The sequence below is a fragment of the Streptomyces cyslabdanicus genome, assembly GCF_052663305.1.
On record NZ_JBQRUW010000028.1, the window covers coordinates 56,270 to 169,207 of the forward strand.

A 112,938-nucleotide genomic window follows, 5' to 3' on the forward strand; every position below is an offset into this window, starting at 1 on the left:
CGGCCGCGATCGTCCCGTTGTGGTCGGCGTTGACCGCCGTCACGGTCCCCCCGCTCTGGGTGTACGACGCGTTCCACATGTTGGCGACCTTCTGGGAACCGCTCCAGGTCCAGGTCACCTTCCAGGACTTGATCGGAGTGGAACCGGTGTTGGTCACCGTCACATCGGCGTTGAATCCCCCGCCCCAGTCGCTGCTGACGACATAAGCGGCCTTGCAGGCGGCCTGGCCGCCACCGTTGTCACCGCCGCCGTTGTCACCACCACCGTTGTCGCCACCGCCCCCAGTGCTCGGGAAGCCCGAGGCCTTGACGGTCGCCAGGTACCCGTCCTTCACCGTGTCCACGGTCTGCCAGTCGTCCTTCAGGATCCCGCCGGTGTCACCGGAGTTGGGGTTCCAGGACCAGAAGGTCCAGGAGAAGGAGTCACCGCCGTACGTCGAGGTCGGGCGCAGATAACTCACCAGTGCGGCCAGCCACTTCTGGTCCACCGTGGACTGGAGCGTGGTGCCGAACTCGCCCACCCACACGGGGGCGATGTTCTGCTTGAAGATGTAGCCCCAGTACTTGTCCCAGATGTCGGGCATGTTGTTGGGGAAGGACGGGTCGCTGAACCAGGTCTGCTGGGCGACGCTGGTGGCGTAGTCGTGCGCGGAGTACACGACCCGGTTGGCCACGTCGAGGCGCACCGGGTACTGGCCGACGCCCATCAGGTTGCCGCCCCACCAGCCGGAGACGCCGTCGAAGGTCTGGACGCCCTCGACGAAGATCAGCAGGTCGGGGTTGACGGAGAGGACCGCGTTGCCGGCCCGCTCGGCGGCCAGCCGCCAGTCGGTCGCCTGGTCCCCGCAGCCCCAGCACGCCGGGTCGTGGGGCTCGTTGTGCAGGTCGATGCCGATGACCGTGGCATTGCCCTTGTAACGGGACGCCATGGACTTGAGGTTGGCGATCCACGTCGACTCGGGGACGGAGGCGGTGTACCAGAGGGCCGACTGGCCACCCGAGTCCGGCCGGTGGCGGTCGAGGATGACCTTCAGGCCGTCCTGACCGGCGTACGCGACGAGCTTGTCGATGACCTGGAGGGAGTTCAGCCCTTGCAGGTCGGCGTTCTTGCCGGCGGAGAAGTCGATGCTCGTGGGCATCGCGCCGGTCTTGAAGATGTCGTCGCTGTAGGGCAGCCGGATGGTGTTGTAGCCCAGCGACTTCATCTGGTCGATCATGCTCTTGTAGTCGCGGGACCACAGCCCGTGCACGACACGGTTGTCGGTCTCGAAACCGAACCAGTTGATGCCCGCGATCCGGACGGACTGTCCGGACGCGTCCAGGATCTGACGTCCACTGGTGTGCCAGTAGCCGGCGCCGCCTGCGGCCGGGGCCGCGTGCGCGGTGGCCGGCAGGCCGAGTCCCAGGCCCAGTGGTAACAGGAGCGCCGCGGCAGCGCACAGCGCTCTTCGCAAAGTGCGGAACATGGTGCTGCTTCCTCCCGAGGGGACCGCGGGACCGGAACGAGTGGGAGCGCTCCCACACACCCGCGCCTCCCAGTGGAAGTCAGATGACTACCGTCCGTCAAGAGCGCCGACGCAACAAACGCCCCAGCCCCCACACCGCGGCCGCCACCACGGCCACCGCGGCGACGGTGCCCGCGCCGATGCGGACGCCGTCGTCCGCGCCGGCACCCGCGGAGCTCGAACCGCCCTGCCGGGACGGCGACGTGGCGGACCCGTCGGCATCCGGCGCGTCGCGCACCTGCACCGGGCTCTCGACGCCCTCGCTGCCGTACAGCAGCTTGGTGCCGTCGACGCTGTAGGTGACGGACTCCCCCTGCCTCTGGAGCGGCACGTCGAGCCGGCCCGCGCGCTTGATCCTGCCGCCGTTCCAGTCGTAGTGGATGCCGCCGAAGTAGCCGCGCACGACGAGGTGCGTGCCGTCCGGGGAGAGGGCGGCGTCGGTGGCCCACAGGTCGACGGGGGCGATCGGCTCGAAGACGTTCGTGCCCAAGGGGGACAGTTCGGCCGGGCCCTCGTAGAGGTGGCCGCCGTCCTCGTTCTTGTCGATGAGGTAGACGCGCCCCGTCTTCGGGTGCACGACCATCGACTCGACGTCGCGGGGGCCGTCCGCGTACTTCACCACGTACTGCGTGGCCCGGATCGTCCGGTCCTTCAGCTCCTTCGGCTCGGGCAGCCGGTAGATCCACACGTACGGCCAGGTGCCGCCGAGGTTGTCGCCCGTGTCGGCGACGTAGATCTGGTTGCCGGGCCCGAGGGAGATGGCCTCCACGTCGCGGGGTTTGCCGATGCCGCTGAGGGTGATGGTGGCGACGGTCTCGCCGGTCCTGCCGTCCACGGCGTAGATCTGCGGCCCGTAGCCGCTGTCGTTGTGCGTCCAGTACACGCCGGGATGCAGGCGCGAGGCAGCGAGACCGCTGGACTCCCTGATCCGCGGGTCCTTGATCGTGAACCCGTCGTCGCCGTCGGCGGCCAGGGCGGCGGGCGCGGCGAGCGCACCCGTGAGAAGAGCCCCGGCGAGCAGGGCGAACGGTCGGCGCATCGCCCAAGAGTGCCATTCCGCACGGATGTTCACACAGCGTGGCGGGCGGGCCTCACATCGCACTCAGATCGCACCGCTCCCGTCCGTCGTCCATGATGAGCGGATGCTCAGGTTCATGCCCGTCGGTGACTCGATGACGATCGGCAGCACGGGCGAACACACCTGGCGTTACCGGCTGTGGCAGCACCTGTGCGGGACGTACGGCGGCCCGTTCACCCTCGTCGGCCCGCGCGAGACGCTGTACGACGAGTCGGCGGACGCGCCGGTCTCCCTCGCCTACGCCGATCCGGACTTCCCGCGCGCCCACCTGGCCGGCTGGGGCGAGGGCTGGGGGCACATGGTCCCGCTCGTCGGCGACGCCGTACGGGAGTGCCGTGCGGACGTGCTGCTGGTCGCGCTCGGCCTGATCGACCTCGGCTTCTACACGAACGCCGAGCAGACGGCGGTGCACGTGGAGGCCTTCGTGGCACGGGCGCGGGCCGCCAACGCGCGCGTCCACGCGGTCGTGCTCCCGGTGATCCCGAACATCCGGGCCGAGGCCGACCCGCTCTTCGCCGCGCAGGTGGACCGCTTCAACGAGCTGCTGGCCAAGACCGTGGCCGACCTGGACGAACCCCGCTCCCCGCTGCTCCTGGCGCCCCCGCCGCCGACGTACGACATCCACACGGACACCTACGACGGCACCCACCCGAACGAGAGCGGCGAGCACAAGATCGCGGGCGCGTTCGCGGGGGCGCTGCACCGGCGGTGGGGATGGGGCGGGAAGTACGGGGGCTGAACCGCGGCGACTCCTCCTCTTGGCATATGCGCTGCCGCCCGTGCCCTTGCCGCCGACCGTATCGTTGTACTGCGCGACTGTACTCGTCCGTGGGGCAGCCGGGGAGGAGCGCCATGATGACCGTCCTGGAGGACAGGATCGAGATGGCCGACGCCAACACCGAGCGTCTTGACGAGTGGTTCGAGCGTCTCGAGCGCATGCCCGTCCCCGAAGGATTCAGGGTCGAGATCGTCGGGGGCACCGTACACATGACGCCGCAACGCGACACTCATTGGGAGATCATCCGACGGGTCGTACGAGCGATCGAGGACCGGTTCGGGATGGACGTCAAGGTGTTCTCCGATGTTCGGATCGACTTTCCCGGCCGCGAGAACGGCTTCTGCCCGGACGTCGCCAAGCTCAGCGACTCGGCGCAGAAGGACAGCGAAGGTCGATGGCGTCACGAGGACGTCGAGTTCGTCGCCGAGGTCATCTCCGAAGGCACCGCGGCCAACGACTACGGCCCCAAGAAAGCCGCGTACGCGATCGCCGAGGTGCCTGTCTACGTCATTGTGGACCCCTACCAGGGTCGGTGCCGCGTATACACGCACCCCAAGGGCGACGACTACGCGATCGACACGAAGGTCGACTTCGGATCCGACGTGGACCTCACCGACACCCTGCTCGGCCTCACCCTCCAGACCGGCGACTTCCCCCGCGACTGACCACCCCGCCCCCGCCCCCCTTGCATCGAGCGCACTCCAAGACGTTGGCTTGGTGACCATGAGGTACACACAGCTCGGGCGCACGGGACTCAAGGTCAGCAGGCTGGTCCTCGGGACGATGAACTTCGGACCGCAGACCGACGAAGCCGACAGCCACGCGATCATGGACGCGGCACTGGACGCGGAGATCAACTTCTTCGACACGGCCAACGTCTACGGCTGGGGCGAGAACAAGGGCCGTACGGAATCGATCATCGGGAACTGGTTCGCGCAGGGCGGCGGCCGGCGCGACAAGGTCGTCCTCGCCACCAAGGTGTACGGGAACATGGCCGCCGACGGCGACGCCTGGCCGAACCACGACAAGCTCTCCGCCCTGAACATCCGGCGGGCGGTCGACGCCAGTCTGAAGCGACTGCAGACCGACTACATCGACCTCTACCAGTTCCACCACGTCGACCGGAACACTCCCTTCGAGGAGATCTGGCAGGCCATCGACGTGCTGGTGCAGCAGGGGAAGATCCTCTACGTCGGGTCCAGCAACTTCCCCGGCTACAAGATCGCCCAGGCCAACGAGATCGCGGCCCGGCGCGGCGGCACGATCGGGGTCGTCAGCGAGCAGTGCCTCTACAACCTGGCCGAGCGGCGCGCCGAGATGGAGGTGATCCCGGCCGCGCAGGAGTACGGCCTCGGGGTCATCCCCTGGTCGCCGCTGAACGGCGGGCTGCTGGGCGGTGTGATCAAGAAGGAGGTCGAGGGCGGCCGCAGGGCGTCCGGGCGGGCCGCCGACGCCCTCGCCGACCCCACCGCTCGCGCGCGGATCCAGGCCTACGAGGACCTGCTCGACAAGCACGGCCTGGAGCCCGGCGAGGTCGCGCTGGCCTGGCTGCTCACCCGGCCCGGCGTGACCGGCCCGATCGTCGGCCCGCGCACCGACGAGCAGCTCGCGTCGGCGCTGCGGGCGGTCGAGCTGGAGCTGAGCGACGAGCTGCTGGCCGGGCTCGACGAGATCTTCCCGGGCCCGGGTCCGTCGCCGGAGGCCTTTGCCTGGTAGGCCGCCCCGGTAGGCACGCTCCGCGCCGTTCGAGCGGCCGTACCGGCCCTGGCGGCCGCGCTTCGCGTCACCTGCCGAGCGCGGCCGCCAGGGCGACGACGACGAACATCAGCACGAGCGCACCGGCCATGATCCGGTTCCGGGTTTTCGGGTCCACGCAGTCGAGACTAACCGGCCGACCGCAGTGGCCAGCGCCCGACCGGCTCGTAGCGGGGCTGTTCCCCCGGCACCCCGGACCCGGGCAGCAGGCTGCGCACGAGGACCAGCTCCTCCACGGTCCACGGTCTGCTCCCGAAGTCCCGCAGCGCCTGGACGTACGGCCGTGCGTCCAGGCGCTCCCGGCCGCGCGCCACCGTCAGGTGAGCCTTGTAGGGGCGGTGCTCCTCCATCGGCACGCCCGCCCTCCGCGCCGCCGCGTCCGCGCGCCCGGCCAGCAGCCGCAGGGTCGCGAGGTCGCCCTCCGCCCCCGTCCACAGCGCCTTGCCGCGCCCGAACTGTCCTCCCCCGCGCAGCGCGAGCGAGAAGGTCCCGGTACGGCGCGCGGCCTTCTCCAGGCGGGCCGACAGCTCGGGTACGGCCTCCTCGCCGACCTCCCCGTAGAAGGCGAGCGTGAAGTGCCAGCCGGGGCGCCGCGTCCAGCGCAGCCGGTCCGCACCGGGCAGCTTCCGCAGCCCCGCGATCTCGTCCGCGAGCGCGTCGAGCACGTCCGGCGGGGGCAGTACGGCGGCGAACAGTCTCATGGGCCCAGTGTCCTGCCGCACACCCGGGCGTGACCTGGTCACCGTGCGTATCGTTGTACCGCGCGGCTGCATGCGACCAGGCAGCAGCGGGGAGGAGCGGCACAGTGACTGTTCTGGCAGACAGGATCGAGATGGCCGACCAAAGCAACGAGCCCACCCTCGACGAGATGTTCGAGTGGTTGGAGCAGATGCACATCCCCGAAGGTTTCAAGACCGAGATCGTCGAGGGGGGCATCTTCGTGACGCCACAGCGGGACACCCACTGGGAGATCATCGCGGCCATTTACGACCAGCTACGCACCACGTACCCGCGCCGGCGCGTGAAGTCCGACGTCCGCATCGACTACCCGGGAGGCCTCAACGGCTTCGCGTCCGACGTCGTGGCGCTCGCGGAGGGCGCCCGGAAGGACGCCAAGGGCCACTGGCGCCCGGAGGACGTGGAGCTGGTCGCCGAGGTGATCTCCAGGAGCACGGCCAGGAACGACTACGGCCCGAAGAAGGACGCCTTCGCGGCCTCCGGAGTGCCGGTGTACCTGATCGTGGACCCGTACACCGGCACGTGGCACCTGCACACCCTGCCGAAGGACGGCGAGTACCGGGGTGTCCTCAGCCTCGACTTCGGTGACGAGATCGATCTGAACGACACCCCGGTCGGCCTCGTCCTCAAGACCGACGAGTTCCCCCGCGACTGAACCGACCGTCCCGGCGGACCGGACGCGCCCGGCCTACGCCGCGGCGGCCAGTTCCTTGCGGTGCTCGCGGGGGACCAGGCCCACGCGGGGGTGACCGTGGTACCAGCCGAACGACAGGCGCAGATCGCCGGCGCGGGCCAGGACCAGGCCGATGGTGGCGGCCGCGGCGAGCGAGACGGCACCGCCCGCGGCGAAGCCGACCCGGGCACCGTAGGCGTCGGTGATCCAGCCGACGAGGGGCGCGCCCAGCGGCGTGCCTCCCATGAACACCATCATGAACAGGGCCATCACCCGGCCGCGCATGGCCGGGTCGGTGCCCATCTGCACCGCGGTGTTCGCCGTGACGTTGACCGTCAGGCCGAAGATCCCTATGGGCGCCATCAGCAGCGCGAACAGCCAGTACGACGGGGCCAGCGCGGCGACGACCTCCAGCGCGCCGAAGGCCGCGGCGGCCGCGATGAGCAGGCGCAGCCGTGCGGTGCCGCGGCGGGCGGCCAGCAGGGCGCCGACCAGGGAGCCCACCGCCATCACGGTGTTGAAGAGGCTGTAGGCGCCGGCTCCGGCGTGGAAGACGTCATCGGCGTAGGCCGACAGCCACACCGGGAAGTTGAAGCCGAAGGTGCCGATGAAGCCGACCAGGACGATCGGCCAGATCAGCTCGGGGCGGCCGGCGACGTAGCGCAGGCCCTCGCGGAGCTGGCCCTTGCCGCGCGGGGCGCGCTCGACGACGTGCAGCTCACGGGCGCGCATCAGCAGCAGGCCGACGATGGGGGCGACGAAGGACAGGCCGTTGGCGAGGAACGCCCAGCCGGTGCCCACGCCGGTGATCATCAGGCCCGCGACGGCGGGGCCGACCAGGCGGGCGGACTGGAAGTTCGCGGAGTTCAGGCTGACCGCGTTCTGGAGTTGCTCCGGGCCGACCATCTCCGAGACGAAGGACTGGCGGGCCGGGTTGTCCACGACCGTGGCGAGACCGACCGCGAACGCGGCGAGGTAGACGTGCCACACCTGGACCTGGCCGGTGAGGGTGAGCACGGCGAGCGCGAGGCCGGTGACGGCCATGGCCGACTGGGTGACGAGCAGGGTGGGCCGCTTGGGCAGGCGGTCGACGAGGACGCCGCCGTAGAGGCCGAAGAGCAGCATCGGCAGGAACTGCAGGGCCGTGGTGATACCGACGGCTGCCGAGGAGCCGGTGAGGCTCAGGACCAGCCAGTCCTGCGCGATGCGCTGCATCCAGGTGCCGGTGTTGGAGACGACCTGGCCGAGGAAGAACAGGCGGTAGTTCCTGACCCTCAGCGAGCTGAACATCGAGGACTTGCGGGGGGTGTCGAGGGCGGAGTGGGAATCGTGGGTGGTCGGTGCGGGGGCGGAGTCTGCTCCGGATCCCGTACTCAAAAGGGTTCGCCTCCTCGTCGGCAGCTCACTCGCCGAGTGGTACGTGTGTTACAGGTGCGCGAGCTTCTCCAGCACGGGGGCGGCGGCGCTCAGTTTGGCCCACTCGTCCTCGTCCAGACCCTCGACCAGACCGGCCAGGAAGGCGTTCCGCCTGCGGCGGCTCTCCTCCAGCATGGTTTCGGCCTGGGCGGTCCTCGTGACCACCTTCTGACGCCGGTCCTCGGGGTGCGGCTCCAGGCTGACCAGCCCCTTGGACTCGAGCAGCGCCACGATGCGGGTCATCGACGGCGGCTGCACGTGCTCCTTGCGGGCCAGCTCGCCCGGTGTGGCGCTCCCGCAGCGGGACAGGGTGCCCAGCACCGACATCTCGGTGGGGCTCAGCGACTCGTCGACACGCTGGTGCTTGAGTCGACGGGACAACCGCATCACGGCGGAGCGCAGGGAGTTCACGGCGGCAGCATCGTCGCCATGGGTGAGGTCCGGCATGTTCTTTAGCCTAACTCATTACCCTGGCTAAATACCACCGTGGACACGCCTTGCCCCCGTGACGCGCGCCACTGAAGATCCCTCACTCTTTCGAGTGATCCCGGCCCGAAACACGGCGCATCGCACGGAACGGGCCCGTAACCCTCGTCTCCATGGGGACCAGTGTGCTCAGCCTGCGCATGGACCACGAGCTGCTCGAACGGCTCAGGTGCCACGCCGCGAAAAGAGGAATGAGCGTCCAGGACTATGTCGTCCGGACGCTCATTCGGGATGACTTCGACGAGCGGTTCCAGGCCGCCGTCGAGGAGACGGAGAGGTTCTACGGGGTCGGGTGACCCGCGCCGAACCGGGCGGATCAGGTCAGGCCGAGGGCCGGCATCAGGTAGTAGAAGGCGAAGACCGCCGCCACCGCGTACATCGGCACCGGGACGTCCTTGCCGCGGCCGGCCGCCAGGCGCAGCACCACGAAGCTGATGAAGCCCATGCCGATGCCGTTGGTGATCGAGTAGGTGAACGGCATCATCAGCATCGTCACGAAGGCCGGGATGGCGATCGTGTGGTCCGCCCAGTCGATCTCCTTGACCGAACCGGACAGGATCAGGAAGCCCACCGCGAGCAGGGCCGGCGTGGCCGCCTGCGACGGCACCATGGTGGCGATCGGGGTCAGGAACAGCGCCACGGCGAACAGCGCGCCGGTGACGACGTTGGCGAAGCCGGTCCTGGCGCCCTCGCCGACGCCCGCCGTCGACTCCACGAAGCAGGTGGTGGCGGAGGAGGAGCTGGCGCCACCGGCGGCGACCGCGATGCCGTCGACGAAGAGGACCTTGTTGATGCCGGGCATGTTGCCCTCGGCGTCGGTCAGCTTGGCCTCGTCGCTGATGCCCATGATCGTGCCCATGGCGTCGAAGAAGGTCGACAGCAGCACGGTGAAGACGAAGAGGATGCCGGTGAGCACCCCGACCTTCCCGAAACCGCCGAACAGGCTGACCTTGCCCAGCAGACCGAAGTCGGGAGTGGCCACCGGGCTGCCCGGCCACTTCGGGGTGGTCAGACCCCAGGACGGCACCTTGGCGACGGAGTTGATCACGACTGCCAGGACGGTCATCGTGACGATCGAGATCAGGATCGCGCCGGGCACCTTGCGCAGGATCAGCGCCAGCGTGAGCAGTGCGCCCAGAATGAAGACGAGAACGGGCCAGCCGTTGAGGTGACCGTCGGCGCCGAGCTGGAGCGGGACGGTGGTGTGGGCGGCGTCCGGGATACGGGAGACGAAGCCGGAGTCGACGAGCCCGATCAGCATGATGAACAGGCCGATACCGATGGCGATGCCCTTGCGCAGGCCCAGCGGCACGGCGTTCATCACACGCTCGCGCAGGCCGGTGGCGACCAGGAGCATCACCACGAAACCGGCGAGGACGACCATGCCCATCGCGTCCGGCCAGGTCATGCGCGGCGCCAGCTGGAGCGCGACGACGGTGTTGACGCCGAGGCCGGCGGCGAGCGCGATCGGCACGTTGCCGATGACACCCATGAGCAGGGTGGTGAACGCGGCGGTCACGACGGTGGCGGTGACCAGCTGACCGTTGTCGAGCTGGTGCCCGTACATGTCCTTCGCGCTGCCCAGGATGATCGGGTTCAGCACGATGATGTAGGCCATCGCGAAGAAGGTGGCGAACCCGCCGCGGATCTCGCGGGACAGGGTGCTGCCCCGCTCGGAGATCTTGAAGTAGCGGTCGAGGGCGCCGTACGGGGGTGGCGTCCCCGGCTGCTCGGGGGCGGAAGCCTTGGCGGTGGCCGAGGTGGACATGCGGGTGACCTCAAGGGTGCGGGTGGGTGACAGGACTCCGGGCCGGACCGAGGAACAAACCGACAACCAACAGGTTCCCCCAGGTCCCTGTCGCGACTCTGTTGGTGGTTCCTACGAAGAGAAGTAGCCAGACTCGGACCGTTTCAGTATGAACATATGAAGCCGAAAAGACCATCTCCGCGCGTAGACGTGCCCTCTGCCAGGGGCGGGACGCCGAGCCCCGGGGCCCCGTAAGCTGATCCCCATGGCGAAGTGGACCCCCAAGCACGAGGCGCCGGAGCCCCTGGAGGGCCCCGTGGTCGCCACCATCACCGGCGGCACGATCGTGTGGTTCGTCCTCTTCCTGGTCCAGCTCCCCTTCTACGGCTGGTTCCACGACCACGGCCACGCCTGGTGGGTGTGGACCTGCCTGGCCGGCGGCGCCCTGGGCCTGCTGGGCATCTGGTACGTCCGCAAGCGGGACGCCGCCATCAAGCGGGCGGCGGCGGAGCGGGCAGGGCTGCCCCAGCAGCCGACCTCCGCGGAATAGCGAGCCCCCGGCGACCCTGACGGGGACGGACCGAGGCAGGACGCGCCCGCCCCGGCCCGGGGCCCCGCCCACCGGGGCCGCCCTCGTCAGCGGACGACGTCGGTGCCGCAGCCGGTGTCGTCGAGTTCGGCCGCGAACGGAGCACCCTCCCAGTCGCCGGTGACGGTCACGGCACGGGCTCCGCACACACCGGCGATCCGCAGGCACTCGGCCGCGTCCGCCCCGTCCAGCACCCCGCTGAGGTAGCCGGCGGCGAACGCGTCTCCGGCGCCCACCGGGTCGACGACGGCGACCGGCCGGGGCCGCTGCCGGTGGACGACCCCGTCGACGCAGGCGACGCTGCCGGCGGAGCCGAGTTTGATCACGACCTGGCCGGGGCCGCGTGCGGCGATGGCCCTCGCCTGCCGCTCGGGGTCCTTCTCTTCGGTGAACAGCAGGGCTTCCTCGGTGGTGGCGAAGAAGATGCCGGCCTTGCCGAGCAGATGGCTCAGCACAGGACGGGCCCGGTCCTCGTCCCACAGCCGGGAGCGGAAGTTGGCGTCGAAGGAGACGGTGACGCCGTGCTCCTCGGCGATGGTGACCGCCCTGCGCACCGCGTCGGACGCGGACGCGCTCAGGGCCGGGGTGATGCCGGTGACATGCAGGATCCTCGCTCCCGCGATCAGGGCCTCGTCGAGGTCGGCGGGCGCGAGGCGGGAACCGGCGCTGTTGGTGCGGTAGTAGCCGACCTGGACCCGGCCCGAGGCCTGGCGGGTCTTGAGCATCAGGCCGGTCGGCGCGGGATCGCGCACGATCGAGGTCGAGACGGCCTCGGCGCGCAGCTCCCGGGCGATGAGCCCGCCGACCTCGTCCGTGCCGAGGCGGCCGATCCAGTGCGCGGCGCGGCCGAGCCGGGCCAGCCCGATGGCCACGTTGCTCTCGGCGCCGCCGAAGCCGAGCCGCAGGGTGGGCTGCCGGATCAGCGGCATGTCCGCCGCCTGGGTGAGCAGCCCGATGGACTCGCCGAGGGTGACGACGTCGGGACCCATCGCACTCACACCGCTTCCTCGATCGACGTGAACAGGGCGGCCGCGCGCCGGGCGATCACCGACACGTCACCGTCGCGCAGCGCGCTGCCGGTGAGCGCGCCGCCCAGGCTGACCGCGACCGCCCCGGCGGCCACGTACGAGCCGGCGGTCTCCACGGTGATCCCTCCCGACGGGACGAAGGGGATGCCGGGGAACGGTTCGCGCAGACTGCGCAGGTGGGCGGGGCCGCCGGTGGCGGCGGGGAAGATCTTCACGGCGTCCGCGCCGAGGTCACGGGCCCGCATCACCTCCGACGGCGACCAGGCGCCGACGATGCTCGGCACCCCGTGCGCGGACGCGATCCGGGGCAGTGCGTCCACCAGGCCGGGCGACACGGCGAAGCCGGCTCCGGCGTCGATCGCGGCGCGGGTGAGGGTCTCGTCGGTGAGGGTGCCGGCGCCGATCACCGCGTCGGCCGCGAACTGCCGGACGGTCCGGTCCAGGACCGCCGTGAAGTCCGGGGTGGTGGCGGTCAGTTCGATCGCCCGGACGCCGGCGCGTATGAGTGCGGCCACGGTGGTGGCGAGGTGTTCGGTCGTCGCGGGCCGCAGCACGGCCACGACACGGGTCTCGGTCAGGGCCGGGGGCAGGGGGGCCGCCGATGGGGCCACGGAGCAGCTCCTTCTCACAACAGGGTGGTGGGGGCGGGCCGCCTGGTCGCCTTCGACGAGGCAGGTCACGCCGCGGGTCGGGGGTTGGTCAGCGGAACCTGGTGGTGCTCCGGCCGCGCCGCGCGAGCGGGCTCCGGCCGGGTCCGTCACCGGGGGCGGCCGTGGTCATCCGCGGCCTCCCCACCGCTGCGAGATGGCGCGGGCCGCCGCTGTCACCAGGGGCACCACCTGCGAGACCCGCTCCGTCGGCAGGCGTTCCTCGGGCGCCGACACGCTGATCGCGTGGGTCGCGGCCCCGGTGGCGTCGAAGACCGGGGCGGCGACGCAGCGCACTCCCGCCTCGTTCTCGACGTCGTCGATCGCCCAGCCGCGGGCCCGGGTCCTCGCCAGCTCGGCGCGCAGCGCGTCGCCGTCGGTGATGGTGTTCCCGGTGCGTGGGGCCATGCCCGCCGCGATCACCGCGTCGACCACGGTGGCGTCGGCATGGGCCAGCATGGCCTTGCCGACGCTGGTGCAGTACGCCGACTGGGTACTGCCGACCCGCGACGCCATCCGCACGGGAAGCGGGCTGTCGACCTTGTCGACGTAGACCACGTGCGGGAAGTCCGCCGTGACCAGGTGAACGGTCTCGTTCGTCGACTCCGACAGGCCCTTCAGCACGTCGCGTGCGTCGCGGTGCGGGTCGTTTCCGGCCAGGTACACCTGGCCGAGCTGGGCGTTGCGCCAGCCGAGCCGGTACGCGCCGCTCGGCAGGATCTGGACGAACCGGGCGTCGATGAGCGGTTGCAGCAGGCGCAGCACGGTGGACTTGCTCAGGCCCTGCTGCGCGGCCAGCTCGGTGAGTGTGCGGCCGCGGCCCTCGACATCGTCGCCGAGCCCGATGAGGATCCCGAGCGCCCGGCGCAGCGAGGCCGAGTTGTTGCGTGCGCCGGGAGTGGGGGCGAGCTGGTCGGTCAAGACGAGCCTCCTCGTCGAATCGCGCGGCCGGCCGTGGCGTCGCGCAGGCGGCCGTCGCGGAGTGCGAACGCGCCGCCGATCACCACGTGGTCCACACCGTCCGCGAACTGCCGTGAATCGTCGTAGGTTGCCAGATCGGCGACACGGCCGGCATCGAGGACGACCAGATCGGCGATCTTCCCCGTCGCGATCAGGCCACGGTCCCCGAGCCCGAACCGGGCCACCGCCCGTGTCGACAGGTGCTGGACCGCGTCCGCCCAGCTCCAGTTGGCGCGCACGAGCACCTGGTCGCGCAGGAACCGGGCGAACGCGCCGTAGGCCCGGGGATGCGGGGCGCCGCCCATGAAGATGCCGTCCGAGCCGGCCATGTGCACGCGGTGCTGGGCGAGTTCGCTGACGTCGTCGTCGGTGTTCGCGGCGGGTTGCTGCACCAGGCAGCCGACGCCGAGTTCGCAGTCGGCCAGCAGGTCGCAGATCAGCTCGCCGACCGGCCGGTCCACCGTGGCGGCCACCTCGGTCAGCCGGCGTCCCTCGGCCCAACTCCAGGACGGGGAGGCGGTGTAGGCGAGGATCACCCGGTCCGGGAGGTCTCCGAGGGTGGGGAACCAGGTCCGCTCCAGCTCCCTGCGGGTGGCGAGGTCCTTCAGCAGCGCGAGCGTGCCGCCTGAACGGCCGGTCTGGAGTTCCGGAGGCAGGGTCAGCATCGCCAGGATGGTGCTGCCGCGTGTGTAGGGGTAGCTGTCGAAGCTGAAGTCCTGCCCGGCGTCGAGAGCGGAGTCGAGCAGCGGTCGCAGGGCGGCGGCCGGGCCGTGGAAGTGCGAGACATGGGTGGCGACGCCGCTGTGTGCCGCGATCCGCCTCAGCTCCGTGACACCGGTATCGGCGCGTTGCTCGTATCCGCGCATGTGGGAGACGTGCACCGCGCCGGCTTCGGCCACCGGACGGCACAACTCGGCGAGTTCCCCGGCGTCGGCGAAACCGCCGGGGACGTACTCGAGGCCGGTGGAGAGCCCGACCGCTCCGTCGGCCAGTGCGCGGGTCACCAGCGCGCGCATGCGCCGGAGTTGGTCCGCCGTCGGTGTGCCCTGCGCGAAGCCGAGGACCTGGGCGCGGATGTTGCCGGCGGGCACCAGGGCCGCCGCGTTGACGCCGATGCCGGTGTCGAAGTGGGCCAGGAGGTCGGCCGTCGACGCGTCTTCGCCGAGAGCGGCAGGCCGCGGTCCGTTGACCGCCGAGAAGTAGCGGTCGAGTTCCGCGGCGGTGGCGGCGCACGACGGGGCGAAGGAGACGCCGTCCTGTCCGACGACGACGGTGGTCACGCCCTGCCGCAGGTAGGCCTCGGCCACGGCCGGGTCGCCGAGGCGTCCGTCCGCGTGGCTGTGGGCGTCGACGAAGCCGGGCAGCACCAGGCGCCCGGAGACGTCGACGGCCTCGGTTCCGGCGGCCGTGTGCCGCCCGGCGTCCGGGCCGATGTGGACGATGCGGGCGCCGCGGACCGCGATGTCCGCCACGCGGGGTCGTCCGGAGCCGCCGTCGACGACCGTCCCGCCGCGAAGGACCAGGTCGGGGGGTGGGTCTGAGGTCGCGTCAGTCATCGTCACCTCGGAAGGCCGGCCGTGGGCTCATGGGTGTCTTCCCCTTTCGCTCGGCCTGCAGGGTCTTGCGCCGATTACGCCAGGCATTATATTCATGCCCCGTGCACTGCAATATCAAGTTCTGCAATGCACAACGAAATTGGGGTCGCGCTCCCCCGGGGCGCAGGTGAAACGAGGATCGAATGCCCCCAGCGCGCAAACGCGCCATCGCGGCGAGTGCTCCCTGCCTCGCAGCCGCCCTCCTGCTCTCGGCCTGCTCCGCGCCGATGGCCGACAGCGCGCGGCCGGACGGCCTGGTGGTGGCCGAGACGACGGCACCCAGCACCCTGGACCCGCAGGGCTCCAGCATGTACGCCGACCGGTTCGCCTGGCAGCTCTCCTACGAGTGCCTCTACACCACGACCGCCGACGGCCGGGTCGAGCCCGCCCTCGCCACCGGTTACGACGAGTCGGCGGACGGCCTGACTTACACCTTCACGCTGCGCCACGGTGTGCGCTTCCACAACGGCTACCCGCTCACCGCCGACGACGTCGTCTACTCCTTCGACCGGCTGCACAAGGGCTCGGACGGCATCGACGAGGAGCTGTTCCCGACGCTGAAGGGCGTCCGGAAGGTCGACGCCGAGAAGGTCAGCTTCACGCTGAAGACCCCGGACGCCGGATTCCTCAACAACATGGCCAACCCCCTGGTATGGGGGTGCGCGATCATGAGCCGGCACGCCGACGGGGCCAACCCGGCCACCACCATGGTGGGAACCGGGCCCTGGAAGCAGACGTCGTACCGCGCCAACAGCGAGCTACGGCTGGAGCGCAACGACGACTACTGGGGCAAGAAGGCCGCCGCACCCGCCCTCTCGGTGCTGTACATCCCCAATGTCGCCACCCAGGTGGCCAATCTCCAGGTCGGGAAGATCGACCTGATGTTCCCCGACGCGGCGAGCGCCGCGGCACTCAAGGGCCGCCGCGACGTGACCCTCGACAAGCTCGAGACCGACTCGACGATCTTCCTCCAGGTCAACAACCTTCGTAAGCCGCTGAACAACCAGCTCGTACGGCAGGCGCTGGCGCTCGCCGTCGATCGCGGGGAACTGGCCGAGGGCGCCTACCACGACGGCGCCCGACCGAGCGTCTACATCCCGCCGTCGTCGGCCTGGGCACCCTCCGTCGACAAGCTGCCGTACTCCCAGCCGGACCTCGACCGGGCCAAGAAGCTGCTGAGCCAGGCCGGTTACCCGAACGGGTTCTCGACCACGCTCATGTACATCAGCGGGTACGACCCGGGCACCGACAACCTGATGACCCTGATGCAGGCCCAGCTCGCCCGGGTGGGCATCAAGGTCAAGCTGCTGCCCCTGGAGCGGGCGGCCTGGAGCTCCAGGCTGACCGGGCCGGACTACGACCTCTCGTGGAACGCGCAGTCGTACTACTCCAACCCGATCCAGTACGTGCTGCCCGCCGAGGGCCGGCAGGGTCCGACGCCCGCGGAGCTGCGGAAACTGCTCGACGACGCCCGCGCCGCCGGCGACCAGGCGGCCTACCAGCAGGCACTGACGAAGATCTCCGAGTACGAGGCGACGCACGTCTACCCGACCGTCACCCTGCTCGCCACCAACACGTTCGCCGCCTACCGAAACGTCCTCGACCACGTGGCGGTACCGCCGAGCCAGAGCCGTACCTTCCTGACCGACGTGACGAAGGAGTAGCGCGATGACGACCGCGCAGACAGCGCCCGGCGCACCCGCAGACACGGCAGCCCTCTCGGTGCGCGATCTGACCATCGGCTACCGGCGCGGCGACCGCGAGGTCACCGCGGTCGCCGGGGCGGGCTTCGACATCTCCGCCGGCGAACGGGTCGCCCTCGTCGGTGAGTCCGGGTCGGGCAAGTCGACCCTGGCCTCGGCGATCCTGCGGACCCTGCCCGACAACGCGAACGTCGCGTCCGGGTCGATCTCGCTCGGCGGACGCGACCTGCTCCGCCTCGACCCGGCCGGACTGCGTGAGATCCGCTCCACCCGGATCGCGCGCATCCCGCAGGACCCGCTGGCCGGCCTCAACCCCGTCTTCCCCGTCGGCAAGCAACTGACCGACGTCGTCCGGGCCCATCACGCGGTGTCCAGGAGCGAGGCGATCGGCATCGCCGAGGAGGTCCTCCGCCAGGTAGGACTGCCCGATGTCGCGGTGAAGCGCCGCAGTTTCCCGCACGAACTCTCCGGCGGTATGCGCCAGCGGGTGCTGATCGCCATGGCGCTGATCAACCGGCCCCGGCTGCTGATCGCCGACGAGCCGACCACCGCGCTCGACGCCACGGTCCAGGCGCAGATCGTCGACCTGCTGCGCACCCGCGTCACCGCCGCGGGGATGTCGCTGCTGCTCATCACCCACGACATCGGCATCGTCAGCGAACTGTGCACCCGGGTCATGGTGATGTACCGCGGCCGGATCATCGAGCAGGGCCCGGTGGCGGACGTTCTCACCAACCCCCGGCACGACTACACCGCCTCACTGCTCGCGGCCGCACGCGGAGAACCGAAGGCGTACCGCGGAGAACCAGGAGTGACCGCATGACCAGCAACACGACGGCCGAGGCGCCCAGCCGCGTGCTCCAGGTCGACAGCGCGCGCAAGTACTTCCCGGTCCGCCGGGCCAGGCTCCGCGACCCGCGCCGCCACGTCCACGCCGTGGACTCCGTGACCCTGGCCCTCGGCGCCGGCCAGACCCTCGGCATCGTCGGCGAGTCCGGCTGCGGCAAGTCGACCCTGGGCCGGGTGATCGTCGGGCTCGAACGGCCCGACGACGGTACCGTGCGGGTCGGTGTGGAGGCCGCCGCCGCGGGCTCGCCCGGCGCCCTCGGCGTCGTCCAGGCGGTGTTCCAGGACCCGGCGAGCGCTCTGGACCCGCGCATGACCGTCCGGCAGAGCATCGCGGAGGCCCTTCCCGACGCCGACCGGGCCACCCGCGACCAGCGGGTCGCGAAAGCACTGGAGGAGGTCGGACTCGGCGAGGAGCACGCCGACCGCTACCCCCACGAACTGTCCGGCGGTCAGCAGCAGCGGGTCTGCATCGCCCGCGCGGTGGTGGGCCGCCCCGAACTGATCCTGCTCGACGAGGCCGTCACCTCACTCGACGCCTCCTTGCAGGCACAGGTGCTGGACCTGCTGAGCGGGCTCCAGCAACGCACCGGTGTGGCCTACGTGTTCATCTCGCACGACCTGCGGGCCGTGCGCCGCTTCAGCGACCAGGTGGCCGTGATGTACCTCGGGCAACTGGTCGAGGTCGCCCCGGCCGCCGACTTCGACACCGGGCTGCTGCACCCGTACTCGGTGGCCCTGCGTTCCACTGAACCGCGCCTGCCCGGCGACAGCGGGCCGCAGTTGCCGAGGGTCGTCCTGGACGGCGAGCCCCCCAGCGCGATCGATCCGCCCCCCGGCTGCCGGTTCGCCGCGCGCTGCCCGGTGGCGGAGGCCCGCTGCCGGGAGACGCTGCCGGAACTGGTCGAGGAACGCCCCGGCCACCTCGTGCGCTGCGTCAAGCCCGGAGCGCTCACCGCCGCCTCGGACTCGGGAGAGGCCGCCTGATGCTGCTCTACTCGCTGCGCAAACTGGCGGGCGCCGCCGCCGTCCTGCTCGCGCTCTCCGCGCTCGTCTTCATCGCCGGCCGCGCCCTCACCCCCGGTGACGCGGCACAACTCATCGCCGGCTCCAAGGCCAGTCCGGAGACGATCGAGAAGATCCGGCACTCCCTGGGGCTGGACCAGCCGATCCTGGAGCAGTACCTGCGCTGGCTGGGCGACGCCCTGCGCGGGGACTTCGGCATCTCGCCGTTCTCCGGTCAGGCCAACCGCGACGTGATCCTCCAGCAGGCCCCGGTCTCCCTGGAACTGGCGCTGTTCGGCCTGGTCGTCGCCGTGGTCATCGGCATCCCCGCCGGGGTGTACGCCGCCACCCGCGCACGGTCGGCCCGCGTCTGGGCCGTCCGGCTGCCGCTGCTGTTCGCGTTCGCCTTCCCCGCGTTCGTCTCCGGCTCGTTCGCGCTGTACGCGGGCACGCACTACCTGCCGAACCTGTACTCGCCGAGCTACATCCCCCTCGACGACGGCCTGCTCGCCAACGTGCAGACCATGCTGCTGCCGGCGCTGGCCGTCGGCATCCCCACCGCACCGCTGATCATGCAGATGACCCGGTCCTCCATGCTGGAGGTGCTGTCCGCCCCGCACATCTCGACCGCGCGCACCAACGGCATCGCCGAATGGCGCATCACCTACGTCTACGCGCTGCGGACGGCGCTGCCTCCCGTGCTCACCCTGATCGGCATGATCTTCGGTCTGCTGGTCGGTGGCCTCTTCATCGTCGAGCAGATCTTCAGCCTGCCGGGGCTCGGCCGCGGCATCCTCGGCTCCATCGAGATGCGCGACTTCACCCAAGCGACCGGGCAGGCACTCGTGCTCGCCGCGGCCTTCATCCTGGGCAACCTGGTAGTGGACCTGGTGCTCCCGCTCGTCGACCGCCGTATCGCGCGCTCCTAGGAATCGCCATGACTTCAACCCCGGAACGCACTCCGACCCAGGCCACCACGTCCGCCGACCGGTCCGGCCCCTCCGCCTCGTCGACGGGTGGCGCAGGCCGCCGCGCCGTGCGCCGGCGCTGGCCGATACGCGGTGTCCTCGCCAACGCGGCCCTCGCCGTGCTCGTGCTCTACCTGCTGGCCGCGCTCCTCGGGCCGGTGATCGCCCCCTACGCGCCGAACGAGCTCAACGCCGGTCCGCGGCTCGTCGGCCCTTCGGCCGGCCACCTGTTCGGGACGGACGCCCTCGGCCGCGACCAGTTCTCCCGGGTGATCGCCGCCGTCCGCCCCGCGGTCGAGGCCGCCCTGATCTCGGTCACCTTCGCCATCGTGGTGGGCACCGCGATCGGAACCGCCGCGGGCTTCCTGCGCGGTGTGACGGACGGGATCCTGTCCCGCGTCACCGACCTGCTGTTCGCCGTCCCGGAGTACCTCCTGGCGATCCTGGTGCTCGCCATCATGGGCAGCGGACTGGTCAACGCGGCACTCGCCATCGGCCTGGTGATCATCCCGCGCTTCGCCCGGATCGCCCGGGGAGCGACGATCGAGGTCGCCGGGCGCAGCTACATCGACGCGGCGCGGCTGTGCGGCCGCGGGAGATGGTGGATCCTGCGCCGCCACATCCTGCCCAACATCAGCTCGCCGCTGGTCATCATGACCGCCATCAACCTGTCCACCGCCGAGGGCGCCTACGCGGCGCTCAGCTTCCTCGGCTTCGGCGTCGCGCCGCCGGACGCCGACTTCGGCAGCATGATCTCGGCCGCGCAGCAGTACATGCTCACCGAGCCGTGGCTGGCGGCGTACCCGGCGCTCGCGTTCGTCGCGCTCGTGCTCGCGTTCAACCTGCTCGGTGACGCGCTGCGCGACCAGCTCGACCCCCGCAGCCGTACGGCGGCCGGCGCGTGAACCGCGTCGGCCGAGGAACGAACCCCGAATCTGGAGAGACCCCCGTGCCCGACCTGCTCGCGCGGATCGACTCCGCCGTCCCCGACCTGCTCTCCGAGCACCGTGTCCCCGGTGCCGCGGTGGGGGTCGCCCTGAACGGCCGGAGCCGCGCCACCGGTTATGGCGTCACCAACGTGGCCCACCCGATCGCCGTCGACGAGAACACCCTCTTCCAGGTGGGATCGATCTCCAAGACCCTGCTCGGCGCCGTCATCGGCCGGCTCCTGGAGCAGGGCGCCCTGGAACTCGACGCGCCGCTCGCCCCGCTCCTCGGCCCGGACTCGGGCCTCGACGAGCGCATCACCCTGCGCCACACGATCACGCACACCTCCGGCATCGACGCCCAGAACATGATCGCTGACGCGCCGCGGCTGCTGGCCGGCCATGCCGACGACAGCATCCAGGCGTCGCTGCGGCACTTCGCCGGCCGGCCGCTGATGTTCGACCCGGGCACGGACTTCACCTACAGCGGCCCCGGCATCATGGTCGCGGCCGCCGCCGTCGAGCGCGCCACCGGCCGGCGCTACGTCGATCTGTTGCGCGAGTTGGTGATCGAGCCGGCCGGCATGGAGCTGACCTGCACGTCGGCCGACGAAGCGATCTTCCACCGGGTGGCCGCGCCCCACGGCCACGGCCCCGACCGTGCCCCGGAGCTCCTGGTCGATCGCGGCTGGCAGCGGCACTGGCAGCTACCGGGCTGGGACGTGCCTGGCGGCGGGGTCGTCTCCAGCGCCCGCGACCTGCTGCGGTACGCCGCCTGGTCGGTCTCCGAGGCGGCCCCGAAGCGCCTGTTCGAACCGCTGGCGAGCCAGGGCGTCGCGGGCCACGACATCGGCCTCGCCTGGCACCTCGGCGAGGTCGGCGGCCTCCCGGCCATGTCGCACAGCGGTCTGACCATCGGTTACGCCTCGCGGCTCATGCTCGTGCCGTCCGCCGGACTGGCCTACGCCGTCCTGACCAATTCGCTGCACGGCGAGGAGTTCATCCGCGACGTGGAGAAGGTGATCCTGGACGCGGCGGGCGTCGGCACCACGGCCGCGAGCACCCGGCCGGTGCCCTCCGACCTCGCCGAGGCGCTCCAGGGCACCTACGACTGCGGCTTCTACGGAACCGTATCGATCGTCCCGGGCGCCCGCCCCGGAGAGCTGGCGATCATCGCCAACGGCGCGCGGGCCGAGGAGGACCAGTACGTCATCGAGCTGGAGGGCGCCGACCGGGCCGTGCTCGCCGGACCCGACTCGCTCGTCACGCTGTCCGAGGACGGTGCGCAGGGCTCGCTCGTCGGCTTCGTCCGCGAGGACGGCGGAACCGTCTCCGCCATCCGCTACCACGGCCGGCTGGACCGCCGCATCGCCTGACCGCGCCGGGGTGCGACGGCCGTCCCCGGGGCCCAGGTCCCGGGGACGGCCGTCCCGCCGCGCCCCGCCCGTACGACCGCCGCACGACCCCCTCTCCTCCCCAGGTCGGATCTTCCGCGCCCTCGACGAGTGAAGCCGCACGACCGCACGTACCGTCGAAGGCATGACGCACATCGACGCGGGCGCAGAACTCGACCCCGTGCACCCCGTACCCCTGCCGGTGGTCCGGTCGGCCGGACTCACCGCCGCCGAGGTCGCGGAGCGCATCGCCCGCGGCGAGGTCAACGACGTACCGGTGCGCAGCAGCCGCTCCTTCCCCGAGATCGTCCGCGCGAACGTCTTCACCCGGTTCAACGCGATCATCGGCGTCCTGTGGCTGATCACCCTCTTCGTCGCCCCCATCCAGGACAGCCTGTTCGGCTTCGTGATCATCGCCAACACCGGCATCGGCATCATCCAGGAGTGGCGGGCGAAGAAGACCCTCGACTCGCTCGCCGTCATCGGCGAGGTACGGCCCACGGTGCGCCGTGACGACACCGCCGTCGAGATCGCCACCTCCGAGATCGTCCTCGGCGACCTCATCGAGATCGGCCCGGGTGACAAGGTCGTCGTCGACGGGACCTGTGTCGAGACCGACGGTCTGGAGATCGACGAGTCCCTGCTCACCGGCGAGGCCGACCCCATCGTCAAGCGGCCCGGCGACCGCGTGATGTCGGGCAGCTTCGTCGTCGCCGGCGGCGGCGCCTTCCAGGCGACCAGGGTCGGCCGCGGCGCCTACGCCGCCCAGCTCGCCGAGGAGGCCTCCCGCTTCACGCTCGTCCACTCCGAGCTGCGCACCGGGATCTCCACCATCCTCAAGTACGTGACCTGGATGATGGTCCCGACCGCGATCGGCCTGGTCATCAGCCAGCTCGTGGTGAAGGACAACGACCTCAAGGAGTCCGTCTCCCGCACCATCGGCGGCATTGTCCCCATGGTCCCCGAGGGCCTGGTGCTGCTCACCTCCGTCGCCTTCGCCATCGGCGTGATACGGCTGGGCCGCAAGCAGTGCCTCGTGCAGGAGCTGCCCGCCATCGAGGGCCTCGCCCGCGTCGACACGGTCTGCCTGGACAAGACCGGCACCCTCACCGAGGGCGGCATGGACGTCACCGAGCTGAGGTCGCTCGACGGCTACGACGAGTCGTACGTGCGCAAGGTCCTCGGCGCCCTCGGCGAGTCCGACCCGCGCCCCAACGCCTCCCTCCAGGCGATCATCACCGCCTACCCGGACAGCGAGGAGTGGCGCTGCGTGGAGTCGCTGCCCTTCTCCTCCGCCCGCAAGTACAGCGGCGCCAGCTTCAGCGAGGGCGACGGCGAGTCCAGTACGTGGCTGCTGGGCGCCCCGGACGTGCTGCTGCCCACCGAGGCCCCCGCCCTCGCCGAGACCGGGCGGCTGAACGAGCAGGGCCTGCGCGTGCTGCTGCTCGCCCGCGCCGCCCGCGACCTGGACGATCCGGAGGTGGCCCGGACGGTCCGGCCGGCCGCGCTCGTCGTGCTGGAGCAGCGGCTGCGGCCCGATGCCGCCGAGACCCTGCGCTACTTCGCCGAGCAGGACGTCCGCGCCAAGGTCATCTCCGGCGACAACGCGGTGTCCGTCGGCGCGGTCGCCGCGAAGGTCGGCCTCGACGGAACCGCCGTCGACGCCCGCCGGCTGCCGGCCGAGCGCGACGAGATGGCCCGGCACGTGGACGAGGGCACGGTGTTCGGGCGGGTCACCCCGCAGCAGAAGCGGGACATGGTGGGCGCCCTCCAGTCACGCGGGCGCACGGTCGCGATGACCGGCGACGGCGTGAACGACGTCCTGGCGCTGAAGGACGCCGACATCGGCGTGGCGATGGGCTCGGGGTCGGAGGCCACCCGGGCGGTCGCGCAGATCGTGCTGCTGAACAACAGCTTCGCGGCCCTGCCGTCCGTGGTCGCGGAGGGGCGCCGGGTGATCGGCAACATCACCCGGGTCGCGACCCTGTTCCTGGTGAAGACGGTCTACTCGGTGCTGCTGGCGGTGCTGGTGGTCTGCTCGCAGGTGGAGTATCCGTTCCTGCCCCGCCACCTGACCCTGCTGTCCACGCTCACCATCGGCGTCCCGGCCTTCTTCCTGGCCCTCGCCCCGAACACGGAACGGGCCCGCCCCCACTTCGTACGCCGGGTCATGCGGTACGCGGTGCCGGGCGGGGCGGTGGCCGGCGTGGCGACCTTCGTGACGTATCTGGTCGCCCGCCACCACTACACCGGCCCGGGCGCGCTGGAGGCGGAGACCAGCGCGGCCACGCTGACGCTGTTCCTGGTCTCGATGTGGGTCCTGGCGATCGTCGCCCGCCCCTACACCTGGTGGCGGGCCGCGCTGGTGGCCTCTATGGGGGCGGCGTTCCTCGTCGTGCTGGCCGTGCCCGCGTTCCAGGACTTCTTCGCGCTGAAGCTGGAGGGCACGGCGATGCCGTGGCTCGCCGTCGGTGTCGCGGTGGTGGCGGCGGCCGTCCTGGAGTTCCTGTGGAAGTGGACCGGCCGCCGCTTCCCCGCCTAGCGGTTTACTTCGTTTACTTCTTCACGCGGACCAGGTCGCCCGGGGCGTTGACCGCCGGGGTGTTGGAGGTGCCCGCGAAGCTGAAGCGGTAGTAGCCGTCGGCGGTGGCCTTCACGGTCGTCTTGAGGGCGCCCGTGGAGTTCGTCTTGACGGTCTTCAGCGTCTTGTAGGTGGTGGTGCCCTTCTTGCGAAACTGAAGCTTCACCGCCTGGCCGCTGTAGCCCGAGTACTTGCCGCTCTCCCAGTTGGCCCGGGACAGCTTCCCGATGACGGTGACGCTCTTACCCTTCTTCACCGGCTTGGGCTTGGCGCTGGTGGTCAGCTTGGACAACCGCTGGACGTTGGTGGAGCCGAGGTCGCCCTGCCAGGTCACGTTCTGGGCCTCGTCCACGGCGAGGGCGCCGGCCTTCCAGGCGCCGGCATCGGAGTTGAACAGGTCCTGGGCAGGGCGGATGTCGATGGTGGCCGTGCAGTTGAGGACCGTCGAGGACGCGGCCTTGCAGGTGCCGGGCTCGTCGCCGCCCTGGAAGCCGGTGGGCGAGGTGATCTTGGCGCCGCGGTAGAGGACCGGACCGGTGGCGAAGGTGTCGGGGTCGAGGTCCGCGGGGTGCGTCACGGTGTAGGTGACGGGGGCGGAGACCTTGCCCGTGGTGCCGACGACGATGTTCTTGCCCTTGTTCACCTTGACGTTCGAGAAGGTGACGGCCGGGCCGGGGGCACCGGCGGCGTGCGCGGCGGGCACGGCGAGGGCGGAAAGGGCCAGGGCGCCGGACACGGCTGCCACAGTGGCTCGTATACGCATACGTTTCCCCAGGTGGAGAAAGGGGGCTGGCGCCGGTCGTTCCTCGCGGTTCGTCTTCGGCGCGGGCCCAATGATCGGGGAGTCTGTTTGACTCACCCGATCAGATCCCTGATTCGTGAAGAAGGTTGCGCGGAAATCTGGATTTCTTGTGCGCGACCGGCGTCGACCGCGACCGCCCGCCGCCCTCCCGCGCCGAAGGGGAGGCTCAGCCGCGCCTGGAGGCCGGCCGAACCGGTGGTCCGGTGCCACTCACCTTCGCGGAAACACCGGCGGAAACAGTTCCTCCACCGTGCGCCGGCGGTGGTCGCGCTCCGGGTAGGCCGCGCGCATCGTGTCGAACAACTGCTGGCCGGTTCGCCTCAGGGCGGTGAGGTCGACGCCGGGGACGGAGCCGTCGCGCATGACCACCCTGCCCGCGACCATCGTCAGGACCGCGTCGCGGGCGGTGCCGTTGAGCACCAGGGTGCGCAGCGGGTCCTCGGTGACGCCCATACGGAAGTCGTCCAGGGTGAACGCCGCCAGGTCGGCAGCGGCCCCTGCGGCCAGCCGGCCGAGGTCCGGTCGGTGCAACGCGGTCGCTCCACCGGTCCACAGCGCGTCGAAGTAGCCCGCGAGGTGCCCCTGGCCCAGGTCGCCGGCCTGGAGCTTGGCCACCTGCGTGCCCATGTCGATCCCCCGGATCAAGTCCGGCGGAAAGGAGTCGGTGCCCAGGCACAGATTCACCCCCCGCGCCCGGTAGTCGCTGAACGTGTGGAGGTTGTGGGCGTATCGAGCGTTCGTCAGCGGACAGTGCACGATCGAGACGCCCGCGTCGGCCAGCACCGCGACATCCCCGGTGTCCCTGCCGAGTACGTCGGGGTGCACGTCCAGCACCACCCCGTGCGGAACGATCAGGCGGTCGGACAACAGCCCGGAATCAGCGATTAGTTGCAGCGGGGTACACCCGTGGGCGCACTGGATGTACTCGCGCTCCGACAGGCCCTGCAGGGCGTGCAGGCGCACCAGCGCGCCGCGCTCGTGCGCGGCCCGTGCGACGTCGCGAAGCAGATCGGGGAGCAGGGTCTCGATCCGGCACGGCAGCAGCACCCCGGTCACCAGGGGATCGGCGAGAGAGGCGGTGTGGTCCAGGAACCGCAGCGCCTCGGCCAGACCGCGCCGGCCGGCCTCCTCGTCGAACATCACGGTGCGCTCGCCGTCGGCGCCGATCACGTTCACCCCGGACCGGAACGAAGGCCCGAGGAAGCCGCGCAGACCCAGTCGCGAGGACACCTCGGCCATCGCCACGAAGTCCTCGTAGGTCTCCGCCCAGTCGCTGTGCACCTCGGAGGCGATCGGCATGTAACTGGTGATGCCGTGCAGGGCGAGCTGGACCAGCGCGTACTCGCGTACCGCGCGCCGTTGCGCGGCGTCGAACACCGCCCGGGGCGCGGCGAAGTACTCGGCCGACCAGACGAAGCCGGACGCCTGCTCCGGGGACGCCCAGGAGTCCAGGATCAAATGGTCGATGTCGGTGAGGGCGTCCAGATCGATCAGACCGGGGGTGACCACTGCGTCACCGAGGTCGATACGCAGGTCGGCCTGCCCCCGGTCGAGTTCGGCGCGGTCACCCACATCGACGATGGTGTCGCCGTCGATCAGCACGGCACCGTCCGGCACCTCCACGTGCGAGCGTCCGTCGTGGGCGATCACCCAGGAAGCAGTGACCAGGGTCTTCATCGACGCGCCTTCCAAATTTGGTACACCAACTGACTGAAATGGTCGTCCTGACCTCGAAAGCAGTCCATGTTTCCCGGGGCTCAGCAACGACTGGCCACGACTCGCGCAAACTTTTGCACAAGCCTGAAAGCGCGCCCCACAAGGGCTGATGCGCCACGCAACGACGGTGCGCCGGACCATGAACGAACCCTAGTAGAAATCGCGCTTTCGGTATACCGTTTCGGCCACCTCCCCGCCCCTCGATCACCAAAGGATCGGACGTGCCGGATCCGCATGAGCCGCCGAGTCCGCCGCGCCACGCCGACGCGCCGGAGCCCACCGACGGGCAGGTGGCCACTCTGCCTCCACCAGAACCCGCAACCGCAACCGCCGAGTCCAGGCCCGCCGCCGAGATAGCCACCGCGCGGTCCCTGCTGGGCACGGCGTGGCTACGGATCCGGCGCAGCCGGATCGCCATAACCGCCCTGATCGTGGTGGTCCTCATGGTGCTGTTCGCGATCCTGGCCCCCGTGCTGACGGCCATCGAAGGCTCGGACCCGTTCACCTCCCGGACGGGACCGGACTTCCTGGACGCCTTCTACTCACCGGGCCTCCCGCTGCCGTACTACCGCTACCCCTCCGGCGAGCACTGGCTCGGCCTCGAACCGGGTCTCGGGCGCGACATCTTCGCCCGCATGGCCTACGGCGCGAGGATCTCCCTGACCATCGCGCTGCTGTCCACGGTGGTGTCTGTGGTCCTGGGCACGGTGCTCGGCGCCGCCGCCGGATACTTCGGCGGCAAGATCGACATGGTGATCAGCCGGGTGATGGACCTGTTCCTGGCCTTCCCGCACCTGCTGCTGGTCCTGTCGCTGACCCCGATCATGCAGTCCCGGCTGCGTGACACCGCCCTCGACTCGGGGAGCCTGGTACCGATCGCCTCTCTGGTGATCATCCTCGGCTTCTTCGGCTGGGCCTACCTGGCCCGAGTCGTGCGGGGCCAGGTGCTCTCGATCCGGGAGCAGGAGTTCGTCGAGGCCGCCCAGGCCTACGGGGCCTCGCACCGGAGCATCATCCTGCGGCAGATCATCCCGAACGTGATGGGCGTCGTGCTGGTCTACGCGACCATGATGATCCCCACCAACATCACCGCAGAGGCGGCCCTGTCCTTCCTCGGGGTCGGGGTCAAGGACCCCACACCCTCCTGGGGCCAGATGCTCAACGCGGCCCAGGCAGGCAACTGGTACCTGTCCGACCCGTGGTTCCTGGCCGTCCCGGCCGGCGCACTGGTGATCACCGTGCTCGCGTTCAACCTGCTCGGCGACGCGGTCCGGGACGCGCTGGACCCCAAGTCCTCCCGAAGCTGACCTCCCCGGCGCGCCGTCCTCCCCCGACGCGCCAGCCCCATCCTTCCCTCAAGGAGCCCCAGTGAAACGAAGCACCATGGCGGCGATCGCCCTGACGGTGAGCGCCGGGCTGACCCTCACCGCCTGCGGCGGATCCAAGCCCACCCCCGGTTCCGGCTCAGGACCCAGAGCCGACGCCTACGCGCCGGTCGTGATCGGAAAGGACTACACCGGCAAGGGCGGGAACATCAACGTCCTGATGTCCTCGGACTTCCAGACGCTGGACCCCGGCAACAGCAACTACGTGCAGACCGCCAACGTGGGGCAGCTCTACTACCGCACCCTCACCATGGCCAAGGAGACGGCCGGCAAGCCGCCGACCATCGTGCCGGACCTCGCCACCGACCTGGGCAAGCCCTCCGCCGACGGCCTCACCTGGACCTACACCCTGAAGAAGGGGCTGAAGTTCGAGGACGGCACGCCGATCACCAGCAAGGACATCAAGTACGGGGTCGAGCGCACCTACGCCCGCGACGTCTACACCCAGGCACCGCAGGAGCTGAACGCCGCCCTGGCCGACGACGGCTACAAGGGCCCGTACACCGGCGGTGACTTCAAGGGGATCGACACCCCGGACGACCGCACCGTCGTCTTCCACCTCAAGCAGCCGTTCGCCGAGTTCCCCGCCCTGGTCTCCCGGTCGAACACGGCACCGGTGCCGAAGGCCAAGGACACCAAGCTCGACTACACCAACCACCCCGTCTCGTCGGGCCCGTACAAGATCAAGTCGTACGACCGCGGCCGCTCGATGAAGCTTGTCCGCAACGACCAGTGGAACCCGTCCACCGACCCCAACCGGGCCGCCCTGCCGGATACGTTCACCTTCACCCTGTCCACCGCCCAGGCGACCATCAGCCAGCAGCTCATAGCCGACTCGGACCCGACGGCCGTCACCCTGGACAGCAACGGCGGCCTCCAGGCGTCCGACGCCGCCGAGCTGAACAAGCCCGACGTCAAGAACCGCACCGCCGGCGGCCTGCTGGGCTGCACGGACGTGCTGGACTTCAACACCGAGACGATCAAGGACCCGCAGGTTCGCAAGGCACTCGCGCTGGCCATCGACCGCAGCGCCGTCCAGGTGCAGTACGGCGGCGAGCGGTTCGGCAAGCTGGCCCAGTCGTACATCAACCCGGCCCAGCGCGGATACGTCGAGCAGCACACCGACCTCGACCCGACGGGCAAGCCGAAGCTGAACGAGGCCAAGAAGCTCCTGGCGGGCAGGACGGTCCCCAAGAAGCTGGTGTACGGCTACGCCGACGCCAACCCCCGCTACAAGAACGTCGGCACCGTGCTGCAGCAGAACTTCAAGCAGCTCGGCATCGATCTCCAGTTGCGCCCCATCCCGACCGCCAACTACTACACCGTGCTGGCCGGTGACCAGATGCCGGACATCGCCCGCAGCGGCTGGTGCGGCGGCGCGGACAGCGGCTCGGTGCGCACCACCGTCGACCCCAACCTGGGCCCGAGCGTGGACGGCAGGACCTACGGCTTCTCCAACATCCCGCGCTACTACGACCCGAAGATCTCCCGCGCGATGTACGAGCTGCGCGGCACCAACGGGTCCAGCGAGGAGCTCGGCAAGAAGTGGGCGACCCTGTTCGACCAGGCCATGCAGACCTACCCCCTGGTTCCGCTGGTGCGCAGCTACACCAACAGCGTGGTCGGCTCCAAGGTCCGTAACGCGCAGGTGGGTTACTTCTTCGGCGGCATCGACCTGTCCATCATCGGCGTCCAGCACTGAGCACCCGTCACAAGAAGAGGTAGAAACGGTGAGTCCATCCCGAGCCGACGGGTCGCGCCCATGACCAGATTTCTGACGCGGCGCTTCGTCGCGATGATCGTGCTGCTGTTCGTCATCAGCTTCGTGACGTTCAGCCTGTTCCAACTGGGCCCGGCCGACCCGGCCGCGGCGGCCTGCGGTCAGGAGTGCACTCCGCAGCGCATCGCCGAGGCCCGAATCGCACTCGGGATGGACAAGCCGTTCCTCACCCAGTACTTCGACTACATGTCAGGCCTGGTGGGCAGCCGCCACGTCGGCGCGCCGGGCAGCCAGACGCTGTGCTCCTGGCCGTGTCTGGGCAAGTCGTTCCAGACCAACGAGGACGTCACGGCGATCATCGGGCGGGCCCTGCCCTACACCCTGTCGGTGGCCAGCGGCGCGATCGTGCTGTGGAGCGTCGTCGGCGTCGGTCTCGGCCTGCTGGCGGCGCTGCGCAAGGGCCGGTTCGCCGACAAGCTCGTCGTCGGCGCCGCCTCGGTCGGAGTGTCCCTGCCCATTCCGGTGACCGGCCTGCTGCTGCTCCTGTTCTTCGTCAGCACGCTGCATCTGCTGCCGTTCACCACCAACGCGATCACCTCGCCCTTCGGCGACGCGGGTCCGGGCGGCTGGTTCCTGAACTATCTGCTGCCCTGGGTGGCGCTGGCGGTGCTGTTCAGCGCCCAGTACATCCGCGTCACCCGCAGCAACATGCTGGAGACCCTCGGAGAGGACTTCATGCGCACCGCGCGCTCCAAGGGCCTGTCCCGGGCGAGCATCGTGTTCAAGCACGGCGCGCGGGCCGGCATCACCCCGGTCGTCACCATGCTCGGCCTCGACATCGGCACCCTGCTGGGCGGCGCCGTGCTCACCGAGCAGATCTTCTCGGTGCCGGGTGTCGGATTCACCGCGGTGCACGCCGCCCAGTCCGGCGACCTGCCGGTCACCATGGCCATCACCATGATGGCCGCGTTCTTCATCATCGTCGCGAACGTCGTGGTCGACGCCACCTACGCCGTGATCGACCCGCGAGTGAGGGTTGCCTGATGACCACCCCCGAAGCCGCGCCCATGCTGGACATCCGCGATCTACGGGTGAGTTTCCCGACCGACGACGGCGTCGTGCACGCGGTCAACGGGATGGACCTGACCCTGGCGCGCGGGGAGACCGTCGGCATCGTCGGCGAGTCCGGCTCCGGCAAGACCGTGACGAGCCAGGCCCTGATGGGGCTGCTCAAGGACACCTCCGCCACGGTCACCGGGCAGATCCTCCTGGACGGCAAGGACCTCAACCCGCTGACCGAGGCGCAGATGCGCGCCTACCGCGGCAAGAAGATCGCGATGATCTTCCAGGACCCGCTGTCGGCGATGCACCCCTTCTATCCCGTCGGCGCGCAGATCGCCGAGGCCTACCGGGTGCACAACGCCGTCTCCAAGAAGGCCGCGGCGGCGGTCGCCGTCGACATGCTCGGCCGGGTCGGGATCCCCGACCCGGGACGCCGCTACTCGGCCTACCCGCACGAGTTCTCCGGCGGTATGCGGCAGCGCGCGATGATCGCCATGGCGCTGGTCTGCGAACCCGAACTGCTGATCGCCGACGAGCCCACCACCGCTCTCGACGTCACCGTGCAGGCCCAGATCCTCGACCTGCTGAGCGAACTCCAGGCCGAGACCGGGTCCTCGGTGATCCTGGTGACCCATGACCTCGGCGTGGTCGCCGAGGTCTGCCACCAGGTCGTGGTGATGTACGGCGGGGTGTGCGTCGAGCAGGCGACCGTCGCCGACCTGTTCAACGACCCCCGGCACCCGTACACCCAGGGGCTGCTGGCCTCGATGCCGTCGCTGGCGGGGAGGTCCGAACGGCTCAGCCCGATCCCGGGCTTCCCGCCGTCGCTGCTGGCGCTGCCCGAGGGCTGTCTGTTCGCGGACCGCTGCCCGAAGACCCACCTGGTGCCCGACGGCGCCTGCGGCACCCACCGGCCGGAGCTGACCGGCCCCGTCGGGCACCCGTCGCGGTGCCACCTGCAGACCCTGGAACCGGCCAAAGAGGTGGTCCGATGACGCCGCTGCTGGAGGTCACCGACCTCACCAAGCACTTCCCGATCCGCTCCGGCGCCTTCCGGTCCGCCGGCGGTGTGATCAAGGCCGTCGACGGGGTCACCTTCTCGGTCGGGGCCGGGCAGACCCTCGGCCTGGTGGGAGAGTCCGGCTGCGGCAAGTCGACCACCGGCCGACTGCTCATGCGGCTCCTTGAGCCCTCCTCCGGGAGCATCCGGCTCGACGGCCAGGAGATCTCCGAACTGCGGCGGTCGAACCTCCAGGAGTACCGGCGCCGGGTGCAGATGGTGTTCCAGAACCCGTCGTCCTCGCTCAACCCGCGCCAGTCCGTGGGCAGTGCAATCGCCGCCCCGCTGCTGGCCCAGGGCATCACGCTGCCCGGCGGCGTCAAGGCCAGGGTGCGCGACCTCATGGATCGGGTGGGGCTGCGCCCCGACCACTACAACCGCTTCCCGCACGAGTTCTCCGGCGGCCAGAAGCAGCGCGTGGGCATCGCCCGTGCGCTCGCCCTCGATCCGGAGCTGATCATCTGCGACGAACCGGTGTCCGCGCTGGACGTCTCCGTGCAGGCCCAGGTGATTAATCTGCTGGAGGACATCCAGCGGGACACCGGGGTGGCGTACCTCTTCATCGCCCACGACCTGTCCGTGGTCAAGCACTTCGCCGACCGCATCGCGGTGATGTACCTGGGCCGGATCATGGAACAGGGTGACACCGAGGAGGTGTTCGGCACTCCGCGGCACCCCTACACCCGGGCGCTGCTGTCCGCCGTACCGCAGCCGGACCCGGCGGCCGACCGCAGCGGGCGGATCCGGCTGTCCGGCGATCTGCCCAGCCCGGCCGACCCGCCCCGGGGCTGCGTCTTCCAGTCCCGGTGCCCGGTGCATCCGCGCCTCGACCCACAGCGCCGTGAGCTGTGCACCGGCAGTGTGCCGAGCGGCGACATCGCCTGCCATCACATCGACGTCGCCGCCGAGGCCCTGGCCACGACGGCCGGATGAGCCGTGCCGCGTCCGGTGAACCGCCGTACCGCGCAACAGAACCGCGCAACAGAACCGCGCAACAGAGAGGTGACAACCGTGTTGATCCGTGACGTCCGCCCGTGGGGTGGGGAGCGCAGCGACGTCGAACTGTCCGGGGGGCGTATCGCGGCGATCCGCCCGCACGATCCGGCCGCACAGCCGGCCGGCGAGGTGGTCGAGGGTCGCGGCCGGCTGCTGCTGCCGTCGTTCAGCGACGTGCACGTGCACCTGGACTCGACCCGGATCGGACTGCCGTTCCGGCCGCACACCGGCGGCCCTGGCGTCTGGACGATGATGCTCAACGACCGGCGGAACTGGCGCACCGCCGAGGTCCCCCTCGATGAGCGGGTGGCCGGCACGCTGGAGCGGATGATCGCCCGCGGGACCACCCGGGTGCGGTCGTACGCCCAGGTGGACGTGGACTGCAAGCTGGAGAAGTTCGACGCCGTGCTGGCAGCAAAGGAGAAGTTCGCCGGTCTGGCCGAAGTCCAGATCATGACGTTCCCGCAGGCGGGCATCCTGCGCGAGAAGGGCACCGTCGAGTATCTGGAGGCCTCGCTGAAGGCGGGCGCCGAGGTGATCGGCGGCATCGACCCCTGCTCCCTCGACCGGGATCCCAAGGGGCACCTGGACGTCGTGTTCGGGCTGGCCGAGAAGTACCAGGTCGAGGTGGACATCCACCTGCACGAGCCGGGTCATCTCGGGGTGTTCTCCACCGATCTGGTGCTCGAACGCACCCGGGCACTGGGCATGCAGGGCAAGGTCACGATGTCCCACGCCTACCAGCTCGGTTCGGTCTCCGAATCGGTGAGCCGCCGTATCATCGACGACTTCGCCGAGCTGGACGTCGCGATGGCGACCGTGGCACCGCCGGACCGCGGCCAGCTCTCACTGGTGGAGCTGACGGAGGCGGGCGTCCGGGTGGGCCTGGGCGAGGACGGCCAGCGCGACTACTGGAGCCCCTACGGCAACTGCGACATGCTCGACCGCACCTGGCAGCTGGCGTTCACCAACAACTTCCGCCGGGACGAACTGATCGAGATGTCGCTGGCGGTCGCGTCCATCGGCGGCGCCTCGATCATGAGCCATGACGTCGCCCGGCTCGCCGGGGTCGCCGACCGGCCCGGTCTGGCCGTCGGCAACCGTGCCGACCTGCTGCTGGTCGACGGCGAGACGCCGGCCAGCGCGGTGATGGACCGCGGCACCGACCGCACCGTCCTGCACGACGGCGTCGTCGTCGCCGACCGACTGGCCCTGGTACGGCGCTGAGCCCATGAACGCCTTGGCCCTGAGAGGTGGGAACCTCTCAGGGCCATACGCCTGGACCAGCAGCTCACCGCCCTAGACCAGCAGCTCACCGCCCTGGACCACCACTCGCCCACCGGACATCACGAGTTCACGGCGAGGGGCCCGCATCAGAGCGTCCTGCACGTTCTCGGCGTCGACCAGCACGATGTCCGCGGGTGCGCCCGCCGCAAGGTCGTGGACGCCCCGGTGCACGAAGCCCGCCGCGCGGGTGGTGGCGAGCTCCACCGCGTAGCCGAGATCCTCGTCGGTCCGCAGGCCGTGGAGCCGCGCGAAGTCCAGGGCCACGCGCAGCAGATCACCGTCGCCGAACGGCGACCACAGGTCCCGGATCCCGTCAGTGCCCAGACCCACCGGCATCCCCCGGTCCCGCATCCCGCGCCAGGGCAGCGGCGCCGTGCGCACCGGCGCGACCGTCGACCAGGAGACACCGGCGTCGGCCAGGTCGTCGAGCATGTCGGACTGGCGGCTCGCCGGCAGCTCCCCGAGGGCAAAGCCGTGGGAGACGTTGACCTTCCCCCGCAGCCCCGCACGACGGGTGCGGTCGGCGATGAGCTCGAACTGGAAGGCGCCCAGCTCACCCCCGTCGTGCAGGTGGATGTCGATACCGACCCCGCGCCGCTCGGCGATCTCGAACAGCCCGTCGAGCTGCTTCACCGGATCGCGGTCGATCGCTGCCGGGTCGAGTCCGCCGATACTGGTCGCACCGCCGGCCGCCGCCTGGTCCAGCAGGTCCAGGACGCCGGGCCGGCGGATCACCCCGTCCTGCGGGAACGCGACGATCTCCACCTCGATCGCGCCGCCGAGTGCCTGAGCCGCCTCGCGGACGGCGTCGATCCCCCGCAGGCCGACTCCGAGGTCGACGTCGACGTGGCTGCGCACCGCGGTGACGCCGTGCCGCAGGAACTCCCTCAGCACCGTGAGGCTGTTGGCCACGCTGGGAATGCCGAGCGCGTCCCGCTCGGCTCGTTCGTGCGCGATGCGTCCCGCGGTGGTGGGCTCGCCCCCGTAGGACACCCACGGGCGGCCCCACCAGCTCTTGTCCACGTGGGCGTGCGCGTTGATGAAGCCGGGCAGGGCGAGCAGCCCGCCGCCGTCCACCCGCTCGCCGGGTTCGCCCGCGGCACCGGCAGGTACCAGATCGCGGATCTCCCCGCCGGAGACCAGGACATCGACAGCCTTCCCGCCCCGGGGCCGGACATTGGTCAATATCAGATCAGCCATTCAAAAATGGTATACCGAAAATCCCGCGACCGGACTCCCGACCGCCGGAATCACTCGCTGTGGGCAGCGATCGCCTGCCGGCTGTTCTCCAGGTGCCCGGCGACCAGTTCCTCGACGAGCACGACGTCCCGGTCCACGATGGCGGCGTACAGGGCCTCGTGCTCCTGGGCGATCGCCATGAGGTCGTCGTGCTGCCCCAGCAGCCACCGCATCCGGCTGCTGAAGGTGCTCGCCAGCTCGCTCAGCAACTCATTGGCGGCCATCGAGGTGACCGTCTCGTGGAAGTCCGCCGCCGCACGGTGGGCGCGCACGGCGTCCCCCTCGCGGGCGGCATCCAGCTCTTCCTCCAGATTGGAGCGCAGCCGGTCGAGGCCGGCGCGGTTGCGCCGCTGGGCGGCGAGCCGGAAGGTCAGCGCCTCCAGGGCCCCGCGGACCTCGTTCAGATCCGCGATGTCCGACGGCGTGAACTCCCGCACGACCGCCCACGTCCGCGGCCTCGGCGTGACCAGCCCCTCGGCGACGAGCACACGCAGGGCGTCGCGGACGGGCACCCTGCTCACTCCCATCTGTGCCGCCAGGTCCCGTTCGACGAGCTTGCTCCCGGGCTTGCGCACACCATCGAGAATGTCATCCCGGAGCTGCCGGGTGACCCGCTCGGACTCCGGCACGAACTCCCCAGACGCTGCCATGCGCACAGTGTCCCACGGGAGGGGCAATTCGGTATACAGATTCAGTCGAACCAGCGGTCCCGGGCCAGTTCCTCCGTCCGGGAGGGGTCCTCCAGGAGTGCCGCGACCTCGAAGCGGCGCGGCCACTGGCCCGCCGCCCAGGCCAGGCCGGCGGCCACGCCCTCCAGGGTGGCCGCGTGCAGGACACCGTCGGAGGTCAGCCGCCAGTCCAGCTCGGTCCCGTCGACGACCAGTTCCTCGTGTTCGACGTAGGTCCGGGGGGTGCGCGGGCCGAGCAGGACCCGTACCGGCTCGGGGACGTCGTGCTCGGTGCCCTCGGAGTCGACCTCTCCGGTGACGGACTCGCTCAGCCTCCGCACCTGGAACAGCTCGGCCAACTCGGCGGCCAGCGCGGGCCGTACGGGCAGCAGCGGCACACCCCCGGTGAACGGCAGCAGGTCCGGGGAGTCGCACACCACGGCGTCGGCGGCGTCCACGACCTCCACCCGGCCGTCCACCACGGCCCGCACCTCGTCCGGCAGGGTCACCTGTTCCGGGTCGAGTTCGGCCAGCGCGCCGTACAGGGCGTGCAGTTGGGCGGAGGTCACGGGACGCTCCGCGTCGGCGAGCCGTTCCAGCAGCTCCGCGGCGCCGCCCGGCTCCTCGAGCAGCGCGGCGACGCTCGTGCGCACGCCGAGCGCCCGCAGCACCTGCTCGTCGTCGAAGCCGGAGGCGTCGGCCTCCTCGTACAGGCCGCGCAGCAGCGGGTCGGAACCGGCGGCGCGCAGACCGGCCGGGCGGCGCCCGCCGAGCACCGGGTGCCCGCGCAGCCACCAGGCGGTGTACGGCCGGACGATCTCGTGGGTGCCGTCGGGCAGCAGGATCCGCACCGGCTGGGTGAGCGCGTCCCGCAGCGGCGGCCGGGCGAGCAGCGCGAGCGCCTGGGGCCAGTGGTCGTCGTCGACGAGGTCCAGGTCGCGCACGGCGACGATCTCGGTGGCGACCGGCGGCACGGGCGTGTCCGGGAACCGGTCGAGCAGGTCCTCGCACCACACGTCGACCGCGTCGAGGAGCCCGGGGTCGTCCGGCCCGGGGAAGTCCCCTTCGCGTGGCTCGAGTTCGTCGGGGTCGAGCACGACGTCCGTGGCCCGCACCAGGGCGAAGTCCGCCAGCACACCGCACGCGGCGAGCGGCTGCTCACCCCACCTTCCAGCCAGTTCGGCGTCCACGGCCGGGAGTTCGTCCTCGCGGATGAGCCGGGCGAACGGGCTGCCGGGGAGGACGAGTTCACCGGCCGGGGCGAGTTCGCCGTCCTCGTCGGGCAGGGCGAGCGCGCCGAGCCAGGGCTCGTCGCCGGGTTCGAGTCCGGCGTCCCGGACCAGCGCGAGGACGGTGTCGGCGAGTTCCTCGGCGTCCGGGGTGTCCTCGTCCCATCCGCCGGTGTCCTCGTCGAGGGAGGCGGCGACGGCGGCCCGCACCTGCGGGGTGGTGAGCACGGCCCGCGGCGTCGCGGGCAGGGCGCCGAGCTTCTCCAGGAGGGGATGGACGGCATCCGGATGGGCCACCTTCAGGCCGAGCCGGGCGAGCGTCTCCGGGTCGGTGAGGGCGGCGCCGGCGACGGGCAGCAGGACCTGCCGGGGCCCGATGGTGGTCCGGCTGTCGGCCAGCGGCACGGGCAGCCCGGAGAGCCGGTCGGGGTCGACACCCGCGAGGCTGTCGTACAGCCGCCGCCACCAGCCGGGCTCCTTCTCCAGGCCGGCCAGCCGGTCGACGGCGTCGGTCAGCGGCAGCCGGGCCACGCCCAGCGTGCGCAGCTCCACGCGCCGTTCGAGTCCGGCGGGCAGCAGGGTGGGCAGCACCTCGGCGAGGACGCGCACGGTGTCGGCGCCCGCGCCCTCGACCACCTCGGCGTCCCGGGGGCGGAGGGACTCGGGCAGGTCGGGGTCGTGCTCCCCGGGTGCGGTGGCGGGCGGCAGGAAGGAGGTGCGCGGCAGCCGGTCGAGGATGGCCTGCCGCAGCGCGCCGTCCAGTTCGCCCTTGCCCAGGGGTCCTGGCACGAGGCCGATGACGCCCTCGGTCACGGGCCGCCAGTCGGAGAGGAGTTCGGCGTAGGCGTCGGCCGCGCGCTGCACGAGGAAGTCGGTGAGCGGTCCTGGCGCGGTGTGGCGGCGGGTGCTGTCCAGCGGGAACGAGGCGATGAGCAGGGCCGGCACGCCGAGCGGTTCGTCGCTGGGGGTGGGGGCGTGGACGACGGCGCTGGTGCGGGGGGCTGCCGGGGTGCCGTCGGCGTCCACGGGGACGGCCCAGGTGACCGACCAGTGCGGGCGCAGGCGCTCCTCGACCGGGCGGTCGGCGAGGAGGTCCGGGGTGAGCGGGCCGTGTGCGCCCGCGGTGCGCCAGCGGGTCGTGCCGGTGGGGGTCCCCCCGCTCGAGTGGGGGAGGGTGTCCTCCACGACCGTCAGGGCGCCCTCGGTGCGGCGGCGCAGGGTGCGCGGTGCGGCGTCGCCGATCTCGACCACGACCTCCTCGAGCCCGGGCAGGGCGAGGAGCAGGGCGTCGTCGACGGCGTGCAGGAGACGTTCGGCGAGGTCGGCGGCGGCCGCGTCGCGCAGGCGCAGGATGACGACCGTGTCGTAGGGGTCGGGCGCGGTGCCCTCGGCGGCGAACGGCAGCCGCAGCAGCGGTACGTGTCCTTCGCGGCGGCGGATCTCGTCGCCGAGGCCGGGGCTGTGCCGGGCGGTCTCCTCCGCCAGCGCGCGGGCCTCGGCCAGCGACCAGCGGACACCGCCGTGCCGGCCGACGACGGCGGGCTCGTCGGTGACGGCGAGGACGGCGGCGAAGCCGACGCCGAACCGGCCGACGGCGCTGTCGCGGGCGTCGCGCTTGGCGGAGGCGCGGAGCGTGGCCAGCGACTCCACACCGGCCGCGTCGAGCGGGGCGCCGGTGTTGGCGGCGAGCAGCACGTCGTCGCGCAGGGTGAGCCGCAGCCGGCCGGGCACGCCCGCGCGGGCGGCGGCGTCGGCGGCGTTCTGCGCCAGCTCGACGACGAGCCGGTCCCGGTAGCCGCCGAGGACGAGGTCCTCCTCCGCGTTGGCGTCCTCGCGGAACCGGGCCGGGCTGGTGGCCCAGGCGTCCAGCACACCGCGCCGCAGGCGCGCGGTCCCGAACGGGTCGCCTCCGGCGGACGGCTGCACCAACATGCTCACGTTCACTCTCCTCATCGGCGTGACCCCGAAGGTACCGCGCGGGGGAGAGGCCGTTCGCTCGGCGGACGGAAGGACCGGTTCCGACCGGTCGCCGGCCGGGACGGGCCCGTCCTAGGAGTGCCCCAGCTCGGCGGTCTCGTCGTCCCCGGTCACCGGCACCGAGCCGGAGTCCTGGGCCGGACGCAGCGGGAAGGGGTCCACCCGCGTCTCGTCGATCACCGGCGGGGCCGGCTGCGGGGGCTTGGGCATCACGGCGGCCTCGGAGTGGCCGCCGCAGCCGTACGTCAGGGAGACCACGCGGCCGTCGGCCGGGGAGAACTCGTTCGCGCACACGCCGAAGGCCTGGCCGAGGGAACCGCCCATCGGCACCAGGAAGCCGCAGCTCACGCAGGCCGCCGGGGCCGCCTGGGCCATCGGGGTCTTCGCGCCGAAGCCCTCCTCCCAGCGGTCGGCGGCGACGTGCAGCCCGTAGCGGGACAGGACGCGGGCGCGGCGCATGCCCAGTTCCTCGGCGACCGCGGAGATCGAGCCGCGGGACGGGACGGTGGGGAGGTTCCTCGGCGGGCCCGCCGTGACCTCGGCGTCCTCCGCCTCGGCCAGACTGGCCATCTCCTCGGAGACCGCGGCGTTCGGCGCGGGCTCCTCCTCGCCAAAGTAGCCGGGCTCCAGGCGGAGGTCCTCGGCGTCGGTGGGCAGCAGGTCGCCGGGGCCCATGTCGCCCGGGCGCAGGCGCTCGCTCCACGGCACCCACTCGGGCGCGAGCAGCGCGTCCGGGCCGGGCAGCAGGACGACCTCGTCCAGGGTGACGACCTTGGCGCGCGAGGCGCGGGCCACGGTGACGGCCCAGCGCCAGCCGCGGTATCCGAACTCCTTGCACTCGAAGAAGTGCGTGACGACCCGGTCGCCCTCGGAGAGCACTCCCGTGTGCTCGCCGACGACACCGGGCGCGGCCGCCTCCTCGGCCGCGGCCCGGGCGAGGTCGACGGCCTCGGCGCACAGGCGGTCGGGGGTGCGGCTTCGCGTGGTCGCTGCGCTCACAGGTATCGCTTCTCTCCTACGCCGTCTTTCGGGTGCGCCGGCCTGAAGGCGGCGGGGCGGACGGAGCGGACCCTGGGACCGCGTCGACGTCCGCGCCCGGTCGCGCTCGGGCGCACCTACGTCATCCATTCTGCGGTATGCCCGTAAGGCGCGCGGTCGAGTACGTTCGCCACGGCGCGCTACGCACGCTACCTTCTCGTCGCCGTTCGGCCTACACCGACGGTGGCTTCACCGCGCCGCGCCAGAACTTTCCCACCCACGTCAACGCCCGACCGCCCCTACCGCCGAGCCCCGCGGGGCGCTCCCGGGCGCGACCGTCCCTTGGACAAGCCACCACGATCACACCCGCCCCGGCAGCGACAGCAGCGGCACTGCCATGGGCGAGCAAGATCACGCCCGCTCCCGGCAGCCGCCCTGCCCGCCACCGCCCCGGCCCACCGGGACCGGTGCCCGGGCAGGCGGCCCCGACGACGCCGCGTGGCGGCGGCAGGCGCCGGAGCGATACGGCGGCCGCCTCTCGCGCACGCGACCAGGGTGGGGGCGGGCCCCGGGGGCGGGGACAGGCCCGGGGGCGGGCCCCCGGGCAGGTCGGGGGCGGGGCGAGCCCCGGAGGGCGGGGACAGGCCCCGGGGGGACGGGCCCCTGGAGGGCCCGGGACGAGAACAGGCCCCGGGGCGGGACGAGCCGGAGGGCAGGGACAGGCACGGGCCGCGGGGACTCGCCCACCCCGGTCCGGACGAGTCCGTGGCGAGACCGCGCTCACGGGCCCCTCCGGGGCCTGAGCGGGCCGGTCGGGGCCGGAACGGGCCCAGGGGACAGACACAGGCCCGGAGCGGCCGAGACGCGCCCACCCCGGGCCGGACGAGTCCGCGCCGAAGGCCGCGCTCACCGGCCCTCCCCGGCCCGAACGGGTCCACACCCCGGCCGGAACGGACCCAGGGAGCAGACACAGGCCCGGAGCGGCCGAGACGCGCCCACCCCCGGCCAGACGAGTCCGCGCCGAAGGCCGCGCTCACGGGCCCCCGGGGCCTGGGTGGGTCGGTCGGGGCCGGGTGGGTGCCTCGGGGGTGTCTGGTTGGTCGCATCCGTGCCGCCGTGGCGCTACCGGCACCTTTTCCGGGGCAGTATGACGGGGTGGCAGCCGCGAGGACGCCCCCGGGAACCGCCGGCGTCGGTGGGGACAAGGGGGTCAAGGGGAGCAGTCGGGGCCGCGGTTCGGGCCGGTTCGGCGGGTCCGTCCGCGCGGTCGGGCGTGCCCTGCATCTGCCCGTGACCGGCACCGTCCGCGGCATCCGCAGGGCGACCAACGCCCACGGCGCCGGCGAGTCCGGGCTCGGCCGGCTGATCGAGCTGCACGCGGTGAACGGCGCCGGCGACGTCATGATCACCGTGGCGCTCGCCTCCACCGTCTTCTTCTCCGTGCCCACCGACGAGGCCCGCGGCCGGGTCGCGCTGTACCTCGCCATCACCATGGCGCCCTTCACGGTCCTCGCGCCCGTGATCGGCCCGCTGCTCGACCGCCTCCCGCACGGCCGCCGCGCCGCGATGGCGGCCGCGATGCTGGCCCGGGCGCTGCTCGCGCTGATCATCGCGGGCGCCGCGGCCAGCGGCAGCCTGGAGCTGTACCCGGCGGCGCTCGGCGTGCTGGTCGCCTCGAAGGCGTACGGCGTGGTCAGGAGCGCCGTCGTACCCCGGCTGCTGCCACCGCGGTTCTCCCTGGTGAAGGCGAACTCGCGGGTGACCCTCGGCGGGCTGCTCGCCACCGGCGTGGCCGCGCCCGTCGGCGCGGGCCTCCAGGTCCTCGGCCCGCGCTGGCCGCTCTACGGCGCCTTCGTGATCTTCATCGCCGGAACGTTCCTGTCGTTCGCCCTGCCGCCGAAGGTCGACTCGGCCAAGGGCGAGGACCGGGCGCTGCTCACCGCGGACGAGCAGCACCTGCGCGGCGCGCGCCGCACACGGCTGAAACGTCCCGGCCTGCGCACCGTCGGCACGGCCGTCACCCACGCCCTCGCCGCGAACGCGGCCCTGCGCTGCCTGTCCGGCTTCCTGATCTTCTTCCTCGCCTTCCTGCTCCGTGAGCACCCGCTGACCGGCGAGAGCGCGGCGGTCTCGCTGGGCATCGTCGGCGTCGCGGCGGGCGCGGGCAACGCGCTGGGCACGGCGGTCGGGGCCTGGCTGAGATCGCGCGCGCCGGAGATCATCATCGTGACCGTCGTCGCCATCGTCCTGGGCGCGGCGGTCACGGCCGCGGTCTTCTTCGGCGCGTTCCTGGTGGCCTGCCTGGCCGCGGTCGCGGGCTTCGGGCAGGCGCTGGCCAAGCTGTCCCTGGACGCGCTGATCCAGCGGGACGTGCCCGAACCGGTGCGGACGTCGGCGTTCGCCCGCTCCGAGACGCTGCTCCAGGTGGCCTGGGTGCTCGGCGGCGCGATCGGCATCGTGCTGCCGCTCAACGGCGTGCTGGGCCTGTCGGTGGGCGCCGGGCTCGTGGCGGCCGGCTGGCTGCCCACCGTCCGCGGTCTGCTGGCCTCGGCCCGGCACGGTGGCGCCCCGCGCCCCCGGGTGGCGTGAGGCGCGCACCGCGGCCGAGTGCCACGCCCGCACCCCCGCGTGGGCGGGCAGGCGGGCGCGCCCTATAGCCTTCGGCCATGACCACGCTGCATTCCGCCGTGCGACGCCGCCGCGCCGTCGCCGCTGCCGGCGCCGTTTCCGCCGGACTGCTCGTCCTGTCGGCCTGTTCCAAGCCGACCCCGCTGTCCACGATCACCGTCGGCACTACCTCGGTGAGTTCGGAAGCCAACTGCTACAACGACGGCAACGCGCTCAAGACCGCGGACCTGGCCAAGTGCCTCAAGTCCAAGGACATCAAGACCGTCAAGGTCGACCCGGACGACACCGTGCGCTTCGGCGTCGACCCGAAGATCGCGGAGACGGGCTGGACCATCCTGATGAACGGTCAGCCGCTGACCGACTCCAGCACCAAGACCTACCGCACGATCCCGGGCAGCGTCTTCTTCAACGCCCAGTACGGCGCCAGCGGCAACTCGACGCTGGTCTCCATCAAGGAGGGCGAGAAGGACGTGCGAGGTCTGTGGTCCTTCAAGCTGACGAAGGAATCCTGACCACGTCCTCGCCGCGCGTCCTCGTCGCCACCGCCGTCCCCGCCGAACGGGACGCGGTGGCGCGGGCGTTCCCCGGGCCCGTGACCGAGGCGCCGCTGCGGCCGCTGCCCGAAGCGACCGTGTGCCGGGTCCCCGGGCCGCCCGCCGTCGACCTGGTCGCCGCCGGAGTCGGCCCCGCCCTCGCCGCCGCGACCACCGCCTCCGCCCTGACCGCCGCCGCGCTCGCCGGCACCCCCTACGACCTCGTCGTCTCGGCCGGTATCGCCGGCGGCTTCGCACCCCACGCGCCGGTCGGCTCGCTCGTCGTCGCCGACGAGATCACCGCCGCCGACCTGGGCGCCGAGACCGGCGAGGGATTCCTGCCGGTGACCGAACTCGGCTTCGGCACCGTCACCCACCGTCCGCCCGAAGCGCTCGTACGGGCGATCGCGGCCGCCGCCTCGGCCCGTACCGGCACGGTGCTGACCGTCTCCACGGTGACCGGCACCGCCGCCCGCGCCGACGCCCTGCGCGCCCGCCACCCCGGCGCCCTGGCCGAGGCCATGGAGGGGTTCGCCGTCGCCGAGGCGGCCGCCGCGCACCGCGTCCCGGTACTGGAGGTGCGCGCGGTCTCCAACCCCGTCGGCCCCCGCGACCGCGCCGCCTGGCGCATCGGCGACGCCCTGACCGCCCTGACCGAGGGTTTCGGGAAGCTCGCGCCCGTCCTCACGAGTTGGAACCCACATGAGCCCTGACAGCAGCCGACTGCGGATCGCCTACTCCCCCTGCCCCAACGACACCTTCGTCTTCGACGCGCTCGCCCACGGCCGTGTCCCCGGTGCGCCCGCGCTCGACGTCACCTTCGCGGACATCGACATCACCAACGGCATGGCCGAACGCGGCGAGCTGGACGTGCTGAAGGTGTCCTACGCCGTGCTGCCGTACGTCCTCGGCGAGTACGCGCTGCTGCCCTGCGGCGGCGCGCTGGGCCGGGGCTGCGGGCCCCTGGTGCTCACGAGGGAGCCGGGGGCCGGGGGCGCCTCCCACGCTTTCGGCAGTGGGGGACTCGCGGGCCGCACGGTCGCGGTGCCGAGCGAGAAGTCGACGGCGTACCTGCTGTTCCGCCTGTGGGCCGCGGAGGTCGTCCCCGGTGGGGTGGGCGAGATCGTGGTCATGCCGTTCCACGAGATCATGCCGGCCGTGCGGGACGGGAAGGTCGACGCCGGTCTGGTGATCCACGAGGCGCGGTTCACCTACCAGGACTACGGCCTGCACAAGCTCGCCGACATGGGCGAGCACTGGGAGCACCTCACGGGGCTGCCGATCCCGCTCGGCGCGATCATCGCCAGGCGGTCGCTGGGCGAGCGGGCGCTGACGGAGCTCGCCGACGCGATCCGCGCGTCGGTGCGCGCGGCCTGGGACGACCCGGAGGCCTCCCGGCCGTACGTCATGGAGCACGCCCAGGAGATGGACCCGGCCGTCGCCGACCAGCACATCGGGCTGTACGTCAACGAGTTCACCGCCGGCCTCGGCGAGGACGGCTACGCGGCGGTCCGCGGGCTGCTCACGCGTGCGGCGGCCGAGGGGCTCGTACCGCCCCTCGGCCCGGACGCGCTCGCTTTTCCCTGAGGTATTTCAGATGCGCCGACCCGGTCGGGTCGGCGGGTCACACGTCCAGTTGGTCGGCGACCGCGCGCAGCAGCCCGGCGACGTTCTTGCCGGACGTCTTGTCGGGGTAGCGGCCGCGCTCCAGGGTCTGCGCGACGCCCTCCAGAAGGGTGGTCAGGTCCTGCACGATGGACGCCAGCTCGTCCGGCTTCTTGCGCTGGGCGGCGGCGACCGACGGGGTCGGCTCCAGGAGCGTCACGGAGAGGGCCTGGTCACCGCGCTGGCCCGCGACCACCCCGAACTCCACCCGCTGCCCCGGCTTGAGCGTGTCCACTCCGGCGGGAAGCACCGAGGAGTGGACGAAGACGTCGCCGCCGTCGTCGCGGGAGAGGAAGCCGAAGCCCTTCTCAGCGTTGAACCATTTGACCTTGCCGGTAGGCAAAGCACGCACCCCATCTCACCGGTCAGCCGAACCACAGTTGCCGCAGGTCAGGCTATCTAGCGCTCGCTCGTGCCTGCCGTTGCCCCGAAGCCTCCCCAGCTCTTTACCCCCCGTCAAGCCCGCCCACTCCAGTCGGCCGAACCTGGCCGATCGGCGTGGGTGCGCTCTCTCGGGGATGAGGGAGACAGGGGATATCTCAGCACATGAGGGGGCGGCTCCGGCAACCCGAATTCGCGGAGAGTGACGACACCGGGACAGTGCCCCGCCCCGCGCCGTCCGGGTCTCTCGGCACCCGCTCACCGGGAACTATCCTTGGTGGGGTGCGTGACAACACCCGAACGAATTCCGCCACGGCCGGTGACCGGCTGGTCCGTGCGGGCGCCATCGTCTTCTTCATCGGCGCCCTGGCCACCGCGGTGACGGTGGCACCGCTGTTCCTCGGCGCGAAGCCCTTCCCGACCTACATGTTCGGACTGAGCATGCTGATGGGCGTCGGCTTCCTGATCGCCGCCGCGGGCGTGCTCCGGTCGGTCGCGGCGGGCCGCCGCCAGGCGCGCGGCGACTCCCGCTAGGGCCTGTTTCGCAACAGGCCCTAACGACCGAGGAGCGCGCGGTTGGCCGAGAGCCAGTCCGGGAACGCGGTCAGATCCGCGAGCACGGCATCCGCGCCCGCCGCCCGCAGTTCCCCCTCGTCGCACGGTCCCGTGGCCACCGCCACCGACAGCGCGCCGGCCGCACGGGCGCCCCGCACGTCCCCGACGTGATCGCCGACGTACACCCGGGCGCCGTACTCGCGCAGCGCCTCGGCCTTCTGCTCGGCCCACAGGTCGCCGATCACCGCGTCCGGCTCGATGCCCAGGTGCTCCAGGTGCAGCTTGGCGTTCGGCTCGTACTTGGCGGTGACGACGATCGCCCGCCCGCCGTCCCGCCGCACGGCCTCGATCGCCTCGCGGGCGCCGGTCAGCGCGGGCGTGGCGGAGACGGCGATCGCCGGGTACAGCTCCCGGTACAGGTCCCCCACCGCCTCCACCCGCTCGGCCGGGAACCAGTTGACCAGCTCCTCCGCGAGGGGCGGACCGAGCCGCGTGACCGCCAGGTCGGCGTCGATGTACGTCCCCGTCCGCTCGGAGAGCTCCAGGTAGCAGGCGCGGATGCCGGGGCGCGAGTCGATGAGGGTCATGTCGAGGTCGAAGCCGACGGTCAGCGGGCGAGAGGTCATACGGGCCATTCTGCCCAGGGGCCCCGGCCACGAGACCTCCGGCCCGTGTGACGTACGACCGCCTCCGGCCCGTGAGGTGTACGCCCCTCTCCGGCACCTCCGGCGCCGCGCACGCGACCGCTCGGGCGCGACGGCCTCCGCCGCCGCGGGCGCGCCTACTTCCGCCGCTGCGAGCGCCACACCAGGAACAGCGCCGACAGCACGGCCGCGGCCCGCACCACCCACGGCCAGGTCTGGGCGACCGCGTCGTTCATGTGGCCCTCGGTGATGGGGGTGCCCCACTGGTCGTCGGTACGGCCCCACAGCCAGACCGCTCCCGCGGCGAGCGCCAGGCCGGGCATGCCCACGACGGCCCACTTGGACTCCGTCGGGGTCAGCCGACGGGAGGCGTAGGCGATGACCCAGCCGATCAGCAGCGCGTACCAGTTGCCCAGGACCGCGCCGACGACCAGCAGCCCGGCCGCGAGCAGCAGCAGCGGATTGCTCCGGCCCGTCAGCAACGAGGGCAGCGCGAGACGCCGGCGCCCGGCGGGCGCGTCCGGCCCGGCCGCCTCCACCGCCTCCGCGGCACCGGCCGCCCCGGGCGCGGGCTCCGCCTTCGCGGGCTCCTTCGCCGGCGGGGGCTTGAGCAGTTCCGGGATCTCCACCCCGCCCAGGAACCCGGGCACGTCGTCGCCGATCCCCGACGGGCCCCGCTCCACGCGCCACCACTCGGAGCCGCCCCCCGGGCCGCCGAGCTCGTCGGCGCTCGCCAGGTGCGGCGGGGACGGACCGTCGGACGGCACGAAGCCCGGCTGCGGCTCCGTCGGACGCGGCCGCGGTACGACCTTGCGGAGCAGCCCCTTCGAGCGCGGCTGCTCCGCCTCCGGTTCACGCTGCGCGGGCACGGCCGGGGCCGCCGCCCACGATCCGCCCCCGCCCGTGCTGGTGCCGTCCGCGGCCGCGACGACGTCGTCGGGGCTGCCGAGCCCGTCGAGGATGCGGCGGACCGCGGCGGGAGTGTCGGCGGTGGTCGTGGCGCGGCGCCGGTCGATCTCGTTACGCAACTCCGCGACCAGGCGCATCCGTGTGGCCGAGGACAGCTGGCGTTGCTGAGCGACGTCGCCGACGCGGCTCAGATACTCGTAGACGACCTGCTCGCTCTCGATCCCCACGACGCCCCTCCGGGGTGGCTGGCCGATGACCCCGTCGGACGAAGGTACCGTCTCCCGCGCGGTGCCCGGTGCCGCGGTACGGGGCCTGTCGCGACACACACCCGGTACCGTGAATCGGATGAGCAGCGATGAGAAACAGGCGGCCCCGCGTTCGCTCGCGGAAGCGCTCCGCGCGCGCGACGACGCCTCCCTGGCCGCGCTTCTGCGCAGCCGCCCCGACCTCATCACCCCGGTCCCGACCGACCTCACCCAGCTCGCCACCCGCGCCGGGACCCGCGCCTCCGTGGTCCGCGCCCTGGAGCGGCTGGACCGCTTCGCCCAGCAGACGGCCCAGGCCCTCGTGGTGGCCGGTGACCCGGCCACGTACGACGAACTGCTCGGCCTGATGGCCTCCGACGCCCGGGATCCCGTCGTCGCCGCCGCGCTGCCCCGCGCCCTGGGCACCCTGCGCGAGCAGGCCCTCGTCTGGGGCGCCGACGACCGGCTGCGCCTGGTGCGCACGGCCCGCGAGCTGCTCGCGCCGTCGCCTCAGCACCCGTCCCCGACCGGGCTCGGACCGACGGTGCGGGAGGCCACGGCGGGCATGTCGCCGGGGCGCATCCAGGAGATCGTGGCGACGGCCGGGCTGCCCTCGACCCACGACTCCGTCTCCGCCGTCGCCGCGCTCACCGGCCTGTTCACCGACCGCGAGCGGATGTCGGAACTGCTCGCCGGGTTGCCCGCCGACTCCCTCGAGGTGCTGGAACGCCTGGTGTGGGGACCGCCCTACGGCCAGGTCACCGCCGACCCGGCGCCGCGTCTGCGCCGGCTCCTCGACCGCGGGCTGCTGCTGCCCACCGCGCCCGGGACCGTCGTCCTCCCCCGCGAGGCGGCCCTGCACCTGCGCGCGGGCCGCGCCCACCGCGCACCCGAGCCGGTGCCGCCGGCCGTGGAGGCGGCCGCGACCCACCGTCCTCAGATGGTGGACGCGACGGCCGCCGGACAGGCGTACACCGCCCTGGCCACCGTCGAGGAACTGCTGCGGGACTGGGACGAGGGCGGCCCGGCCGTGCTGCGCGCGGGCGGACTGAGCGTGCGCGACCTCAAGCGCACCGCCGTCGCCCTGGACGTACCCGAGCCGGTGGCCGCCTTCTGGGTCGAACTCGCCTACGCGGCCGGGCTGATCGCGTCCGACGGCGAGGCGGACGAACGGTACGCGGCGACTCCGGCCTACGACGAGTGGCTGGAGCGGCCCGCGGCCGAACGCTGGACCCGCCTCGCGTCGGTCTGGCTGGCGGCCACGCGGACCGCGGGACTGGCCGGCGGACGGGACGCCAAGGACCGGACGCTGTCGGCGCTCGGCCCCGGCCTCGACCGCTCGGCGGCGCCGGAGGTGCGCCACCGGGTGCTCGCCCTGCTCGCCGGGCTGCCGCAGGGCGCCGCACCGGACGCCGAGTCGGTGCTCGCCCGGCTGCGCTGGGAGCACCCGCCGCGCACACCGCGGCAGGAGGACGACCTGCGTGACCGCCTCGCCCGGTGGACGCTGTCCGAGGCGGAACTCCTCGGTGTCACGGGCCGGGGCGCGCTGTCCGCGCACGGGCGCGCGCTGCTCGGCGCGTCCGCACCGGCTCCCGCGGGTCCCGCGGCTCCCTCGGAGACGGAGTCCGCGCCCGGGAGGAGCCCCGCGGGGGAGGGCGGGCACAGGCCCGCCGCACCCGGAAAGGCGGCCACGGACACGGGCGGGACCACACCCGCGAGCCCCGGGGACAAGCTGCCCGTCCACAAGCACCACCGGCCGGACGGAACGCCCGGCACCCCCGCACCCCCGTCCCCGACCACGCCGCTCTCCCCCGTCGTTCCGCCCGCCCCCGCCTCCGCCGCCGAACAGGCCGCCGCGGCCCGCCTCCTCGCCCCGCTCCTGCCCGAGCCCCTGGACCACGTCCTGCTCCAGGCGGACCTGACCGCGGTCGCGCCCGGGCCCCTGCGGCGTCCGCTCGCCGAGACGCTGGGCGTGCTCGCGGACGTCGAGTCCAAGGGCGGCGCGACCGTCTACCGGTTCACGCCCGCGTCCGTACGCCGCGCCCTGGACGCCGGCCACACCGCCACCGACCTGCACGCCTTCCTCACCGCGCACTCCCGTACGCCGGTGCCGCAGCCGCTGGCGTACCTGATCGACGACGTGGCCCGCCGGCACGGGCATCTGCGGGTCGGCGCGGCCTCGGCGTACGTGCGCTGCGACGACGACGCGCTGCTGAACGAGATCCTCGCCGACAAGCGGTCCGCCGGGCTGCGCCTGCGCCGCCTCGCGCCGACCGTGCTGGCCGCGCAGGCCGACCCGGCCGCCCTCCTGGAGGGCCTGCGCGCGATGGGCTACGCACCGGCCGCCGAATCCGCGGCGGGCGACGTCCTCGTCACCCGCGCGCACTCCCACCGCACCCCGCCGCGCACCGCCCCCGACCCGGTCCCGGACGGCCCGCCCGCCCCGGACGCCACGCTGCTGTCCGCCGCGATCCGCGCGATCCGCGCGGGCGACCTGGCCACCACCGCCCCGCGCAAGCCGACCGCGGCCACGCGGGAGGACGGCGAACTGCCCCGCACCGGCTCCGCCGAGACCCTCGCCACCATGCAGGCCGCCGTCCTCACCGGCGAGGCCCTGTGGATCGGCTACGTCAACGCCGAGGGCACCGCCAGCCAGCGCGTCATCGCGCCGATCCGGGTCGAGGGCGGCTTCGTCACCGCGTACGACCACACCGCGGACGAGGTCCGCACCTACCCGCTGCACCGGGTCACCGGGGTCGCCGAACTCGCGGACGACCCGGCGTGATCCGCCCCGGATAGGGCACACTGGACGTTTGACCACACGGAAAGGGCGCTGCGCGTGAATGGTCCCCTGATCGTCCAGTCGGACAAGACCCTGCTTCTCGAAGTCGACCACGAGCAGGCCGACGACTGCCGTCGGGCCATCGCGCCGTTCGCGGAGCTGGAGCGGGCGCCCGAGCACATCCACACCTACCGGGTCACCCCGCTCGGCCTGTGGAACGCGCGCGCCGCCGGGCACGACGCCGAGCAGGTCGTCGACGCGCTCGTGCAGTACAGCCGCTATCCCGTGCCGCACGCGCTGCTCGTCGACATCGCCGAGACGATGGACCGCTACGGCCGGCTGACCCTCTCCAAGCACCCGGCGCACGGCCTGGTCCTGACCACCACCGACCGGCCGGTCCTGGAGGAGGTGCTGAAGTCCAAGCGGATCGCCCCGCTGGTCGGCGCCCGCATCGACCCGGACACCGTGGCCGTGCACCCCTCCGAGCGCGGGCAGATCAAGCAGACCCTGCTGAAGCTGGGCTGGCCCGCCGAGGACCTCGCCGGGTACGTCGACGGCGAGGCGCACCCGATCGAGCTGCGTGAGGACGGCTGGGCGCTGCGGCCCTACCAGAAGCAGGCCGTGGAGAACTTCTGGCACGGCGGGAGCGGGGTCGTCGTCCTGCCCTGCGGGGCCGGCAAGACGCTGGTCGGCGCGGGCTCGATGGCGCAGGCGAAGTCCACGACGCTGATCCTCGTCACGAACACCGTCTCGGCCCGGCAGTGGAAGCACGAGCTGGTGAAGCGGACCTCGCTGACCGAGGACGAGATCGGGGAGTACAGCGGGACCAGGAAGGAGGTCCGCCCGGTCACCATCGCCACCTACCAGGTGCTGACGACCCGGCGGAAGGGGATCTACCCCCACCTGGAGCTGTTCGACTCCCGCGACTGGGGTCTGATCGTCTACGACGAGGTGCACCTGCTGCCCGCGCCGGTCTTCAAGTTCACCGCGGACCTCCAGGCCCGGCGGCGGCTGGGGCTGACCGCGACCCTGGTGCGCGAGGACGGCCGCGAGTCGGACGTGTTCTCCCTGATCGGCCCCAAGCGGTTCGACGCGCCCTGGAAGGAGATCGAGGCGCAGGGCCACATCGCGCCCGCGGACTGCGTCGAGGTCCGGGTGAACCTGACCGACTCCGAACGGCTGGCGTACGCGACGGCCGAGACGGAGGAGAAGTACCGCTTCTGCGCGACCACCGCGACCAAGCGGAAGGTCACCGAGGCGATCGTCCGCCGCTTCGCCGGGCAGCAGATCCTGGTCATCGGCCAGTACATCGACCAGCTCGACGAGCTGGGCGAGCACCTGGACGCGCCGGTGATCAAGGGCGAGACGTCCAACGCGCAGCGCGAGAAGCTCTTCGACGCCTTCCGCGAGGGCGAGATCAGCGTGCTGGTGGTGTCGAAGGTCGCGAACTTCTCCATCGACCTGCCGGAGGCCACGGTCGCCATCCAGGTCTCGGGCACCTTCGGCTCCCGCCAGGAGGAGGCCCAGCGCCTCGGGCGGGTGCTGCGCCCGAAGGCCGACGGCCACCAGGCCCACTTCTACTCCGTGGTCGCCCGCGACACCATCGACCAGGACTTCGCCGCCCACCGCCAGCGCTTCCTGGCCGAACAGGGCTACGCCTACCGGATCATGGACGCCGACGAACTGCTGGCGGAGGAGGCCTGACCCGCCCGGGTCCGGCCGGACCACTGCCGGCGGCACACCAGCGCCACCGCCGCGAGCACCGTCAGCCCCAGCAGGGGGTAGGGCGAGGCCGGCGGCTGCTGCCACCAGGACAGGTGCAGCTCCTGGCCCTTGTTGGGGACCATCCACAGGGTGCGGGCGGTGAACAGGACCGCGGTGGCCGCCGCCCAGGCGCGGTGGCCCTCGGCCAGGAGTACGACGATCAACGGGACGCACCACACCCAGTGGTGGGACCAGCTGATCGGTGAGACGAGCAGTGCGGTCAGACCGGTCAGCAGCACGCCCCACCGCTCCTGCCGCATCCGGCCCGCGAGCCACAGTCCGGCGGCGGCGACCGCGAGGGCGGGCAGGATCCAGGCGAGGCCGGGCGACGGCTCCCCCAGCAGCCGCGCGACCAGTCCCTGAAGCGACTGGTTGGCGATGATCCACGGTTTGCCGACCCGGTTGGTCTCGAACAGGCGGCGCGTCCAGTAGTCGACGCCGGCCGCGGGCAGCACGAGTGCCCCGACGGCGACCGTCCCCACGAACCCGGCCACCGCCGCGGCCGCCTCGCGGCGCCGCCCCCGCAGCAGCAGGTAGACGATGAAGAGGCCCGGGGTGAGCTTGATGCCGGTCGCGACGCCGATCAGGACGCCCTTGCCGCGGGCGCCGGGCGGCCGGGTCAGGTCCCACAGGACCAGGCAGACGATCGCGAGGTTGATCTGCCCGTACACGAAGGTCTGGAAGACCGGTTCGAGCCAGACGGCGAGCGCCGTCGCGGCGCACAGGAGCGGAAGTCCGGCCCGGTGGCCGGCCAGCCGCGCGGAGAGGTGGACGAGCCAGGCGAGCAGGAGCGCGTTGCCCGCGAAGAACGCCGCCTTCAGGGCCGCGGCGGGAAGCCACACCACCGGTACGAACAGCAGGGCCGCGAACGGCGGGTACGTGGCGGGCAGCCGTCCCTGCGTGACCGTGAAGCCGTAGAGGTCGCGGCCGTGAACCACCGCCGCGCCCTCGGCCTGGTAGACCACCGCGTCGGGCATCTGCACCCGCTCCACCGCGAACAGCACCGCGAGAGCGGCGAAGGAGACGACGAGGAGGGCCAGGGCGGGCGCTACGGGTGACCGGAGGGTCACCTTCCGTGCTGTCACGAACCGACCCTAGTCGCTCACTTGTGGCGTACGCCCGCCTCCTCGCCGTACTCGCCGAGGACGACCACGTCGAACAGGGCGCCCACGAACACCTTGACGGCGTGCAGGGTGTCGCCCAGAAGGTGATGACGAGGCGTGTCCAGGACGGCCGTGGCGCCGGCCGGGCGAGCGGCGCGAGCCGGGTGGATGGTTGCTGCGCTCATGTCTCCATGATGGATCCGCGGACATAAGAGCGGCATCGGTCTCCGGGGCCGATCTCCCCGCCCCTCGGGCACCCCTCCTGCCGGCATACGGTCGCCGACAGGAGAGGCACGCACTGGCAGGAGAGGCAGGAGAGGCGCCGGCAGGGGATGCGGCGCTACCGCGCGTCCGCCGGGCTCCCCCGCGGATCCCGCGCTGCGGTCACTCGCATCTGCCGGACCAGTGGACAAAACGCTCCACCGGGTCGCCGTCGTGCTCCCACGGCCACGGCACCACCAGGCCGAACACGGCCCTGAAGGCCTGCCCGGCCTCGACGGTGCGGCCGGCTCGCGCGAGCGCGTACGCGAGGAGGTTGAGGTCGGCCATGCGGGCCGCATGCTGCAGGAACCCCGGCTGGAGCCACTGACTCGCCGCCTGGCCGAGGGCGCGTGCGGCGTGAGGCTGGCTCCAGTAGTGGGGTGCGACGAGCGCCTGCACTCCGCCCTGGTCGAGATTCCGGTGGTACTGCCGGACGGCCGCCGCCAGCGGGAGGCACGCGGGCGGCATCTGCGGGGGCATGATCGCGACGACGTCGTCGATGAACTCCCGCAGAGTCGCGTGACTGCCGCGTTCCTCGGGCGAGAGGTAGCCCAGGATCTGCATGTGGGCTTCACGGTTCCAGGGATCCCGACGCCTGATCTCCTCCCACACCGCGGCCACTTCGGCGGTTTCGCGACGTTCGACGCGCAGGGCGGCGAGCATGGCGACCCAGGGGGTCGGATCCGCGGGTGAGGCGTCGGCCGCGCGGCGGCAGGTCTCGAGGGTGGCGTCGACGTCGTCGAGTCCGCCCGCGTGCCGGCCCAGCAACACGTCGGCCCATGCGTGCAGGACCAGCGCATCGGTGCTCCGGGGTTGTTTCATACGCCATTTACGCGCAAGTGCCGGGAAGGCCCCGGCGAGAGTGACGACCCGGTGGCTCCGCCGGTCCCATGCGTCGCCGGTCCGGTGCAGCAACTGTTCGACCTGGGAGATGGCGATGTCCTGCGGGCCCGGACTGCGGGAGGAGGACAGGAGATCGAGCATGCGGCCGAGTTCCTCGTCGTCGAGCTGGGGAGCCAGACGGGGAGCCGGTCTCCTTCTCTGCCTCAGGAATGCCATGCGGTAGGTCCTCGTTCGGTTCGACGGGTGTACTGGTGCGGCCCGCACCAGCGCGACGTGGAGCCACGCCCGTACCGGGTCCCGGTGGGCGCGAGGCTCCGGATCATGTGCGGCCGCGGGGATGGCCCAGTAGCCCGTGAACGCCGGATCACGACGCTTCAGTCGTACGTTCACCTGGCGGCACGGAGACGGCCGGAGAACCTGCTCCGTCACCCGCGACGGCGGGGACCGGAGCCGCTGCCCCGGACGCGTCTCGCACGGTACGGGCGACGGAAGCCGTCCGTCTGGGCACTCTGGTTCACCTGCCGGAGGAGGGCGATCGTTTCGACTCAAAAGAGATGCCCCATCCTGGGGCACACCCGCCCGCTTGGCAAGCGGTTGTGCACGCATATTCGGCATACGCACGATTCCCACGAGCACGGTGGGTGGACCCGCGGGTAAAAATCTCCGAACCCGTCGCCGGTCCTCGTCTAAAATCTTCCCCCTTGCCCGCCTCCCCCACGGAGCGCCGCCGTCCGGACGGAAACCGGTCGGCAGATCCCGCCGCCGCACGGCGCGGCCACACGGCCCGACCACCACGGCACCCGCCTGCCCCATAGGCCTTCCGGAGGCACCCCCTTGTCGCCCTCATCCACGCCCGCCGGCCCCGACCGCCCCGCCGACGACCCCCTCGCCCGCGAGCGCGCCCACCTGTCCGCCTCCCGCGCCGCGCTGCGCGCCATGCGTGAGGACGTGGAGTCGCTCGACATCCGGGACGTCACCGCGAACTGGGTCAACGCCGAGGTCCTCGCCCACCAGATCGACGAGCGCATCAAGGCGCTGGCCGACCTCACCCACACCCCGCTGTTCTTCGGCCGGCTCGACTACCTGCACACCCCGGGCGCGGACCGGGCGGAGGGCGCCGAGGGCGAGCGCTTCTACATCGGGCGGCGGCACGTGCACGACGCCGAGGGCGACCCCATGGTCATCGACTGGCGCGCACCGGTCTCGCAGCCGTTCTACCGGGCTGCCAAGAAGGACCCGATGGACGTCGCGCTGCGCCGCCGCTTCGGCTACACCGGCGGCGACCTCACGGCGTACGAGGACGAGCACCTGTCCGACCCGGCCGAGCCGTCGGGGACCGCCACCACCAGCAAGCTGCTCCAGCAGGAGATCGAACGCCCGCGCGTGGGCCCGATGCGCGACATCGTGGCGACCATCCAGCCCGAGCAGGACGAGATCGTGCGGTCCGGACTGTCCGGCAGCGTCTGCGTCCAGGGCGGCCCCGGCACCGGAAAGACCGCCGTGGGTCTGCACCGGGTCGCCTACCTCCTCTACGCCCACCGCGAGCGGCTGGCCCGCACCGGCACCCTGGTGATCGGGCCGAACCGGTCCTTCCTGCACTACATCGAGCAAGTGCTGCCCGCACTCGGCGAGTTGACCGTCGAGCAGGCCACCGTCGACGATCTCGTGGCGCATGTGGAGGTGCGGGGCACGGACGAGGCGGCGACCGCGATCGTCAAGGGCGACGCCCGCATGGCCGAGGTGCTCCGCAGGGCCCTGTACTCCCATGTCACGATGCCCACCGAACCGGTCGTGGTGGTGCGCGGCTCGCGGCGCTGGCGCGTTCCCGCGTACGAACTGGAGGACATCGTCCGCGAGTTGCTGGACCGCGGCATCCGCTACGGCGCCGCCCGCGAGGCCCTGCCGCAGCGGATCGCGCACGCCGTGCTGGTGCAGATGGAGCGGGCGGGCGAGGCCCCCGACGACCGCGTGCAGGACGCGGTGGCCCGCAACACGGCGGTCAAGGCGGCGGTCAAGGCGGTCTGGCCCGCGGTCGACCCGGCGAAACTGGTGCTGCGGCTGCTGACGGACGCGGACTTCCTCGCGGAGCACGCGAACGGGATCCTCACCGAGGAGGAGCGCAAGACGCTGCTGTGGGCCAGGCCCGTACGGTCGGTGAAGTCGGCCAGGTGGTCCCCCGCCGACGCCGTACTGATCGACGAGACCGCCGATCTGGTGGAGCGCACCCACTCCCTCGGGCACGTCGTCCTGGACGAGGCGCAGGACCTCTCCCCCATGCAGTACCGGGCGGTCGGCCGGCGCTGCACCACCGGCTCCGCGACCGTGCTCGGCGACCTGGCCCAGGGCACCACGCCGTGGGCCACCCGCACCTGGGAGGAGGCCCTGGCCCACCTCGGCAAGTCCGACGGCCTGATCGAGGAGCTGACGGCGGGTTTCCGCGTCCCGACGGACGTGATCACGTACGCCTCCCGGCTGCTGCCGCACATCGCCCCCGGGCTCGCCCCCGTCGCGTCGGTGCGTGAGAATCCCGGCCTCTTCGAGATCCGTCCCGCCGGCGGGGACGCCGACGTGGTCACCGCCTGCGAGGAGTCGCTGCGCAACGAGGGCTCGGTCGGCCTGATCGCCGCCGACGCCCGCGTCCCGGCCCTGGCCGAGGCGCTGGCGGCGGCCGGTCTGCCGTACCTGGCCCCCGGCGAGGAGACGACGGCCGAGACCCGCCTCGCCCTGGTCCCGGCCTCGCTGGCCAAGGGCCTGGAGTACGACTACGTCGTCCTCGACGAGCCGCAGGCCGTCGTCGACGGCGAACCCGACGAACGCACCGGCCTGCGCCGCCTGTACGTGGCCCTGACCCGAGCGGTGTCAGGCCTGCTCGTCACCCACACCGCCCCCCTCCCACCTCAACTGTCCTGACCCGCACCACCTTGATGCGACGCCGAGTCGCCGGGGGTGGGGGCGACGGGGCCGGGCTCCGCGGGGCCGGGGACGGCAGGACCGGGCTCGACAGGGCCAGGCCCCCCGGGGCCGGGCTCGGCGGGACCGGGCTCGGCGGGACCGGGCTCGGCAGGGTTCGGGGGCGGCGGCGCGTACGGCCCATGTGCTCCCAGCGCCGGCGGGTACGGCCCGTTCGGGCCCGGCGGTGACGCGTACGGCCCATACGCGCCGGACGGCTGCGGGTACGCCCCATACGCACCCGGCGCCTGCGGGTACACCCCATACCCACCCGGCGCCTGCGGGTACACCCCATACCCACCCGGCGCCTGCGGGTACACCCCATACGCACCCGGCGCCTGCGGGTACGGCCCATACGCACCCGGCGCCTGCGGGTACGGCCAGTACGCGCCCTGGGGCGGTGTGTACGGCAGGAGGCGGGGCGGGACCGGCTCGGGAACCGGGGCGGACAGGTGCTGCGGACGGCGGCGCCGTGCCAGCCACAGCACGAGCGCGGCGAAGAGCAGCACCGAGAACATGTCGGCGACGGCCAGGTGCCAAGGGGCGTCCGCCGCCGTCTCGTCGGACGCCAGTCCGTCCACGACCGCGGCGGACAGACCGAAGGCCAGCAGGTTGTTCAGCGCGTGCAGGGCGACGGACGCCTCCAGGCCGCCCGTTCGGACGGTCAGCCATCCCGCCACCAGGCCGAAGACCAGAAGATCGGCGAAGCCCCAGGGCGTGCCCCAGCCGTGCGCGGCCGCGAAGAGCACCGCCTGCGGCAGCACCGCGAGCCACGGGGAACGCAGGTGGGCCCCGGCCGCCTGGAGCAGCCAGCCTCGGAACAGGTACTCCTCCGCCGCCGACTGCAACGGCACGAGGAGGACCAGCATGGCCAGGGAGACGAGGAACGTCTGCCACCCCACCCACACGTCGGCCCCTCCCGCACCGTCGCCCTGGTCGTCCGGCAGGAAGATCGCGACGACCGGCAACAGCAGCAGGGGCGGTACGGCGGCCAGCAGGCACCAGGCCAGCCATCGCCAACGCGGCCGACCGGTGACGGAGGCGACCGTTCCGGCCGGCCGCCGTCCCACCCAGCGCACGGCCAGGAGGACCAGCGGCAAGGTCAGGGCTATGGCCGTCAGATCCAGCGCCGTTCCGAGGACCGGGCCGAAGTCCAGGTCGCCGTCCGGCAGTTCCCGGTAGCCGGCGACCCTTCCGAGAATGTCGGTGAGGACGTACAGGAAGATGCCGCTCAGGAGCCACCCGAAGAGCAGCAGCAGCGTGCCGAGCAGCGGCCGCCACCAGCGGTAGTGAGGCGAGTACCGGGCCATGCGGTGATAGGGAAGCCCGGTGGGGTCGGGGGACGTTGCTGTCATGAACGACATCGTGCCCGGAAGGAATGGGCCAGGCGTACGAATTACCCGGCCACGGACCCACTCCACCCCGGTCGGGCACCGTGCGTGGTCTCAGCCCGTGGGCTGTCGGACCGCCGCCCCGTCCAGCACCGCGCGCCACCGGGCGACCGCCTCGACGGAGACCGGGCCGTCCCAGCCGTCGGGGCGGGCCGCACCGCCGATGTGGAAGGCGTCGATCCGGGCGGCGAGCAGCGCGGGCACATGGTCCAGCCGCAGACCGCCGCCGACCATGATCTGCTGCTCGTAGCCCGGCTCGCCGCCGCGCGCGGCCTCCGCGACCAGCGTGGGCAGCCCGTCGTCCACGCCCGAGGCGGCACCCGCCGTCAGATATGTGTCGAGCCCCGGCAGCCCGTCCAGCCGACGGCGCAGCGTGTCCCGGTCGCCGGCCCGGTCGATCGCCCGGTGGAAGGTCCAGCAGCAGCCGTCCAGCTCGCCGACGACCCGCTCCACGGCGGCCAGGTCGACCCCGCCCCGCGCATCGAGGAACCCGAGCACGAACTCCTCGGCGCCGGCCGCCCGCAGCTCGCCCGCGACCCCCACCAGCCGGTCCAGCCCCTGGGCACCCCCCGCGCCGAACCCGTCCGCGAGCCGCAGCATCACGCGCAGCGGAATGTCCACGGCGGCGCGGATCCCGGCGACAGTACGGGCCGGCGGGGTGAGCCCGTCGGCCGCCATGTCGGTGACCAGCTCGAGGCGGTCCGCGCCTCCGGCCTGAGCGGCGACCGCGTCCTCGACGTCGAGGGCGATCACCTCCAGGACTGCACGCATGCTCATAGGAGCCCTTCCCTCGGTTTCCCTGAAGCGGACAGGCCCAGACAGGTCTAGTCCAATATCAGGGTACGCCGGTCGGGTGACCAGCGACCGGGAACCGGTCACCCGGACCCGTTCAGCTCCCCGTACCGGCGCGCTCGGGGGCGCGCTCGTAGCGACTGGGGAAGGGGAAGTAGCCCTCGAGGAAGGCGTGGAGCGTCCTCGCCACCTCCTCGTGCCGGTCCTCCGGGGTGTTGACGTCGTTGAGGCAGAAGAAGTCGAAGCGGCGGGTCCTGGCCAGCTCCTCCAGCTTCTCGGCGGCATCCGGCCCCGCGACGTCGACGTACCGCAGCTTGTACGTGTCGGGGACTCCCCGGCCCGTGAGGTACGCGTAGTGGTGGTGCAGGGACGCGCCCATCGCGATGTCGGTCACGGCCCGGAAGCGGGACCGGCTGGTCCGTGCCACCTCCTCCGCGAACCTCTCCTCGATCTCCTCCATGACCGCCCGTATCTGGGGATGCGGGGTGTGCATGAACTTGTTGGTGGTGAAGCGCCCGTGCGTCTCCAGCAGCAGGCGACGCACGTTCTTGCCGGCGGAGTTGGGTGCGGGCTCGTCGGGATGGGGATCTCCGAGGCCCAGCTGGAAGGGCGAGAACGGCAGCTTCGCGATGCCGTTCCCGTGGAAGAAGTGGCCCGCGGTGACCGGTCGCCCCAGGAAGACGTCGTCGTTGAGGTACAGGTACCGGTCGGTTATGCCCGGTATGTGGTGCAGCTGCGTGCCGATCGCGTGCGAGTTGAAGACCGGCAGCGCGTCGGGTTCGGCGAAGATCTCCTTGTGGTCCACCACCTGGATGCCCGGGGCGTGCGGGTTCAGCCAGGCCGGGCACTGGCCGTCGGTGACGACGTAGATCTTGCGCACGAAGGGCGCGTACATCTCCAGCGACCTGAGCGAGTACTTCAGTTCGTCGTGACTGGCGTAGCGGGAGGCGCCGGACTCCCGGGTGCGGGTCCGCTGGGCGCCCGTACGGTACGAGTCCCGCCTGGCCCGCAGTTCGGGGTCGTCGCCGTCCACCCAGGTGTAGACGACGTCCACGGGGAAGTCGACGGTGTCCACCCGGGCCCTGAAGAGGTCGGAGTAGGTGGGGTACTCGCGTCCGCGCACCGCACGCACCGCGGGAACGCGTGCCGCACTGGGCAGCACGTCCGTCACGGCGTTCAGCCGCGGGGCGACCAGCGCGTCGGCCAGGACGTCGGGCGGGGACTGGGTCCGCAGCATGGCGGCCCGCTCGGTGTCCACGACGTCGGCGCCGTCACGCCAGAACTCCACGTCGCAGCCGTACTCCAGATCGGCGAGCAGTTGGCCGTCAGGGCCGAGCAGCAACTCCCCGAAGCGGATGACGCCCTGCCGCTTGAGCTCCTTCGGCAGCGCTCCCTCGGCATAGAGGGCCGCGTCCCGCGGAAGCGGATCCCGGCCGGCCTTCGTCGCGTACAGAGCGGTGGAGCCGTACAGCTCGCGCAGCGCGTCCAGCAGCGGCTTGCGGTCCGCGTACCGGACGCCGACGACGTGCCGCTGGGGGGAGCGCCCCGGGAGGAGGAAGTAGTCGATTCCGGCGTGCGCCAGAGCGTCGGCCACAAGTTCCAGGTTCCGTGCGGACGCGTCAGCGGAGGCGAGGTCGTCCACGCGGCGGCCGTAGTAGGTGTGCCCGTCGACGAGCACCTCGCGCAGGGACCGGTCGGACTCCAGAAGGGCGGCCCGCCGGGCGGCCTTCCGTTCCTCCCGCTTCCTTTCCGCCGCGGCGGCTTCGGCGGCCCGGCGCTCCCGCTCGCGCTCTTCACGCTTGCTTCGTGGCAGCAGACGCTCACCGGAGTTCTTGACGCGGGTCAGCATGAAGGACGTCGGACCTTTCCCATGAGTGTTTCGGCGTGTGACGGATCTCAGACACGAGTACCGCTCCGATTCGGCACCTTCAGCACCCTATCCGGCACCCCGTTCGGCCTTCGTATGGACATTCGCAGGAGCGCCTGTGGGAGCGCCTACGGGAACGGACATCACCTTCGAAGTGGTTCGAGACACACCTCGGCGGCGCGGGGACAATGAACGCATGGCCGATCCCGACGCCCTGCGCTCCCGCTGGACCCGCGCCCTCGAAGGTGCCCGGGGTCCCGGCGGTGGCCCCGATCCCGTGCCGTACGCCGACAACCTGCTCGCCCGCTGGCAGGAGCCGCAGCGGCACTACCACACGCTCACCCATCTGACCGCGGTCCTGGACCGCGTCGACGTGCTCGAGGAGTACGCCGACGATCCGGACGTGGTGCGACTGGCGGCCTGGTTCCACGACGCCGTCTACCTGCCCGAGCGCTCCGAGAACGAGGAGCGCTCGGCCCGGCTGGCCGAGCGGGCACTCCCCGAGGCCGGGGTGCCGCAGGCGAAGACCGCCGAGGCCGCCCGGCTGGTCCGGCTCACCGTCTCCCACGACCCGGCCGACGACGACCGCGACGGCCAGGTGCTGTGCGACGCCGACCTGGCGGTCCTCGCCGAGTCTCCCTCGGCGTACGCCGCCTACGCGGCCGGGGTCCGCGAGGAATACCACTTCGTCCCGAGCGACACCTTCCGCGAGGGCCGTGCCACCGTGCTGCGGCAGCTCCTCGCCCTGCCCCGCCTGTTCCGCACCCCGTACGGGGCGGAGCACTGGGAGGCGACGGCCCGCTACAACGTCACCTCGGAGCTGGAAATGCTGTCGCCCTGAGGACCCCGCCGCGCCTACCCTGCGCCGTATGCGTACATGGGGCGGGGAACAGGTGGAGCAGGCCGTCGCGGGCGCCGTGGCGCTGCTGAGGACGGCGACGGACCGGGACTGGGACGGGGCGGGGGCCGGGCGGCTGGACTGGAGCTGCCGGCGCACGGCCGAGCACATCGCGAGCGATCTCCTCGCGTACGCCGGGCAGTTGGCCGGGCGGGCACAGGGCGCCTACGTCCCCTTCGAGATCACCCTCGACGAGGGCACCGGGAACGCGGACGTCCTGGACGTGATCGAGACGACCGGCGCCCTGCTGGCCGCCGCCGTCCGCACCACCCCGCCCGGGGTCCGGGCCTTCCACCCGTACCCCTTCCGCAGCGCGAACCGCGAGGGCTTCGCCGCGATGGGAGTCACCGAGGTCCTGCTGCACACGCACGACATCGCGGAGGGTCTGGGCCTGACGTACGAGCCGCCCACCGAGCTGTGCGAGGACGTGCTGGCCCGGCTCTTCCCGCACGTCCAGCCGGGCTCCGCGCCCTGGCCGACGCTGCTGTGGGCCACCGGCCGCGGCGACCTTTCCGGCCGGCCGCCGGTCACCGAGTGGCGCTGGAGCAACCCGCCGGCCGTCCCCGCCGGCCGGCTCACCCTGGAGGGTGTCACCCCCGCCGCCGCCCGCGATCTGCACGCCGGCGGTGACGGCGGGTTCCTGTGGGTCGAGGACGGGCCCTACGAGAGCACGCGGGACGCCGCCGGGATGACCGTGAAGGCGTACGAGGCCGGGGTGAACCGGCCCGAGTGGGGGATGTTCGTGCTGGTGCGGCAGGAGGACGGCCGCGCGGTCGGCGGCATGGGCTTCCACGGCGTGCCCGACGAGGAGGGGCGCGCGGAGGTCGGGTACGACCTGGCCGTGTCCGCCCGCGGCCACGGCTACGCGACCGAGGCGCTGCGCGCGCTGTCGGCCTGGGCGCTGGCCCGCGGCGACGCACGGATGCTGATCGCGTCCGTGGACCGGCACAACGTTCCCTCCCAACGCGTGGTCAGCCGCGCCGGTTTCGTCGCCGTGCGTGAGGACGAGGAGGAGATCTCCTACGAACTCCGGCCCTGAACACGGCGCTTGGGGCGGCGCAACCCGGCCGCGTACAGCAGCCGCACCACCTCGCGGCTGCTGACCTCGACCGCCCCGGCCGCCACCGCGTCGGCGTACCGGTGGGAGGGCAGGTCGTAGTGGTCCCGCTCGAAGGCCCGGCGGGGCACCCCCAACCCCTCGGCGAAGAGGTGCAGTTCGTCGTACGAGACGTCGCTGACCAGGTGTGACCACATGCGGCCGTGGCCCGGCCAGGACGGCGGGTCGATGTAGAGGGTCACGGCGCGACCGCCCGGCGCGGCGCCGTCACGACGTCGTGCTCCGGCCGGTCGCCTCCGCCAGCGCGCCCACCGGCGCCACCTTCACCCCCGCCTTGGAGCACACCCAGTGCGGGTCCGGCCCGAGTTCCGGCTCGACGTCCAGCGCGTGCGGGTCGCCGTAGCCGCACACCGGGCACAGCGGCCAGCGGCCGTACCGCTCCAGGAGCGCGTCCTGGACGTCCTGCGCGACCAGGCCCGCCACGTACTGCGCGCCTTCCGGCCACTGCTCCACCCACCAGCGGCGCTGGACGACGGAGTCCTCCACGAGCGAGACCACGTCCGCGTCGGCGACCTCGCCGGCGACCAGGTCGGCGAGCACCAGGGCGCGGGCGGCGTGCAGGGCCTGCTCCAGGGGGGTGATGGGTTCCATGTCCCTCATTGTCACCCGGAAGTCACGGACCGGACACCGGTGGCGGATCACGTGAGCGGGCAGAGGCCGCCACCGGAGCCGAGGAATCCACCGCTGTAAAGGATTTCTTGACACACCTCGGAACGTAAAGGCATCCTTTACATGTGACCGATTCCCTGCCCCTCACGTCCCTCAGCGCCCGGCTGGCCGAGCACGCCTCGACCCTGGCCTCCGCGGTGGGCAGCCCGTTGGCCCCGCCGGCCTACCTCGACCTGGTCCGGCACGCGCGGGACGTCGACACCCTGGCCGAACAGGTGCTCAAGCTCTGCGTGCAGCAGTGCCGGGACGCGGGCCACACCTGGCAGGAGGTCGGGGACCTGCTCGGAGTCACCCGCCAGGCCGCCTTCCAGCGGTTCGGCAAGCCCATCGACCCCCGAACGGGAGAACCCATGGACAAGACAGTGCGCATGCCCGACGCCGCCGAGCGCGCCCTCGCGATCGTCACGGCCGTCCTCGAAGGCCGCATGGACGACGCCAGGCCGTCCTTCAACGCCGAGGTCCTGGCCGCCTTCACCGACGAGGTGCGGGGCGACGCCCTGGCGACCGTCGCCGGCCTCGTCGGCGCCTTCGAGGGCTTCGGTGAGGGCGAGCCGTTCGTCCGGCGCGTCGGCGACCACACCGTGGTCGACATCCCGCTGCGCTACGAGGCCGGCGAGATGAAGGCCCGGGTCGCCTTCGACACCGACGAGAAGGTCGGCGGCCTCTTCATCCTCCCGCCCGAGACACCGTGACCCGGCCGCTCCGGCCCCCTTTCAGAGAGTGCGTCCCGTGACTGCTTCCTCCCTCCACTCCTCGGACATCCCCTGGGCCGCGGTCGCGCCCCTGCTGGTCGCCGAGCTCGCCCTGCTCGTCTACTGCCTCGTCGACGTGGCGCGGCACCGAAGCACCCGTCACCTGCCCCGCTGGGCCTGGGTGCTGATATGCCTGTTCGTGAACCCCGTGGGCCCGATCGCCTACCTCGTGGCGGGGCGGAGCGAGGACCGATGAGCGGGCCGGCCGTGGTGACCGAGGGCCTGGTGCGCGACTACGGGCACGGGGCGGGGCTGCACGGCGTGGACCTGGAGGTGCCGCGCGGCGGTGTCTACGGCCTGGTGGGCCCGAACGGCGCCGGGAAGACGACGCTCCTGTCGATCGTGGCGGGTCTGCGCCGCTTCGACGCGGGCGAGGTACGGCTGTCGGTCGACACGGGACGGATCGGGGTCTGCCCGGACACCCCCGAGTTCGAACCCTGGCTCACCGCGGCGGAGGTGGTGCGCCAGTCCCGCGGTCTGGCCGCACGCGGCGAGCGCCGGCGCCGTGGCGGAACGGCGCACGACAGCGGCGGGACCGCCCCCGATCCGGTCGCGGCCGTACTCGCCGAGGTCGGCCTGACCGAGGCGGCGGACCGGCGCACGGGCGGCTTCTCCCGCGGCATGAAGCAACGGCTGGGCCTCGCGGTGGCGTTGGCGCTGGACCCCGAGCTGCTGATCCTCGACGAACCGTCCAGCGCGCTCGACCCGTCCGGGCGGGCGGAGGTGCTGTCCCTGGTCGCCGGGCTCGGCAGGACCCGCACCGTGATCTTCTCCAGCCATGTCCTGGCGGACGTCCAGCGGGTCGCCGACACGGTGGGCGTGCTCGACCGGGGCAGGCTCCTGTTCCAGGGGCCGGTCCGCGATCTGATCGACCGGTTCCTCCGGCCCGCCTGGGAGGTACGCCTGCGCGCGGGCGGCGAGCAGCCGCTGGCAGAGCTGCTGCGGCGGCAGGAGTGGGTCACCTCGGTGGCGGTGGGCTCCGACGGATCCGTGCGCGTCGAAGCGTCGAGCACGGAGGTCGGTGAGCTCCGGCTGCCGCAGGCGATCGCCGCGGCGGGTGCCGCGCTGATCAGCCTGCACCCGGTCGACGCCGACCTGGAGGCCGCGTTCCTGGCACTGACCGGCGGACGGCACGGTCAGGAAGGTCAGGAAGCAGAGCACGGGGAGCACGGACAGCGGGAAGCGGATCGGACGGGTGCGGCGTGAACGAGCTTTCACTGTGGCGGGTGGAGTGGCTCCGGCTGCTGCGCACCAAGAGGCTGATCGCGCTGCTGAGCGTCTTCGTGCTCTTCGGCTTCGCCGGGCCCCTGCTCGCCCGGTACTCAGGCCAACTGCTGGACCACGCCGGAGGTTCTGCCCAGCGGGTGAAGATCGTCTTTCCGCCCCCGGTCCCGGCGGACGGCGTGTCCCAGTACGTGGGCAACGCGCTCGGGATCGGCCTCATCGTGACGGTCGTCGTGGCGGCGTACGCGTGCTCGATCGACGCCAAGCCCGCACTGGCGGTCTTCTACCGGACGCGCGCCCGGCGCTTCGGCGATCTGCTGGTGCCGAGGTTCGCGGTCAGCGCCGCCGGGGCCGTGGGCGGCTACCTGGCCGGGCTGCTCGCCGCCTGGTACGAGACGGCCGTCCTGCTGGGGAATCCCGGAACGGCGGCCATGGGCGAGACCGCGCTCGCCGGCTCGGTGTACCTGGTGTTCGCCGTGGCGGTCACCGCGCTGGCCGCGACCCTGGCGCGCAGCACGCTCGGCACCGTCGGGTACGCGCTGCTCGCACTGTTCACGCTCCCGCTGCTCGGGGCGCTGCCGCGGGTGTCGCGCTGGCTCCCGACCGAGCTGACGAAGGCGCCGGACGCGTTCCTGCGGCACACGGCGGCCGACCACGCGCAGCGGGCCCTGGCCGTCGCCGCGCTGCTCACGCTCGGCTGCGTGGCGGCGGCGATCCTGCGGGGTGCGCGCAAGGAGGTGCGCTGACGTCCGCGCCGGGGCCACGGGGCCTCGGCGCGCGGCCTTGACCACGCGACCGTACGGAAAATACCTTTCACGGTGTGACCCAGGACGTGAAGGAAATTTTCGCAGGCGTGGGCACCCCGGGCCTCACGCCCCCCGCACCCGCCGCCCTCGCGGCCAAGGTACGCACGCTCGCGCCCTCGATGACCCGCTCCATGCAGCGGGTCGCCGAGGCCGTCGCAGGCGACCCGGCCGGCTGCGCGGCCCTCACCGTCACCGGCCTCGCCGAACTCACCGGCACCAGCGAGGCGACCGTCGTACGCACCGCCCGCCTGCTGGGCTATCCGGGGTACCGGGACCTGCGGCTGGCCCTCGCGGGCCTGGCCGCCCAGCAGCAGTCGGGGCGCGCGCCCGCCATCACGACCGACATCGCGGTGGACGACCCCATCGCCGACGTGGTCGCCAAACTCGCCTACGACGAGCAGCAGACCCTGGCCGACACCGCGGCCGGTCTCGACACCATCCAGCTCGGCGCGGCCGTCACCGCGCTGGCCGCCGCCCGCCGCACCGACGTCTACGGCATCGGCGCCTCCGGTCTGGTCGCCCAGGACCTCACGCAGAAGCTGCTGCGCATAGGACTGGTGGCGCACGCCCACAGCGACCCGCACCTCGCCGTCACCAACGCGGTGCAACTGCGCGCCGGGGACGTGGCGATCGCCATCACCCACTCGGGTTCCACCGGGGACGTGATCGAGCCCCTGCGGGTGGCCTTCGAGCGCGGCGCGACCACCATCGCCGTCACCGGCCGGCCCACCGCGCCCGTCACGCAGTACGCCGACCACGTCCTGACCACCTCGACGGCCCGCGAGAGCGAGCTGCGGCCGGCGGCGATGTCCTCCCGGACCAGCCAACTGCTCGTGGTGGACTGCCTGTTCGTCGGAGTGGCGCAGCGGACGTACGAGACGGCGGCGCCCGCGCTCGCCGCGTCCTACGAGGCCCTCGCCCACCGGCACAGCCCACGGGGCGGAACCCGGCGCTCGTAGCGCCCACGGCCGAGAACCACACAAGCCCGAACAAGCCCGGACCCGCACGGTCAGCCGTACCGCAACGCACGGAGAGAGCCGCCCCCTCATGACCTCCACGCCCCACTACCGCGAACTGCGCGCCGAGTTGGAGTCGCTGACGACCGAGGCGTTCCGCCCCGAGCTGGCGGAGATCGACCGGCTGCCGACGCTCGAGATCGCCCGGCTGATGAACGCCGAGGACACCACCGTGCCCGCCGCCGTGGCCGCGCGGCTGCCGCAGATCGCCGCCGCGATCGACGCGGTGGCGGAGCGGATGGCGCGCGGCGGTCGGCTGGTCTACGCCGGCGCGGGCACCGCCGGACGGCTGGGCGTCCTGGACGCCTCCGAGTGCCCGCCGACCTTCAACACGCGCCCCTCCCAGGTCGTCGGGCTGATCGCGGGGGGCCCGCCGGCCATGGTGACCTCCGTCGAGGGCGCCGAGGACTCCAAGGAACTGGCGGCCGAGGCGCTCGACGCACTCGGCCTCACACCGGACGACACGGTGGTGGGCGTCTCCGCCTCCGGCCGCACCCCCTACGCCATCGGCGCGGTGGAGCACGCCCGCGCCCGGGGCGCCCTGACCATCGGCCTGGCCTGCAACGCGAACAGCGCGCTGGCGGCCGCCGCCGAGCACGGCATCGAGGTCGTCGCCGGCCCCGAGCTGCTCACCGGCTCCACCCGTCTGAAGGCCGGCACGGCGCAGAAACTGGTCCTCAACATGATCTCGACGATCACGATGATCCGGCTGGGCAAGACCTACGGAAACCTGATGGTCGACGTACGGGCCTCCAACGACAAGCTCCGTGCCCGCTCCCGCCGCATCGTCGCCCTGGCCACGGGCGCGACGGACGACGAGATCGAACGGGCCCTGACGGCCGCGGACGGCGAGGTGAAGACCGCGATCCTCACCCTCCTCGCCGACGTCGACGGCCCGACGGCGACCCACCTCCTGGACCAGTCCGACGGCCATCTACGCGTGGCTCTGGATCACGCCCGGAGCTGAGGCCCACAGGCGGCAGAGCGGCGGCGGGCGGGTGCGGGCGGGCCGGGGGCTCCCGTACCGGCCGGGGCGTCCTACCCTGGAGGACACCATGAACCACGCCCAGCTCACCGCCCTCGGGCGGGCCCTGCGTCTGCTCGGCGAGCATGGCGAGGCGCTCTCCACGGAGACGCCCGACGCCAGGCTGCACGAGGTGAAGGCGGACCTCCGGCGCGCTCTCGACCTGCTGGACGAGACCGTCACAACGGCCGCGCCCGCCACCCGCTGCCCCGAGCATCCGAACGGGCCCGTCGACGAGAGCGCGCCCGACCTCTGTCTGCTGTGCGAGACCCGGCGCCGGTCCGCCCGCCGCTCCGAGGTCGACGGCGCGTACGCGTCGTACGGGCGCCGCGCCGCCGAGGCCACCGCCCCCGCCCCGTCCCGCTACGGCGTCCGCGAGGACCGGCCGCAGCCCCAGCAGCGCTGGCTGCCGGAGCTGTGGAACGGGCGGGAGTGGCAGTTGTGCGGGACCCCGCGCCGGGACCGGCGCGAGGCCGAGCTGTTCATCACAGCCCAGCGCCGGGCACCGCGCGCCGCGCCCGCCTACCGGCTCGTGCACGAGTTCACCGACTACGAGGTGGTGCGGATCTGGGGCCATCCCGTACGGACCGACATCGAACCCATGGGCAACCCTCCCTCGGGCAACCCGCCCCTGGGCAACCCGTAGGGCCTACGGGACCTTCGCCCCGGCGGGCGCGGGCTCACCGGCCGCCGCCGGCTCCCCCGGTGCCGCGGTGCGGCGGCGTGGGATGAAGGACGCGACCAGGAAGCCGAGCAGGGCGGCGCCGCCGCCGACGGCGAGGACCGTGCGGAAGCCGTTCTCGGAGGGCAGCGCGTAGGACCCGAACGCGGTGGTCATATGGGCCAGGACCACACCCGCCACCGCGCTGGCGACCGACGTGCCGATCGAGCGCATCAGGGTGTTGAGGCTGTTCGCGGCGCCCGTCTCGGACGCGGGAACGGCACTCATGATGAGCGCGGGCATCGAGCCGTAGGTGAAGCCGATGCCGGCGCCGATCACGCAGGACGTCAGGACGAAGTGCCAGACCTGGCTCATCAGGACGATGTTGAGGCCGTAGCCGGCGGCCACGATCAGCGCGCCGATCATCAGCGTCACCTTGGGGCCCCTGCTCCGCGAGACGATCGCCGACACCGGCGCGACGGCCATCATCACCAGGCCGGAGGGTGCCATGACCAGGCCGGAGGCGAGGAGCGACCTGCCGAGGCCGTAGCCGGTCTGCTCGGGCAGTTGCAGCAGCTGCGGGATGACCAGGGACATCGAGAACATCGCGAAGCCGATGGCCACCGAGGCGAGGTTGGTCACCAGCACCTGGCGGCGGGCCGTGGTGCGCAGGTCCACCAGGGGCGCCTCGACGCGCAGTTCGAACAGGCCCCAGGCGACCAGGACCACGACCGCCGCCGCGAACAGGCCCAGGGTCGTGCCGCTGGCCCAGCCCCAGTCGGCGCCCTTGGAGATCGCCAGCAGCAGGCAGACCAGGCCCACCGCCATCCCGATCGCGCCGGGAAGGTCGAAGCGGCCGCCGGTGCGCACCGCCGACTCGGGCACCAGGCCCAGCACCAGCGCCGCCGCCACGACACCGAGGCCGGCCGAGACCCAGAAGAGCATGTGCCAGTTGAGGTTCTCGGCGATCAGGGCGGCGGCGGGCAGCCCGAGGGCGCCACCGACGCCGAGCGAGGCGCTGATCATCGCGGTCGCCGAACCGAGCCGCTCGGCGGGCAGTTCGTCGCGCATGATGCTGATGCCGAGCGGGATGACACCGGAGGCGAGGCCCTGGAGGGCGCGGCCGACGATCATCGGCGTCAGGGAGTCGCTCAGCGCGGCCGTGACCGAGCCGACCACCAGCATGGCCAGGCTCACCAGCAGCATGCGGCGCTTGCCGTACATGTCGCCGAGGCGGCCCATGACCGGAGTGGCCACGGCCGCGGCGAGCAGCGTGGCGGTGACGGCCCAGACGGTGTCCGACGCCGAGGCGTGCAGGAGCCGGGGCAGCTCGGGAATGATCGGGATCACCAGGGTCTGCATCAGCGAGACCACGATGCCGCCGAAGGCGAGTACGGCCACGACGGCGTTGGGCCGGGGCGCGGATTGCCCGGCCGTGGCGGGCCGGGCGAGTGCGTCGGACATGAAGGAAGGTCTCCGTCGGAGAGCGGGTGTACTTGACTCAGGCAACCTTAATTGGAATTGATTGACTTAAGCAAACTAAATCAAGCCAGAGAGCCCCGCCAGGCGAAGGCCCACCGGGCGATGACCCGACGGGCAGCCGGGCCGAGCCCCTGGGGGCCCGGCCCGGCTCAGCTCAGCCCCGCGGCTCAGCTCAGCGTCTTCAGCGCCTCCGCGTCGTACGGCTTCAGCTCGTCGAAGCGGCCGCCGAGGACCTTCGCCGCCCACTCGGGGTCCTGGAGCAGCGCGCGGCCCACGGCCACCAGGTCGAACTCGTCGCGCTCCAGCCGGTCCAGCAAGTTGTCGAGGCTGCCGACCGCCGCGCCCTCGCCCTGGAACGCCTTGATGAAGTCACCGTCCAGGCCGACCGAGCCGACGCTGATGACCTGCTTGCCGGTCAGCTTCTTCGTCCAGCCCGCCAGGTTGAGGTCCGAGCCCTCGAACTCCGGCAGCCAGTAGCGGCGCGTGGAGGCGTGGAAGACGTCGACACCGGCCGCCGCGAGCGGGGACAGGATCGCCTCCAGCTCCTCCGGCGTCTCGGCCAGCCGGGCGTCGTAGGCCCCCGACTTCCACTGGGAGTACCGGAAGACGACCGGGAACTCGGGCGAGACGGACGCGCGCACCGCGGCCACGATCTCCGCCGCGAACTTCGTACGGGCCACCGGATCGCCGCCGTAGGCGTCGGCGCGGCGGTTGGTACCGGCCCAGAGGAACTGGTCGAGCAGGTAGCCGTGGGCGCCGTGCAGCTCCACGCCGTCGAAGCCGATGCGCTCCGCGGCGCCGGCCGCCTCGGCGAACGCGCCGATGACGTCGTCCAGGTCGGCCCGGGTCATCGCCCTGCCGGTGCCCTCGGTGCCGTCGAGACGCAGCCCGGAGGGGCCGACCGCGGGCGCGTCCGGGAACGGCGCCTGCCCCTGCTCGCGGACCATGCCGATGTGCCACAGCTGCGGCACGATGGTGCCGCCCGCCGCGTGCACGGCGTCGGCGACCTTCGCCCAGCCCGCGAGCTGCTCCTCGCCGTGGAACCGCGGCACACGATCGCTCTGCCCGGCCGAGTCGTGCCCCACGTACGTGCCCTCGGTGACGATCAGCCCGACACCGGCGGCGGCACGGCGGGCGTAGTAAGACCGCACGTCCTCCCCCGGGACGCCACCCGGCGAGAACATCCGGGTCATCGGCGCCATCGCGATCCGGTTGGGGACGGTGAGCCCGTTGAGCGTGACGGGACGGGAGAGGATCTCGGCCGCGCGGGCGGCGTACTCGCCGGCGGGCTCGGAAGCGGTGACGGTCACGTGGGGGACTCCTCGACGTCATGGTCGGTACCGGACGGTGTGCGCACACGCGCGCATGCGCCGCGCGGCGCACTGGCCTCAACCGGCCCGCCCATCACGGCATTCCACCGCCGCCCCCGCCTGTGATCCGGAACACGCCCGGCCCTCACGACGGCCCGGACGGCCCCCGCAGGTGTGCGTGGCGTGCGTCCCGGTTCAGCCGCCGCACGCGCTCCCGCAGGATCTCGGCCGGATCGGCCTCCCCCAGCTCTCCGGCCGGACAGTCCCACTCGCGCCCGCCACCCACCGGCCGCAGCTGCACGTAGCCTCCCTCGCACCCCATGACCTCACCGATCCGCCCGTCCCGGCCGTCCACGGCGTACGCCCCGACCGCGGGCCCCTCCCCGCTCACGCGTCACCGCCCCGCACCCGCGCCCCCGCCCGCAGGGCGCCGGCCAGCCGCGAGGCCGCGTCCAGGTTGCAGCGGCCCAGGTCCACCAAGGCGTACGGGTCGCCGTGCCCGCCCGTCACCGGGTCGACCCGCAACGACGGCAGGACGACCCCCACGTCGTGCAGGACCGCGCGCAGCCGCTCCACCGCCTCCTCGGCCGTCCGTGCGGGCCGGTCACCCGCTGCCTTCCCGGTCGTCTCGTTCACGTCGATCCCTCCACGCTGAGTGTTCGCGTTCACCACACAGAGTGGTCATCAACGTCCTAACCTGCCAGGGACGGCGTTCAAACAACCGCTCCTGTGTGACAGGGAGTCGCCATGCCAGGACCGAAGGACCTCGACCCGTCCTCCTCACCCCGCGCCCTGCTGGGCGCCGAACTCCGCCACGCCCGCGAGAAGAAGGGCCTCAGCCAGGCCGAACTGGGCGAACCGCTCTTCGTCAGCGGCTCGTTCATCGGCCAACTGGAGGCGGGCACGCGGCGCCTGCACCTCGAATACGCCGTCCAGATAGACGAGATCCTCGACACGAACGGCTTCTTCACCCGCAACTGCGCGGCCCTCGCCAAGTCGAAGTACCCCGACCACTTCGCGGAGGCGGCGGAGGCGGAGGCAATGGCGACCGGGATCAGGCAATACGCGCAGCTCCTGATCCCGGGACTGTTGCAGACGAAGGCGTACGCGGAGGCCGTGTTCCGCGCGTACAGGCCGACAGCACCGGACACCGAGATCGACGAGCTGGTCACCGCCCGCCTCGAACGCGCGCACCTCCTCGACGATCCAACAACGCCGTTGTTGTGGGCAATCCTCGACGAGGCGGCGCTGCGGCGGGCGGTCGGCGGCAAGGCGGTGATGGCGGAGGCCCTGCGGCACGTGGCGGATCTGGCCCGCAGACACCGGATCATCGTGCAGGTGCTGCCGTTCGACGCCGGGGCACATGCGGCGATGGAGGGCTCTTTGAAACTCATGGAGTTCGACGAGGCACCGCCGCTCTCCTTCGTGGACGCACCAGACATGGGGAAGCTGCTGGACGACCCGGCCACGGTCGCCCGCCACACCCTGATGTTCAGCCTCCTCCAGGCCGCCGCACTCTCGCCTCAAGACTCCCTGGTCCTGCTGGAGTCGGTGGCGCAGGATTACGGGTATGGAGACGAACACCACCCGTGAGTACGACCTGAGTACGGCCACCTGGTTCAAGTCCAGCTACAGCGGCGGCCAGGGCGGCGACTGCCTGGAAGTCGCCCGCTGGCGCAAGTCGACGTACAGCGGCGGCAGCGGCGGCGACTGCCTGGAGGTCGCCGACGGCCACCCCGCCGTCGTCCCCGTCCGGGACTCCAAGAACGCGCTCGGCCCGAAGCTCGTGTTCCGGGCCGAGGCGTGGTCCGCGTTCGTGGAGAACGTGAAGCTCGGCTGACCCACGCCCGGCCCGAGGCTCAAGTGCCGAGCTTCGAGCCCTCTTTGCAAGGAATGGGCGGAGGGCCCAACCCGCCCTCCCACCCGCGTGTTGACTTGACGCGTCCGGCTTGCCACGCACAGTCACAAGGGTCTAGCGTGCCCGAATACCGAACAGCCCCCGCCAGGTGCACCAACACCTGCGGGGGCCTGACCAACAAGATCGAATACGAGGTTCGATCCCATGGCTGACGCCAAGCTTAGTCCTGCCTTCCCGCCCACGCACGGGTCCCCGCACCCGATGGCCAATCCGGGTTACGGAAAGCGCTCCGTGCCGGACCAACTCCCCCGCACCGCACACGACTTCACGGACCTGCCGCCCCGCGAGGCGGCCATCGCCGCGTTCATCGACCGCCTCCCCGAGGGCGCCGACATCTGTGTGAAGACGCTGGCCAAGACGCTCCCGTACGGCCAGTGCGCCCTGCGCACCGCCCTCAACAACCTCCAGCGGGCAGGCCACTTGCGCCGGGGCCGGGAACATCTCGTAGGAACGGGCAGCCGGCGCTGGATCACCCGAACGTGGTTCTCCCGTACCGCACGGGAGGACGCCTGGTGGGCCGCGTTCATGCGCGGCGACGTGCCGGAGGAGGCGGCGCCACCGGAGCGTGCCCGCCCCACCCGCTCCCGCGCCCACATCCTGCTCGCCGCCCTCGGCCGTACGACCCCGGCGCTCTCGCTCTCCGAGGCGGACTGCGCGCGGCTCGCGCCGCTGGTGGTGGAGTGGTTCGCGCGCGGGGCCACCGACGAGGCCGTGGTCGCCGCCCTGACCACCGGCCTGCCCACGCCGGTACACCATCCGGCGGCCCTGCTCCGCCGCCGCCTCACCGACAAGCTCCCGCCGAAACCGGAGCCGAAGTCCTCCCCACGCCCACCCCTGCGCGTCCTGGAGTGCGCGAAATGCCGCGCTCCGGGCCGCCCGGAGGCCCTGCCTGGCGGCCTGTGCGGCGCGTGCCGAGGTGAACGCTCCCCTGCCCGCCCCCATACGCCCCTGTCCGCTTCAGCGGTCCGAGTCCGCGCAGATGAGATCCGCGCTGCGATGTCCCTGCAGCAACGAGAAAGGACACCCGCATGACGGCTCCTACGGTCCGACGACACGACCCGCGGGCACGATGGAGGGGAGGAGGCGAAGCCATGACCCGCAGCACCGCCGAACGCCCGCAGATGCCCATCGAGGACTTCGAGGACCTGGCCGCCGCGGCCCCCGAGAACGTACGGCTCGAATTCGTCGACGGCCGGGTCCGCACCAGGGACCCGCTCAGCGTGGAGGATTTCGAGGAACTGGAGCGCCGCGCGCCGGAGACCGTCCGGCTTGAGTACGTCAACGGAAAACTAGAGGTCAAGGCAATGCCGGACGGCAATCACCGCGAGATCTTTGTCTGGCTCATGGTGCAGTGCATGCAGCACCGGCCCGACCTTGCCCTCTATCCCGAGTCCGGCATCAAGACCGAGGCGTACCGTGAAGGCCGCGCTCGGACGGATGGCGCTCTCGCACGGCGGGGCCACTTCGAGGGGCACGGCGAGTGGTCCGGGTCCGACGGCATCCTGATGACCGTCGAAATCACCTCCCACGACCGGGACACCGACCAGCGCGACCGCATCGACAAGCCTGTCGGCTATGCGGCAGCCGAAATTCCCGTCTATCTGCTGATCGACCGCGACAACAACACGATCAGGGTCTACAGCGAGCCCAAGGACGGCCGCTACCAGCAGTCCCCTTCCTATCCCTGGGGGACGACGGTCGAGCTCCCGCCCCCGGTGAGCATCACCCTGGACACCGAGCCGCTCAAGCGGTACGCCGACTGAAACGCCCGAGGGCGGCACCCCCTGTCGAACAGGGAGTGCCGCCCTCGGTACGTGTCGGACGGGTCCGATCCTCGGGGAGGATCAGAAGTCCATGTCACCGCCCGGCATGCCGCCGCCGGCCGGCGCGGCGGCCTTCTCCGGCTTGTCGGCGATGACGGCCTCGGTGGTGAGGAACAGCGCGGCGATGGAGGCGGCGTTCTGCAGCGCGGAACGGGTCACCTTCGCCGGGTCGATGATGCCCTCGGCGATCATGTCGACGTACTCGCCGGTGGCGGCGTTCAGACCGTGGCCGACGGTCAGGTTGCGCACCTTCTCCACGACGACGCCGCCTTCGAGACCACCGTTGACGGCGATCTGCTTCAGCGGGGCCTCCAGGGCCAGCTTCACGGCGTTGGCGCCGGTCGCCTCGTCACCCTCGAGCTCCAGCTTCTCGAAGACGCTGGTGGTCTGGAGCAGGGCCACGCCACCGCCGGCGACGATGCCCTCCTCGACGGCCGCCTTGGCGTTGCGCACGGCGTCCTCGATGCGGTGCTTGCGCTCCTTGAGCTCCACCTCGGTGGCGGCACCGGCCTTGATGACCGCGACGCCGCCGGCGAGCTTGGCCAGGCGCTCCTGGAGCTTCTCGCGGTCGTAGTCGGAGTCGCTGTTCTCGATCTCGGCGCGGATCTGGTTCACGCGGCCCGCGACCTGGTCGGTGGAGCCGGCACCGTCGACGATGGTGGTCTCGTCCTTGGTGATGACGACCTTGCGGGCGCGGCCCAGGAGGTCCAGGGTCGCGTTCTCCAGCTTGAGGCCGACCTCCTCGGAGATGACCTCGCCGCCCGTGAGGATGGCGATGTCGCCGAGCATGGCCTTGCGGCGGTCGCCGAAGCCCGGGGCCTTGACGGCGACGGACTTGAAGGTGCCGCGGATCTTGTTGACGACCAGGGTCGACAGGGCCTCGCCCTCGACGTCCTCGGCGATGATCAGCAGCGGCTTGCCCGACTGCATGACCTTCTCCAGGAGCGGGAGCAGGTCCTTGACCGAGGAGATCTTGGAGTTGGCGATGAGGATGTACGGGTCCTCGAGCGACGCCTCCATGCGCTCCATGTCGGTCGCGAAGTAGGCGGAGATGTAGCCCTTGTCGAAGCGCATGCCCTCGGTGAGCTCGAGCTCGAGACCGAAGGTCTGCGACTCCTCGACGGTGATGACGCCTTCCTTGCCGACCTTGTCCATGGCCTCGGCGATCAGCTCGCCGATCTGGGTGTCGGCGGCGGAGATGGAGGCGGTGGAGGCGATCTGCTCCTTGGTCTCGACCTCCTTGGCCTGGTCGAGCAGGGCGGCGGAGACGGCCTCGACGGCCTTCTCGATACCGCGCTTCAGGGCCATCGGGTTGGCACCGGCGGCGACGTTGCGCAGGCCTTCCTTGACCAGGGCCTGGGCGAGCACGGTCGCGGTGGTCGTACCGTCACCGGCGACGTCGTCCGTCTTCTTGGCGACTTCCTTGACCAGCTCGGCGCCGATCTTCTCGTACGGGTCCTCGAGCTCGATCTCCTTGGCGATGGAGACACCGTCGTTGGTGATCGTGGGGGCGCCCCACTTCTTCTCGAGGACGACGTTGCGGCCCTTGGGGCCGAGGGTCACCTTGACGGCGTCCGCGAGCTGGTTCATGCCGCGCTCGAGGCCTCGCCGCGCCTCCTCGTCGAACGCGATGATCTTGGCCATGTGAAGTGGTCCCTCCAGGACTGGGGGTGATTCCTTCGGACCGCGCCCGCGCCCGCGACGGACGGCTCGCCGACCAGTGGTTCCTTGCCCCACCCGGCCTGCGGGCCTCACCGACCCGGTCCTCGTTGTCACTCTCACCTTCAGAGTGCTAACGCCAATGATTAGCACTCGACCCCCTCGAGTGCAAGGTGCGCCCGCGAAGCGGGCTCGATGAGGGGTGGTGGTCGGGTGACGGGTGGGCGCAAGCGCCTTCGGGGCGGCGAGGGGACTCAGCCGGGCGCGAACACGGACACGGCGGGCCGCGGGAAGCGCGCGGCTGTGCCAACACGGGCGGGGCGGGCGAGGCAGGCCGCAGGAGCACGCGGCCGCGCGAACCCGACGGGGCGGCCACAGAAGCGCACGGTGCGCCGACTCGGGCGTGGCGCGCCGTGCGGCCGTGCGGGCGCACGGACGCGCGGCGCGCGGGCACGGCGAAGGGCCCGCACCCCGGCAGCGGAGGTGCGGGCCCTTCCGAAGAAGAACGTCGCTTGCGGTGGTCGCGCGATTCAGGCCGAGACGCGGACCATGTCGGCCTGCGGACCCTTCTGACCCTGCGAGATCTCGAACTCGACCCGCTGACCCTCTTCCAGCGAGCGGTAGCCGTCCATCTGGATCGCGCTGTAGTGGACGAAAACGTCCGCACCACCGTCGACCGCGATGAAGCCGTACCCCTTCTCCGCGTTGAACCACTTGACGGTGCCCTGAGCCATGCCCAACTCCCCTATTACTGGCCCTTGCACAGATCCACACTTCGCGGACCCGGGTCAGACCTCACCCCCCGTGGATCGGGGGCGTGCGCCGGAACGCGTCGACCGCGGCTGAATGTATCTGTCCAACTGCCGTCTGCAACAGGTCAATCGGACGAGAAATCTGGACGCACGCGGTCCGGAATATTGGAAGAATTCACGTGAACTCAGGGCAAGTCGGGCCTCATAAACAAGGCAAATGCCGCAAAAGGCTCGCAGAGTTTGGCTACTTCTTACCGGGTCCGCGGCAGGAATCCATGGCCCCGGATTCCGAGTTCGAGGGCGCGTTCCCCAACTCTACCGCGCTCAATCACACAGAATTGCCCCCTCCGCTTCTCTCACGGAAGGGGCAACTCGGTGAACTCTGCGTGACCGCAATGACCGAAGGTGATGATCAGCCGCCGGCCACCGCCGGGATGATCGAGACGCCCGCGCCGTCCGGGGTGGCCGTCTCGAGCCCCTGCTCGAACCGGACGTCGTCGTCGTTGACGTAGACGTTGACGAAGCGGCGCAGCTTGCCCTGGTCGTCCAGGACCCGTGCGGCGATGCCCGTGTGGTTCTTCTCCAGGTCCGAGATGACGTCGGCCAGGGTCGCGCCCTCGGCGTCCACCTCGGCCCGGCCGCCGGTGTAGGTGCGCAGGATGGTGGGGATGCGAACGGTCACGCTCATGCCAGGCCAGCCTCTCGGAAGGAGTCCAGGGTCGGACGGATCGTCGCGGTCAGGCCGGTACCGGCCACCGCGTCCAGCGTCTTCAGTCCGTCGCCGGTGTTGAGGACAACGGTGGTCTTCGTCGGGTCGAGGACGCCGTTCTCGACCAGCTTCTTCGTGACGCCGACCGTCACCCCGCCCGCGGTCTCGGCGAAGATGCCCTCGGTCCGCGCCAGCAGCCTGATCGCGTCGACGATCTGCTCGTCGGTCACGTCCTCCACCGCGCCGCCGGTGCGGCGCGCGATGTCCAGGACGTACGGGCCGTCGGCCGGGTTGCCGATGGCCAGGGACTTGGCGATCGTGTCCGGCTTCTGCGGGCGCACGACGTCGTGTCCTGCCTTGAAGGCGGTGGACACCGGCGAGCAGCCCTCGGCCTGGGCGCCGAAGATCTTGTACGGCCTGTCCTCGACCAGCCCGAGCTCGATCAGCTCCCGCAGCCCCTTGTCGATCTTGGTGAGCTGGGAGCCGGACGCGATCGGCACGACGATCTGGTCCGGCAGCCGCCAGCCGAGCTGCTCGCAGATCTCGTACGCCAGCGTCTTGGAGCCCTCGGCGTAGTACGGCCGCAGGTTGACGTTGACGAAGCCCCAGCCCTCGCCGGCCGGATCGCCGATCAGTTCGGAGCAGAAGCGGTTGACGTCGTCGTAGTTGCCCTCGATGCCGACGAGTTCGCCGCCGTAGACCGCGGCCATCACGATCTTGCCCTGCTCCAGGTCGTGCGGGATGAACACGCACGAGCGCAGTCCGGCGCGGGCGGCCGCGGCGCCGACGGCGCCGGCCAGGTTGCCGGTCGAGGAGCAGGAGAGCGTGGTGTAGCCGAAGGCGCGGGCCGCTTCCAGCGCCTGGGCGACCACGCGGTCCTTGAAGGAGTGCGTCGGGTTGCCGGAGTCGTCCTTCACGTACAGCCCGCCGGTCACCCCCAGTTCGCGGGCGAGGCGGTCGGCCCGGACGAGCTTGGTCCAGCCCGGGTTCAGGTTCGGCTTGCCTGCGACGTCCGCGGGGACGGGCAGCAGCGGCGCGTAGCGCCAGATGTTCGCGGGGCCCGCTTCGATCCTCTTGCGCAACTCCTCGGCGTCGTGGGCCGAGAAGTCGTAGGCGATCTCCAGCGGGCCGAAACACTCCTCGCAGGCGAAGACCGGGCCGAGCGGGACGCGGTGGCCGCACTCGCGGCAGCTCAGCGCGGCGGCGGGGCCGAGGTCTACGGTGGAGTCGGTGCTGCTTGCGACGGTCTGCACAGCCATGTGAGGCGAGGCCCTTTCTCCTCATCTTCCTCACGACGCATCTCGCCGTGAGACGGATTTGGCACCTTCCCTAGCCGGGAGCCTCGCGAAGACGATCCGCTGTGCGCGCACAGCGGTGTCACGAGAACCGGCTGGAGGGTTGCCGGGGCTTCATCGGGCCGTGTCCCTCTGCCCCTCTGGATGAGCGGTATGCGGTTGTGACGCGGAGGCGACCCCCGGCATGGGATGGTCGTCCGCGTTGTTCAGACTGTAACGGAAGGCCACAAGGGTGGAGACGGTCGTCCGAAGCGCGAGACGACTCTGCGGGACGACACCGTGAGACAGCAGTGAGGAGCCGCCGACCGTGCTGGAAGAAGTCGAGCGCTGGCTGGCCAGCCGCTCCTGGTCCGTGGCCGACCGGCCGCTCCACCAGGTCCTGGCGGCCAAGCAGCGCACCGGTCAGTCGGTCTCCGTGGTGCTGCCCGCGCTGAACGAGGAGGCGACGGTCGGCGACATCGTCTCGGTGATCCGCCGCGACCTCGTGGAACGGGCACCGCTCGTCGACGAGATCGTCGTCGTCGACTCGGGCTCCACCGACCGCACCTCCGAGGTGGCCGCCGCCGCGGGCGCCCGGGTGGTGCACCGCGACGAGATCCTGCCCCGCCTGCCGGCCGTGCCGGGCAAGGGCGAGGTCCTGTGGCGCTCCCTGCTCGTCACCCGCGGGGACGTCATCTGCTTCGTCGACGCCGATCTGCGCGAGTTCTCCTCCGACTTCGTCACCGGCATCGTCGGCCCGCTGCTCACCGAACGCGACGTCGACCTCGTCAAGGCGATGTACGACCGCCCCTTCACCGTGCCCGGCCAGGACGCCTCCGCCTCGGCCGCGGCCGGGCAGGGCGGGCGGGTCACCGAGCTGGTGGCACGCCCGCTGCTCAACCTGCACTGGCCGCAGCTGGCCGGCTTCGTGCAGCCGCTCGGCGGCGAGTACGCGGCCCGCCGCTCCCTGCTCGAACAGCTGCCCTTCCCGGTCGGCTACGGCGTCGAACTGGGCATGCTGGTCGACGCGCTGCACCTGGTGGGTCTGGACGCGCTCGCCCAGGTCGACGTCGGGGTGCGCAGGCACCGGCACCAGGACGGGCAGGCGCTCGGCCGGATGGCCGCCGCGATCTACCGCACCGCCCAGCTGCGCCTGGCCCGGGGCCACCTCGTGCGCCCCCGGCTCACCCAGTTCGAGCGCGGCGAGAACGGCTTCGAGCCGCGGACGTACCGCGTGGACACCGAGGAGCGTCCGCCGATGGCCGAGATCGCGGAGTACGCGGCCCGGCGGGTGGCGTGAAACACCGGCCTCGCCCGCATTCCGGCGGCTACGAAGCGGAACCGTACGTTTGAGTGTTTCGGGGCCGGGCTAGGTTGAGGCGTATGGCTTCTACGCACGGTGCCGAGGTACTGGTCGCGTCCAACCGCGGCCCGGTTTCGTACAGGGTGCGCGAGGACGGCTCGCTCCACTCCCGGCGCGGAGGCGGGGGGCTGGTGTCCGGGCTCTCCGCGATCGGCCCGGAGGCGGGCGCGGTGTGGGTGTGCGCGGCGCTGAGCGACGCCGACCGGGAGGCGGCTCGCCGCTTCGAGGGCGAGCGCCGGCTGCCCTCGGAGGCGACCGGTGGGCAGCGGGTGCGGATGCTCGACATCGACGCGAAGGTCTTCTCCGACGCCTACAACGGCATCGCCAACTCGGTGCTGTGGTTCGTCCACCACATGCTGTACCAGACCCCGTTGGAGCCGGTCTTCGACGCGGAGTTCCGCCGCCGCTGGACGTCCTACGAGGCCTACAACCTGGCCTTCGCCGAGGCGCTGGCTCAGGAGGCCGCCGAAGGGGCGGCCGTGGTGGTCCAGGACTACCACCTGGCGCTCGTGCCGGGGATGCTGCGCGATTTCCGGCCGGATGTGCGCATCGGGCACTTCTCGCACACGCCGTGGGCGCCCGCGGACTACTTCCGGATCCTCCCCGACGACATCGCCGAGCAGGTGCTGCGCGGGATGCTGGGCGCGGACCGGCTGGGCTTCCTCACCCAGCGGTGGGCGGACGCGTTCACCGGGTGCTGCGACGCGCTCGTCGGCGGGCTCGGGGGCACCCGGATCGGGGTGCACGGGCTGGGCGCGGACGGGGAGTTCCTGCGGGAGCGGTCGCACCGGGCCGACGTCGAGGAGCGGATGGCGGCGCTGCGCGAGGAGATCGGCGCCGGTCCGGACGGGAGCCCGCGCCGGACGATCGTGCGGGTGGACCGGACCGAGCTGTCCAAGAACATCGTGCGGGGGCTGTACGCGTACCGGGAGCTGCTTCAGGAGCGCCCGGAGTGGCGCGAGCGGGTGGTGCACGTGGCGTTCGCCTACCCCTCGCGGCAGGACCTCGCGGTGTACCGGGAGTACACGGAGCAGGTGCGGCGGGTGGCCGAGGAGATCAACGCGCGGTACGGGACGCCCGGCTGGACCCCGGTCCTGCTCCACGTGGAGGACGACTTCGCGCGGTCGCTCGCGGCGTACCGGATCGCCGACGTGGCGCTGGTCAACCCCATCCGGGACGGGATGAACCTGGTCGCCAAGGAGGTGCCGGTCGTCTCCGACGCGGGGTGCGCCCTGGTGCTGTCGCGGGAGGCGGGGGCGTACGCGGAGCTGGGCGAGGACGCGGTCGTCGTCCATCCGTACGACGTGGTGGGCACGGCCGGGGCCCTGCACCGGGCGCTGAGCATGCCGGGCCCCGAGCGGGCGGAGCGGACGAAGCGGCTGGCCGCCGCCGCGACCGCACTGCCGCCCGCTCAGTGGTTCCTGGACCAGCTGAAGGCGCTGGGCGGCTGACCGACCGAGCGGACGGGCGGACAGTCGGACGGGCGGACAGTCGAGCCGGGCGAGCTAGGCGAGGTGGTCCGCCAGGTTCCGCAGCAGGGCCACCACCCCGGCCGGGCCGTCCACCACCAGGTCGGCCCGCTCCGACACCGCCATGACCTCCGTGCTGCCGCTGCAGACCACGACGCCCGGGACTCCGTCCGCGCGGAGTTCGTCGACCGCGGCGAAGGCGGGGAGGTCGCCCAGGTCGTCGCCGGCGTACAGGACCGACGTGGCGCCCAGGTCGCGGGCGCAGTCCAGGAGGGCGACGCCCTTGTCCATGCCCGCGGGGCGCAGTTCGAGGACCATGCGGCCGGGCTCGACGATCAGCCCGTGGCGGGCGGCCAGGTCGGCGAGGGGCTCGCGCAGCGCCTCGAACGCGGCCTGCGGGTCGTCGGCGCGGCGGGTGTGGACGGCGACCGAGCGGCCCTTCTCCTCGATCCAGGTGCCGTGCCAGGCGCCGATCCGGTCGAGCAGGCCGGGCAGTTCGGCGCGGGCCGCGGCGACGCCGGGGGGCGGGGGCGGGGCGGTGAGAGTGCCCGTGGCGGCGTCCCAGCGCTCGGCGCCGTAGTGGCCGAGGACGACCAGGTGTTCCAGGCCGGGCACGCCCGCGAAACCGCCGTGGCGCACCGCGACACCGGGCGGGCGGCCGGTGACCACCGCGACGGCGGCCACCTTCGGGGCGAGCGCGGAGAGCGCGGGCACGGCGTCCGGGTGGGCGCGGGCCTGGTCGGGGTCGGGGACGATCGGGGCGAGCGTCCCGTCGAAGTCGAGCGCGATCAGCGCCTGCCGGGGCCGCGCGAGGATCGCGGCGAGCCCGTCCCGGCCCGCCCGGGTGAGGGGCGTCGGCAGGGAGGAGACGGGGGCGGTCGAGTCGGTGGCGTGACTGTCCTGGCTTCCCATGGGGCGAACCTATCCCTCGCCGGCCGCGAGCACTCCTCGGTTCCGGACGGGTCTCACCGCTCGGCGCGCCGGGCCTCGCGCACCCGGCGCAGCCGGTTCACGGTGACCGGGTCGTGGGCGAGGGCGCGGGTGTCGTCGAGGAGGGCGTTGAGGAGCTGGTAGTAGCGCACGGGAGACAGGTCGAGCTCCTCCCGTATCGCCCGCTCCTTCGCCCCGGGCCCGCCGAAACCGCGCCGCTCCAGAGCAAGGATCCCCCGCTCCCTGCGCCCGAGCCGCTGTTCCTGGTCGTCGTCCATGTCGTCGCCCATACCGGGCACGGTAGCCTCCGCCGCCGACAGCGTCACCAAGTGGACACAATTGGTCTGCACCAAGTAAGTGGACTAGACCTCTCCCGGTCGGACGGTCCACACTGTTCCACGTGAAACACGTCATCGCCCTCGATGTGGGCGGCACCGGGATGAAGGCCGCCCTGGTCGCCGCCGACGGCTCCCTGCTGCACCGGGCCCGCCGGGCGACCGGCCGTGAGCGTGGACCGGAGGCCGTCGTCGAGGGCATCCTCGACTTCGCCGCCGAGTTGCGCGCGCACGGTGCCCGGCACCTCGGGCAGGAGGCGGCCGCGGCCGGCGTCGCCGTCCCCGGCATCGTCGACGAGGAGCGGGGCGTCGCCGCCTACGCGGCCAACCTGGGCTGGCGCGACGTGCCCCTGCGCGATCTGCTCGCCGAGCGGCTCGGCGTCCCCGTGGCCCTGGGCCACGACGTGCGCACCGGCGGGCTCGCCGAGGGCCGGATCGGGGCGGGCAAGGGCGCCGACCGGTTCTTCTTCGTGCCGCTGGGCACCGGGATCGCCGGTGCCATCGGCATCGACGGCCGGGTGGAGGCGGGCGCGCACGGCTTCGCGGGCGAGATCGGCCACATCGTCGTACGCCCCGGTGGCCTGGCCTGTCCGTGCGGGCAGCGCGGCTGCCTGGAGCGGTTCGCCTCCGCGTCGGCGGTCAGCCAGGCGTGGGCCGAGGCGTGCGGGGACCCGGACGCGGACGCGGCGGACTGCGCCAAGGCCGTGGAGTCCGGGGACGCGCGGGCCCGCGCGGTCTGGCAGGAGGCGGTCGACGCACTCGCCGACGGGCTGGTCACCGCGCTCACCCTGCTGAACCCGCGCACGCTGATCATCGGCGGCGGGCTCGCCGAGGCGGGCGAGACGCTGTTCGCGCCGCTGCGCGAGGCGGTCCGGCGGCGCGTCACCTTCCAGAAGCTGCCGTCGATCGTCCCCGCGGCCCTGGGGGACACCGCCGGCTGCCTGGGCGCGGGCCTCCTGGCCTGGGACCTGCTCAACACTTCTACGACTTTCCGGAGGTAGCCATCCGATGGCCCCCAGCAAGGTTCTGACCGGAGCCCGGGTGGTGTTGCCCACCGGGATCGTGGACGGCGGCCGTGTGATCGTCGACGGCACGCGGATCGCCGACAACGCCCGGGAGGACGCCGAGACCCTCGACGTACGCGGGCACTGGCTGGTCCCCGGCTTCGTCGACATCCACAACCACGGCGGAGGCGGCGCCTCCTTCTCCGGCACGGCCGACGACGTGCTGACCGCCGTCCGCACCCACCGGGAGCACGGCACCACCACCCTGGTCGCCTCGACCGTCACCAACGACATGGGCCTCCTCGTCAAGCAGGCAGGGCTGCTGTCGGAACTCGCTGAGCAGGGCGAGATCGCGGGCATCCACTTCGAGGGGCCGTTCATCTCGCCCTGCCGCAAGGGAGCCCACTCCGAGGAACTGCTGCGCGACCCCGACCCCGCGGATGTGCGCAAGCTCGTCGACGCCGCCCGCGGCCGGGCCAGGATGGTCACCCTCGCCACCGAGCTGCCCGGCGGCCTGGACTCCGTACGGCTGCTCACCGAGCACGGCGTGATCGCGGCGATCGGGCACACGGACGCGACGTACGAGCAGACGGTGGAGGCGATCGACGCCGGAGCCACCGTCGCCACCCACCTGTTCAACGCGATGCCGCCACTGGGCCACCGAGCCCCCGGCCCGATCCCGGCCCTGCTGGAGGACGAGCGGGTCACCGTCGAGCTGATCAACGACGGTGTGCACCTGCACCCCGCCGCCCTGGAGCTGGCGTTCCACCACGCGGGCGCGGACCGGGTCGCGTTCATCACCGACGCCATGGACGCCGCCGGGATCGGCGACGGCCGCTATCTGCTCGGCCCGCTCCAGGTCGAGGTCGACGGCGGAGTGGCGCGGCTGGTGGAGGGCGGCTCGATCGCGGGCTCGACCCTGACCCTGGACCGGGCGTTCCGGCGGGCGGTGACGGTCGACCGGCTGCCGGTCACGGACGTGGTGGCCGCGCTGTGCGCCAATCCGGCCCGGCTGCTCGGGCTGGACGACCGGGTGGGCTCCCTGGAACCCGGCAAGGACGCCGACCTCGTCCTGCTCGACGACGACTTCGCGCTGAAGGGCGTGATGCGGCGGGGCGCCTGGGTGGTTGAGCCCCAACTGGGCTGATCCGTCCGCCCGTCCGGCCGCGGGAACCGGTCCGGGGGTGGGCGGTGGGCCGCGCGTTTGGCATGATCGAGTCTCCAAAACGTCGCGGCGGACGCGCTTACTCGGGGGAGGTCGGCCCAGGTGATCCTCACGGTCACACTGAACACCGCGCTCGATCTCACCTACCGGGTGCCGTCCCTGCGCCCGCACACCTCCCACCGGGTGACCGAGGTGACGGAGCGGCCCGGCGGCAAGGGCGTCAACGTGGCCCGCGTGCTGGCGGCCCTCGGCCACGAGGTGACGGTCACCGGCTTCGCGGGCGGGGCCACCGGGCGCGAGCTGCGGGATCGGCTCGCGTCCCAGGCGCCGGGCGTGGTCGACGCGCTGGTCCCGGTGGCCGGCGCGACCCGGCGCACGATAGCCGTGGTGGACCAGCGCACCGGTGACACCACCCAGCTCAACGAGCCCGGCCCGGTCGTCACCCCGGCCGAGTGGTCCGCCTTCCAGGGCGTCTACGAGGGCCTGCTCGGCTCGGTGTCGGCGGTGGCGCTGTGCGGCAGCCTGCCGCCCGGGCTGCCGGTGGGCGCGTACGCCGGTCTGATACGGACGGCGCGGGCGGCCGGGGTCCCCGTCCTGCTGGACACCAGCGGCGAGGCCCTGCGGCGGGGGGTGGCGGCCCGCCCCGACGTCGTCAAGCCGAACGCGGACGAGCTTGCCGAGCTCACCGGCTCCCACGAGCCGCTGCGCGCCACCCAGGACGCCCGCCGCCGCGGTGCCCGCGCGGTGGTCGCCTCCCTGGGTGCGGAGGGCCTGCTCGCGCACACCTCCGACGGCCTGTGGCGGGCCGCTCCGCCGTCCCGCGTCCGGGGCAACCCGACCGGCGCGGGCGACTCAGCCGTGGCGGGCCTGCTGTCCGGCCTCGTGGAACGCCTGCCCTGGCCGGACCGCCTGGCCCGCGCGGTCGCCCTGTCCACGGCGACGGTCCTGTCCCCGGTGGCCGGCGAGTTCGACCACGCGGCCTACGAGGAACTGCTGGGCCGGGTGGCGGTGACGGGGGAGGCCAGCGCGGCGTGAGCGTCAGCCCGACTTGACCCAGCCCTTGGCCAGCCACAACTGGTCGAGGTTCGCATCACACTGGTTGCCCTGCTCGCACGAGATCTTGATGGTGTTCATGCCCTTGTTGAGCTGGATCCAGTTGTAGGTCTTCGTCCAGCCCTTCTCGTAGTCGCCCTCGGGCGCGCCCGCCCAGTTCTTCAGATTGATGTTGGACGTGTTGCCGTTGACCGTCAGAGTGGCGGTGCCGTCCCTGCCCGGGACGTCGTAACCGATGAAGACGGTGTACTTGCCGTCCTCGGGGATGCCGTCGACGGTCCAGGTGGCCGAGGCGCCGACGTTGTTGAAGTTCGTCACATAGACGCCGCCGGCAGCCTGGGCGCCCTTGATGCCCGAGGCTTTGGTGGCGCCGCCGTCCAGTTGCAGCACCTCGGCGTCGGTCTTCGGCAACTCGCCGTCACTCGGTGCGTTGCTGCTCGCCGACGGGCTCGGCTCGGTGCTCTGCGTGGCCGTCGGGGGCGTACCGCCGGCCTGGTTGTCGTCCTTCTTGCCCGAGTCGCCGTTGATCATCGCCACGCCGATGCCGATGACGACCGCGGCGACCACCGCGACGGCGCCGATCAGCAGGCCCTTGGTGTTCGGGCCGCGGCCGCGGCCGCCACCACCCTGGGGCTGCTGCCGCGGCGGAGCTCCGCCGGGGAGGGTCTCGGGTGCGGCGTACTGGGCGCTCGGCTGGCCGTACGCGCCTTGCTGCTGTGGGACCTGGCCGTACTGCCGCTGACCGACCGTGCGGACCCGGTTGACCGCGTTCGGGTAGCCGTATCCGCCCGAGGGCGGCTGGGCTCCGTTGGCCTGGCCGTCGGCGTACAGATAGCCGAACGGGTCGTCGTCCTCGGGCGTGCTCGCGCCGCTGTTGCCGGGCGTCATCCCTAGGTACTCCTCAACAAGGTGCGGGGGCGGTACGTCGTGAGATAGGCGAGCCTACCCGCTCCGCGGGGCCCGAACGGGTGACTCATGCCGCACAGGTCGGCCGACCTGCGATCATCCGGCTCGACGATGTTGTTTGGGACGAGATCGTTTCTCGACGTACATCCGCTCGTCGGCTGATTTCAACACTTCGTCCGCCGTCATTCCGCAGTGTGCCCACCCGATGCCGAAGCTCGCCCCGACCCGGACCGCCCGGCCCTCGGCGCGGATCGGCTGGATGATCTCGTTGCGCAGCCGTACGGCGAGGTCCTGGGCGTCGGCCCGGCCGAGGCCGTCGGCGAGGATCACGAACTCGTCGCCGCCGAGGCGGGCCACGGTGTCGCCGTCGCGCACGCCGTTGCTCAGCCGCCGGGCCACCTCGATGAGCACCGCGTCGCCCGCGTTGTGCCCGAACCGGTCGTTGATCGACTTGAAGCCGTCGAGATCGCAGAAGAGGACCGCGAGCCCCTTGGTGCCGTCGTCGTGGTCGCCCTCGGGGGCGACGGTGTGCACGTGGTGGTCGTAGGCGTCGTAGGCCTGGGTGTCCGACCGGAAGTCGAAGCCGTGGTCGTAGCCGGGGTGGCCGTAGGCCGTGTCCTGCGACTCGGTGTCGCCGGCGTGCTCGGCCTGGGGCCGCCGGCACAGCCGGGCGGACAGGCGGGCACGCAGCTCGGCGGAGTTCGGCAGACCGGTGAGGGAGTCGTGGGAGGCGCGGTGGGCGAGCTGGAGCTCGCGGCGCTTGCGCTCCTCTATGTCCTCGACGTGGGTGAGCAGGAAGCGGGGCCCGTCGGCGGCGTCCGCGACGACGGAGTTGCGCAGCGACACCCAGACGTAGGAGCCGTCGCGGCGGCCCAGCCGCAGCTCCGCCCGGCCGCCCTCCGCCGAGGTCCGCAGCAGGGTGCCTATGTCCTCGGGGTGGACGAGGTCGGAGAAGGAGTAGCGGCGCATGGCGGCGGCGGGGCGGCCGAGCAGCCGGCACAGGGCGTCGTTGGTGCGCAGGATCCGGCCGTGCTGGTCGCCGCCCATCTCGGCGATGGCCATGCCGGAGGGCGCGTACTCGAAGGCCTGGCGGAAACTCTCCTCGCTGGCGCGCAGGGCCTGCTGCTCGCGCTCCAGGCGGACAAGGGCGCGCTGCATGTTGGAGCGCAGCCGGGCGTTGCTGATCGCGATGGCCGCCTGGAAGGCGTACATCTGGAGGGCCTCGCGACCCCAGGCGCCGGGCCGGCGGCCGTTGCGCGGGCGGTCCACCGAGATCACGCCGAGCAGCTCGCCGGAGGAGCCGCCGGACCCGCCGGGGGCGTCCATGGGCGCGAAGAGCCGGTCGGAGGGGTGCCATTCGTCCTCGAAGCGCGGCGCGGGCCCGTCGGTGTACCACGTCGGGACGTCGTCGTCGTCGAGGACCCAGCCCTCGGTGTGGGGGATGAAGACCAGGCCGCCCCACTGCTCGCCCATGGCCAGCCGCCGGTCCCAGGACTCCCGGGGGCCGACGCGGCCGGTGATGATCGCCTCCGCGGCGGCGTTGCCGGCGAAGGCGGCCACCACGAGGTCGCCGTCGGGGCGCACGAGGTTGACGCAGGCCAGCTCGTAGCCGAGGCCGTTCACGACGCCGTCGGCGACGGTCTGCAGCGTGTCGGCCAGGCTCCTCGCGGTGTTCATGTCCGCCATGACCTGGTGCAGTTGCCGCAGGGACGCCAGGCGGACGTACGGTTCCGAGTCGGTCTCCATGCTCGCCCTCCCCCCGAGACCTCGCCAGCGAATCAAGGGTGCTGTTCGGCGTGTCGTCTGCGCAATCTCAGCCACTGAATCACAGCGCGGAGCCCACTCGGTACACAGGGTCAACAATTCACTGCCCTTGTGACTCAAGTCACAGATGAACGTGAACAATTGAGTGCGGTTTCTGTCTTTTTCCCGTGCGTTTGGTGAACGCGGGCGTCACGACTGTAGGGACATGATGCACGACACACTCCCCCCGCACTCCCCCGCCACATCCCCCACACTCGTCCGCTGGTCCTAGGTCCGGCTTCGGGCGGAGGCCCGATGCGGCGGCCGCGAACCGGTGGTTAGCGTTCCGTGTGTGTTGAACCCATCCGCCGTGCCGCCCGTCCCCGCCCCCACCGCCTCCGCCGGGCTCCCGGCTCCGCTCGGGCAGCGGGGAGCCCCGCCCGGGCATGCTGAGGGGGTGACCAACGAGGAGTTCCGTGCCGCGATGTCCAGGCTGGCCGCCGGTGTGGTCCTGGTGACCGCGCAGGAGCCGCCGCTCGACCCGGACGACCCGGAGGCGCCGAGCGGCGAGGACGCGGGCATGACAGCCACGGCGTTCATGTCGGTGTCCCTGGACCCGCCGCTGGCCCTGGTCAGCCTGCGCGCGGGCTCCCGCATGGACGACCTGCTCGCCGAGCAGCCGCTGTGGGCGGTCTCGGTCCTCACCGACAGCCAGCACACCGTCGCGGGCCGCTTCGCCATGAAGGGCCGGGTCAGCGACCGCCTGCTGTTCCGGGACCTCCCCCACACCCGCGGCGAGGTCTCCGGCGCCCCGCTGCTGACCGATTCCCTGGCCACCCTGGAGCTGCGCACCGAGCAGCGGGTGGCGGCCGGCGACCACACCCTGGTCATCGGCCGGGTGCTGACGGCCCGCCTGCCCGGCACGCACGGCGAACCGCTGATGTACTACCGCGGCCGCTACCGCCGCCTGGGCTGACGCCCCGCCCTCGCGGCACACCGCCGCTCGGCGCTCCGGGGTCCCGCCGGCCAGCCGCCGACCGGCCGCCGTCGGCCGCTATCCCCAGTCCTTCCCGGAGCGCCCCCGCTTGGTGTCCGAGCGCTGCTTCTTCTCGCGCAGCCGCCGCTCGTTGATGCCTCGCGGCACCCGGGTGGGCCTGCGTGGCCTGGGCGGGGGCGCGGTCGCCTCGGCGAGGAGAGCGGCCAGACGCACGGCGGCGGCCTCGCGGTTGCGCCACTGGGAACGGTGCTCGGAGGCGCGCACGCTGATGACGCCGTCGACGAGCCGGTCCGCGAGGCGCTCCAGCGCGCGCTGCTTCCACACCTCGGGCAGCGCCTCGGTGTTGGCGAGGTCGAAGCGCAACTCCACCTGGGAGTCCGTGGTGTTGACATGCTGGCCGCCGGGCCCGGAGGACCGCGAGAAGCGCCAGGCCAGTTCGGCCTCGGGGAGCGCGACGGAGCCGCGGATGAGATGGGGACCGGACATGTCGTCCATGTTCCCCTTCCCAGCCGCTTCACGTCATCATGTTTTCGCCGCGGGCGTGTTCGATCGGGGTGGGTAAAAAAGGTAAAGGGACGCGGAACCCGGAGGACCCCCCTCGGCGTTCCTATGGGTGGCGATAGCTTCGTCCGCAACGCAACGAGGGAAGGGACTCCCGACAATGGCTGTAAGCCTGTCCAAGGGTGGCAACGTCTCGCTCACCAAGGAGGCACCGGGCCTGACCGCCGTCACCGTGGGCCTCGGCTGGGACGTCCGCACCACCACCGGCACCGACTTCGACCTGGACGCCTCCGCGATCGCGGTCAACGCGCAGGGCAAGGTCTACTCGGACCAGCACTTCGTCTTCTTCAACAACAAGCAGACCCCGGACAACACCATCGTCCACACCGGCGACAACCTCACCGGCGAGGGCGACGGCGACGACGAGGCGATCAACGTCAACCTCGGCGGGCTCCCCGCCGACGTCGACAAGGTCGTCTTCCCGGTCTCCATCTACGACGCCGAGAACCGCGGCCAGAACTTCGGGCAGGTCCGCAACGCCTACATCCGCATCGTCAACCAGGCCGGCGGTGCCGAGATCGCCCGCTACGACCTGTCGGAGGACGCGGCCACCGAGACCGCCATGGTCTTCGGCGAGCTGTACCGCAACGGCGCGGAGTGGAAGTTCCGCGCCGTGGGCCAGGGCTACGCCTCGGGCCTGGTCGGCATCGCCCAGGACTTCGGCGTCAACGTCTGACGACCCCCGGTCCACCGTCCGAGCCCCGGCCCGCCCAGAGGACGGGGCTCGGGCGGGGCTCGGGCGCTGCCCCGATCGACTCCCCCCGGCCGCCCTCCACCCCGCCACCCGAGGCATCCGGAGCGCCCGGGCCACCGCCGCTCCGGGCCACCGACGCTCCGGGCCACCGGCGCACGGTAGGTTGCCCGGGTGTTCCTCGAGCCCCTGACTCTCCCGCCGGACCGCGTCATCCCGGGCGGGCTCCTGACCGAGCTGACCGCGCTCTACGGCTCCCAACGCGACTTCCACGCCCTCAGCGGTGACTTCCCCGACCCGGACGACATCCGCCCGGAACAGGTGGCGGCCGCGCTGGCGGACGACCTGGCCGACCCGGACTCGGAGGTGCTGCTCGCGCGCGACGAGCAACGGCTCGCCGGGATCGCGATCACGCTCGCCCACCACCCCGATCCGGCCGACCCGGACCCGTGGATCGGCCTGCTGATGATCGACGCGGGGTCACAACGGCACGGCCTCGGGCGCCGGTTGGCGTCCCTCGTCGAGGACCGCTTCCGCGCCGAGGGCCGCACCGCCGTACGCCTGGCCGTCCTGGAGAACAACCCCGGGGGCCTGGCGTTCTGGACCGCCCTCGGCTACCGGCACCTCGCGCATCGCCGGGACCGGCAGTGGGGCCGCCCGTGCACGGTGCTCCGCAAGCGGCTGGACTGAGCGGACCGCCCGGCCGCTGAGGGAACCGGCCGCGGTTCAGCGAGGCGCCGGTTTGCCGTCCCCGTACAGCCAGTCGGCCCAGATCCCGCCGAAGTCCGTGCCCGGGGCCTTCCTCTCCACGTAGGCGGTGAAGTCGGCGGTGTCCGCGTTGCCGTGGCGGTGGGCGGCGGACCAGCCCCGCAGGATGTCGTCGAAGGCGTGGTCGCCGACCGTCTGCCGGATCCTGTGCAGCACCATCGCGCCGCGTTCGTAGACGGGCCGGCCGGAGATGTGCTCGGCACCGCTCGGCCCGGCGGGCGGAAAGGCCCACACCGCCTCGTTCGCGGCGTCGTCGGCGAAGTAGTCGCCGCGCTGGAGCGCGTCGAAGGCCTGCTGCGCGGTCCGGCCGCCGTGGTCCTCCTCCCACAGCCACTGCGCGTACGTCGCGAAGCCCTCGTTCAGCCACATGTCCCGCCAGCTCTTCGGGGTGACGGAGTTCCCGTACCACTGGTGGACGAGTTCGTGGACCAGGGTGCGGAGGTCGGGGGTGCCGGGGAAGACGGGCCGGTTCTGGGTCTCCAGGGCGTAACCGGCGTCCCCGCGACGGCCGACGATCGCGCCGGTGGACGAGAAGGGGTACGGGCCGAAGCGGCGCTCCGCCCACTCGACGATCTCGGGGATCCTGGCCAGCACGGCCCGGCTCCCCTGCACCTGGGACGGCTCGACGGCGACGTACACCGGCAGACCGCTCCTCGTGGTGGAGCGGGTGATCTCGAAGTGGCCGACCGCGACGGTGGCCAGATAGCTCGCCATCGGCTCGGTGGTGCGCCACCTGAACGTCGTACGCCCCCCGCTGGTCGTCTCACTCCTCAACTCGCCGTTGGAGACGACTTGCAGCCCCTCGGGCACGGTGACCGAGATGTCGTACGCGGCCTTGTCGGACGGGTGGTTGTTCCCCGGGAACCACGCCATCGACCCGACCGGCTCACCGAGGGCGAGCGCACCGTCCGCGGTAGGCAGCCACCCCTCCCGCGCCCCGTCGGGGTCGACGACGACCTCCGGCCGCCCGGAGTAACGCACCGTCGCGGTGAACGTCTCGCCCTTCACCAGGTCGTCGTGCGGGCGCACGGTGAGTTCCTGCCCGGCCCGGCTGAACAGGGCGGCTTTCCCCGCCACCGTCACGCTGCGGACGTCGAGCCCGCTGAGATCGAGGTCGAAGGCGGACAGGTCCTGGGTGGCCCGGGCGGTGATGACCGCGGTGCCCGTGAGAAAACGCCGGTCCGGATCGTAGGCGAGGGTCAGGCCGTAGTGGCCGACGTCGTACCCGCCGTTGCCCGCCCTGGGGAAGTACGGGTCGTGCACGCCGGCCCCGCCGGGGGTGCCCCGCACCCCGCCGTCGCACCCGGTCAGCGTCAGCACGAGCAGGGCGCAGCCGACCGCGGCGGTTCGGACAAGCAGGGCAGATCGATACACGCGCGCGATCCTATGCGGCGCACATGACACCATCGCCTACGTGCTCGACATCGGCTACGCCCTCTCCAACCGCTTCCCCGACCCGCCGCAGACGGACTACCGCCGGGCGGACGTGCGCGCGCTGCGGCACGACCTGTTCTGCGGCGACGTCTACCTGGCCGACACCGACTCCGACCGCGAGCTGGCCACGGCCTGGGGCTGGGTGCCCGTGCTCGACTTCGCGTGGGCCCTGTGCGACATCGTCGAGCGGCTGGACCGTGACCCGGCGGGCTCCCGCGCCTCCCGTCCGCAGCGGGCCGAGCTGGACTTCACCGAGTCCACGGACCGCATGCTCTTCGAGCGCCGCTTCGGCTGGGTCGACGTCGAGTCCGACTGGATGCCCGCCGAGGAGCCCCCGCTGACCTTCTCGCACACCGCGCTGCGCCGCGAGGCCCGCGACTTCCTGCACGACCTCGTCGCCGACCTGTGCGACCTCCACGAGGACCTGGCGGAGAACCCGGCGATCTGGACCCTCCAGGCCCGCTACCCCCGTCTCGCCTGATCCCCTCTCCGCGTCACCCCTCCACCCTGATCCCCAGCTCCGCCGCCAGCACCGGCGCCAGGTCCAGGAGCTGGCCGGTGCTGATCACCGCGCCCGCCAGCCGGTCGAGACCGCGGGCGATCTCCAGGGACGCGGCGCCCCGCAGGTCCACGTCCGAGAGCGTCGCCGCGCTGAAGTCGACGCCCTTGAGCACGCAGTCCGCGAACTCCACCCGCTCCAGCCGGGCGCCCCCGAAGTCCGGCTCGACGAGGACGCAGCCCTCGAAGACGACGTCCCGCAGCCGGGCGCTGCGCAGGTTCAGGTAGTCGATCTTTCCGCCGCGGATCCACACCCGCTCCAGGACCGCACCATGGCACTGCACCCCGCCGAGGCGCGCGTCGACCACCTCCACGTCACGCAGGGTCGCCTCCGCGAGGTCGGTGCCGACGCCCCGTACACCGGTGAGGAGCGAGTCCAGGAAGCGGGCGTGGCGCAGCGACGTGTCGTCCAGCGCGCAGCCCCCGAGCGCGCAGTCCAGGAAGCGGGCGCCCGACCCGTCCTGCCCGGCGAGGTCCACCTCCCGGAACTCGAGCCCGTCGTAGTCCCCGTCCGGCGCCAGTCCCCCGCCGCCGTACGCCTCCAGGGCCGGCAACCGCACCTCGGGCCGCCGTGCGCCCTTCACACGGGCCCTGCCGCTCGCTTCGCTCACCATGCCCCCATGCTGCACCCCGCCACTGACAACGCCCCTCTCCGACCGCGAGGCCCCGCGGGCCGGGCGGACGACGGGACTTTCACCGCAGGCCCTACCGCCGCAGCGCGCACAGCGCCTCCTGCGGGTTCCACGGCTCGCCACGGCCCCTGGCCGACGGACGACAGCCCAGGCCGACCAGGACGGCGGTGAAGTGTCCGAGATCGGTGAAGGTCCGCCCGGTCACCAGCGACCCGGCGTAGTAGCCGAGGACGGCGGCCAGGTACAGGTACCGCCAGGGCGGCGCGATCCGGTACGTCAGCACCCCCACCACCCCGGCCAGGGCGTAACTGACCCCGACGTCGAGGGTGTTGACGGCCGACTCCGGCACCATGTGCCGCTGGATCGCCCACAGCAGGGCGCCCTCGCTGACCAGGGTCGCCAGCACGTGCGCGGTCACGCACACCAGCAGCCAGCGCAGGGTGCCCAGCCAGCGCTCGGCCTGGGCGTGGAAGACCGTGTAGAGGACCGCGTACGGCAGCCAGTGGCCGTTGTCGATCCACATGGCGCTGGAGAAGAGCACCCGCACCGGGTCCTTCGACAGCCCGCGCAGGTTGGTCGAGCGGTGGCGCAGGAAGTGCTGCTCGAAGTGCGGCGACATGTGGTGCAGGGCGACGGTGGTCAGGAACAGGACCAGCAGCCAGACATACGTGCCCGGAGCGCTGCGGACGTACGCCCTCGCCGCCCGAAGCCCACGCCGCATCCGCATGACCCCGCTCACACGCGCAAGTATGGTCGTCAGGGTGATCGAGGTGCCCGTCGCGCTGGCCGCTTCCCAGGAGAAGTTCAACGGGGCGGCGGGCCGCGCGTTCGTCGCCGGCCTGCCCCGGCGGGCGGCCGGCTTCCTCGACCGGTGGCGGCTGCGGATCGACGGGCCGGCGATGCACGGCGTGTGCGCGCTGGTCCTTCCGGTCGTCCGCGCCGACGGCCTGCCCGCCGCCCTGAAGCTCCAACTGCCCGACGAGGAGAGCGCGGGAGAGGCGCCGGCGCTGCGCGTGTGGGCCGGCGCGGGGGCCGTGCGGCTCCTGGAGCACGACGAGCCCACCGGCACGCTGCTGCTGGAGCGGCTCGACTCCGCCCGCCCGCTGACGGGCCTGCCGGACGCCCGCGCGGCCGTCCTGGTGATCGCCGGCCTGCTGGCCCGCCTGACGTCCGTGGCGGCCCCGGCGGGGATACGGCGACTGGGTGACATCGCGGGTGCCCTGCTGGAGCGGACTCCGGGCGCGTTGCCGCGGCTGCCCGACGGGGAGGACCGCCGGCTGCTCGCGGACTGCGCCGCCGCCGTGCGCGAGGTCGCCGGCGAGAGCGGCGACCGGCTGCTGCACTGGGACCTGCACTACGGCAACGTGCTCGGCGCCGGCCGCGAGCCCTGGCTGGCCATCGACCCCAAGCCGCTCGCCGGGGACCCCGGCTTCGAACTGCTCCCGGCACTGTTCAACCGCTTCGAGCCCGGCGAGGTCGTCCCGCGTTTCGAGGCCATGACCGGGGTGCTGGGCCTCGACCGGGACCGGGCCCGCGCCTGGACGCTCGGCCGGGTGCTGCAGAACGCCGTGTGGGACCTGGAGGACGGCCGTCCACCGTCCCGCGCACAGCTGTGGATCGGCCACGCCCTGCGCCGGTGACACGCCGCCGGACGGCTCATCCGGCGTTCCAGCCGACTATCCGGCCATACCGTACAGAATATGACGAAACGGTATATCGCTCTGCTCCTGAGCGCCGCCGCGCTGGCCGGCTCGGGCGTCGCCGCCGCCCGGCCGGTCCCGGTGCCCAGGACGCACCTGGTGCACCCGGGCCAGTCGATCCAGCGGGCGGTGAACGCCGCGCGGCAGGGGGACACCGTGCTGGTGCTGCCCGGCGTCTACCACGAGAGCGTCAAGGTGACGACGCCCGGTCTGACGCTGCGCGGCGCGGGCCGCGGCACCGTCCTGGAACCGGGCGGCAAGAAGCTCTCGGGCGGCTGCGCCAAGTGGGGCAACGGCATCTGTGTGGTGGGGGCCAAGGGCAAGCGCCTCGAAGGTGTCACCGTGTCCCGTCTGACCGTGACCGGCTTCTCGCACACCGGCCTGATGGCCGTGGGCACCGACCGGCTGACCGTGCGGCAGGTGACCGCCGAGAAGAACGGGATGTGGGGCATCGCCGAGGAGCGGTCCGTACGCAGCGAGTACCGGAACAACATCGCCCGGAACAACGGCGACGCGGGACTCTTCCTGGCCAACACGGTCACCGCCGAGCAGGGCGCCACCGACACCCGCGGAACGCTGGTCGCCCACAACCGGCTGGAGGGCAACCGGATCGGCGTCACCGTCCGCCGGCTGCGCGACCTCACCGTCACGGACAACCACGTCACCGGCAACTGCGCGGGGATGTTCGTCGTCGGCGACGAGAACGAGCCGCGGGCCGGCGCCCTGACCGTGCGCGACAACCGGGTCGTGAAGAACAACAAGTTCTGCCCGGCGACCGCCCGGATGCCCTTCCTCCAGGGCTCGGGCATCGTCCTGACCGGGGCCGAGCGGACCTACGTGTCCCGCAACCTCGTCGTCGGCAACTCGGGCACGTCCCCCTACTCCGGCGGCATCGTGCTGTTCAGGAGCTTCGTCGGCGCGGTCGGCGAGAGGAACCGGGTGACCCGGAACGTGCTCGACGGCAACTCCCCGGCGGACCTGGTCAACCAGGAGAGCGCCGCGCACCACAACACCTTCGCGGAGAACTCCTGTGAGGCCTCCAGGCCCGCGGGACTGTGCTGAGGCCGTAGCCACTCGTGGAACCCACCGGACCCAGAAGGAAGGAAGGCGGCACATGACGACCGCTCAGTCCGCCCCACCGCCGTCCATGCGACTCAGGGAGCTCGCGTTCGGGGCGGCGTGCGCCGCCGCCCTCCGCGCGGCCGCCCGGCTCGGTGTGGCCGACGCGCTCGGGGAAGCGCCCATGGCCGTGGAGGACCTCGCGGCCGCGGTGAAGACCGAACCGAAGCCGCTGCGACGGCTGCTGCGGGCACTGACCTGCTACGGCGTCTTCACCGAGCAGCCCGACGGGACGTTCGCGCACACCGGCATGTCCCGGCTGCTGCGCGAGGACGACCCGGGCAGCCTGCGCTACATCACCCTGTGGTGCACCGAGCCGTGGACCTGGGACGCCTGGCCGAAACTGGACGAGGCGGTGCGCACCGGCCGCAACGTGGTGGAGGACCTGTACGGCAAGGAGTTCTTCGTCCATCTCAACGAGGACGCCCCCGAGTCGGCGGACGTCTTCAACCGGGCCATGACGACCTCCAGCAGGCAGTCCGCGCGGGACGTCGCCGAGCTCCTCGACCTGTCCGGCGCCTCCTCGGTCGCCGACATCGGCGGCGGGCAGGGGCACGTGGTGGCGAGCCTGCTGGAGAAGTACCCGCGGATGCACGGCACCCTGCTGGACCTGCCGCGGGTGGTGGACAACGCCGACCCCCGGCTGCGCGCGGGCGGCTCGCTGGCGGACCGGGTGCGGATCGTGCCCGGCGACTGCCGCGAGGCCATCCCGGTCAGGGCCGACGTCTACATCATCAAGAACATCCTGGAGTGGGACGACGACTCCACCGCCCGCTGCCTGCGCAACGTCATCGGGGCGGGCGGTCCCGGAGCCCGGGTCGTGGTCATCGAGAACCTCGTCGACGACACGCCCTCGATGCGGTTCAGCACCGCTATGGACCTGCTCCTGCTGCTGAACGTCGGCGGCGCCAAGCACACCGGCGCCAGCATGGCCGACCGGCTGAAGGCGGCGGGCCTGGTCATCGACGACATCAGCCCGGTCAACCCCTACCTGCACGCCTTCGACTGCACGGTGCCGGGCTGACCGGACCCGGCCGGCGGCACCGCCGCGACCTCCTCGGACACCGGCCGCCGGGCCCGCGACACAGCGGGCCCGGCGGCCGGTGGCCGTCCGTGAGGGACCGGACGGCTCGTCAGGTTGGCTCAATGCGGCGGCTCAGTCACGCTCCCACAGGTAGAAGCGGTGGGCCATCGCGTCCTTGGGCGAGCGCCAGGTCTGCGGGTCGTACGCGCTGACGTACGCCGACAGCCGCTCGCTGATGCCCCGGAACTCGGGGTGGTCCACCACCTTGGCGATGGCGGGTCCCGGGTCCCGGTCCGCATCGATCAGGTGCATGTACACATCGCCGAACTGGTAGAGGCTGCGCCGGTTGACGCCGACCAGGTGCGGCAGCTCCCCGCGGTCGGACTCCTCGAAGATCCTGGCGATGTCCGGGGCCGAACCAGGGGCCATCCGGGCGACGATCAGTTCTTGGTGCACGAGGCTTCCTCCGTCCGGCTCAGTCGGTGGTCAGGGCCGGTTCGGCCCGGCGGCCGGCGACGGTCTTCTCGATCCTGTCGCGGATCAGGGCCATCTGGACCTTGGAGTTCTTGTTGATGTTGTCGGTCATCCAGTCGTCGTCGACCGGCGCCTCCGGCTTCATCGCGAAGTCCTGCGTCCAGATCATCCGGGTGCCCCCGGGGACCTCCTCGTACCTCCAGTGGATGTTCATGTGGTCGAACGGGCCCGTCTCGACCCGGCGGGCCCTGACGGTGAGCTTGGCCCGGTCGGGCTCGCGCTCGGAGACCCAGCTCCACACGGTGCCGTTCTCGTCCGGGTGCATGGTCAGCCGGAAGGTGCACTTGTCGCCTTCCTGGGACAGGATCTCGGCGGAGGCGTACTCGCTGAACAGCCGAGGCCAGTTCGCCACGTCGTTGGTCATGTCCCAGACCAGGTCCACCGGCGCGGCGATGGTGATCTCGTTCTCCGTGTGTCCGGCCATTTCTACGCTCCTGCGAGAAGGGTGCTGTTGACGAGGTCGAGGAACTTCCTGGGCGTCTTGCAGCGCTCCGCGTCGGCGGGCATCGGGATGCCGTGCCGGTTCTCCAGTTCGCCCACGATGCCGAGCAGGCCGAGCGAGTCGATACCGATCTCGTCGAATCCGGTCTCGGACCGGTCCGCCAGATCCTGCGGGCTGACGGTGATCCCGGCGGCCTTCTTCATGAGTTCGGCCAGTTCCTCCACTGTGATGCGGTCACTCATGCGGTTCCTCTCCTTGTCTCTCCCGGGTTGCTCCCGGTTGGTCGTGGCTGCCTCGTCAGTGCCCCGGCACTAGGAGGCCCCGGCGGCACCGTGCCGCAGCACCAGCGCCGAGTTCGAGCCCATGAGCCCCCGGCTGAGGACCAGCGCCGTGCGCATCTCGGTGGCACGGGCACGACCGGTCACCAGGTCGAGGTCATGGCAGATGTCGGAGACGTTCGGGGTGGGCGGGATCAGGCCGTGCTCCATCGCGAGCACCGCCGCCGCCGTGTCCAGCACCGGGGCCGCGCAGTACGCCCGGCCGGTACCGGTCTTGGGCGCCGTGACCGGCACCCGCCGGCCGTGCGCGCCGAGCGCGTCGGCGAGGGCGCGTGCCTCCGCCCGGTCCGCCTCGGGGACGCCGAGGGCGTCGGCGAAGACGACGTCGACCTCCTCGGGTGCGCACCCGGCGTCGGCCAGCGCGCCGCGGATCGCCTCGGCCAGCCCCTGTCCGGACAGCTCCCAGCGGGAGGGGCCGGTGAAGGTCGCCGCGTGCCCGGCCAGGACGGCCCGTACGGGCACGCCCCGCTCCCGCGCCGACTCGGCCGCCTCCACGGTGAGCATCGCGCCGCCCTCGGCCGGCACGAACCCGCATGCGTCCTCGGTGAACGGGCGGTAGGCGCGCTCCGGGTCGGCCACCGGGCTCAGCTCCCGGTAACCGAGCTGGCAGACCATCGAGTACGGGGCCAGCGGCGCCTCCGTCGAACCGGCCACGATCAGGTCGGTGCCGCGCTCGACCGCCCGCGCCGCGTGCGCCAGGGCGTCCAGACCGCCCGCCTCGTCGGCGGCGACCACCGAACAGGGGCCCTTGAAGCCGCGCCGGATGGAGATCTGGCCCGTGCTGGCCGCGTAGAACCAGGCGATGGACTGCCACGGGCCGACATAGCGGCTGCCCTTGCTCCACAGCTTCTGAAGTTCCCGCTGGCCGAACTCGCCGCCGCCGGACCCGGCCGCGGTGACCACGCCCGCGCAGAACGGGGCCGCGTCGGTGTCGGCCCGACCCAGCCGGGCGTCCTGGAGGGCCGCGTCGGCCGCGGCCATCGCGAAGTGCGTGAAGCGGTCGGTCTGAACGAGATAGCGCTCCTCCACCGCCGCCGAGGGTTCGAAGGCCCGCACCTCGCCGGCCACCTTCAGCGGCAGGTGCTCGCAGCCCTCACGCGTCACGCGGTCCAGGAGGCTCGCGCCCTCCAGGGTGGACTTCCAGAAGGTCTCGGTGCTCGTGCCGCCGGGCGCGACGACACCGATGCCGGTGACGGCGGCCCGCCGCTTGCGCGGTGCGCTCATCGTGTCCTCTCCCTCTGCCGGGTCAGGATCACCGCGGACTGGAAGCCGCCGAAGCCGCTGCCCACGGAGAGCACGCTGTCCAGCTTCCGCTCGCGGGCGACCCGCGGGACGTAGTCCAGGTCGCACTCGGGGTCGGGGGTCTGGTAGTTGGCGGTCGGCGGGACCGCCTGGTGGGCCAGCGACAGCACACAGGCCACCACCTCGATCGCCCCGATCGCCCCCAGCGAGTGGCCCACCATCGACTTGATGGAGCTCATCGGGGTGTCGTAGGCGTGGTGGCCCAGCGCCCGCTTCACCGCGGCCGTCTCGTGCCGGTCGTTCTGACGGGTGCCGGAGCCGTGCGCGTTGACGTAGTCGATCGCGGAGCCGTCCAGGCGGGCGTGGTCCAGCGCGGTCTCTATCGCCCGCGCCATCTCCAGGCCCTCGCTGGTCAGTCCGGTCATGTGGTAGGCGTTGCCGAACGTGGCGTAGCCGCTCAGCTCGCAGTACACGTGGGCGCCGCGGGCCCTGGCGCGCTCCAGCTCCTCCAGGACGAGCACCGCGCCGCCCTCTCCCATGACGAACCCGTCACGGTCGTTGTCGAAGGGGCGGGAGGCGTGGGCGGGGTCGTCGTTGTTCGGGGACGTGGCCTTGATCGCGTCGAAGCACGCCATGGTGATCGGTGATATCGGCGAGTCCGACGCCCCGGCTATGCAGATGTCCGCCCTCCCCTCCTCCACGGTGTGCAGCGCGTAGCCGACCGCGTCGAGCCCGGAGGTGCAGCCCGTGGAGACGGTCTGCACCGGCCCGCGGGCCCCGAACCGCTCGGCCACCGTGGAGGCCAGCGTGCTCGGTGTGAAGGCCCGCTCCAGATGCGGCCGGGCCCGCTCGTGGTCCACGTCCCAGCGGTCGCCGTGGTGGCTGACCAGGACGTAGTCGTTCTCCAGCCGCGTGGTGCCGCCGACCGCGGTGCCCAGCGAGACCCCGACCCGCCAGGGGTTCTCCCCGGCGAGGTCGAGTCCCGAGTCCGCGACCGCCTCCTGGCCGGCGGCCAGCGCGAACTGGATGTAGCGGTCGCAGCGCGCGATCTGCTCCTCGTCCAGACCCGAGGCCGTCGGATCGAAGTCGCACTCGGCCGCGATCCGGGACCGCAGCCCTGACGGGTCGAAGAACGTGATGCCCCGCGTCGCGGTGCGCCCGTTCGCCAGCAGGTCCCAGAACGCGGAGGCACCGATACCGCCCGGCGCCACGATGCCTATGCCGGTGACCGCCACCCGCCTGGTCATGATCGGACCTCTGCCACGCCGGCCGGCGGCGCCGGCTCGGCGCCCTCCGTGTCGACGTGGCCGAGCTGCGGGCGCGGGGCGAGCGGTCCCAGGTGGAAGACGATCCGCGCCTCCACGTCGCCCACGTTGCGGAAGCGGTGGCGCATGTAGGCGGGGATCATCAGACCCTGCTCCGGCCTGAGCGGGTGCGGCTCGCCGTCCAGGTCCACCTCGAGCTCCCCGCAGACGACGTACACGAACTCCTCGGAGTACGGGTGGTAGTGCTCGCCGATGCGGTCGCCGGGCTGCACGATGGCCACGCCCATGAAGCCGCTGGTGGAACCGACCGTGGCCGGGGTGAGCATGGCGCGCAGATCGCCTCCGCGCTTCGTGTTGGGTTCGGTGTCGCAGAGCTCCACGATCCTGGGCCTGGGTTTGATCACGTCGTTCCTCCGGTGGTGTGATACGTCCGCTTCGGGATGCGGTCAGGCGTCCGGCGCGGACCGGCGGTCGGTGATGAGCTCCATACGGGCGAGGGTGAGCAGACGGGCCAGGTCGCCGTCCTTCGGGTCGGCGCCCTCGTCGAGCAGGGTGGTCAGCTCCGGCACCTTCGCGGGGTCCGCGAGACCCAGCGCGGCGACCGGGTCGGCGTCCAGGCCGCCACGGATGTCGATCAGCCGGACGACGACGTCGTCCCGCTCGAAGACCGTGCTGCGCAGCACCGGGCTGCGCGGGTCCTCCGCGGCCCGCTCGTCCTGCTGGGACAGCAGCTCCGCCAGCTTCATGCCCAGGCCCGGCCGCGCCGGGTAGTACAGCGCGTGCCGCTCCGCCTCCGGGCTCTCCTGATCGGCCGTCACGTGGTGCACCGCGGGCAGTGCCGCCCGGGTGAAGAACACTCGTGCGGACTCCTGGTCGTCGAGGTCGCGGTCCTCCTCCAGGTAGGGGTTGATGGCCTCCTCGACCTTCCGGATCTGCGGCTGCCGGGCCACGTGCCGCAGCGCCGCGAGCAGGTCGCCGCGCACCTCGATGGCCCGCACGACCCGGTTGCCGTGCATGAACAGGGAGGTGCGGCACAGCCGGGTGGCGCCGTCCACCTGCGCCTCGGGCGATTCGTATCCGGCCAGGATCTGGGCCACCTTCTGCTCGCTGCCCGGCTTCACCGTGAAGGTCAGCGCGTGCCGGATCACCCCGTCCCCGATCCGCGGCGAGTCCTGGAGCCGCCGCTCGGCGGACGGCGCGCCCACCTCCGTGTGGCCGGTCTCGCGGACGATGTGGAAGCGCAGCGAACGGGTGTCCCGGATGCAGCTGTGCATCGGCTGCACCATCCGTACGTGCTCCTCGCTGTTCACCCAGGCGAGGAACGGCGGGGCGCTCTCCCACTCGCTGGTGATCAGCCACTGGGAAGGGTTCTCGATGGACTGGCACAACTGGTCGCTGACGTGCCCGGGGACCGACGCGACCTGCTTGTACATCTCCTCGTACGCCTCCAGGAACTGCTGCTGGGCGCCGTCGTAGACGTCCACCAGCAGGACGACCCGGAGCCGGGAGCCGTCGAAGACGGACTGGGAGACACGTTTGGCGGCCTGCTGCTCGGTCGGTTCTGAAACTCGCTCAGAAATGGCGGTCATCTGCGTACGTCTCCTTGGCGGGCTTGGCGGGGCAGAGGAAACGCCGGCCGCGGGTGACGCGACGTCAGCGTGATCTCGATCCTGTGCCGTGCCCGATCGGTGCGCGACTCGTGTGCACCACGCGGGTGATCACACGGGTGATTGATGCCGCGGATGTACGCATGACGGCCTCCGGGAGGGCATGGACATTCAGATGCGCCCGCACCCCCCGCACCCGCCCCCCTCGCCCCTGGAGGCACCGATGCGCCGAGAAGCCGACCACCGGGTACCCGTCCTCGTCGTGGGCGGCTCCCTGGTGGGTCTGTCCACCTCCCTGTTCCTGGGCCGCCACGGCGTACCGCACATGCTGGTCGAGCGGCACTCCGGCACCTCCATCCACCCTCGCGGGCGGGGCAACAACGTGCGGACCATGGAGCTGTTCCGCGTGGCCGGCGTCGAACGGGACATCAGGACGGCGGCTTCGCTGCTCGCCGGCAACCACGGCATCCTCCAGACGCCGACGCTGGCTGGCGAGGCGGGCGAGTGGCTGTTCAGGCACATCGACCCGGGCGGCGACCTCGCCAGGTTCAGCCCCGCCACCTGGTGCCTGTGCAGCCAGAACGACCTGGAGCCCGAACTGCTGAAGGGCGCCCGCCGACTCGGCGGCGACCTGCGCTACTCCCACGAGATGGAGTCCTTCGAGCAGGACGGCGAAGGCGTGACCGCGGTGGTCCGGGACCGGGGCACCGACGAGCGGTACACCGTCCGCGCCGACTACCTGGTCGCCGCCGACGGCCCGCGCAGCCCCGTCCGGCGCCGCCTCGGCATCGGGCACAGCGGGCCGGGCGACCTGTTCGCCAACGTCAGCGTCACCTTCCGCTCCAAGCTGCTCGCCGAGGTGGTGGGCGAACGCCGCTTCATCTGCTGCTACCTCACCGACCAGGACGCCGACGGGGCCCTGCTGCCCATCGACAACCAGGAGCACTGGGTCTTCCACGCGCCCTGGCACCCGGAGCGCGGCGAGAAGCTGGAGGAGTTCACCGAGGACCGGCTCCAGCGGCACATCCGCCGCGCGACCGGGATCTTCGACCTGGACGTGGAGATCACCGGCAAGGCGTCCTGGCGCGCCGCCGAACGGGTCGCGGACCGGTACGCGGCCGGACGGGTGTTCCTCGCCGGGGACAGTGCGCACGAGATGTCCCCCACCGGCGCCTTCGGCTCCAACACCGGCATCCAGGACGCGCACAACCTGGTCTGGAAGCTGGCCGCCGTGCTCGGCGGCTGGGCCGGCCCGGGCCTCCTGGAGACCTACGACACCGAGCGCCGCCCCGTCGCCGCGGCGACCAGCGCCCGCGCCTCCGCCCGCTCCGTCGAGCACAGCCACCCCGGCTTCGCCCCGGCCCCGGGCGTCGGCGGCGGCCGGCGCGGCGGCATCCTCAACGTCGTCCTCGGCTACCGCTACCCGCGGGGCGCCGTCGTGGGCGCCGACCCGGTCCAGGAGGTCGTGCCCGAGGCGATGCGCCTGACCGGCGAGCCGGGCAGCCGGGCGCCCCACCTGTGGCTGCGCCGCGGCGAGGAGCGGATCTCGACGCTCGACCTGTACGAGCGCTCCCTGGTGCTGCTGAGCGACGCCCGGTCGAGGGCCGGCTGGCACACGGCGGCCCGGCGCGTCGCCGAGAGCGACGGCGTACGCCTGGACTCGTACCGCGTCGGCGCCGAGCTCGCCCACGACCCACGCGACGGCGGGGTCGCGGCGGCATCCGACTGGGCGCGGGCCCACGGAACGACGGCCGACGGGGCGGTGCTGGTCCGCCCGGACGGGTTCGTGGCGTGGCGGGCGGCGGGAGCCGCGCCGGACGCGGAGGCGACGCTGCGTCAGGTCGTACGGACCGTGCTCAGCACAGCCTGACCTGCGAGGGCCGCGGCGAACCATGGAAAAGGCCAGGTCAGAGGCGTCTGACCTGGCCTTGGTGGAGCCCCCTGTCGGATTCGAACCGACGACCTGCTGTTTACAAGACAGCCGCTCTGGACCAGCTGAGCTAAGGAGGCCTGTTTGGGTGTGTCCGTGCAGTGTACCCAGGTCCCCACAGCGGCCCGGCAGGAATTTCCGTGAAGTTCACTCGGCCTCAAGTGCTGACAGACCAGGTGAACGCCAGGTACCGTCCTGTGCCAGTTCACCCTTGTGGACTACACCACCACCACAACGGAATCACCCGTAGTGGCAACCGCCTTCCTACAACGGATCGTCCGGCACGTTCCTGCCGGTAGAAGGGGGCCCATTCGCCATGGCCACTGTCCAGTTCGACAAGGCGACCCGGATCTACCCGGGTTCCGACAAGCCCGCCGTCGACGCACTCGAGATCGACATCGCGGACGGGGAGTTCCTCGTCCTGGTCGGCCCGTCCGGTTGCGGCAAGTCCACCTCCCTGCGGATGCTCGCGGGCCTGGAGGACGTCAACGGCGGCGCCATCCGGATCGGTGACCGCGACGTCACCCACCTGCCGCCGAAGGACCGGGACATCGCCATGGTGTTCCAGAACTACGCGCTGTACCCGCACATGTCGGTCGCCGACAACATGGGCTTCGCGCTCAAGATCGCCGGCGTGAACAAGGCGGAGATCCGCAAGAAGGTCGAGGAGGCCGCGAAGATCCTCGACCTGACCGAGTACCTGGACCGCAAGCCGAAGGCGCTCTCCGGCGGTCAGCGCCAGCGTGTCGCCATGGGCCGCGCGATCGTGCGCGAGCCGCAGGTGTTCCTCATGGACGAGCCGCTGTCGAACCTGGACGCCAAGCTCCGGGTGAGCACCCGTACGCAGATCGCCTCGCTCCAGCGCCGGCTCGGCATCACCACCGTCTACGTCACCCACGACCAGGTCGAGGCCATGACCATGGGCGACCGCGTGGCGGTGCTCAAGGACGGTCTGCTCCAGCAGGTGGACTCTCCGCGCAACATGTACGACAAGCCCGCGAACCTGTTCGTCGCCGGCTTCATCGGCTCGCCCGCGATGAACCTCATCGAGGTGCCGATCACCGACGGCGGCGTGAAGTTCGGCAACAGCGTGGTGCCGGTCAGCCGCGAGGCCCTCAAGGCCGCCTCGGACAAGGGCGACCGCACGGTGACGGTGGGCGTGCGCCCCGAGCACTTCGACGTGGTCGAGCTGGGCGGCGGCGCGGCGGCCTCGCTGTCGAAGGACGCCGAGGACGCTCCGGCCGGCCTCGCCGTCTCCGTGAACGTGGTGGAGGAGACGGGCGCCGACGGGTACGTCTACGGCTCGGTCGAGGTCGGCGGCGAGCAGAGGGACCTCGTCGTCCGCGTCAGCAGCCGCTCCGTCCCGGAGAAGGGCTCCACGGTGCACGTCGTGCCGCGGCCGGGCGAGACGCACGTCTTCTCGACCTCGACGGGCGAGCGCCTGTCGGACTGACGCGTCCGCGGCTGACGCCTTACGGCTGAAACCTCGGGACACCCCCCAGGGGGATTCACCCGAGTTGATGAGAAGGGCCCCGTGACCTGGCCACGGGGCCCTTCTCCATGTCGGCGAACCACCCCCGCGCACCGGACATTTCGAGCGGTGTGCGTCAACACCTCACCCGGGAGGGAGTGTCCGGCCATCCCCCGAAGGGGTGACTAAATGTCGCCAAATCATCACCGGGCGCTACCCTCACTCGCGTGAAGCACTCCACCAACCACCCCACGCGACGCGGCCCGGGCCCCGCCCGCCGGATCGGCCGCTCCCTCGCCCTCGTCCTGCCCGTCGTCCTGGTGCTCTCCGGAACCCTCGCGGTCACCCGGGTCAACTGGTCGGGGAGCCCCGCGAACTCGGTCCTCACCGCGTCGGACGCGGTGGCCGTCGGCGCCCCGGCGAAGTCCCGCGCCCGCGCCCCGCAGGACGTGCTGCGCGATCAGCTGCTGACCGAGCTGCAGGACAAGAACCCGGGCGTGGTCCTCACCCACCTCCAGGAGGCGGTGAACGGCCGCCCGTCGCTGGCCAGGTACTGCTCCTCCATCGCCCGCACCCTGGGCCGCGCCGCCGTCCACATCTACGGCCCCACCCGCGCCCAGTCCTACGCCCGCCCGGTCTGCGACACCTCCTTCGCCTCCGGCATCCAGTCCACGCACACCTGACGCCCCACGGCCCTCCGGCCGACCGAGCGAAGCCTTCAGGGCCAGGGCGGGCCACCCCACAGCGCGGGGGCCCGCCCTCTGTACGGCCGAACGGGCCCGCAGAACGCCCCGCGGCACCCCCGGGCCCGCCGGGTCGGCCCACCCCCGGCCAGCCGCGTGCCCCGTCCGAAGGGCCGACCGCACGCCGTGCCCGGAGGACCCGGGACGGCGGGGAGCCGGTGGCCGGTGGACGTGGGCAGGGAATTCCTTGGCGGCGGCCGGAGGCCGAAGTGCGGGACGTACAGTGCGGGCATGACCCATCCGAACACCGCGACCCGCCCCACCCAAGCAGTCGTCCTGGCCGGAGGCCAGGGCTCCCGGCTGCGGCCCTACACCGACGACCGGCCCAAGCCGATGGTCGAGATCCCCGGCACGGGCACCCCGATCATCGGCCACCAGCTCGCCTGGCTGGCCGAGGAGGGTGTGACGGACGTGGTGGTGTCCTGCGGTCACCTCGCCGACGTGCTCCAGAACTGGCTGAAGTCGGCGGACCTGCCGCTCCGTGTCTGCACCGTCGTGGAACCGGAGCCCCTCGGCCGCGGCGGCGGCCTGAAGTTCGCCGCCGCCCAGCTCCCCCACCCGGACCAGCCCTGGTACGCCACCAACGGCGACATCTGGACCCGGTTCTCCCTGCGCGACATGGCGGACTTCCACACCGAGCGCGACGCGGTCGCCACGCTCGCACTGGCCCGCCCGCGGATCCCCTGGGGCGCCGTGCGGACGGACGGCTTCGGTCACATCACGGACTTCATCGAGGCCCCGCCCTCGACCTTCGAGATCAACGCGGGCGTCTACGTGTTCTCACCCGAGTTCGCCGCCCTCCTCCCGGAGCGCGGCGACCACGAGCGCACCACCTTCCCGCACCTCGCCCGCGAACGCAGGCTCGCCGGCTTCCCGATCCCGCAGGGCGCCTACTGGCGTGCCATCGACACCGCGAAGGACCTCACGGAGGCCGCGAAGGAGCTGGCGACGCTCGGGAGGTGAACCCGCAGCGCCGCACCCCGTGCGACGCTGCGGGGGGGCAGGGCTGCTATCCCAGCAGTCCGCCGACCAGCCCGGGCTCGCCCGAGGACGAGCCGCCGCCGCTGGAACCGGGTCCCCCTGAGCCACCGGTCGATCCGGTGCTGCCGCCGGTCGCGGTACCGCCGGAGGTCGGACCCGAGCTGGTGCTGGGCGCCTGCTGCGCCGGGGCGGAATACCGCGGCGGGGTCTGGCCGGTGCCCTGGGTCTCACTGGGCACGCCGCCGGTCGCGGTACCGCTCTCACGGGACGCCTCGCGGTCCGCGCCCGGCGTGCTCGCGGGCCTGGAGGACGGACTCGCCGAGGAGCCCTGCCGGGTGGTCGGCGAGGTCGACGCCGACGGCGGCTGCTGCCGCTCGCCCGACTCCTTCGGCAACGGCGAACCGGGCAGCTCGTTGCGCGGGGCCTCGCCCGGCCCGGGCACGACCACCCGGCCGGAGTCGCGGACGGCGCCGCCCAGCAGCGAGCCGACGAGCAGCATCAGACCGGTGACGACCACCGTGACCAGCGCGCCGCGGCGCAGCACGAACCGGCGCAGTTCCCAGATGTCGGAGCGTGGTCCGAGCCGGCGCCAGGCGGAGGCGGCCAGGCGGCCGTCCACGGAGTACACGGGTGCGCCGGCGATGACCAGCGGGGACCAGGCCGCGAGGTAGATGATGTCCGGCGCGTCGTAGACGGGCGCGGTCTTCCAGCTGACCGTCACGATCAGCGCGGCCGACAGCAGCGCGCCGATCGCCGCGGCGACCCGCTGCCAGCAGCCCAGGACCGTGAGGATGCCCACGATGACCTGGAGGAAGGCGATGACGAGCCCGGAGCCGACGGGGTGCTGGAGCGCGAACTGGCGCAGCGGCTCGGCGACTTCCCAGGGGTGCAGGGTGTCGAGCCACTTGACCATGGAGCCGCGCTTGCCGCCGTCGAAGTAGAGCGGGTCGCACAGCTTGCCCATGCCGGCGTAGAGGGAGATGAACCCGAGGAAGATGCGCAGCGGGAGCAGCACGACGCCGAGGTTCATGCGCCGACCCGGGTAGTACGCGTGCCGGGACAGGTCGTCGGCGTGGCGCCCGCCCTGCCGACGCCCCTCCGGCTCGCCGTACTCGTCCTGCTCGCCGTACTCGTCGTACGCGTCGTCCGCGAAGCCGCCGTCGTCGTAGCGCGGTTGGCCGTACGCCGGGGTGCCGTACCCGCTCTGGCCGTACCCGGCGCCGCCGTGGGCGGACTCCTCGTAGGCACTGCCCGGGGTCCGCATGTGCGGCAGCAGCCGGGTCTCGCCGGGCCGGGGCGTGCGCTGGGCGCCGACGACCGGGGTCTCGACCGTCTGCTCCAGGTCGTAGGGGTCGTGGCCCGGCATGCCGCCGACGCGCGGGATGAACTGCGTGGCCCCGCCGTTCGCGGACGACTCGTCGGCGTACCGCACGCTTCCGCTCCGCACGGCCTGGAGCAGCCGGTGGGCGCCGGTGTCGTCCGGGGAGGACCGGCCGCTCCAGACGAGCGGGCGGCGGTGGGTCGCGGTCCCGGCCCGGCCCGCGGCGAAGGGCACGCCGCCGGTGTACTCGATGCCGCCGGGATGCCGGGCGATCCGCCGGGACGGGGCGCGCCGCGAGGTGGCGCCCAACTGCACGCGGAAACTCGCGTGGTTGACGATGACCTGCGCCGGATCGCTCGGCACCTTCACCATGCTCAGCGCGGGAGCGTCGTCGTACCCCGACGAGCGGTCCCCCGTAGGTGTGCGGGGTGTTCTGGTGTCCACACTCATCTAACCGAGTGACGAGGAGTTAGGACACTGCCGTGACGCGTCGGATCTGTCCGGACCGCGTCAAGGTTGTGCGGATCGCCCGGTTTCACCGGGGCGGGTGACCGAACGGACGACCGTTCGACCACCCGCGCCCGGCTCCGGACGACCGGTCAGGCGCGCCTGCGCGCCGCCTCGTAGAGCACGATCCCGGCCGCGACACCGGCGTTCAGCGACTCCGCGC

The 112,938-nt window shown here is 72.1% G+C and carries 108 protein-coding genes, 1 tRNA gene and 1 riboswitch (2 of these 110 only partly in view); of the genes, 56 read left to right on the top strand and 53 right to left on the bottom strand.

Annotated features, from left to right (window positions below; genetic code table 11):
- Both ACTYVM_RS17370 and ACTYVM_RS17375 read right to left on the bottom strand, forming a co-directional pair.
- A protein-coding gene (locus tag ACTYVM_RS17370) for a cellulase family glycosylhydrolase (protein ID WP_445526753.1) crosses the window boundary here: on the bottom strand, positions 1–1,465 show its 5' portion. Its footprint begins 77 nt before the window's first position; 1,465 of the gene's 1,542 nt are visible here — the first part of the coding sequence; it begins with the start codon at positions 1,463–1,465; its stop codon lies beyond the left edge, outside the window.
- Between the two features lie 97 nt (positions 1,466–1,562).
- The gene (locus ACTYVM_RS17375; protein ID WP_445526754.1) at positions 1,563–2,543 is read right to left on the bottom strand and encodes a lactonase family protein; all 981 of its coding nucleotides are present in this window, start codon (positions 2,541–2,543) and stop codon (positions 1,563–1,565) included.
- A gap of 103 nt (positions 2,544–2,646) precedes the next feature.
- On the opposite strand from ACTYVM_RS17375, the gene ACTYVM_RS17380 reads away from it, so the two are divergent.
- The 3 genes from ACTYVM_RS17380 to ACTYVM_RS17390 all read left to right on the top strand — a co-directional run bounded on the left by ACTYVM_RS17380 (position 2,647) and on the right by ACTYVM_RS17390 (position 5,076).
- Entirely contained in the window at positions 2,647–3,321 is a 675-nt protein-coding gene (locus tag ACTYVM_RS17380) for a GDSL-type esterase/lipase family protein (RefSeq protein WP_445526755.1), read from the top strand.
- Positions 3,322–3,437: 116 nt separating this feature from the next.
- On the top strand, positions 3,438–4,025 hold the full coding sequence (locus tag ACTYVM_RS17385; RefSeq protein ID WP_445526917.1) for a Uma2 family endonuclease: 588 nt from the start codon (positions 3,438–3,440) through the stop codon (positions 4,023–4,025).
- Positions 4,026–4,083: 58 nt separating this feature from the next.
- Positions 4,084–5,076, top strand: a complete 993-nt coding sequence (locus ACTYVM_RS17390) for an aldo/keto reductase (protein WP_445526756.1) — start codon at positions 4,084–4,086, stop codon at positions 5,074–5,076.
- A gap of 167 nt (positions 5,077–5,243) precedes the next feature.
- Here the strand turns inward: ACTYVM_RS17390 and thpR are convergent, their stop codons facing one another.
- The gene (gene thpR, locus ACTYVM_RS17395; protein WP_445526757.1) at positions 5,244–5,816 is read right to left on the bottom strand and encodes an RNA 2',3'-cyclic phosphodiesterase; all 573 of its coding nucleotides are present in this window, start codon (positions 5,814–5,816) and stop codon (positions 5,244–5,246) included.
- Positions 5,817–5,920: 104 nt separating this feature from the next.
- Between thpR and ACTYVM_RS17400 the strand changes: the two genes are divergently transcribed.
- Positions 5,921–6,508 (top strand): Uma2 family endonuclease, encoded by a 588-nt coding sequence (locus ACTYVM_RS17400; RefSeq protein WP_445526758.1) that lies wholly within the window; start codon positions 5,921–5,923, stop codon positions 6,506–6,508.
- Positions 6,509–6,541: 33 nt separating this feature from the next.
- Here ACTYVM_RS17400 and ACTYVM_RS17405 read toward each other — a convergent pair whose 3' ends face one another.
- The gene (locus ACTYVM_RS17405) at positions 6,542–7,903 is read right to left on the bottom strand and encodes an MFS transporter (protein WP_445526759.1); all 1,362 of its coding nucleotides are present in this window, start codon (positions 7,901–7,903) and stop codon (positions 6,542–6,544) included.
- Between the two features lie 48 nt (positions 7,904–7,951).
- A complete protein-coding gene (locus tag ACTYVM_RS17410) occupies positions 7,952–8,389 on the bottom strand; it encodes a MarR family winged helix-turn-helix transcriptional regulator (protein WP_400032703.1) in 438 nt (145 codons plus the stop codon).
- 152 nt (positions 8,390–8,541) lie between these two features.
- On the opposite strand from ACTYVM_RS17410, the gene ACTYVM_RS17415 reads away from it, so the two are divergent.
- On the top strand, positions 8,542–8,724 hold the full coding sequence (locus ACTYVM_RS17415) for a ribbon-helix-helix protein, CopG family (protein WP_400032705.1): 183 nt from the start codon (positions 8,542–8,544) through the stop codon (positions 8,722–8,724).
- A gap of 20 nt (positions 8,725–8,744) precedes the next feature.
- On the opposite strand, the gene ACTYVM_RS17420 is transcribed toward ACTYVM_RS17415, so the two are convergent.
- Positions 8,745–10,196 (bottom strand): NCS2 family permease, encoded by a 1,452-nt coding sequence (locus ACTYVM_RS17420; protein WP_445526760.1) that lies wholly within the window; start codon positions 10,194–10,196, stop codon positions 8,745–8,747.
- A 244-nt stretch (positions 10,197–10,440) separates the two neighbouring features.
- On the opposite strand from ACTYVM_RS17420, the gene ACTYVM_RS17425 reads away from it, so the two are divergent.
- The gene (locus ACTYVM_RS17425; RefSeq protein ID WP_445526761.1) at positions 10,441–10,725 is read left to right on the top strand and encodes a DUF2530 domain-containing protein; all 285 of its coding nucleotides are present in this window, start codon (positions 10,441–10,443) and stop codon (positions 10,723–10,725) included.
- An 86-nt stretch (positions 10,726–10,811) separates the two neighbouring features.
- Here ACTYVM_RS17425 and ACTYVM_RS17430 read toward each other — a convergent pair whose 3' ends face one another.
- From ACTYVM_RS17430 to ACTYVM_RS17445, 4 genes are all read right to left on the bottom strand, one after another.
- Positions 10,812–11,753, bottom strand: a complete 942-nt coding sequence (locus ACTYVM_RS17430) for a sugar kinase (RefSeq protein WP_445526918.1) — start codon at positions 11,751–11,753, stop codon at positions 10,812–10,814.
- Between the two features lie 5 nt (positions 11,754–11,758).
- Entirely contained in the window at positions 11,759–12,403 is a 645-nt protein-coding gene (locus ACTYVM_RS17435; RefSeq protein ID WP_445526762.1) for a bifunctional 4-hydroxy-2-oxoglutarate aldolase/2-dehydro-3-deoxy-phosphogluconate aldolase, read from the bottom strand.
- A gap of 165 nt (positions 12,404–12,568) precedes the next feature.
- Positions 12,569–13,360, bottom strand: coding sequence for an IclR family transcriptional regulator (locus tag ACTYVM_RS17440; protein ID WP_445526763.1), 792 nt, complete (start codon positions 13,358–13,360; stop codon positions 12,569–12,571).
- The gene (locus tag ACTYVM_RS17445; RefSeq protein WP_445526764.1) at positions 13,357–14,955 is read right to left on the bottom strand and encodes an N-acyl-D-amino-acid deacylase family protein; all 1,599 of its coding nucleotides are present in this window, start codon (positions 14,953–14,955) and stop codon (positions 13,357–13,359) included. Before ACTYVM_RS17445 ends, ACTYVM_RS17440 begins: the two co-directional genes overlap by 4 nt.
- A gap of 182 nt (positions 14,956–15,137) precedes the next feature.
- On the opposite strand from ACTYVM_RS17445, the gene ACTYVM_RS17450 reads away from it, so the two are divergent.
- The 7 genes from ACTYVM_RS17450 (at position 15,138) to ACTYVM_RS17480 (ending at position 24,378) form a co-directional block, all read left to right on the top strand.
- Complete coding sequence (locus ACTYVM_RS17450) at positions 15,138–16,658, top strand: ABC transporter substrate-binding protein (protein WP_445526765.1); 1,521 nt, start codon at positions 15,138–15,140, stop codon at positions 16,656–16,658.
- Between the two features lie 4 nt (positions 16,659–16,662).
- Positions 16,663–17,520, top strand: coding sequence for an ABC transporter ATP-binding protein (locus ACTYVM_RS17455; protein ID WP_445526766.1), 858 nt, complete (start codon positions 16,663–16,665; stop codon positions 17,518–17,520).
- Entirely contained in the window at positions 17,517–18,530 is a 1,014-nt protein-coding gene (locus ACTYVM_RS17460; RefSeq protein ID WP_445526767.1) for an oligopeptide/dipeptide ABC transporter ATP-binding protein, read from the top strand. Before ACTYVM_RS17455 ends, ACTYVM_RS17460 begins: the two co-directional genes overlap by 4 nt.
- Positions 18,530–19,477 (top strand): ABC transporter permease, encoded by a 948-nt coding sequence (locus tag ACTYVM_RS17465; RefSeq protein ID WP_445526768.1) that lies wholly within the window; start codon positions 18,530–18,532, stop codon positions 19,475–19,477. The genes ACTYVM_RS17460 and ACTYVM_RS17465 overlap by 1 nt, the downstream gene beginning before the upstream one ends.
- Positions 19,478–19,485: 8 nt before the next feature.
- Positions 19,486–20,421: an ABC transporter permease gene (locus ACTYVM_RS17470; RefSeq protein WP_445526769.1), complete on the top strand. Its 936-nt coding sequence runs from the start codon at positions 19,486–19,488 to the stop codon at positions 20,419–20,421.
- A gap of 44 nt (positions 20,422–20,465) precedes the next feature.
- Positions 20,466–21,818, top strand: a complete 1,353-nt coding sequence (locus ACTYVM_RS17475) for a serine hydrolase domain-containing protein (RefSeq protein WP_445526770.1) — start codon at positions 20,466–20,468, stop codon at positions 21,816–21,818.
- 163 nt (positions 21,819–21,981) lie between these two features.
- On the top strand, positions 21,982–24,378 hold the full coding sequence (locus ACTYVM_RS17480; RefSeq protein WP_445526771.1) for an HAD-IC family P-type ATPase: 2,397 nt from the start codon (positions 21,982–21,984) through the stop codon (positions 24,376–24,378).
- A gap of 13 nt (positions 24,379–24,391) precedes the next feature.
- Here the strand turns inward: ACTYVM_RS17480 and ACTYVM_RS17485 are convergent, their stop codons facing one another.
- Together ACTYVM_RS17485 and ACTYVM_RS17490 are read right to left on the bottom strand one after the other, a co-directional pair.
- Positions 24,392–25,180 carry a hypothetical protein gene (locus ACTYVM_RS17485; RefSeq protein WP_445526772.1) on the bottom strand — a complete coding sequence of 263 codons (789 nt, stop codon included), beginning with the start codon at positions 25,178–25,180 and terminating at the stop codon, positions 24,392–24,394.
- Between the two features lie 249 nt (positions 25,181–25,429).
- Positions 25,430–26,896 carry a chlorohydrolase family protein gene (locus tag ACTYVM_RS17490; protein ID WP_445526773.1) on the bottom strand — a complete coding sequence of 489 codons (1,467 nt, stop codon included), beginning with the start codon at positions 26,894–26,896 and terminating at the stop codon, positions 25,430–25,432.
- A 329-nt stretch (positions 26,897–27,225) separates the two neighbouring features.
- Between ACTYVM_RS17490 and ACTYVM_RS17495 the strand changes: the two genes are divergently transcribed.
- From ACTYVM_RS17495 to ACTYVM_RS17520, 6 genes are all read left to right on the top strand, one after another.
- Entirely contained in the window at positions 27,226–28,242 is a 1,017-nt protein-coding gene (locus ACTYVM_RS17495) for an ABC transporter permease (RefSeq protein WP_445526919.1), read from the top strand.
- 61 nt (positions 28,243–28,303) lie between these two features.
- Positions 28,304–30,022: an ABC transporter substrate-binding protein gene (locus tag ACTYVM_RS17500; RefSeq protein ID WP_445526774.1), complete on the top strand. Its 1,719-nt coding sequence runs from the start codon at positions 28,304–28,306 to the stop codon at positions 30,020–30,022.
- A gap of 60 nt (positions 30,023–30,082) precedes the next feature.
- Entirely contained in the window at positions 30,083–31,084 is a 1,002-nt protein-coding gene (locus ACTYVM_RS17505) for an ABC transporter permease (protein ID WP_445526775.1), read from the top strand.
- The gene (locus tag ACTYVM_RS17510) at positions 31,084–32,097 is read left to right on the top strand and encodes an ABC transporter ATP-binding protein (protein ID WP_445526776.1); all 1,014 of its coding nucleotides are present in this window, start codon (positions 31,084–31,086) and stop codon (positions 32,095–32,097) included. The genes ACTYVM_RS17505 and ACTYVM_RS17510 overlap by 1 nt, the downstream gene beginning before the upstream one ends.
- Positions 32,094–33,095, top strand: a complete 1,002-nt coding sequence (locus ACTYVM_RS17515; protein WP_445526777.1) for an ABC transporter ATP-binding protein — start codon at positions 32,094–32,096, stop codon at positions 33,093–33,095. The genes ACTYVM_RS17510 and ACTYVM_RS17515 overlap by 4 nt, the downstream gene beginning before the upstream one ends.
- A gap of 78 nt (positions 33,096–33,173) precedes the next feature.
- Positions 33,174–34,385, top strand: a complete 1,212-nt coding sequence (locus ACTYVM_RS17520) for an amidohydrolase (RefSeq protein WP_445526778.1) — start codon at positions 33,174–33,176, stop codon at positions 34,383–34,385.
- A 72-nt stretch (positions 34,386–34,457) separates the two neighbouring features.
- Here ACTYVM_RS17520 and ACTYVM_RS17525 read toward each other — a convergent pair whose 3' ends face one another.
- The 4 genes from ACTYVM_RS17525 to ACTYVM_RS17540 form a co-directional block, all read right to left on the bottom strand.
- Positions 34,458–35,645 carry an amidohydrolase gene (locus ACTYVM_RS17525; RefSeq protein WP_445526779.1) on the bottom strand — a complete coding sequence of 396 codons (1,188 nt, stop codon included), beginning with the start codon at positions 35,643–35,645 and terminating at the stop codon, positions 34,458–34,460.
- A 50-nt stretch (positions 35,646–35,695) separates the two neighbouring features.
- Positions 35,696–36,334, bottom strand: a complete 639-nt coding sequence (locus ACTYVM_RS17530; RefSeq protein WP_445526780.1) for a GntR family transcriptional regulator — start codon at positions 36,332–36,334, stop codon at positions 35,696–35,698.
- A gap of 41 nt (positions 36,335–36,375) precedes the next feature.
- Positions 36,376–39,519, bottom strand: a complete 3,144-nt coding sequence (locus ACTYVM_RS17535; protein WP_445526781.1) for a sacsin N-terminal ATP-binding-like domain-containing protein — start codon at positions 39,517–39,519, stop codon at positions 36,376–36,378.
- A 111-nt stretch (positions 39,520–39,630) separates the two neighbouring features.
- Entirely contained in the window at positions 39,631–40,557 is a 927-nt protein-coding gene (locus tag ACTYVM_RS17540; RefSeq protein WP_445526782.1) for a DUF3027 domain-containing protein, read from the bottom strand.
- A gap of 1,134 nt (positions 40,558–41,691) precedes the next feature.
- Here ACTYVM_RS17540 and ACTYVM_RS17545 point away from each other — a divergent pair.
- The 4 genes from ACTYVM_RS17545 to ACTYVM_RS17560 all read left to right on the top strand — a co-directional run bounded on the left by ACTYVM_RS17545 (position 41,692) and on the right by ACTYVM_RS17560 (position 45,284).
- The gene (locus ACTYVM_RS17545) at positions 41,692–43,125 is read left to right on the top strand and encodes an MFS transporter (RefSeq protein WP_445526783.1); all 1,434 of its coding nucleotides are present in this window, start codon (positions 41,692–41,694) and stop codon (positions 43,123–43,125) included.
- A gap of 77 nt (positions 43,126–43,202) precedes the next feature.
- Positions 43,203–43,676: a DUF2771 domain-containing protein gene (locus ACTYVM_RS17550; protein WP_445526784.1), complete on the top strand. Its 474-nt coding sequence runs from the start codon at positions 43,203–43,205 to the stop codon at positions 43,674–43,676.
- The gene (locus ACTYVM_RS17555) at positions 43,646–44,410 is read left to right on the top strand and encodes a futalosine hydrolase (RefSeq protein WP_445526785.1); all 765 of its coding nucleotides are present in this window, start codon (positions 43,646–43,648) and stop codon (positions 44,408–44,410) included. Before ACTYVM_RS17550 ends, ACTYVM_RS17555 begins: the two co-directional genes overlap by 31 nt.
- On the top strand, positions 44,400–45,284 hold the full coding sequence (locus ACTYVM_RS17560; RefSeq protein ID WP_445526786.1) for a 1,4-dihydroxy-6-naphtoate synthase: 885 nt from the start codon (positions 44,400–44,402) through the stop codon (positions 45,282–45,284). Before ACTYVM_RS17555 ends, ACTYVM_RS17560 begins: the two co-directional genes overlap by 11 nt.
- 37 nt (positions 45,285–45,321) lie before the next feature.
- Here the strand turns inward: ACTYVM_RS17560 and ACTYVM_RS17565 are convergent, their stop codons facing one another.
- Entirely contained in the window at positions 45,322–45,705 is a 384-nt protein-coding gene (locus ACTYVM_RS17565; RefSeq protein WP_384177662.1) for a cold-shock protein, read from the bottom strand.
- A gap of 320 nt (positions 45,706–46,025) precedes the next feature.
- Between ACTYVM_RS17565 and ACTYVM_RS17570 the strand changes: the two genes are divergently transcribed.
- On the top strand, positions 46,026–46,277 hold the full coding sequence (locus tag ACTYVM_RS17570) for a hypothetical protein (RefSeq protein WP_400035552.1): 252 nt from the start codon (positions 46,026–46,028) through the stop codon (positions 46,275–46,277).
- 20 nt (positions 46,278–46,297) lie between these two features.
- On the opposite strand, the gene ACTYVM_RS17575 is transcribed toward ACTYVM_RS17570, so the two are convergent.
- Complete coding sequence (locus tag ACTYVM_RS17575; protein WP_445526787.1) at positions 46,298–46,924, bottom strand: HAD family hydrolase; 627 nt, start codon at positions 46,922–46,924, stop codon at positions 46,298–46,300.
- 155 nt (positions 46,925–47,079) lie between these two features.
- On the bottom strand, positions 47,080–48,078 hold the full coding sequence (locus ACTYVM_RS17580) for a hypothetical protein (RefSeq protein WP_445526788.1): 999 nt from the start codon (positions 48,076–48,078) through the stop codon (positions 47,080–47,082).
- Between the two features lie 118 nt (positions 48,079–48,196).
- On the opposite strand from ACTYVM_RS17580, the gene ACTYVM_RS17585 reads away from it, so the two are divergent.
- Both ACTYVM_RS17585 and ACTYVM_RS17590 read left to right on the top strand, forming a co-directional pair.
- Positions 48,197–50,881 carry a helicase-associated domain-containing protein gene (locus ACTYVM_RS17585; protein WP_445526789.1) on the top strand — a complete coding sequence of 895 codons (2,685 nt, stop codon included), beginning with the start codon at positions 48,197–48,199 and terminating at the stop codon, positions 50,879–50,881.
- A 54-nt stretch (positions 50,882–50,935) separates the two neighbouring features.
- Entirely contained in the window at positions 50,936–52,582 is a 1,647-nt protein-coding gene (locus tag ACTYVM_RS17590; RefSeq protein ID WP_445526790.1) for a DNA repair helicase XPB, read from the top strand.
- On the opposite strand, the gene ACTYVM_RS17595 is transcribed toward ACTYVM_RS17590, so the two are convergent.
- The 3 genes from ACTYVM_RS17595 to ACTYVM_RS17605 all read right to left on the bottom strand — a co-directional run bounded on the left by ACTYVM_RS17595 (position 52,537) and on the right by ACTYVM_RS17605 (position 55,065).
- Positions 52,537–53,727, bottom strand: a complete 1,191-nt coding sequence (locus ACTYVM_RS17595) for a glycosyltransferase 87 family protein (RefSeq protein WP_445526791.1) — start codon at positions 53,725–53,727, stop codon at positions 52,537–52,539. The two genes, ACTYVM_RS17590 and ACTYVM_RS17595, sit on opposite strands and share 46 nt — an antisense overlap.
- 17 nt (positions 53,728–53,744) lie before the next feature.
- Complete coding sequence (locus ACTYVM_RS17600) at positions 53,745–53,930, bottom strand: hypothetical protein (protein WP_445526792.1); 186 nt, start codon at positions 53,928–53,930, stop codon at positions 53,745–53,747.
- A 199-nt stretch (positions 53,931–54,129) separates the two neighbouring features.
- Positions 54,130–55,065: a tetratricopeptide repeat protein gene (locus tag ACTYVM_RS17605; RefSeq protein ID WP_445526793.1), complete on the bottom strand. Its 936-nt coding sequence runs from the start codon at positions 55,063–55,065 to the stop codon at positions 54,130–54,132.
- A gap of 720 nt (positions 55,066–55,785) precedes the next feature.
- On the opposite strand from ACTYVM_RS17605, the gene ACTYVM_RS17610 reads away from it, so the two are divergent.
- On the top strand, positions 55,786–57,759 hold the full coding sequence (locus ACTYVM_RS17610) for a HelD family protein (protein ID WP_445526920.1): 1,974 nt from the start codon (positions 55,786–55,788) through the stop codon (positions 57,757–57,759).
- Here ACTYVM_RS17610 and ACTYVM_RS17615 read toward each other — a convergent pair.
- From ACTYVM_RS17615 to ACTYVM_RS17625, 3 genes are all read right to left on the bottom strand, one after another.
- Entirely contained in the window at positions 57,747–59,153 is a 1,407-nt protein-coding gene (locus ACTYVM_RS17615; protein WP_445526794.1) for a CPBP family glutamic-type intramembrane protease, read from the bottom strand. The two genes, ACTYVM_RS17610 and ACTYVM_RS17615, sit on opposite strands and share 13 nt — an antisense overlap.
- 90 nt (positions 59,154–59,243) lie before the next feature.
- Positions 59,244–59,966: a copper homeostasis protein CutC gene (locus tag ACTYVM_RS17620; RefSeq protein ID WP_445526795.1), complete on the bottom strand. Its 723-nt coding sequence runs from the start codon at positions 59,964–59,966 to the stop codon at positions 59,244–59,246.
- A 112-nt stretch (positions 59,967–60,078) separates the two neighbouring features.
- Complete coding sequence (locus ACTYVM_RS17625) at positions 60,079–61,830, bottom strand: stealth family protein (RefSeq protein WP_445526796.1); 1,752 nt, start codon at positions 61,828–61,830, stop codon at positions 60,079–60,081.
- A 214-nt stretch (positions 61,831–62,044) separates the two neighbouring features.
- Here ACTYVM_RS17625 and ACTYVM_RS17630 point away from each other — a divergent pair, with 214 nt between their 5' ends.
- On the top strand, positions 62,045–62,689 hold the full coding sequence (locus tag ACTYVM_RS17630) for an HD domain-containing protein (protein WP_445526797.1): 645 nt from the start codon (positions 62,045–62,047) through the stop codon (positions 62,687–62,689).
- 28 nt (positions 62,690–62,717) lie between these two features.
- The gene (locus tag ACTYVM_RS17635; protein ID WP_445526798.1) at positions 62,718–63,785 is read left to right on the top strand and encodes a GNAT family N-acetyltransferase; all 1,068 of its coding nucleotides are present in this window, start codon (positions 62,718–62,720) and stop codon (positions 63,783–63,785) included.
- On the opposite strand, the gene ACTYVM_RS17640 is transcribed toward ACTYVM_RS17635, so the two are convergent.
- Together ACTYVM_RS17640 and ACTYVM_RS17645 are read right to left on the bottom strand one after the other, a co-directional pair.
- Positions 63,767–64,045 (bottom strand): DUF4031 domain-containing protein, encoded by a 279-nt coding sequence (locus ACTYVM_RS17640; protein WP_445526799.1) that lies wholly within the window; start codon positions 64,043–64,045, stop codon positions 63,767–63,769. The genes ACTYVM_RS17635 and ACTYVM_RS17640 overlap by 19 nt on opposite strands.
- Positions 64,046–64,070: 25 nt before the next feature.
- On the bottom strand, positions 64,071–64,454 hold the full coding sequence (locus ACTYVM_RS17645; RefSeq protein WP_400035522.1) for a DUF8819 family protein: 384 nt from the start codon (positions 64,452–64,454) through the stop codon (positions 64,071–64,073).
- A gap of 143 nt (positions 64,455–64,597) precedes the next feature.
- Between ACTYVM_RS17645 and ACTYVM_RS17650 the strand changes: the two genes are divergently transcribed.
- The 7 genes from ACTYVM_RS17650 to ACTYVM_RS17680 all read left to right on the top strand — a co-directional run bounded on the left by ACTYVM_RS17650 (position 64,598) and on the right by ACTYVM_RS17680 (position 70,000).
- A complete protein-coding gene (locus tag ACTYVM_RS17650; RefSeq protein WP_445526800.1) occupies positions 64,598–65,224 on the top strand; it encodes a DUF3887 domain-containing protein in 627 nt (208 codons plus the stop codon).
- Positions 65,225–65,261: 37 nt separating this feature from the next.
- Positions 65,262–65,480 (top strand): PLD nuclease N-terminal domain-containing protein, encoded by a 219-nt coding sequence (locus ACTYVM_RS17655; RefSeq protein WP_400035518.1) that lies wholly within the window; start codon positions 65,262–65,264, stop codon positions 65,478–65,480.
- Complete coding sequence (locus ACTYVM_RS17660) at positions 65,477–66,490, top strand: ABC transporter ATP-binding protein (protein WP_445526801.1); 1,014 nt, start codon at positions 65,477–65,479, stop codon at positions 66,488–66,490. Before ACTYVM_RS17655 ends, ACTYVM_RS17660 begins: the two co-directional genes overlap by 4 nt.
- Positions 66,487–67,254, top strand: a complete 768-nt coding sequence (locus tag ACTYVM_RS17665; protein WP_445526802.1) for a hypothetical protein — start codon at positions 66,487–66,489, stop codon at positions 67,252–67,254. The genes ACTYVM_RS17660 and ACTYVM_RS17665 overlap by 4 nt, the downstream gene beginning before the upstream one ends.
- Positions 67,255–67,328: 74 nt before the next feature.
- A complete protein-coding gene (locus ACTYVM_RS17670; protein ID WP_400035512.1) occupies positions 67,329–68,273 on the top strand; it encodes a MurR/RpiR family transcriptional regulator in 945 nt (314 codons plus the stop codon).
- Positions 68,274–68,361: 88 nt separating this feature from the next.
- Positions 68,362–69,297, top strand: coding sequence for an N-acetylmuramic acid 6-phosphate etherase (gene murQ / locus ACTYVM_RS17675; protein WP_445526803.1), 936 nt, complete (start codon positions 68,362–68,364; stop codon positions 69,295–69,297).
- An 88-nt stretch (positions 69,298–69,385) separates the two neighbouring features.
- The gene (locus ACTYVM_RS17680; RefSeq protein WP_445526804.1) at positions 69,386–70,000 is read left to right on the top strand and encodes a hypothetical protein; all 615 of its coding nucleotides are present in this window, start codon (positions 69,386–69,388) and stop codon (positions 69,998–70,000) included.
- Positions 70,001–70,003: 3 nt separating this feature from the next.
- On the opposite strand, the gene ACTYVM_RS17685 is transcribed toward ACTYVM_RS17680, so the two are convergent.
- The 4 genes from ACTYVM_RS17685 to ACTYVM_RS17700 form a co-directional block, all read right to left on the bottom strand.
- Positions 70,004–71,479 carry an MFS transporter gene (locus tag ACTYVM_RS17685; RefSeq protein ID WP_445526805.1) on the bottom strand — a complete coding sequence of 492 codons (1,476 nt, stop codon included), beginning with the start codon at positions 71,477–71,479 and terminating at the stop codon, positions 70,004–70,006.
- Positions 71,480–71,664: 185 nt separating this feature from the next.
- Complete coding sequence (locus ACTYVM_RS17690) at positions 71,665–72,807, bottom strand: NADH:flavin oxidoreductase (protein WP_445526806.1); 1,143 nt, start codon at positions 72,805–72,807, stop codon at positions 71,665–71,667.
- Between the two features lie 145 nt (positions 72,808–72,952).
- Entirely contained in the window at positions 72,953–73,198 is a 246-nt protein-coding gene (locus ACTYVM_RS17695; RefSeq protein WP_445526807.1) for a hypothetical protein, read from the bottom strand.
- Positions 73,195–73,443, bottom strand: a complete 249-nt coding sequence (locus ACTYVM_RS17700) for a hypothetical protein (protein WP_445526808.1) — start codon at positions 73,441–73,443, stop codon at positions 73,195–73,197. The genes ACTYVM_RS17695 and ACTYVM_RS17700 overlap by 4 nt, the downstream gene beginning before the upstream one ends.
- A gap of 111 nt (positions 73,444–73,554) precedes the next feature.
- Between ACTYVM_RS17700 and ACTYVM_RS17705 the strand changes: the two genes are divergently transcribed.
- The 4 genes from ACTYVM_RS17705 (at position 73,555) to ACTYVM_RS17720 (ending at position 76,488) form a co-directional block, all read left to right on the top strand.
- Positions 73,555–74,400 carry a helix-turn-helix domain-containing protein gene (locus ACTYVM_RS17705; RefSeq protein WP_445526809.1) on the top strand — a complete coding sequence of 282 codons (846 nt, stop codon included), beginning with the start codon at positions 73,555–73,557 and terminating at the stop codon, positions 74,398–74,400.
- Complete coding sequence (locus tag ACTYVM_RS17710) at positions 74,378–74,647, top strand: DUF397 domain-containing protein (RefSeq protein WP_445526810.1); 270 nt, start codon at positions 74,378–74,380, stop codon at positions 74,645–74,647. Before ACTYVM_RS17705 ends, ACTYVM_RS17710 begins: the two co-directional genes overlap by 23 nt.
- A 222-nt stretch (positions 74,648–74,869) precedes the next feature.
- A complete protein-coding gene (locus ACTYVM_RS17715; RefSeq protein ID WP_445526811.1) occupies positions 74,870–75,757 on the top strand; it encodes a hypothetical protein in 888 nt (295 codons plus the stop codon).
- A gap of 59 nt (positions 75,758–75,816) precedes the next feature.
- Entirely contained in the window at positions 75,817–76,488 is a 672-nt protein-coding gene (locus tag ACTYVM_RS17720) for a Uma2 family endonuclease (protein WP_445526812.1), read from the top strand.
- A gap of 81 nt (positions 76,489–76,569) precedes the next feature.
- Here ACTYVM_RS17720 and groL read toward each other — a convergent pair whose 3' ends face one another.
- The 4 genes from groL to thrC form a co-directional block, all read right to left on the bottom strand.
- Complete coding sequence (gene groL / locus ACTYVM_RS17725) at positions 76,570–78,192, bottom strand: chaperonin GroEL (RefSeq protein WP_445526813.1); 1,623 nt, start codon at positions 78,190–78,192, stop codon at positions 76,570–76,572.
- A 545-nt stretch (positions 78,193–78,737) separates the two neighbouring features.
- Positions 78,738–78,941 (bottom strand): cold-shock protein, encoded by a 204-nt coding sequence (locus tag ACTYVM_RS17730; RefSeq protein WP_445526814.1) that lies wholly within the window; start codon positions 78,939–78,941, stop codon positions 78,738–78,740.
- Between the two features lie 430 nt (positions 78,942–79,371).
- A complete protein-coding gene (locus tag ACTYVM_RS17735; protein WP_400035495.1) occupies positions 79,372–79,647 on the bottom strand; it encodes a MoaD/ThiS family protein in 276 nt (91 codons plus the stop codon).
- Complete coding sequence (thrC, locus tag ACTYVM_RS17740; RefSeq protein WP_445526815.1) at positions 79,644–80,927, bottom strand: threonine synthase; 1,284 nt, start codon at positions 80,925–80,927, stop codon at positions 79,644–79,646. The genes ACTYVM_RS17735 and thrC overlap by 4 nt, the downstream gene beginning before the upstream one ends.
- Before the next feature lie 18 nt (positions 80,928–80,945).
- Positions 80,946–81,114, bottom strand: a riboswitch (SAM riboswitch).
- Between the two features lie 156 nt (positions 81,115–81,270).
- Here thrC and ACTYVM_RS17745 point away from each other — a divergent pair.
- A complete protein-coding gene (locus tag ACTYVM_RS17745) occupies positions 81,271–82,242 on the top strand; it encodes a glucosyl-3-phosphoglycerate synthase (RefSeq protein WP_445526816.1) in 972 nt (323 codons plus the stop codon).
- A gap of 83 nt (positions 82,243–82,325) precedes the next feature.
- Entirely contained in the window at positions 82,326–83,756 is a 1,431-nt protein-coding gene (locus tag ACTYVM_RS17750) for an alpha,alpha-trehalose-phosphate synthase (UDP-forming) (RefSeq protein ID WP_445526817.1), read from the top strand.
- 54 nt (positions 83,757–83,810) lie between these two features.
- On the opposite strand, the gene otsB is transcribed toward ACTYVM_RS17750, so the two are convergent.
- Both otsB and ACTYVM_RS17760 read right to left on the bottom strand, forming a co-directional pair.
- Complete coding sequence (gene otsB, locus ACTYVM_RS17755; protein ID WP_445526818.1) at positions 83,811–84,686, bottom strand: trehalose-phosphatase; 876 nt, start codon at positions 84,684–84,686, stop codon at positions 83,811–83,813.
- A gap of 53 nt (positions 84,687–84,739) precedes the next feature.
- Positions 84,740–84,994 (bottom strand): DUF3263 domain-containing protein, encoded by a 255-nt coding sequence (locus tag ACTYVM_RS17760; RefSeq protein WP_445526819.1) that lies wholly within the window; start codon positions 84,992–84,994, stop codon positions 84,740–84,742.
- A 149-nt stretch (positions 84,995–85,143) separates the two neighbouring features.
- Here ACTYVM_RS17760 and ACTYVM_RS17765 point away from each other — a divergent pair, with 149 nt between their 5' ends.
- The 3 genes from ACTYVM_RS17765 (at position 85,144) to ACTYVM_RS17775 (ending at position 88,243) form a co-directional block, all read left to right on the top strand.
- Positions 85,144–86,040 carry an ROK family protein gene (locus ACTYVM_RS17765; protein WP_445526921.1) on the top strand — a complete coding sequence of 299 codons (897 nt, stop codon included), beginning with the start codon at positions 85,144–85,146 and terminating at the stop codon, positions 86,038–86,040.
- Between the two features lie 7 nt (positions 86,041–86,047).
- Positions 86,048–87,190, top strand: coding sequence for an N-acetylglucosamine-6-phosphate deacetylase (gene nagA / locus ACTYVM_RS17770; RefSeq protein WP_445526820.1), 1,143 nt, complete (start codon positions 86,048–86,050; stop codon positions 87,188–87,190).
- Between the two features lie 120 nt (positions 87,191–87,310).
- Positions 87,311–88,243, top strand: a complete 933-nt coding sequence (locus tag ACTYVM_RS17775) for a 1-phosphofructokinase family hexose kinase (RefSeq protein ID WP_445526821.1) — start codon at positions 87,311–87,313, stop codon at positions 88,241–88,243.
- Between the two features lie 3 nt (positions 88,244–88,246).
- On the opposite strand, the gene ACTYVM_RS17780 is transcribed toward ACTYVM_RS17775, so the two are convergent.
- Complete coding sequence (locus ACTYVM_RS17780; protein WP_445526822.1) at positions 88,247–89,149, bottom strand: carbohydrate-binding protein; 903 nt, start codon at positions 89,147–89,149, stop codon at positions 88,247–88,249.
- Positions 89,150–89,263: 114 nt separating this feature from the next.
- Positions 89,264–90,913, bottom strand: coding sequence for a diguanylate cyclase CdgB (gene cdgB / locus ACTYVM_RS17785; protein ID WP_445526823.1), 1,650 nt, complete (start codon positions 90,911–90,913; stop codon positions 89,264–89,266).
- Between the two features lie 454 nt (positions 90,914–91,367).
- Between cdgB and ACTYVM_RS17790 the strand changes: the two genes are divergently transcribed.
- Entirely contained in the window at positions 91,368–91,886 is a 519-nt protein-coding gene (locus tag ACTYVM_RS17790; protein WP_445526922.1) for a flavin reductase family protein, read from the top strand.
- A gap of 78 nt (positions 91,887–91,964) precedes the next feature.
- Here the strand turns inward: ACTYVM_RS17790 and arfB are convergent, their stop codons facing one another.
- A complete protein-coding gene (gene arfB, locus ACTYVM_RS17795) occupies positions 91,965–92,402 on the bottom strand; it encodes an alternative ribosome rescue aminoacyl-tRNA hydrolase ArfB (protein ID WP_445526824.1) in 438 nt (145 codons plus the stop codon).
- A 166-nt stretch (positions 92,403–92,568) separates the two neighbouring features.
- On the opposite strand from arfB, the gene ACTYVM_RS17800 reads away from it, so the two are divergent.
- The gene (locus ACTYVM_RS17800) at positions 92,569–93,144 is read left to right on the top strand and encodes a TerD family protein (RefSeq protein WP_445526825.1); all 576 of its coding nucleotides are present in this window, start codon (positions 92,569–92,571) and stop codon (positions 93,142–93,144) included.
- 189 nt (positions 93,145–93,333) lie between these two features.
- The gene (locus ACTYVM_RS17805; RefSeq protein ID WP_445526826.1) at positions 93,334–93,849 is read left to right on the top strand and encodes a GNAT family N-acetyltransferase; all 516 of its coding nucleotides are present in this window, start codon (positions 93,334–93,336) and stop codon (positions 93,847–93,849) included.
- A 36-nt stretch (positions 93,850–93,885) separates the two neighbouring features.
- Here ACTYVM_RS17805 and ACTYVM_RS17810 read toward each other — a convergent pair whose 3' ends face one another.
- Entirely contained in the window at positions 93,886–95,301 is a 1,416-nt protein-coding gene (locus ACTYVM_RS17810; RefSeq protein WP_445526827.1) for a M1 family metallopeptidase, read from the bottom strand.
- 40 nt (positions 95,302–95,341) lie between these two features.
- Between ACTYVM_RS17810 and ACTYVM_RS17815 the strand changes: the two genes are divergently transcribed.
- A complete protein-coding gene (locus tag ACTYVM_RS17815; RefSeq protein ID WP_445526828.1) occupies positions 95,342–95,842 on the top strand; it encodes a hypothetical protein in 501 nt (166 codons plus the stop codon).
- A gap of 13 nt (positions 95,843–95,855) precedes the next feature.
- Here ACTYVM_RS17815 and ACTYVM_RS17820 read toward each other — a convergent pair whose 3' ends face one another.
- Together ACTYVM_RS17820 and ACTYVM_RS17825 are read right to left on the bottom strand one after the other, a co-directional pair.
- Complete coding sequence (locus ACTYVM_RS17820; protein ID WP_445526829.1) at positions 95,856–96,533, bottom strand: pentapeptide repeat-containing protein; 678 nt, start codon at positions 96,531–96,533, stop codon at positions 95,856–95,858.
- A 91-nt stretch (positions 96,534–96,624) separates the two neighbouring features.
- Positions 96,625–97,278, bottom strand: a complete 654-nt coding sequence (locus ACTYVM_RS17825; RefSeq protein WP_400035588.1) for a rhomboid-like protein — start codon at positions 97,276–97,278, stop codon at positions 96,625–96,627.
- A 22-nt stretch (positions 97,279–97,300) separates the two neighbouring features.
- Here ACTYVM_RS17825 and ACTYVM_RS17830 point away from each other — a divergent pair, with 22 nt between their 5' ends.
- From ACTYVM_RS17830 to ACTYVM_RS17840, 3 genes are read left to right on the top strand one after another with little or no spacing between them, the layout of a single operon-like run.
- Positions 97,301–98,191: an aminoglycoside phosphotransferase family protein gene (locus tag ACTYVM_RS17830; protein WP_445526830.1), complete on the top strand. Its 891-nt coding sequence runs from the start codon at positions 97,301–97,303 to the stop codon at positions 98,189–98,191.
- 60 nt (positions 98,192–98,251) lie between these two features.
- A complete protein-coding gene (locus ACTYVM_RS17835) occupies positions 98,252–99,313 on the top strand; it encodes a right-handed parallel beta-helix repeat-containing protein (RefSeq protein WP_445526831.1) in 1,062 nt (353 codons plus the stop codon).
- A 52-nt stretch (positions 99,314–99,365) separates the two neighbouring features.
- Positions 99,366–100,394, top strand: coding sequence for a methyltransferase (locus ACTYVM_RS17840; protein WP_445526832.1), 1,029 nt, complete (start codon positions 99,366–99,368; stop codon positions 100,392–100,394).
- A 132-nt stretch (positions 100,395–100,526) separates the two neighbouring features.
- On the opposite strand, the gene ACTYVM_RS17845 is transcribed toward ACTYVM_RS17840, so the two are convergent.
- The 7 genes from ACTYVM_RS17845 to ACTYVM_RS17875 form a co-directional block, all read right to left on the bottom strand.
- Positions 100,527–100,850: a TcmI family type II polyketide cyclase gene (locus ACTYVM_RS17845; protein ID WP_400035449.1), complete on the bottom strand. Its 324-nt coding sequence runs from the start codon at positions 100,848–100,850 to the stop codon at positions 100,527–100,529.
- Positions 100,851–100,869: 19 nt separating this feature from the next.
- Positions 100,870–101,352, bottom strand: a complete 483-nt coding sequence (locus ACTYVM_RS17850; RefSeq protein WP_445526833.1) for an SRPBCC family protein — start codon at positions 101,350–101,352, stop codon at positions 100,870–100,872.
- A 2-nt stretch (positions 101,353–101,354) separates the two neighbouring features.
- On the bottom strand, positions 101,355–101,612 hold the full coding sequence (locus ACTYVM_RS17855; protein ID WP_445526834.1) for an acyl carrier protein: 258 nt from the start codon (positions 101,610–101,612) through the stop codon (positions 101,355–101,357).
- A 69-nt stretch (positions 101,613–101,681) separates the two neighbouring features.
- Positions 101,682–102,932, bottom strand: coding sequence for a ketosynthase chain-length factor (locus ACTYVM_RS17860; RefSeq protein ID WP_445526835.1), 1,251 nt, complete (start codon positions 102,930–102,932; stop codon positions 101,682–101,684).
- A complete protein-coding gene (locus tag ACTYVM_RS17865) occupies positions 102,929–104,197 on the bottom strand; it encodes a beta-ketoacyl-[acyl-carrier-protein] synthase family protein (RefSeq protein ID WP_445526836.1) in 1,269 nt (422 codons plus the stop codon). Before ACTYVM_RS17865 ends, ACTYVM_RS17860 begins: the two co-directional genes overlap by 4 nt.
- A complete protein-coding gene (locus ACTYVM_RS17870) occupies positions 104,194–104,619 on the bottom strand; it encodes a cupin domain-containing protein (protein ID WP_445526837.1) in 426 nt (141 codons plus the stop codon). The genes ACTYVM_RS17865 and ACTYVM_RS17870 overlap by 4 nt, the downstream gene beginning before the upstream one ends.
- 42 nt (positions 104,620–104,661) lie before the next feature.
- Positions 104,662–105,804, bottom strand: coding sequence for a SchA/CurD-like domain-containing protein (locus ACTYVM_RS17875; protein WP_445526838.1), 1,143 nt, complete (start codon positions 105,802–105,804; stop codon positions 104,662–104,664).
- 241 nt (positions 105,805–106,045) lie between these two features.
- Here ACTYVM_RS17875 and ACTYVM_RS17880 point away from each other — a divergent pair, with 241 nt between their 5' ends.
- Positions 106,046–107,692 carry an FAD-dependent oxidoreductase gene (locus ACTYVM_RS17880; protein ID WP_445526839.1) on the top strand — a complete coding sequence of 549 codons (1,647 nt, stop codon included), beginning with the start codon at positions 106,046–106,048 and terminating at the stop codon, positions 107,690–107,692.
- A gap of 62 nt (positions 107,693–107,754) precedes the next feature.
- On the opposite strand, the gene ACTYVM_RS17885 is transcribed toward ACTYVM_RS17880, so the two are convergent.
- Positions 107,755–107,832 (bottom strand) — tRNA-Thr (locus ACTYVM_RS17885).
- 236 nt (positions 107,833–108,068) lie between these two features.
- Here ACTYVM_RS17885 and ACTYVM_RS17890 point away from each other — a divergent pair.
- From ACTYVM_RS17890 to ACTYVM_RS17900, 3 genes are all read left to right on the top strand, one after another.
- On the top strand, positions 108,069–109,205 hold the full coding sequence (locus ACTYVM_RS17890) for an ABC transporter ATP-binding protein (protein WP_445526840.1): 1,137 nt from the start codon (positions 108,069–108,071) through the stop codon (positions 109,203–109,205).
- A gap of 245 nt (positions 109,206–109,450) precedes the next feature.
- Entirely contained in the window at positions 109,451–109,906 is a 456-nt protein-coding gene (locus ACTYVM_RS17895; protein ID WP_445526841.1) for a hypothetical protein, read from the top strand.
- 291 nt (positions 109,907–110,197) lie between these two features.
- On the top strand, positions 110,198–110,929 hold the full coding sequence (locus ACTYVM_RS17900; RefSeq protein WP_400035429.1) for a nucleotidyltransferase family protein: 732 nt from the start codon (positions 110,198–110,200) through the stop codon (positions 110,927–110,929).
- A 46-nt stretch (positions 110,930–110,975) separates the two neighbouring features.
- On the opposite strand, the gene ACTYVM_RS17905 is transcribed toward ACTYVM_RS17900, so the two are convergent.
- Both ACTYVM_RS17905 and rlmB read right to left on the bottom strand, forming a co-directional pair.
- Positions 110,976–112,718 carry a DoxX family protein gene (locus ACTYVM_RS17905; RefSeq protein ID WP_445526842.1) on the bottom strand — a complete coding sequence of 581 codons (1,743 nt, stop codon included), beginning with the start codon at positions 112,716–112,718 and terminating at the stop codon, positions 110,976–110,978.
- A gap of 149 nt (positions 112,719–112,867) precedes the next feature.
- On the bottom strand, positions 112,868–112,938 hold the 3' end of the coding sequence (rlmB, locus tag ACTYVM_RS17910) for a 23S rRNA (guanosine(2251)-2'-O)-methyltransferase RlmB (protein WP_445526843.1). It continues 871 nt past the right edge of the window; 71 of the gene's 942 nt are visible here — the last part of the coding sequence; its start codon lies off the right edge, out of view; it ends in the stop codon at positions 112,868–112,870.

Coding starts and splice junctions, on each gene's coding strand:
- ACTYVM_RS17860 (WP_445526835.1), bottom strand. CDS start 102,932: ATGAGCGCACCGCGCAAGCGGCGGGCCGCCGTCACCGGCATCGGTGTC.
- ACTYVM_RS17710 (WP_445526810.1), top strand. CDS start 74,378: ATGGAGACGAACACCACCCGTGAGTACGACCTGAGTACGGCCACCTGG.
- ACTYVM_RS17780 (WP_445526822.1), bottom strand. CDS start 89,149: ATGACGCCCGGCAACAGCGGCGCGAGCACGCCCGAGGACGACGACCCG.
- ACTYVM_RS17600 (WP_445526792.1), bottom strand. CDS start 53,930: ATGAGCGCAGCAACCATCCACCCGGCTCGCGCCGCTCGCCCGGCCGGC.
- ACTYVM_RS17390 (WP_445526756.1), top strand. CDS start 4,084: ATGAGGTACACACAGCTCGGGCGCACGGGACTCAAGGTCAGCAGGCTG.
- ACTYVM_RS17715 (WP_445526811.1), top strand. CDS start 74,870: ATGGCTGACGCCAAGCTTAGTCCTGCCTTCCCGCCCACGCACGGGTCC.
- ACTYVM_RS17480 (WP_445526771.1), top strand. CDS start 21,982: ATGACGCACATCGACGCGGGCGCAGAACTCGACCCCGTGCACCCCGTA.
- thpR (WP_445526757.1), bottom strand. CDS start 5,816: ATGAGACTGTTCGCCGCCGTACTGCCCCCGCCGGACGTGCTCGACGCG.
- ACTYVM_RS17380 (WP_445526755.1), top strand. CDS start 2,647: ATGCTCAGGTTCATGCCCGTCGGTGACTCGATGACGATCGGCAGCACG.
- ACTYVM_RS17485 (WP_445526772.1), bottom strand. CDS start 25,180: ATGCGTATACGAGCCACTGTGGCAGCCGTGTCCGGCGCCCTGGCCCTT.
- ACTYVM_RS17530 (WP_445526780.1), bottom strand. CDS start 36,334: ATGGCAGCGTCTGGGGAGTTCGTGCCGGAGTCCGAGCGGGTCACCCGG.
- ACTYVM_RS17470 (WP_445526769.1), top strand. CDS start 19,486: ATGACTTCAACCCCGGAACGCACTCCGACCCAGGCCACCACGTCCGCC.
- ACTYVM_RS17645 (WP_400035522.1), bottom strand. CDS start 64,454: ATGGAACCCATCACCCCCCTGGAGCAGGCCCTGCACGCCGCCCGCGCC.
- ACTYVM_RS17735 (WP_400035495.1), bottom strand. CDS start 79,647: ATGAGCGTGACCGTTCGCATCCCCACCATCCTGCGCACCTACACCGGC.
- ACTYVM_RS17460 (WP_445526767.1), top strand. CDS start 17,517: ATGACCAGCAACACGACGGCCGAGGCGCCCAGCCGCGTGCTCCAGGTC.
- arfB (WP_445526824.1), bottom strand. CDS start 92,402: ATGGACGACATGTCCGGTCCCCATCTCATCCGCGGCTCCGTCGCGCTC.
- ACTYVM_RS17820 (WP_445526829.1), bottom strand. CDS start 96,533: ATGGTGAGCGAAGCGAGCGGCAGGGCCCGTGTGAAGGGCGCACGGCGG.
- ACTYVM_RS17840 (WP_445526832.1), top strand. CDS start 99,366: ATGACGACCGCTCAGTCCGCCCCACCGCCGTCCATGCGACTCAGGGAG.
- ACTYVM_RS17575 (WP_445526787.1), bottom strand. CDS start 46,924: ATGACCTCTCGCCCGCTGACCGTCGGCTTCGACCTCGACATGACCCTC.
- ACTYVM_RS17835 (WP_445526831.1), top strand. CDS start 98,252: ATGACGAAACGGTATATCGCTCTGCTCCTGAGCGCCGCCGCGCTGGCC.
- ACTYVM_RS17505 (WP_445526775.1), top strand. CDS start 30,083: ATGACCAGATTTCTGACGCGGCGCTTCGTCGCGATGATCGTGCTGCTG.
- ACTYVM_RS17515 (WP_445526777.1), top strand. CDS start 32,094: ATGACGCCGCTGCTGGAGGTCACCGACCTCACCAAGCACTTCCCGATC.
- ACTYVM_RS17425 (WP_445526761.1), top strand. CDS start 10,441: ATGGCGAAGTGGACCCCCAAGCACGAGGCGCCGGAGCCCCTGGAGGGC.
- ACTYVM_RS17525 (WP_445526779.1), bottom strand. CDS start 35,645: ATGGCTGATCTGATATTGACCAATGTCCGGCCCCGGGGCGGGAAGGCT.
- ACTYVM_RS17385 (WP_445526917.1), top strand. CDS start 3,438: ATGACCGTCCTGGAGGACAGGATCGAGATGGCCGACGCCAACACCGAG.
- ACTYVM_RS17610 (WP_445526920.1), top strand. CDS start 55,786: ATGCGTGAGGACGTGGAGTCGCTCGACATCCGGGACGTCACCGCGAAC.
- nagA (WP_445526820.1), top strand. CDS start 86,048: ATGGCCCCCAGCAAGGTTCTGACCGGAGCCCGGGTGGTGTTGCCCACC.
- ACTYVM_RS17825 (WP_400035588.1), bottom strand. CDS start 97,278: ATGCGGATGCGGCGTGGGCTTCGGGCGGCGAGGGCGTACGTCCGCAGC.
- ACTYVM_RS17760 (WP_445526819.1), bottom strand. CDS start 84,994: ATGGGCGACGACATGGACGACGACCAGGAACAGCGGCTCGGGCGCAGG.
- ACTYVM_RS17865 (WP_445526836.1), bottom strand. CDS start 104,197: ATGACCAGGCGGGTGGCGGTCACCGGCATAGGCATCGTGGCGCCGGGC.
- ACTYVM_RS17890 (WP_445526840.1), top strand. CDS start 108,069: ATGGCCACTGTCCAGTTCGACAAGGCGACCCGGATCTACCCGGGTTCC.
- ACTYVM_RS17375 (WP_445526754.1), bottom strand. CDS start 2,543: ATGCGCCGACCGTTCGCCCTGCTCGCCGGGGCTCTTCTCACGGGTGCG.
- ACTYVM_RS17720 (WP_445526812.1), top strand. CDS start 75,817: ATGACCCGCAGCACCGCCGAACGCCCGCAGATGCCCATCGAGGACTTC.
- ACTYVM_RS17430 (WP_445526918.1), bottom strand. CDS start 11,753: ATGGGTCCCGACGTCGTCACCCTCGGCGAGTCCATCGGGCTGCTCACC.
- ACTYVM_RS17625 (WP_445526796.1), bottom strand. CDS start 61,830: ATGCTGACCCGCGTCAAGAACTCCGGTGAGCGTCTGCTGCCACGAAGC.
- cdgB (WP_445526823.1), bottom strand. CDS start 90,913: ATGGAGACCGACTCGGAACCGTACGTCCGCCTGGCGTCCCTGCGGCAA.
- ACTYVM_RS17510 (WP_445526776.1), top strand. CDS start 31,084: ATGACCACCCCCGAAGCCGCGCCCATGCTGGACATCCGCGATCTACGG.
- ACTYVM_RS17850 (WP_445526833.1), bottom strand. CDS start 101,352: ATGGCCGGACACACGGAGAACGAGATCACCATCGCCGCGCCGGTGGAC.
- ACTYVM_RS17585 (WP_445526789.1), top strand. CDS start 48,197: ATGAGCAGCGATGAGAAACAGGCGGCCCCGCGTTCGCTCGCGGAAGCG.
- ACTYVM_RS17455 (WP_445526766.1), top strand. CDS start 16,663: ATGACGACCGCGCAGACAGCGCCCGGCGCACCCGCAGACACGGCAGCC.
- ACTYVM_RS17830 (WP_445526830.1), top strand. CDS start 97,301: ATGGTCGTCAGGGTGATCGAGGTGCCCGTCGCGCTGGCCGCTTCCCAG.
- ACTYVM_RS17445 (WP_445526764.1), bottom strand. CDS start 14,955: ATGACTGACGCGACCTCAGACCCACCCCCCGACCTGGTCCTTCGCGGC.
- ACTYVM_RS17875 (WP_445526838.1), bottom strand. CDS start 105,804: ATGACCGCCATTTCTGAGCGAGTTTCAGAACCGACCGAGCAGCAGGCC.
- ACTYVM_RS17660 (WP_445526801.1), top strand. CDS start 65,477: ATGAGCGGGCCGGCCGTGGTGACCGAGGGCCTGGTGCGCGACTACGGG.
- ACTYVM_RS17635 (WP_445526798.1), top strand. CDS start 62,718: ATGCGTACATGGGGCGGGGAACAGGTGGAGCAGGCCGTCGCGGGCGCC.
- ACTYVM_RS17410 (WP_400032703.1), bottom strand. CDS start 8,389: ATGCCGGACCTCACCCATGGCGACGATGCTGCCGCCGTGAACTCCCTG.
- ACTYVM_RS17490 (WP_445526773.1), bottom strand. CDS start 26,896: ATGAAGACCCTGGTCACTGCTTCCTGGGTGATCGCCCACGACGGACGC.
- ACTYVM_RS17905 (WP_445526842.1), bottom strand. CDS start 112,718: ATGAGTGTGGACACCAGAACACCCCGCACACCTACGGGGGACCGCTCG.
- ACTYVM_RS17730 (WP_445526814.1), bottom strand. CDS start 78,941: ATGGCTCAGGGCACCGTCAAGTGGTTCAACGCGGAGAAGGGGTACGGC.
- ACTYVM_RS17465 (WP_445526768.1), top strand. CDS start 18,530: ATGCTGCTCTACTCGCTGCGCAAACTGGCGGGCGCCGCCGCCGTCCTG.
- ACTYVM_RS17750 (WP_445526817.1), top strand. CDS start 82,326: ATGGCTTCTACGCACGGTGCCGAGGTACTGGTCGCGTCCAACCGCGGC.
- ACTYVM_RS17800 (WP_445526825.1), top strand. CDS start 92,569: ATGGCTGTAAGCCTGTCCAAGGGTGGCAACGTCTCGCTCACCAAGGAG.
- ACTYVM_RS17560 (WP_445526786.1), top strand. CDS start 44,400: ATGAGCCCTGACAGCAGCCGACTGCGGATCGCCTACTCCCCCTGCCCC.
- ACTYVM_RS17420 (WP_445526760.1), bottom strand. CDS start 10,196: ATGTCCACCTCGGCCACCGCCAAGGCTTCCGCCCCCGAGCAGCCGGGG.
- ACTYVM_RS17630 (WP_445526797.1), top strand. CDS start 62,045: ATGGCCGATCCCGACGCCCTGCGCTCCCGCTGGACCCGCGCCCTCGAA.
- ACTYVM_RS17550 (WP_445526784.1), top strand. CDS start 43,203: ATGACCACGCTGCATTCCGCCGTGCGACGCCGCCGCGCCGTCGCCGCT.
- thrC (WP_445526815.1), bottom strand. CDS start 80,927: ATGGCTGTGCAGACCGTCGCAAGCAGCACCGACTCCACCGTAGACCTC.
- ACTYVM_RS17415 (WP_400032705.1), top strand. CDS start 8,542: ATGGGGACCAGTGTGCTCAGCCTGCGCATGGACCACGAGCTGCTCGAA.
- murQ (WP_445526803.1), top strand. CDS start 68,362: ATGACCTCCACGCCCCACTACCGCGAACTGCGCGCCGAGTTGGAGTCG.
- ACTYVM_RS17900 (WP_400035429.1), top strand. CDS start 110,198: ATGACCCATCCGAACACCGCGACCCGCCCCACCCAAGCAGTCGTCCTG.
- ACTYVM_RS17880 (WP_445526839.1), top strand. CDS start 106,046: ATGCGCCGAGAAGCCGACCACCGGGTACCCGTCCTCGTCGTGGGCGGC.
- ACTYVM_RS17620 (WP_445526795.1), bottom strand. CDS start 59,966: ATGAGCATGCGTGCAGTCCTGGAGGTGATCGCCCTCGACGTCGAGGAC.
- otsB (WP_445526818.1), bottom strand. CDS start 84,686: ATGGGAAGCCAGGACAGTCACGCCACCGACTCGACCGCCCCCGTCTCC.
- ACTYVM_RS17450 (WP_445526765.1), top strand. CDS start 15,138: ATGCCCCCAGCGCGCAAACGCGCCATCGCGGCGAGTGCTCCCTGCCTC.
- ACTYVM_RS17705 (WP_445526809.1), top strand. CDS start 73,555: ATGCCAGGACCGAAGGACCTCGACCCGTCCTCCTCACCCCGCGCCCTG.
- ACTYVM_RS17615 (WP_445526794.1), bottom strand. CDS start 59,153: ATGACAGCAACGTCCCCCGACCCCACCGGGCTTCCCTATCACCGCATG.
- groL (WP_445526813.1), bottom strand. CDS start 78,192: ATGGCCAAGATCATCGCGTTCGACGAGGAGGCGCGGCGAGGCCTCGAG.
- ACTYVM_RS17765 (WP_445526921.1), top strand. CDS start 85,144: ATGAAGGCCGCCCTGGTCGCCGCCGACGGCTCCCTGCTGCACCGGGCC.
- ACTYVM_RS17855 (WP_445526834.1), bottom strand. CDS start 101,612: ATGAGTGACCGCATCACAGTGGAGGAACTGGCCGAACTCATGAAGAAG.
- ACTYVM_RS17680 (WP_445526804.1), top strand. CDS start 69,386: ATGAACCACGCCCAGCTCACCGCCCTCGGGCGGGCCCTGCGTCTGCTC.
- ACTYVM_RS17605 (WP_445526793.1), bottom strand. CDS start 55,065: ATGGCATTCCTGAGGCAGAGAAGGAGACCGGCTCCCCGTCTGGCTCCC.
- ACTYVM_RS17685 (WP_445526805.1), bottom strand. CDS start 71,479: ATGTCCGACGCACTCGCCCGGCCCGCCACGGCCGGGCAATCCGCGCCC.